This is a genomic window from Nocardiopsis sp. NPDC101807 (assembly GCF_044766605.1).
Lineage (GTDB): Bacteria > Actinomycetota > Actinomycetes > Streptosporangiales > Streptosporangiaceae > Nocardiopsis > Nocardiopsis tropica.
Genome location: NZ_JBIWMK010000001.1, coordinates 543880 through 657362, shown reverse-complemented (window position 1 = coordinate 657362; position 113483 = coordinate 543880). Strand labels below are relative to the sequence as shown.

The 113483-nt window shown below is 72.4% G+C and carries 101 protein-coding genes, 3 tRNA genes and 1 pseudogene (1 of these 105 running past the window's edge); 63 read left to right on the top strand and 42 right to left on the bottom strand.

The window, feature by feature from the left end; genetic code table 11:
* Positions 1-165: 165 nt before the first annotated feature.
* From ACIRPH_RS02845 to ACIRPH_RS02790, 12 genes are all read left to right on the top strand, one after another.
* Positions 166-510: a CD225/dispanin family protein gene (locus ACIRPH_RS02845; protein WP_402908487.1), complete on the top strand. Its 345-nt coding sequence runs from the start codon at positions 166-168 to the stop codon at positions 508-510.
* Between the two features lie 90 nt (positions 511-600).
* Complete coding sequence (locus tag ACIRPH_RS02840; RefSeq protein ID WP_402908485.1) at positions 601-1107, top strand: DUF2752 domain-containing protein; 507 nt, start codon at positions 601-603, stop codon at positions 1105-1107.
* A gap of 99 nt (positions 1108-1206) precedes the next feature.
* Positions 1207-1560, top strand: a complete 354-nt coding sequence (locus tag ACIRPH_RS02835; protein WP_402908483.1) for a CD225/dispanin family protein — start codon at positions 1207-1209, stop codon at positions 1558-1560.
* A gap of 235 nt (positions 1561-1795) precedes the next feature.
* On the top strand, positions 1796-2176 hold the full coding sequence (locus tag ACIRPH_RS02830; RefSeq protein ID WP_402908481.1) for a CD225/dispanin family protein: 381 nt from the start codon (positions 1796-1798) through the stop codon (positions 2174-2176).
* A gap of 254 nt (positions 2177-2430) precedes the next feature.
* Entirely contained in the window at positions 2431-3237 is an 807-nt protein-coding gene (trpC, locus tag ACIRPH_RS02825; RefSeq protein ID WP_402908479.1) for an indole-3-glycerol phosphate synthase TrpC, read from the top strand.
* A gap of 246 nt (positions 3238-3483) precedes the next feature.
* Positions 3484-4701 carry a tryptophan synthase subunit beta gene (gene trpB / locus ACIRPH_RS02820; RefSeq protein ID WP_267945765.1) on the top strand — a complete coding sequence of 406 codons (1218 nt, stop codon included), beginning with the start codon at positions 3484-3486 and terminating at the stop codon, positions 4699-4701.
* Positions 4701-5513, top strand: coding sequence for a tryptophan synthase subunit alpha (gene trpA / locus ACIRPH_RS02815; protein WP_402908476.1), 813 nt, complete (start codon positions 4701-4703; stop codon positions 5511-5513). Before trpB ends, trpA begins: the two co-directional genes overlap by 1 nt.
* Before the next feature lie 425 nt (positions 5514-5938).
* A complete protein-coding gene (locus tag ACIRPH_RS02810; RefSeq protein WP_402908474.1) occupies positions 5939-6451 on the top strand; it encodes a MauE/DoxX family redox-associated membrane protein in 513 nt (170 codons plus the stop codon).
* Between the two features lie 52 nt (positions 6452-6503).
* The gene (locus tag ACIRPH_RS02805; RefSeq protein ID WP_402908472.1) at positions 6504-7481 is read left to right on the top strand and encodes a DsbA family protein; all 978 of its coding nucleotides are present in this window, start codon (positions 6504-6506) and stop codon (positions 7479-7481) included.
* A 55-nt stretch (positions 7482-7536) separates the two neighbouring features.
* Positions 7537-8649: a prolipoprotein diacylglyceryl transferase gene (lgt, locus tag ACIRPH_RS02800; protein ID WP_402909489.1), complete on the top strand. Its 1113-nt coding sequence runs from the start codon at positions 7537-7539 to the stop codon at positions 8647-8649.
* Between the two features lie 98 nt (positions 8650-8747).
* A complete protein-coding gene (locus ACIRPH_RS02795; protein ID WP_402908470.1) occupies positions 8748-9995 on the top strand; it encodes a hypothetical protein in 1248 nt (415 codons plus the stop codon).
* 321 nt (positions 9996-10316) lie between these two features.
* Positions 10317-11210 (top strand): hypothetical protein, encoded by an 894-nt coding sequence (locus tag ACIRPH_RS02790; RefSeq protein WP_402909486.1) that lies wholly within the window; start codon positions 10317-10319, stop codon positions 11208-11210.
* A 187-nt stretch (positions 11211-11397) separates the two neighbouring features.
* Here ACIRPH_RS02790 and ACIRPH_RS02785 read toward each other — a convergent pair whose 3' ends face one another.
* Complete coding sequence (locus ACIRPH_RS02785) at positions 11398-13275, bottom strand: bis-aminopropyl spermidine synthase family protein (protein ID WP_402908468.1); 1878 nt, start codon at positions 13273-13275, stop codon at positions 11398-11400.
* A gap of 572 nt (positions 13276-13847) precedes the next feature.
* Between ACIRPH_RS02785 and gltB the strand changes: the two genes are divergently transcribed.
* The 5 genes from gltB to ACIRPH_RS02760 all read left to right on the top strand — a co-directional run bounded on the left by gltB (position 13848) and on the right by ACIRPH_RS02760 (position 23026).
* Positions 13848-18404 (top strand): glutamate synthase large subunit, encoded by a 4557-nt coding sequence (gltB, locus tag ACIRPH_RS02780; protein WP_402908466.1) that lies wholly within the window; start codon positions 13848-13850, stop codon positions 18402-18404.
* A gap of 32 nt (positions 18405-18436) precedes the next feature.
* Entirely contained in the window at positions 18437-19909 is a 1473-nt protein-coding gene (locus ACIRPH_RS02775; RefSeq protein ID WP_402908464.1) for a glutamate synthase subunit beta, read from the top strand.
* 325 nt (positions 19910-20234) lie between these two features.
* Entirely contained in the window at positions 20235-20618 is a 384-nt protein-coding gene (locus ACIRPH_RS02770; RefSeq protein ID WP_402908462.1) for a DUF2784 domain-containing protein, read from the top strand.
* A gap of 74 nt (positions 20619-20692) precedes the next feature.
* The gene (locus tag ACIRPH_RS02765; RefSeq protein ID WP_402909483.1) at positions 20693-21592 is read left to right on the top strand and encodes a prenyltransferase; all 900 of its coding nucleotides are present in this window, start codon (positions 20693-20695) and stop codon (positions 21590-21592) included.
* A 123-nt stretch (positions 21593-21715) separates the two neighbouring features.
* On the top strand, positions 21716-23026 hold the full coding sequence (locus ACIRPH_RS02760) for an MFS transporter (protein WP_402908460.1): 1311 nt from the start codon (positions 21716-21718) through the stop codon (positions 23024-23026).
* A 131-nt stretch (positions 23027-23157) separates the two neighbouring features.
* Here the strand turns inward: ACIRPH_RS02760 and ACIRPH_RS02755 are convergent, their stop codons facing one another.
* Positions 23158-23865 carry a maleylpyruvate isomerase N-terminal domain-containing protein gene (locus ACIRPH_RS02755; RefSeq protein WP_402908458.1) on the bottom strand — a complete coding sequence of 236 codons (708 nt, stop codon included), beginning with the start codon at positions 23863-23865 and terminating at the stop codon, positions 23158-23160.
* Positions 23866-24033: 168 nt separating this feature from the next.
* On the opposite strand from ACIRPH_RS02755, the gene pyk reads away from it, so the two are divergent.
* Positions 24034-25467, top strand: coding sequence for a pyruvate kinase (gene pyk, locus ACIRPH_RS02750; RefSeq protein WP_402908456.1), 1434 nt, complete (start codon positions 24034-24036; stop codon positions 25465-25467).
* A 122-nt stretch (positions 25468-25589) separates the two neighbouring features.
* On the opposite strand, the gene ACIRPH_RS02745 is transcribed toward pyk, so the two are convergent.
* The 3 genes from ACIRPH_RS02745 to ACIRPH_RS02735 form a co-directional block, all read right to left on the bottom strand.
* Positions 25590-26549: a DUF1266 domain-containing protein gene (locus ACIRPH_RS02745; protein WP_402909481.1), complete on the bottom strand. Its 960-nt coding sequence runs from the start codon at positions 26547-26549 to the stop codon at positions 25590-25592.
* 209 nt (positions 26550-26758) lie between these two features.
* Complete coding sequence (locus tag ACIRPH_RS02740; RefSeq protein ID WP_402908454.1) at positions 26759-27559, bottom strand: transposase; 801 nt, start codon at positions 27557-27559, stop codon at positions 26759-26761.
* Positions 27560-27648: 89 nt separating this feature from the next.
* Positions 27649-27725, bottom strand: a tRNA-Leu gene (locus ACIRPH_RS02735).
* 156 nt (positions 27726-27881) lie between these two features.
* Between ACIRPH_RS02735 and ACIRPH_RS02730 the strand changes: the two genes are divergently transcribed.
* The 5 genes from ACIRPH_RS02730 (at position 27882) to ACIRPH_RS02710 (ending at position 33042) form a co-directional block, all read left to right on the top strand.
* Positions 27882-28445: an ANTAR domain-containing response regulator gene (locus tag ACIRPH_RS02730; protein ID WP_402909478.1), complete on the top strand. Its 564-nt coding sequence runs from the start codon at positions 27882-27884 to the stop codon at positions 28443-28445.
* Positions 28446-28765: 320 nt separating this feature from the next.
* Complete coding sequence (locus ACIRPH_RS02725) at positions 28766-30328, top strand: ABC transporter permease subunit (protein ID WP_355014148.1); 1563 nt, start codon at positions 28766-28768, stop codon at positions 30326-30328.
* An 11-nt stretch (positions 30329-30339) separates the two neighbouring features.
* Positions 30340-31329, top strand: coding sequence for a branched-chain amino acid ABC transporter permease (locus tag ACIRPH_RS02720; RefSeq protein ID WP_402908451.1), 990 nt, complete (start codon positions 30340-30342; stop codon positions 31327-31329).
* Positions 31319-32188, top strand: a complete 870-nt coding sequence (locus ACIRPH_RS02715) for an ABC transporter ATP-binding protein (RefSeq protein ID WP_402908449.1) — start codon at positions 31319-31321, stop codon at positions 32186-32188. The genes ACIRPH_RS02720 and ACIRPH_RS02715 overlap by 11 nt, the downstream gene beginning before the upstream one ends.
* Complete coding sequence (locus ACIRPH_RS02710) at positions 32185-33042, top strand: ABC transporter ATP-binding protein (RefSeq protein WP_402908447.1); 858 nt, start codon at positions 32185-32187, stop codon at positions 33040-33042. The genes ACIRPH_RS02715 and ACIRPH_RS02710 overlap by 4 nt, the downstream gene beginning before the upstream one ends.
* Positions 33043-33448: 406 nt before the next feature.
* On the opposite strand, the gene ACIRPH_RS02705 is transcribed toward ACIRPH_RS02710, so the two are convergent.
* A complete protein-coding gene (locus ACIRPH_RS02705) occupies positions 33449-34699 on the bottom strand; it encodes an ABC transporter substrate-binding protein (protein ID WP_402908445.1) in 1251 nt (416 codons plus the stop codon).
* A gap of 469 nt (positions 34700-35168) precedes the next feature.
* Positions 35169-35597 carry a PaaI family thioesterase gene (locus ACIRPH_RS02700; protein WP_402908443.1) on the bottom strand — a complete coding sequence of 143 codons (429 nt, stop codon included), beginning with the start codon at positions 35595-35597 and terminating at the stop codon, positions 35169-35171.
* 119 nt (positions 35598-35716) lie between these two features.
* Between ACIRPH_RS02700 and polA the strand changes: the two genes are divergently transcribed.
* From polA to coaE, 5 genes are all read left to right on the top strand, one after another.
* Complete coding sequence (gene polA / locus ACIRPH_RS02695) at positions 35717-38533, top strand: DNA polymerase I (protein ID WP_402908441.1); 2817 nt, start codon at positions 35717-35719, stop codon at positions 38531-38533.
* 96 nt (positions 38534-38629) lie between these two features.
* Entirely contained in the window at positions 38630-39043 is a 414-nt protein-coding gene (arfB, locus tag ACIRPH_RS02690; RefSeq protein ID WP_267945744.1) for an alternative ribosome rescue aminoacyl-tRNA hydrolase ArfB, read from the top strand.
* Positions 39044-39482: 439 nt separating this feature from the next.
* Complete coding sequence (gene rpsA / locus ACIRPH_RS02685) at positions 39483-40979, top strand: 30S ribosomal protein S1 (protein ID WP_352986020.1); 1497 nt, start codon at positions 39483-39485, stop codon at positions 40977-40979.
* 238 nt (positions 40980-41217) lie between these two features.
* Entirely contained in the window at positions 41218-41721 is a 504-nt protein-coding gene (locus tag ACIRPH_RS02680) for a GNAT family N-acetyltransferase (protein ID WP_402908437.1), read from the top strand.
* A gap of 63 nt (positions 41722-41784) precedes the next feature.
* A complete protein-coding gene (gene coaE / locus ACIRPH_RS02675) occupies positions 41785-42384 on the top strand; it encodes a dephospho-CoA kinase (protein WP_402908435.1) in 600 nt (199 codons plus the stop codon).
* 136 nt (positions 42385-42520) lie between these two features.
* Here the strand turns inward: coaE and ACIRPH_RS02670 are convergent, their stop codons facing one another.
* A complete protein-coding gene (locus ACIRPH_RS02670) occupies positions 42521-43636 on the bottom strand; it encodes a hypothetical protein (RefSeq protein ID WP_402908433.1) in 1116 nt (371 codons plus the stop codon).
* A 160-nt stretch (positions 43637-43796) separates the two neighbouring features.
* Between ACIRPH_RS02670 and uvrB the strand changes: the two genes are divergently transcribed.
* From uvrB to der, 16 genes are all read left to right on the top strand, one after another.
* Complete coding sequence (uvrB, locus tag ACIRPH_RS02665; protein WP_402908431.1) at positions 43797-45893, top strand: excinuclease ABC subunit UvrB; 2097 nt, start codon at positions 43797-43799, stop codon at positions 45891-45893.
* 191 nt (positions 45894-46084) lie between these two features.
* Positions 46085-46624, top strand: a complete 540-nt coding sequence (locus ACIRPH_RS02660; RefSeq protein WP_402908429.1) for a DUF3060 domain-containing protein — start codon at positions 46085-46087, stop codon at positions 46622-46624.
* Between the two features lie 299 nt (positions 46625-46923).
* Positions 46924-47919 (top strand): GNAT family N-acetyltransferase, encoded by a 996-nt coding sequence (locus tag ACIRPH_RS02655; RefSeq protein ID WP_402908427.1) that lies wholly within the window; start codon positions 46924-46926, stop codon positions 47917-47919.
* Positions 47920-48016: 97 nt separating this feature from the next.
* Entirely contained in the window at positions 48017-48940 is a 924-nt protein-coding gene (locus tag ACIRPH_RS02650) for a hydroxymethylglutaryl-CoA lyase (RefSeq protein WP_402908425.1), read from the top strand.
* A gap of 457 nt (positions 48941-49397) precedes the next feature.
* Complete coding sequence (locus tag ACIRPH_RS02645; protein WP_402908423.1) at positions 49398-51038, top strand: CTP synthase; 1641 nt, start codon at positions 49398-49400, stop codon at positions 51036-51038.
* 40 nt (positions 51039-51078) lie between these two features.
* Positions 51079-51747, top strand: coding sequence for an NUDIX domain-containing protein (locus ACIRPH_RS02640; RefSeq protein WP_402908421.1), 669 nt, complete (start codon positions 51079-51081; stop codon positions 51745-51747).
* A gap of 42 nt (positions 51748-51789) precedes the next feature.
* On the top strand, positions 51790-52806 hold the full coding sequence (locus tag ACIRPH_RS02635) for a tyrosine recombinase (RefSeq protein ID WP_402909476.1): 1017 nt from the start codon (positions 51790-51792) through the stop codon (positions 52804-52806).
* 251 nt (positions 52807-53057) lie between these two features.
* Positions 53058-54017, top strand: a complete 960-nt coding sequence (locus tag ACIRPH_RS02630) for a ParA family protein (protein ID WP_402908419.1) — start codon at positions 53058-53060, stop codon at positions 54015-54017.
* Positions 54014-54397, top strand: a complete 384-nt coding sequence (locus ACIRPH_RS02625) for a hypothetical protein (RefSeq protein WP_402908417.1) — start codon at positions 54014-54016, stop codon at positions 54395-54397. Before ACIRPH_RS02630 ends, ACIRPH_RS02625 begins: the two co-directional genes overlap by 4 nt.
* 131 nt (positions 54398-54528) lie before the next feature.
* Positions 54529-55374 carry a segregation and condensation protein A gene (locus ACIRPH_RS02620; protein ID WP_402908415.1) on the top strand — a complete coding sequence of 282 codons (846 nt, stop codon included), beginning with the start codon at positions 54529-54531 and terminating at the stop codon, positions 55372-55374.
* Positions 55371-55961: an SMC-Scp complex subunit ScpB gene (gene scpB, locus ACIRPH_RS02615; RefSeq protein ID WP_402908413.1), complete on the top strand. Its 591-nt coding sequence runs from the start codon at positions 55371-55373 to the stop codon at positions 55959-55961. Before ACIRPH_RS02620 ends, scpB begins: the two co-directional genes overlap by 4 nt.
* Positions 55948-58107, top strand: coding sequence for a pseudouridine synthase (locus tag ACIRPH_RS02610; RefSeq protein WP_402908411.1), 2160 nt, complete (start codon positions 55948-55950; stop codon positions 58105-58107). The genes scpB and ACIRPH_RS02610 overlap by 14 nt, the downstream gene beginning before the upstream one ends.
* Before the next feature lie 120 nt (positions 58108-58227).
* Positions 58228-58590 (top strand): chorismate mutase, encoded by a 363-nt coding sequence (gene aroH, locus ACIRPH_RS02605; protein ID WP_402909473.1) that lies wholly within the window; start codon positions 58228-58230, stop codon positions 58588-58590.
* A gap of 66 nt (positions 58591-58656) precedes the next feature.
* Positions 58657-59877, top strand: a complete 1221-nt coding sequence (locus ACIRPH_RS02600; protein WP_402908409.1) for a prephenate dehydrogenase — start codon at positions 58657-58659, stop codon at positions 59875-59877.
* Between the two features lie 196 nt (positions 59878-60073).
* The gene (gene cmk, locus ACIRPH_RS02595; RefSeq protein ID WP_402908407.1) at positions 60074-60769 is read left to right on the top strand and encodes a (d)CMP kinase; all 696 of its coding nucleotides are present in this window, start codon (positions 60074-60076) and stop codon (positions 60767-60769) included.
* 231 nt (positions 60770-61000) lie between these two features.
* Positions 61001-62437: a ribosome biogenesis GTPase Der gene (gene der, locus ACIRPH_RS02590; RefSeq protein ID WP_402908405.1), complete on the top strand. Its 1437-nt coding sequence runs from the start codon at positions 61001-61003 to the stop codon at positions 62435-62437.
* A gap of 134 nt (positions 62438-62571) precedes the next feature.
* Here der and ACIRPH_RS02585 read toward each other — a convergent pair whose 3' ends face one another.
* Positions 62572-64026 (bottom strand): MFS transporter, encoded by a 1455-nt coding sequence (locus ACIRPH_RS02585; protein WP_402908403.1) that lies wholly within the window; start codon positions 64024-64026, stop codon positions 62572-62574.
* A 134-nt stretch (positions 64027-64160) separates the two neighbouring features.
* On the opposite strand from ACIRPH_RS02585, the gene ACIRPH_RS02580 reads away from it, so the two are divergent.
* On the top strand, positions 64161-64658 hold the full coding sequence (locus tag ACIRPH_RS02580) for a DUF523 domain-containing protein (protein ID WP_402908401.1): 498 nt from the start codon (positions 64161-64163) through the stop codon (positions 64656-64658).
* Positions 64659-64758: 100 nt separating this feature from the next.
* Here ACIRPH_RS02580 and ACIRPH_RS02575 read toward each other — a convergent pair whose 3' ends face one another.
* Positions 64759-65895, bottom strand: coding sequence for a serine hydrolase domain-containing protein (locus tag ACIRPH_RS02575; RefSeq protein ID WP_402908399.1), 1137 nt, complete (start codon positions 65893-65895; stop codon positions 64759-64761).
* Positions 65896-66023: 128 nt separating this feature from the next.
* On the opposite strand from ACIRPH_RS02575, the gene ACIRPH_RS02570 reads away from it, so the two are divergent.
* On the top strand, positions 66024-66563 hold the full coding sequence (locus ACIRPH_RS02570) for a helix-turn-helix transcriptional regulator (RefSeq protein WP_402908397.1): 540 nt from the start codon (positions 66024-66026) through the stop codon (positions 66561-66563).
* Between the two features lie 152 nt (positions 66564-66715).
* Here ACIRPH_RS02570 and ACIRPH_RS02565 read toward each other — a convergent pair whose 3' ends face one another.
* The gene (locus tag ACIRPH_RS02565) at positions 66716-67264 is read right to left on the bottom strand and encodes a dihydrofolate reductase family protein (protein ID WP_402908395.1); all 549 of its coding nucleotides are present in this window, start codon (positions 67262-67264) and stop codon (positions 66716-66718) included.
* Positions 67265-67353: 89 nt separating this feature from the next.
* Entirely contained in the window at positions 67354-68277 is a 924-nt protein-coding gene (locus tag ACIRPH_RS02560) for a helix-turn-helix domain-containing protein (RefSeq protein ID WP_402908393.1), read from the bottom strand.
* Between the two features lie 200 nt (positions 68278-68477).
* Between ACIRPH_RS02560 and ACIRPH_RS02555 the strand changes: the two genes are divergently transcribed.
* Positions 68478-68551 (top strand) — tRNA-Pro (locus ACIRPH_RS02555).
* Positions 68552-68789: 238 nt separating this feature from the next.
* Here the strand turns inward: ACIRPH_RS02555 and ACIRPH_RS02550 are convergent.
* From ACIRPH_RS02550 to ACIRPH_RS02530, 5 genes are all read right to left on the bottom strand, one after another.
* Complete coding sequence (locus ACIRPH_RS02550) at positions 68790-69248, bottom strand: carboxymuconolactone decarboxylase family protein (protein ID WP_402908391.1); 459 nt, start codon at positions 69246-69248, stop codon at positions 68790-68792.
* Entirely contained in the window at positions 69245-69643 is a 399-nt protein-coding gene (locus tag ACIRPH_RS02545; RefSeq protein ID WP_402908389.1) for an N-acetyltransferase, read from the bottom strand. Before ACIRPH_RS02545 ends, ACIRPH_RS02550 begins: the two co-directional genes overlap by 4 nt.
* 144 nt (positions 69644-69787) lie before the next feature.
* Positions 69788-70891 (bottom strand): LLM class flavin-dependent oxidoreductase, encoded by a 1104-nt coding sequence (locus ACIRPH_RS02540; RefSeq protein WP_402908387.1) that lies wholly within the window; start codon positions 70889-70891, stop codon positions 69788-69790.
* A 301-nt stretch (positions 70892-71192) separates the two neighbouring features.
* Positions 71193-71660, bottom strand: coding sequence for a MarR family winged helix-turn-helix transcriptional regulator (locus ACIRPH_RS02535; RefSeq protein WP_402908385.1), 468 nt, complete (start codon positions 71658-71660; stop codon positions 71193-71195).
* 294 nt (positions 71661-71954) lie between these two features.
* Positions 71955-72941, bottom strand: a complete 987-nt coding sequence (locus tag ACIRPH_RS02530) for a DUF5996 family protein (protein WP_402908383.1) — start codon at positions 72939-72941, stop codon at positions 71955-71957.
* Positions 72942-73486: 545 nt separating this feature from the next.
* On the opposite strand from ACIRPH_RS02530, the gene ACIRPH_RS02525 reads away from it, so the two are divergent.
* From ACIRPH_RS02525 to ACIRPH_RS02515, 3 genes are all read left to right on the top strand, one after another.
* Positions 73487-74143 (top strand): hydrolase, encoded by a 657-nt coding sequence (locus ACIRPH_RS02525; RefSeq protein ID WP_402908381.1) that lies wholly within the window; start codon positions 73487-73489, stop codon positions 74141-74143.
* A gap of 438 nt (positions 74144-74581) precedes the next feature.
* Complete coding sequence (locus ACIRPH_RS02520; protein ID WP_402908379.1) at positions 74582-74890, top strand: GNAT family N-acetyltransferase; 309 nt, start codon at positions 74582-74584, stop codon at positions 74888-74890.
* On the top strand, positions 74883-75161 hold the full coding sequence (locus ACIRPH_RS02515; protein ID WP_402908377.1) for a (4Fe-4S)-binding protein: 279 nt from the start codon (positions 74883-74885) through the stop codon (positions 75159-75161). The genes ACIRPH_RS02520 and ACIRPH_RS02515 overlap by 8 nt, the downstream gene beginning before the upstream one ends.
* A 137-nt stretch (positions 75162-75298) precedes the next feature.
* Here ACIRPH_RS02515 and rox read toward each other — a convergent pair whose 3' ends face one another.
* From rox to ACIRPH_RS02490, 5 genes are all read right to left on the bottom strand, one after another.
* Positions 75299-76738 carry a rifampin monooxygenase gene (rox, locus tag ACIRPH_RS02510; RefSeq protein ID WP_402908375.1) on the bottom strand — a complete coding sequence of 480 codons (1440 nt, stop codon included), beginning with the start codon at positions 76736-76738 and terminating at the stop codon, positions 75299-75301.
* A 601-nt stretch (positions 76739-77339) separates the two neighbouring features.
* Complete coding sequence (locus ACIRPH_RS02505) at positions 77340-79166, bottom strand: DEAD/DEAH box helicase (RefSeq protein WP_402908373.1); 1827 nt, start codon at positions 79164-79166, stop codon at positions 77340-77342.
* 14 nt (positions 79167-79180) lie between these two features.
* Positions 79181-80617, bottom strand: coding sequence for a hypothetical protein (locus ACIRPH_RS02500; RefSeq protein ID WP_402908371.1), 1437 nt, complete (start codon positions 80615-80617; stop codon positions 79181-79183).
* A gap of 83 nt (positions 80618-80700) precedes the next feature.
* Positions 80701-81393, bottom strand: a complete 693-nt coding sequence (locus ACIRPH_RS02495) for a hypothetical protein (RefSeq protein ID WP_402908369.1) — start codon at positions 81391-81393, stop codon at positions 80701-80703.
* A 36-nt stretch (positions 81394-81429) separates the two neighbouring features.
* Entirely contained in the window at positions 81430-82302 is an 873-nt protein-coding gene (locus tag ACIRPH_RS02490; RefSeq protein ID WP_402908367.1) for a hypothetical protein, read from the bottom strand.
* 1049 nt (positions 82303-83351) lie between these two features.
* Here ACIRPH_RS02490 and ACIRPH_RS02485 point away from each other — a divergent pair.
* Positions 83352-84476 (top strand): DNA cytosine methyltransferase, encoded by a 1125-nt coding sequence (locus tag ACIRPH_RS02485; RefSeq protein ID WP_402908365.1) that lies wholly within the window; start codon positions 83352-83354, stop codon positions 84474-84476.
* Here the strand turns inward: ACIRPH_RS02485 and ACIRPH_RS02480 are convergent.
* Both ACIRPH_RS02480 and ACIRPH_RS02475 read right to left on the bottom strand, forming a co-directional pair.
* Entirely contained in the window at positions 84432-84923 is a 492-nt protein-coding gene (locus ACIRPH_RS02480; RefSeq protein ID WP_402908363.1) for a very short patch repair endonuclease, read from the bottom strand. The two genes, ACIRPH_RS02485 and ACIRPH_RS02480, sit on opposite strands and share 45 nt — an antisense overlap.
* A gap of 134 nt (positions 84924-85057) precedes the next feature.
* Positions 85058-86047: a DUF5937 family protein gene (locus ACIRPH_RS02475; RefSeq protein WP_402908361.1), complete on the bottom strand. Its 990-nt coding sequence runs from the start codon at positions 86045-86047 to the stop codon at positions 85058-85060.
* Between the two features lie 168 nt (positions 86048-86215).
* Between ACIRPH_RS02475 and ACIRPH_RS02470 the strand changes: the two genes are divergently transcribed.
* The 3 genes from ACIRPH_RS02470 (at position 86216) to ACIRPH_RS02460 (ending at position 89040) form a co-directional block, all read left to right on the top strand.
* On the top strand, positions 86216-86569 hold the full coding sequence (locus tag ACIRPH_RS02470) for a cupin domain-containing protein (RefSeq protein ID WP_402908359.1): 354 nt from the start codon (positions 86216-86218) through the stop codon (positions 86567-86569).
* Between the two features lie 274 nt (positions 86570-86843).
* A complete protein-coding gene (locus tag ACIRPH_RS02465) occupies positions 86844-87965 on the top strand; it encodes an NAD(P)-binding domain-containing protein (protein WP_402908357.1) in 1122 nt (373 codons plus the stop codon).
* An 88-nt stretch (positions 87966-88053) separates the two neighbouring features.
* Positions 88054-89040, top strand: coding sequence for an aldo/keto reductase (locus ACIRPH_RS02460; RefSeq protein WP_402908355.1), 987 nt, complete (start codon positions 88054-88056; stop codon positions 89038-89040).
* A 38-nt stretch (positions 89041-89078) separates the two neighbouring features.
* On the opposite strand, the gene ACIRPH_RS02455 is transcribed toward ACIRPH_RS02460, so the two are convergent.
* Positions 89079-89546, bottom strand: a complete 468-nt coding sequence (locus tag ACIRPH_RS02455) for a hemerythrin domain-containing protein (RefSeq protein ID WP_402908353.1) — start codon at positions 89544-89546, stop codon at positions 89079-89081.
* Between the two features lie 310 nt (positions 89547-89856).
* Between ACIRPH_RS02455 and ACIRPH_RS02450 the strand changes: the two genes are divergently transcribed.
* Positions 89857-89930: transfer RNA gene (locus ACIRPH_RS02450), tRNA-Pro, on the top strand.
* A gap of 306 nt (positions 89931-90236) precedes the next feature.
* Here the strand turns inward: ACIRPH_RS02450 and ACIRPH_RS02445 are convergent.
* Entirely contained in the window at positions 90237-91067 is an 831-nt protein-coding gene (locus ACIRPH_RS02445; protein ID WP_402908351.1) for an SDR family NAD(P)-dependent oxidoreductase, read from the bottom strand.
* 351 nt (positions 91068-91418) lie between these two features.
* Positions 91419-92108 (bottom strand): TetR/AcrR family transcriptional regulator, encoded by a 690-nt coding sequence (locus ACIRPH_RS02440; protein ID WP_402908349.1) that lies wholly within the window; start codon positions 92106-92108, stop codon positions 91419-91421.
* A gap of 298 nt (positions 92109-92406) precedes the next feature.
* On the opposite strand from ACIRPH_RS02440, the gene ACIRPH_RS02435 reads away from it, so the two are divergent.
* A complete protein-coding gene (locus tag ACIRPH_RS02435; protein ID WP_402908347.1) occupies positions 92407-93900 on the top strand; it encodes an MFS transporter in 1494 nt (497 codons plus the stop codon).
* 296 nt (positions 93901-94196) lie between these two features.
* Positions 94197-95204, top strand: coding sequence for an SDR family NAD(P)-dependent oxidoreductase (locus ACIRPH_RS02430; RefSeq protein ID WP_402908345.1), 1008 nt, complete (start codon positions 94197-94199; stop codon positions 95202-95204).
* 52 nt (positions 95205-95256) lie between these two features.
* Here the strand turns inward: ACIRPH_RS02430 and ACIRPH_RS02425 are convergent, their stop codons facing one another.
* The 6 genes from ACIRPH_RS02425 to ACIRPH_RS02400 form a co-directional block, all read right to left on the bottom strand.
* Positions 95257-95811, bottom strand: coding sequence for a TetR family transcriptional regulator (locus ACIRPH_RS02425; RefSeq protein ID WP_402908343.1), 555 nt, complete (start codon positions 95809-95811; stop codon positions 95257-95259).
* 147 nt (positions 95812-95958) lie between these two features.
* Positions 95959-98301: an alpha-xylosidase gene (yicI, locus tag ACIRPH_RS02420; RefSeq protein ID WP_402908341.1), complete on the bottom strand. Its 2343-nt coding sequence runs from the start codon at positions 98299-98301 to the stop codon at positions 95959-95961.
* Positions 98302-98356: 55 nt separating this feature from the next.
* Complete coding sequence (locus ACIRPH_RS02415) at positions 98357-99274, bottom strand: carbohydrate ABC transporter permease (protein WP_402908339.1); 918 nt, start codon at positions 99272-99274, stop codon at positions 98357-98359.
* A complete protein-coding gene (locus ACIRPH_RS02410) occupies positions 99271-100098 on the bottom strand; it encodes a carbohydrate ABC transporter permease (RefSeq protein WP_402909470.1) in 828 nt (275 codons plus the stop codon). The genes ACIRPH_RS02415 and ACIRPH_RS02410 overlap by 4 nt, the downstream gene beginning before the upstream one ends.
* 71 nt (positions 100099-100169) lie before the next feature.
* Complete coding sequence (locus ACIRPH_RS02405; protein WP_402908337.1) at positions 100170-101426, bottom strand: extracellular solute-binding protein; 1257 nt, start codon at positions 101424-101426, stop codon at positions 100170-100172.
* 425 nt (positions 101427-101851) lie between these two features.
* Positions 101852-102283 (bottom strand): PPOX class F420-dependent oxidoreductase, encoded by a 432-nt coding sequence (locus ACIRPH_RS02400; RefSeq protein ID WP_402908335.1) that lies wholly within the window; start codon positions 102281-102283, stop codon positions 101852-101854.
* 184 nt (positions 102284-102467) lie between these two features.
* Between ACIRPH_RS02400 and ACIRPH_RS02395 the strand changes: the two genes are divergently transcribed.
* Positions 102468-102836: a VOC family protein gene (locus ACIRPH_RS02395; RefSeq protein ID WP_402908333.1), complete on the top strand. Its 369-nt coding sequence runs from the start codon at positions 102468-102470 to the stop codon at positions 102834-102836.
* Positions 102837-102854: 18 nt separating this feature from the next.
* On the opposite strand, the gene ACIRPH_RS02390 is transcribed toward ACIRPH_RS02395, so the two are convergent.
* Complete coding sequence (locus ACIRPH_RS02390; RefSeq protein WP_402908331.1) at positions 102855-103547, bottom strand: TetR/AcrR family transcriptional regulator; 693 nt, start codon at positions 103545-103547, stop codon at positions 102855-102857.
* Between the two features lie 111 nt (positions 103548-103658).
* Here ACIRPH_RS02390 and ACIRPH_RS02385 point away from each other — a divergent pair, with 111 nt between their 5' ends.
* The gene (locus tag ACIRPH_RS02385; RefSeq protein ID WP_402908329.1) at positions 103659-104585 is read left to right on the top strand and encodes a zinc-binding dehydrogenase; all 927 of its coding nucleotides are present in this window, start codon (positions 103659-103661) and stop codon (positions 104583-104585) included.
* Positions 104586-104631: 46 nt separating this feature from the next.
* Here ACIRPH_RS02385 and ACIRPH_RS02380 read toward each other — a convergent pair whose 3' ends face one another.
* Together ACIRPH_RS02380 and ACIRPH_RS02375 are read right to left on the bottom strand one after the other, a co-directional pair.
* The gene (locus ACIRPH_RS02380; RefSeq protein ID WP_402908327.1) at positions 104632-105111 is read right to left on the bottom strand and encodes an SRPBCC family protein; all 480 of its coding nucleotides are present in this window, start codon (positions 105109-105111) and stop codon (positions 104632-104634) included.
* Positions 105108-105437 carry an ArsR/SmtB family transcription factor gene (locus ACIRPH_RS02375; RefSeq protein WP_402908325.1) on the bottom strand — a complete coding sequence of 110 codons (330 nt, stop codon included), beginning with the start codon at positions 105435-105437 and terminating at the stop codon, positions 105108-105110. The genes ACIRPH_RS02380 and ACIRPH_RS02375 overlap by 4 nt, the downstream gene beginning before the upstream one ends.
* A gap of 258 nt (positions 105438-105695) precedes the next feature.
* Here ACIRPH_RS02375 and ACIRPH_RS02370 point away from each other — a divergent pair, with 258 nt between their 5' ends.
* The 3 genes and pseudogenes from ACIRPH_RS02370 to ACIRPH_RS02360 all read left to right on the top strand — a co-directional run.
* The gene (locus ACIRPH_RS02370; RefSeq protein ID WP_402908323.1) at positions 105696-106703 is read left to right on the top strand and encodes a glutathione S-transferase family protein; all 1008 of its coding nucleotides are present in this window, start codon (positions 105696-105698) and stop codon (positions 106701-106703) included.
* Positions 106700-107917 (top strand): saccharopine dehydrogenase family protein, encoded by a 1218-nt coding sequence (locus ACIRPH_RS02365; protein WP_402908321.1) that lies wholly within the window; start codon positions 106700-106702, stop codon positions 107915-107917. The genes ACIRPH_RS02370 and ACIRPH_RS02365 overlap by 4 nt, the downstream gene beginning before the upstream one ends.
* Before the next feature lie 121 nt (positions 107918-108038).
* Positions 108039-108176 (top strand): annotated as a pseudogene (locus ACIRPH_RS02360) (IS481 family transposase); the annotation flags it as partial.
* Positions 108177-108326: 150 nt separating this feature from the next.
* Here ACIRPH_RS02360 and ACIRPH_RS02355 read toward each other — a convergent pair.
* Positions 108327-109226, bottom strand: coding sequence for a LysR family transcriptional regulator (locus tag ACIRPH_RS02355; protein ID WP_402908319.1), 900 nt, complete (start codon positions 109224-109226; stop codon positions 108327-108329).
* A 110-nt stretch (positions 109227-109336) separates the two neighbouring features.
* Here ACIRPH_RS02355 and ACIRPH_RS02350 point away from each other — a divergent pair, with 110 nt between their 5' ends.
* The gene (locus ACIRPH_RS02350) at positions 109337-110296 is read left to right on the top strand and encodes an EamA family transporter (RefSeq protein WP_402908317.1); all 960 of its coding nucleotides are present in this window, start codon (positions 109337-109339) and stop codon (positions 110294-110296) included.
* On the opposite strand, the gene ACIRPH_RS02345 is transcribed toward ACIRPH_RS02350, so the two are convergent.
* The 5 genes from ACIRPH_RS02345 to ACIRPH_RS02325 all read right to left on the bottom strand — a co-directional run.
* Entirely contained in the window at positions 110293-111594 is a 1302-nt protein-coding gene (locus ACIRPH_RS02345; RefSeq protein ID WP_402908315.1) for an FAD-dependent oxidoreductase, read from the bottom strand. The genes ACIRPH_RS02350 and ACIRPH_RS02345 overlap by 4 nt on opposite strands.
* A complete protein-coding gene (locus tag ACIRPH_RS02340; RefSeq protein WP_402908313.1) occupies positions 111591-111716 on the bottom strand; it encodes a hypothetical protein in 126 nt (41 codons plus the stop codon). Before ACIRPH_RS02340 ends, ACIRPH_RS02345 begins: the two co-directional genes overlap by 4 nt.
* A gap of 16 nt (positions 111717-111732) precedes the next feature.
* Positions 111733-112554 carry a TetR/AcrR family transcriptional regulator gene (locus ACIRPH_RS02335; protein WP_402908311.1) on the bottom strand — a complete coding sequence of 274 codons (822 nt, stop codon included), beginning with the start codon at positions 112552-112554 and terminating at the stop codon, positions 111733-111735.
* A 98-nt stretch (positions 112555-112652) separates the two neighbouring features.
* Positions 112653-113477: a class I SAM-dependent methyltransferase gene (locus ACIRPH_RS02330; RefSeq protein ID WP_402908309.1), complete on the bottom strand. Its 825-nt coding sequence runs from the start codon at positions 113475-113477 to the stop codon at positions 112653-112655.
* Positions 113474-113483: the end of an aspartate aminotransferase family protein gene (locus ACIRPH_RS02325; protein ID WP_402908307.1), read on the bottom strand. The gene runs 1289 nt beyond the window's last position; the window shows 10 of its 1299 coding nt (coding positions 1290-1299); its start codon lies beyond the right edge, outside the window; the stop codon is at positions 113474-113476. Before ACIRPH_RS02325 ends, ACIRPH_RS02330 begins: the two co-directional genes overlap by 4 nt.

The following is a 113483-nucleotide window of genomic DNA, read 5'->3' as shown; positions in this document are numbered from 1 at the left end:
TGCCAAACGTATCGTCGCCTGTCGGCTGATGTCCTCTCTGTCTGGCATCATTCGTTTCTGCCCGCGACGTACGCGTTCCGGTGACCCGATCCTGCCCCATGTCGGGCCGGTGTGTGCTCCACACCGTGCGAAATCCCTTGTCCCCTTTCTGAAAGTTGCACGACCATGAGCTACGGTCCCCCTCCCCCCGGCAACCCCGGCCCGCCCCCCGGCGGCGGCTACGGGCCTCCCGGAGGCGGCTACGGCACCCCGCCCGACAACGGCCTCACCTGGGCGATCGTCGCCGTCTTCTGCTGCTGGCCCTTCGCCATCCCGGCGATCATCAACGCGACCAAGGTCAACGACCTGTGGAACCGCGGCGACCACGCCGGCGCCCACCAGGCCCAGGCGCAGGCGAAGAAGTTCACGAAGATCGCCTTCATCTGCGGCGGCATCCTGTGGGTGCTGCTCGGTGCTTTCTACCTCCTGAGCGCCGTGCTCCTCGTCTCGGCAACGCCCACGTACTACTAGTCGGCACCCGAACCGAGCACGTGTCTGCCCCCGTGCGCCCTGCGGCCACGGGGGCAGAACCCTGTCCGCCCGAACCCGTAGGCTGGTCCCGTGCATCCAAGCGAACCACCCGAGACCGCCGGGCCCGAGGCGTCTGCCGCGCCCTCGTGGATCCAGCGCGTCGAACACCGGCTCAGGGCCCTGCCCCCGGTCGTGTGGCCCGTCGGCTTGGGCGTCCTCGGCCTGGCCGGGGCCACGCTCCTGCACTTCGTGGACCCCAACGAGCCCGGCAACTACCCGACGTGCCCGTGGCTGCTGCTCACCGGGACGTTCTGCCCCGGCTGCGGCAGCATGCGCGCGGTCGCCCTGGCCACGCACGGCGACTTCCTCGGCGCGATCAGCATGAACCCCCTGCTGGTGCTCCTGCTCCCCTACATCGCGGTGACCTACACGCTGTGGCTGATGAGGACGATCCGGCCGCCCACGAAGCCGCCCAGGCTCACGCCGGGCTGGTTCCTGTGGCTGCTCCTGATCGTCATCAACGCCCACTGGATCCTGCGCAACCTGCCCTGGTTCTCCTTCCTCGCCCCGGGCACACCGCTGTTCCCCGGCTGGTAGCGAGAACCAGAACGGCACTTCCGCCGTCTGAGCGGATGAGCGCCACGCCCCCCGTACGAGACAACGCACCACACACACGTCCTGGAAGGTTGGACCCCTATGAGCTACGGACCTCCCACCGGCGGCTACGGCCCGCCCGCAGGCTACGGAGGCGCGCCGGGGTACGGAGGCCCGCCCGCAGGCGAGCCGCCCAAGAACTACCTGATGTTCAACATCCTGGGCATCTTCGGGTGCACCGTGGTCGGCATCATCGGCCTGATCTTCGCCCTTCAGGTCAACAGCAAGTGGCAGGCCGGCGACTACACGGGGGCCCAGGAGTCGGCCAAGGTCGCCAAGATCATGGGCATCATCGGACTCGTCGGTTTCATCCTCGCGGTCCTCGTGGTGTTGTTCTACATCCTGATCTTCGTCGTCATGTTCGGCGCGATGGCCACGTCGCCGTCCTACTACTAAGAGGTTTCCACCCTCCGGCCGCCCCGCCCCCGGACTTCTGACAGCCCGAAGGGCGGGGCAGCCGTCTCCGCTCGTACCGGTCGGCCTCCGACGTCCGCATCGTGCGACGGCGCCGGTATCGGGCATCCCGACGGTCCTTCCCGGAGTCCGGCGCCCGAGGAGGGCGCCCGGCGACAGGTCCCGGGCCGCCCACCCGGCGCCGGAACGCCCGCATCCCCTGAAAGATGGAACAGGCATGAGTTACGGCTCCCCGCCGCCCGGCGGCTACGGTCCCCCCGGTGGCTACGGGCCTCCTGCCGGCGGTTACGGTCCTCCCTTCGGATACGGGGGTGTACCGGGCCACGGCGGCCCGCCTCCCGGCGACCCGCCCAAGAACTACCTCGCCCTCAACATCCTCGGCATCGTCAGCTGCCTGCCGGTCATCGGCATCGTCGGCCTGATCTTCGCCATCATGGTCAACAACCAGTGGTCGAGCGGTGATTACAGGAGCGCCGAGTCCTCGGCCAACGTCGCCAAGATCATGGGCATCATCGGTGTGGTGCTCTTCGTCCCGGTGGCCCTCTACGTCCTCTTTCTCCTCTTCCTGGTCATCGTGGGAGTGGCATCGAGCCTCTGAGCGCCCCGGAACCGAACCGGCCACGGTGCCGGGCTGCCCGGCCCTCCGACATTTGTGTGCGGAACGGGCCCTCCCACCCGTTCCCCCGGAGAACCCGGGGGGCCAGGTGGGGGGTGACGGCCCCCCGGCACCCGAAGGTCGATACGATGACCAGCAACACGGTGCGCCGGCGGTGCGTCCGGGCACGCCGCGCGGGCGGCCCGCCCGCCGGAGCCACCACCGTGACAGACCACTGCACGAGGGAGCGGTAACTGGTGAGCGTGCTCGACGAGATCCTCGACGGAGTACGCGCCGACCTGGCGAAGCGGCAGGAGGCGCTGCCCCTGGACCGCCTCAAGGCCCAGGCCGAGTCGGCGCCCACCCCACAGGACGCCGAAGCCGCCCTGCGCCGTCCCGGCGTCCACGTGATCGCCGAGGTCAAGCGGGCGAGCCCCTCCAAGGGGCCGCTCGCGACCATCACCGACCCCGCCGCCCTGGCACGCGACTACGAGGCCGGGGGCGCCACCCTCATCAGCGTCCTCACCGAGGAGCGCCGCTTCCAGGGCAGCCTCGCCGACCTCCGGGCCGTGCACCAGGCCGTCGACACCCCGCTCCTGCGCAAGGACTTCGTGGTCAGCTCCTACCAGCTGTGGGAGGCCCGCGTCTTCGGCGCCTCCGCCGTCCTCCTCATCGTCGCGGCGCTGCCCCAGGAGGCCCTGGTCTCCCTGGTCGAGCGCGCCCGCTCCCTGGGGCTCATGCCCCTGGTCGAGGTCCACGACGAGGACGAGGTGACCCGGGCCCTCGACGCCGGCGCCACCGTCATCGGCGTCAACGCGCGCAACCTCAAGACCCTGGAGGTCGACCGGGACACCTTCTCCCGGATCGCCCCCGGCATCCCCTCCGACGTCGTCAAGATCGCCGAGTCCGGAGTCCGCGGCCCGCACGACCTGCTGGCCTACGCCGGCGCCGGCGCCGGCGCGGTCCTCGTCGGCGAGAGCCTCGTCCGCGGTCGGAACCCGCGCGAGGCCGTGGCCGACCTGGTGACCGCGGGAGCACACCCCGCCCTGCGGGACCGGAACTAGGGGACGAACAGCACGATGGGACAGACGACGCCACGGGCGGTCGCGGTGCAGGCACACCCCGGCCTCCGATGGCGATGGCTCTAGGGAACCCGCAGGCATGAGCCGCGGGTTCCCGACGCCGCGTCGACCCACCGGTCCGAACGCGCCGCCGGAGCCAGGCGGCGCGCAGCCGGTCGACGCGCGGCCCCCCGCGGCGCACGCCCGGGGGAAGAGCCGCCGTCGGCCCCTTCCCAGGAGAACGTCCCAATGAGCCATGCTGGACCACTGCCCGACCACGGCGGGCACTACGGCCGCTTCGGGGGCCGCTTCGCCCCCGAGGCGCTCATCGCCGCCCTCGACGAGGTCGAGGCGGAGTGGGAGAAGGCCAAGAACGACCCCGCCTACCAGGCCGAACTGGCCGCGCTGCTGAAGGATTACACCGGCCGCCCCAGCGCCCTCAGCGAGGCCCGCAACTTCTCCGAGCACTGCGGCGGCGCCCGCGTCCTCCTCAAGCGCGAGGACCTCAACCACACCGGCTCGCACAAGATCAACAACGTGCTCGGCCAGGCCCTGCTCACCAGGCGCATGGGCAAGACCCGCGTCATCGCCGAGACCGGGGCCGGACAGCACGGTGTGGCCACCGCCACCGCCTGCGCACTCCTCGGCCTGGAATGCGTCATCTACATGGGGGAGGAGGACACCCGGCGCCAGGCGCTCAACGTCGCCCGCATGCGCATGCTCGGCGCCGAGGTCGTCCCCGTCACCATCGGCAGCCGCACCCTCAAGGACGCCATCAACGAGGCGTTCCGCGACTGGGTCGCCAACGTGGACCGCACCCACTACCTGTTCGGCACCGTCGCCGGGCCGCACCCCTTCCCCAAGCTGGTGCGCGACCTGCACTTCGTCGTCGGCGAGGAGGCCCGCGCCCAGGTCCTGGAGAGGGTCGGCCGGCTCCCCGACGCGGTCGCCGCCTGCGTGGGCGGCGGCTCCAACGCCATGGCGGTCTTCGCCGCGTTCATCCCCGACGAGAGCGTCGCCCTGTACGGCTTCGAGGCCGGGGGAGACGGCGCGGACACCCCCCGCACCGCCGCGTCGATCACCGCGGGCAGCCCCGGGGTCTTCCACGGGGCGCGCACGTTCGTGCTGCAGGACGAGTTCGGCCAGACCCTGCCCAGCCACTCCATCTCGGCGGGCCTCGACTACCCGGCGGTCGGCCCCGAGCACGCCTACCTCGCCGACACCGGACGGGCGAGCTACGAGCCGATCACCGACGCGGAGGCCATGGAGGCGTTCCGCCTGCTGTGCCGCACCGAGGGCATCATCCCGGCCATCGAGAGCGCCCACGCCCTGGCCGGCGCCCGCAAGCTCGGCGAGCGCCTCGGCCCGGACGCCGTCATCCTGGTGAACCTCTCCGGTCGCGGGGACAAGGACGTCGACACCGCGGCCGCGTACTTCGGACTCGTCGACACGGAGGGACAGGCGTGATGACCGCGACGACGCTGCAGACCAAGCTGGCCGAGGCCCGCGAGGAGGGCCGGGCGGCCCTGATCGGCTACCTCCCCGCGGGGTTCCCGGACACGGACTCCTCCATCAGGGTGATCCAGGCCATGGTGGAGGGGGGCTGCGACGTCATCGAGGTCGGCCTGCCCTACTCCGACCCGATGATGGACGGCCCCACCATCCAGAGGGCCGCCGACCGCGCCCTGGAGGCCGGAACCACCACCGAGGACGTGTTCCGCGTCGTGGAGGCCACCGCCGCCACGGGCGCCGCCGCCGTGGTCATGTCGTACTGGAACCCGATCGAGCGCTACGGGGTGGAGCGCTTCGCCGCCGGCCTCGCCAAGGCGGGCGGGGCCGGGGTGATCACCCCCGACCTCATCCCCGAGGAGGCGGGGGCGTGGACGGCCGCCTCCGAGGCGTCCGGCCTGGACCGGATCTTCCTGGTCGCGCCCTCCTCCACCGACCGCCGCCTCGCCATGACCACCGCGGCGTGCAGCGGGTTCGTGTACGCGGCCTCGCTGATGGGCGTGACCGGCACCCGCACGCAGGTCGCCGACACCGCCGCGACGCTGGTGCGGCGCACCCGCGAGGTGACCCGCGAGTCCGGCCTGCCGGTCTGCGTGGGCCTGGGGATCTCCACGGCCGCCCAGGCGGCCGAGGTGGCCGCCTACGCCGACGGCGTCATCGTCGGCGCGGGGTTCTGCCAGCGGATCCTGGACGCCCCGGACCTGGAGACCGGCCTCACCGCCGTCCGCTCCTTCGCCGAGGAGCTGGCGGGGGGCGTCCGCGACAGGTAGGGCCGGACGCGCCCCGTCCGCCCGGGGCGCGCGGCCCGCCCGCAGGACCGGGGCCCTGTTCGCACGGGACCTCCGGGCACGGCGGTCGCGGCGTCGGTCACCGGCCGGGGAGACCTGTGGCACCGGTGCGGGGCCGCCCCCTCCGGGGGGCGGCCCGACGCCTTCCCTCCTGGTCAAAAGCAGGGTTAAGAGGGTGAGAATCGGGTGAGAGGCCCCTGCCGGAACCCCTGAAACGCCCCCGCCGGGGCCGTCCCGGTGGTGTGATGGCGGTGTCGCGGTTTCCTGGGGCGCCCACCGCTGCGCCCGGGTTCCCGGCCGCAGCGTCACGGACTCACCACAGTCAGTAGGATGTGACGCGATACGTAGAGCGACGGATCAGACACCGAACGCGACAAAGCGTCCCCTACTCCCCGAAGGCCCAAGCGATGGACACAACCGACGCATCCCCCGACGCCTCCGCCGCCCCGCGCTCCCGCTGGGAGGCCGTCCAACCCTGGCTCACCCTCGCCTGCCGGGTCGGACTCGCGGCCGTCCTCGTCTTCGCCGCCGTCTCCAAGTTCCCGCCCGCGCTCTCCGTCCAGGCGGTCGAGGCCTACGACCTCTTCCCCGTCGAGATCGCCCGGCTCATCGGCTACACCCTCCCCCTGTTCGAGCTCGCCCTGGCGGCCCTCCTCCTCGTCGGACTCGCCACCCGCTACGTCGGAGCCGTCGGCGCCCTCCTCATGGTCGTCTTCATCGCCGGGATCGTCTCCGCCATGGCCAGGGGCCTCAACATCGACTGCGGCTGCTTCGGCGGCGGCGGCCAGGTCGCCCCCGGGGAGACCACCTACGGGCTCTCCATCGCCCGCGACATCGCCTTCGCCGCCATGGGCGCCTTCATCGCGGTCTGGCCGCGTTCACCCTTCGCCCTCGACCGCGCCATAGGGCTCTTCCGGTGACCCCGGAACCCACGACGGTCGACCACCTCCAGCAGTAGAAACAGGGGAAAGCATGGGGAGTGAAGCGCGCAAGCGCTCCCGCGAGAAACTCAGGGAACAGCGCGAACGGGAGAAGCGGACCGCCAAGCGCACCAAGACGCTCATCGTCGTCGGCGCCGCCGCGGCCGTCGTCGTCCTGGTCGTCGGCATCGGGTTCGCCGTGCTCAACGCCGACCGCCGCGACTCCGGGTACGAGGGGGCGCTCCCGCCCCAGGTCCTCCAGGAGGACGGCAGCGTCGTCCTCGCCCAGGAGGGCGCACAGGCGCCCGTCGTCGAGGTCTACGCCGACTTCCAGTGCCCCGCCTGCCGCCAGTTCGAGCTGCTCAACGGCGACGTCCTCAAACGGAACGCCGCCGAGGGCAACGCCATCGTGCACTACCGGCCGGTGAGCATCTTCGCCCAGCAGCCGGTGCCCATCAGCAGCAACTCGCTGCGCGCCGGCGCCGCCGCACGCGCCGCCGCCGAGCACGGCCACTTCGTCGAGTACAACGACATCCTCTTCGAGAACCAGCCCACCGAGGGCAACGAGGGCTTCACCGTCGAGGAGCTCAAGGACTGGTTCCGCCAGACCGACGCCGACGCCGAGCAGGAGGGCGAGTTCGACAGGCGGATCGACGAGGAGGCCGCCGTCGTCACCACGTTCACCGAGGACTACCTGCCCGCACTCACCGAGGACGCCATGGCGCAGATCGGCGAGGAGACCCTCGGCACCATGGTCCTGTCCGACCTGATCTCCTGGGGAGCCGACAATGGGCACGACCCCGCCTTCCTCGACGGCACCTACACGGGCGAGATCATCACCGCCACCGGAACGGCCTACACTCGCTACAGCGGAGACAACACGTTCCGCGGCACGCCTTCCGTGTACCTCAACGGCGAGTTGCTCGACAACAACACCGCCATGACGGTCAGGGGCCTCAACGAGGCGATCGCCTCCGCGGACGCCGGTGAGGTCGACACCCAGCCCATGGGTGACGGGGGCGCGGAGTAGCACCCCTGACAGCACCCCCCGCACGCGGGGCGAACCCGAGAGCAGAGCAGTGACACTGTCGTCGACAGCTTCCGAGGGCGCGGCCGGGCTCGGCCGCGCCCTCGCGGCCATCCCCAGCCCCCAGATCAACGCGATCCCGATCGGGCCCCTCCAGATCCACTTCTACGCGCTGTGCATCCTCGCCGGCGTCGTCGTCGCCGTGGTCTGGAGCGAGCGCCGCTGGGCAGCCATGGGGGGTGAGAAGGGCACCATCATGGACATGGCCGTCTGGGCCGTGATCCTGGGACTGATCGGCGGCCGTCTCTACCACGTCATCAGCGACGCCCAGCTGTACTTCGGCGAGGGACGGGAGCCCATCCGCGCCCTGTACGTGTGGGAGGGCGGCCTCGGCATCTGGGGCGCCGTGCCCCTGGGCGCCGTCGGCGTGTGGCTGGTGGCGCGCAAGCGCGGGCTGTCCATGTCCAAGCTGTCCTTCGCGATCGCCCCCACCATCCCGCTCGCCCAGGCCATCGGCCGCTGGGGCAACTACTTCAACCAGGAGCTGTTCGGAGCGCCCACCGACCTGCCCTGGGCCGTGGAGATCACCCCCTACCCCGAGGGCCACCTGCGCCCCGGCATGGAGTTCGGCGTCACCACGTACCACCCCACGTTCCTCTACGAGTCCCTGTGGTGCCTGCTCCTGGCCGTGCTCCTGGCCTGGGCCGGACGCCGCTTCGAGGGCTCCCTCCAGGGCGGCCGCCTCTTCGCGCTCTACGTCATGGGCTACTGCGCGGGCCGCTTCTGGATCGAGTACCTGCGCGTCGACCCCGCCAACGACTTCCTGGGCATGCGCCTGAACAACTGGACCTCCATCGCCGTCTTCCTCGGCGCGCTCGCGTACTTCGTGTGGGCCGGACGCCGCATCGACTCCTTCTCCACCGCCGTCGTCCCCCACGGCCACGACGCCGGGACCCAGGTGTTCGGCGCCACAGCCGGCAGTGAGGTGTCCGACGACAGCACCGTCTACAGCGCCGTGGACAGCGAAGAAACGGGCTCCGGAACGCAAAATGGCAGCTCAGAGGGGGCGGGTACGGAATACCACCCGAGCCCTGAGCGATCTAGTACCGAGGGCTCGACCGCGAACGACGCCGGAGACACGGGAACCGATTCCGGGGCGAAGCCCGAGTAGCGCAGGGCTCCTGAACGCGGGCCGGCCGTGTCCGGCCGCGGAGCGGAGAACGCCCTGTACCTTTCGAGCAGACCACGGGTTGACGATTGAGAAAGACCGTGAGCAGAGCTGAGTCCGGGTACGGCCGCCGGGGACGGCGCGGCGGTTCACGCCGCGCCGACCGGGCCTACACCGAGGACCACGCCGACGACTACGGCCACGACGAGGGCCGCGAGGACGACTACGACCCCGAGGAGGACTTCTCCGCGGAGTACGGTCACACCCGCACGTCCGACGCCGACACCGCCGACACCGCCGACACCGGGGACCGGGCCGACGGGGACGAGGCGTACGACGACTACGACGAGTACGAGGGCGAGGAGGAAGCGGCCCCGGCCGACGACGGGGCCTCCGGCTCCCGGCGGTCCTCCCGCCGCAGGAAGGGCCGCGGGGCGACCGCGGCCGGAGCCTCCAGGCGCAGGGCGTCCGGGGTCAGGCGCGGCGGGGTCGGCAAGGTCTCGGCCTTCTCCGCGTCCGCGATCAAGAAGGTGTCGGTCCTGGGCGACCGTCCCAACCAGATCGTCTACACCCTCGCCGAGCAGAGCAAGCGCAAGCGCGGCACAGCCGTCCTCGGCGTCCTGCTGGGCGCGTTCAGCATCGCGCTGGTCGCCCTCCTGGGACTGCTGACCTTCCAGCTCTTCACGGGGTCGGGGGGCTCGGTCTCGGGCGGCGACGACTCGGTCGTGGCTCCGCCGGAGGGGCACAGCACCCTCACACCGGAGCTCTACCTGGCCGAGCCCAACCGAGAGGACGTGTTCGGCGCGATCAACGAACGCCCCGAGGGCGCGGAGCCGATGACCGAGGAGTCCGTGTTCGGGGCGGTCGGCGAGATCGGGCTCGACGACATGACGCTGGAGCTTCGCCAGAGCAGCGTCACCGACTCCTGCACCTCACTGGTGTGGGGCGAGGAGCTCGGCCAGTCCCTCATCGACGCGAACTGCATCCAGGCCGCCACCGGTGTGTACACCGACGCGGACGAGGAGCACATCGCCCAGGTCACCGTCTTCGACCTGGCCAACGCCGATGAGGCCGCCAACGTCGAGGCCTCCCTGGACCCGACCAACGCCGAGAGCGGCGCCGGATTCCTGCTCACGCAGAACGGCGACGACATTCCCGGCCTCCAGGAGGGCTACAGCCAGGCGAACGCCCAGGTCATGGGCCACTACCTGGCGGTGTTCTGGGTCGCCGACACCGACGGCGCCGACCCGGGCGACAACGCCGATCTGGCGAAGCTGAGCGTGGCCTCCATGAACTCCACGCAATTCGTCTACGAGGAGGTCGTCGAGGCGGGCCGGGCCGAGGAGTAGGCCTGTCCCGCCCTGTCGGACGCCCCGATAGGATCTCGGACAGATCGACCCTTCCGCCAGGGTCGTGCGGGCGGGGTGCTTTCCGCCCCTCTCCCCAAGCGAACCGGGCCGGCCGCGCGTGCGCGGCCGGCCCGCATCCGAGGAAAGGTCCACTGGGTGTCCCCTTCTGAACCGTCGGCGTCCGGTCCCGCCGGACGCCGGAGGAAAAACAGCGAGTCCGACGAGGTGTCGGCGGGGCGGTCCTCCCGCACGGGTGGGCGCCGCCGGGCCGGAGGCCGGAGGAAGCAGGAGACCAAGGGGCGCCGCCGTCCCCTCCTCGTGGTGGCCGGCGTGGCCGTCGTGGCTCTGGCCGTGCTCGGCACCGTGCTGTACATGCGCCTCGGCGAGGGCGGCGGAGCGGACCAGGCCGCCCAGGAGACCCGCCCCGTCATGTACCGGGTGATCGACACCGGCCGCATGAACGAGGTCCTGGCCACCCGTGAGGGCGACAGCCGCGCCCTCAACGCCGGAGAGCTGTTCGAGAGCCGCAACGCGGAGATCTCCAGCCAGGAGATCGACTTCACCCTGCGCGACTCGGACCTGAGCGAGGACTGCTCGGCCGCTGTGTGGGGCGAGCAGGTCCGCACCGCCCTGGCCGAGGCCGACTGCACCCAGGCAGGACGCGCCACCTACGTCTCGGACACCTACTTCGGCGTGACGGCCGTGTTCAACCTCGCAGACATCGAGGGGAGCAGGGCCGTCGCCGCCGCCATGAACGCGCCCGAGACGGACGAGGCCGGGGCCGACGGGGAGGGCGACGCCTCCCAGGACCCCGGGTTCGTGCTCTCACCCTCCGGGGCCGACCCGTTCGACCGCCTGGGCCAGGGCTACAGCGCCAGCGACGCGATCGTCAGCGGCCACTACCTGGTCGTGGTGTGGGTCCAGCCCACCGACTCCGAGTCGGTCGAGGAGAGGGTCAGCCTCTCCGGCCCGCTCGTGGCGCTGGCGAACTTCCGCGACCCGCTCTACCGGCGGATGGTGCAGCTCGACGACGGCTCCGGAACCGGCCAGACGGACGAGGGCGCGCAGGAGGGCGCCGTCGAGGACCCGGCGGGGACCGACGGCACGGTGCAGGACCCGGCCGGGACCGACGGCACGGTGCAGGACCCCACGGGTACGCAGGGCACCGTGGAGGATCCCGCCGGAACCGACGGCCTCGGCACCGGAACCGGCTGAACCGCGCGCGGAGGGGCCCGGAGGACGCGTCCTCCGGGCCCCTCCGCGCGTTCCGGGGCGGGGGATCCTCCCCGCGGGCCCCGTGCGGCGGGCCGCAGGCCCCGGTGGGACCCGCCCGCGGCACGGTGACCGGGGGAGCCCGGCCCCGGCGGCGCGCAGTCCCGGACAGCCCGCCCCGGGGCCGTCCCTACACCTGGGCGAGCAGCGCGGCGGCCACGCCCCGCAGCTCCGCGAAGCGGTGCTCGGGCAGGTCGAGCAGCGTGTGGCCGGCCAGCCACCACGGCGCTGTGGACACGGCCTGCCGCGCGGTGCGCTTGTTGGCCGGGCGGCCCATGCGCGCCGACACCTCGACGAGTCCGCCCCTCAGCGTGGCGGTGAGCGTGCCGTGCGCCCGCTCCTGCACGTGGATCAGGAGGAGGTCGACGGCGGCCTTCGGGTCCCCGTGCGCCCGCCCGCCCCCAGGGGCTCCTCCCCGGTCCTCCTCGTCATCCGCTCCCGCTCCGTCCCGCGCGTCCGCACCCGGCTCGTCCACGGCCGGCGGGCGCCGCGTCAGGCGTACCGCGGTCAGGTCGTCGGCGCCGAACCCGCGCAGGAACCGCACGTCGAAGCGGGGCTCCACCAGGGCGCGCAGACCCCGCTGCCCCGCGGCGTCGCGCACGCACGCCGCGGAGGAGGGGACCAGGGCGTACACCGTGTCCGCGGCGGAGGCCAGGGCCGCACGCGCCGCCAGCCGCTCCCACCCGCCGGTCAGGTTGAGCACGGCGCAGTCGCCCACGGGCGCGGGCGCCTCCATCCAGGTGGACAGCCGCACCCGCCCGGCCGCCGACGCCTCCGACGGCCACGCGCCCACGAGCGTCGGCTCCGGGCCCTCGGCGGTCCGGGCGCCGCCCCCGCTCCCCAGGTCGTCGCGCACGCGATCGAGCACCGCGCGGGCGCGCTCGGCGTCGAGGCCGCCCCGGGCCTCCTTGGCGTTCACCCCCTGGCTGTACACCCTGGCGGCGTCGCCCGAGGGCGGCGCCGGGGCGCGCGTGAGCGGCCGGAGCACGTAGAGGTCGGAGGCCGCACCGATGGACTCCGCGCCGTGGTACCGGTTGAAGTCCGGCCACACCGCCTCGAACAGCAGGTCCATCCGCGCCAGCCGCGACTGGGTGGCGGCCGCCAGCTTGGGCGTGGTCTCGCTGGCGCCGTAGGCCACCAGGACCCGTCCCCGGCGGGGGTCGGCCATGCCCTCCACACCGCGGCGCACGAACAGCTCCACCCCGTCGGCGGTGTACGGAGGATCGGTGAACACCACGTCCGCGACGCCGCGCACCGTGGACGGCAGCCCGAGGCGCAGGTCGGCCGTGTGGGTCCGCACCCGCAGGTCCAGCCTGTCGGCCAGTGCGTCGATGTGCGCCAGCACGCGCTCGTCGATGTCGACGACCTCGGCCCGGGCGCCGGGGCACACGAGCGTCAGCGCGATCGAGGTCAGGTCGTGGTCGCCCACGCACAGCAGGACCCGGTCGTGCAGGTCGAAGCGCGTGGCCAGGAACAGCGCACGGCGCAGCGCCGTGTCGGCGGTCGCGGTGACGTGGTCCAGGTCCAGGTCGGAGGCGGGCCCCTCGGCCACGGCGCGCGCCAGTTCGGCGTGGGCGCGGGCGTACCGGGGGAGGAGGTGGGCCACGGGGTCGGCGAGGTCGTCGCAGGCCGCGCCAGCGTAGCCGGAGGGCCGTGCCAGGCGTACCCGGCTCTGGCGGCCCGCGCTCTCGGCGGCGAGTTCACCCGCCTCGTCCAGCGCTGTGAGCAGCGACGACACCAGCGTGTACGCGACACCCGTACCCCGGACCAGGTCGTCGGCGCTCCACCACCGGCCGTCGGCGAGCAGCGCCAGGACCCGTCGGAGCCGGGGCATGTCCGTGCCGTGCTCGCGCAGCAGCCGGAACGCGGCCTCGGGCAGCGGCGGCGCGCCCCCGGGCGGGGGCAGGGGGGAGGTGTCCGAAACTGTGACTCCTGGTGTTCGTACGGTGTGGTCGGGGGGCGCGGAACCGTGGTCGTCCGGGTCCGGGAAAGTCGGGTGGCCTGCCATCCACCGATGGTCCCACGGGTCGGCGGGTGGCCGTGGCCGCCCAGGTCAGAACGGTCCGTCGCGGGTGAGGGGGAGATCACCCACGTGGGGGACCCGGGTCCCCTTGGGCGGTGCGTTAACGCCGGGGTAATGTTGACCAGCGGTACACGGCGTCACGCGGTCTCCGGAGCGGAACACCGACCCACGGTCGAGGTTTTATCCACTTTGGGAGGTTTAGCGGGGTTCCCTCGTGGAAAAACCGGCTAGGCCAGCCCTCATCGGGGACAACCGAGAGGGACAGCACCGCCCCCCAGGGGGCGACCGCGAACACCGGCGCACCGCGGCGCCGTCTGGTCTAGACCTCCGATTCGCATCGCTGCTGGACCAGCGTGTATAAGGGAACCCGCCCGCAACAGGGAACCCGACCGCCACCGGCGACCACGAGGACGTGGACGCGCGACGGTAGCGCGAAAGGCGCCCGCCCAGCGGGAACCGCCGCTCACACGGCACACAACTACATCCGCACGCAGCAGGGCCAATGTCGTCCCGAATGCGCTTTTCACGAAGCCGACAACAGACGACAGGGAGGGTAGATGCCCGCTGCTCAGGTGCGGCGTTCGTCCGTCCGAACGAACGCAGAATCCACTTCCCAGGGCCTGTACGACCCCACCTTCGAGCACGACGCCTGCGGTGTGGGCTTCGTCGCCGACCTCACCGGCCGACGCAGCCACGACATCGTCGACAAGGCGCTCACCGTCCTCCGCAACCTCGACCACCGGGGCGCCTCCGGCGCGGACCCCGACGACGGGGACGGCGCGGGCATCCTCACCCAGATCCCGCACGAGCTCTACACCGAGGTCTGCGACTTCGCACTCCCCGAACCCGGCGCCTACGCCACCGGCATCGCCTTCCTCCCCGTCGACGCCGCCGAGCGCGCCGCCGCCGTCGAGGCCATCGACGCCATCGTCGCCGACGAGGGACTGACCCTCCTCGGCTGGCGCGAACTGCCCTTCGAGCCCCAGTACAGCGGCCCCGCCGCCCGCCAGGCCATGCCCTACTTCGGGCAGCTCTTCATCACCGGCACCCGGGGCACCCCCACCGAGGGTCTCACCGGCATCGCACTCGAACGCCACGCCTACTGCGTCCGCAAGCGCGCCGAGCACGAGGCCGACGTCTACTTCCCGAGCCTGTCCCCGCGCACCATCGCCTACAAGGGCATGCTCACCACCCCGCAGCTCGAACCGTTCTTCCCCGACCTGTCCGACCGGCGCTACGCGTCCGGACTCGCCCTGGTCCACTCCCGGTTCTCCACCAACACCTTCCCGTCCTGGCCGCTCGCCCACCCGTTCCGCTTCGTCGCCCACAACGGCGAGATCAACACGGTCAAGGGCAACCGCAACATGATGCGCGCACGCGAGGCCAAGCTCGCCAGCGACCTCATCCCCGGCGACCTCGACCGCATCTTCCCCATCGTCGACCCCGACGACTCCGACACCGCGTCCTTCGACGACGCCCTCGAACTCCTCCACCTCGGCGGACGCACCCTCCCGCACGCGGTGCTCATGATGATCCCCGAGCCCTGGGAGAACCACACCGAGATGGACCCGGCCGTCCGGGCCTTCTACGAGTACCACTCCACCCTCATGGAGCCCTGGGACGGACCCGCCTCGGTGTCCTTCACCGACGGCACCGTCGTCGGCGCCGTCCTGGACCGCAACGGGCTGCGCCCCGGCCGCTACTGGGTCACCGAGGACGGCTTCGTCGTCCTCGCCAGCGAGGCCGGCGTCCTCGACATCGACCCCGCCACCGTCGTCCGCAAGGGACGCCTCCAGCCCGGCCGCATCTTCGTCGTCGACACCGCGCAGGGCCGCATCATCGAGGACGAGGAGATCAAGGCCGAACTCGCCGCCGAACACCCCTACCAGGAGTGGATCGACACCGGCGTCCTGCGCCTCGCCGAGCTCCCCGCCGCGGACCCCGTCCCCGTCACCGAGCTCAACCTCGCCCAGCAGGTCTTCGGCTACACCGAGGAAGAACTCCGCGTCATCCTCACCCCGATGGCCCGCACCGGCGCCGAACCCATCGGCTCCATGGGCACCGACACACCCGTCGCCGCTCTCTCCGACCGCTCCCGACAGCTCTTCGACTACTTCTCGCAGAACTTCGCCCAGGTCACCAACCCGCCGCTGGACGCCATCCGGGAGGAGATGGTCACCAGCCTGTCCACCCTCCTCGGCGCCGAGCACAACATCCTCGACGCCGCCCCCGGCGACACCCAGCGGCTCGTCCTGCCCACACCCGTCGTGGACCAGGCCGAACTCGCCGCCATCGTCGCCGCCGGCCGCGACAACCCCGCCCTCAGGACCTACACCGTCGACGGCACCTACCCCGTCGACGGCGGCGGGGAGGCCCTCTCCGCACGCCTCGACCAGATCAACACCGAGGTGTCCCGGGCCATCGCCGACGGCGCCCACATCCTCGTGCTCAGCGACCGCGGGGCCGGCGCCGACCGCGCACCCGTCCCCTCGCTCCTGCTCACCGGCTCCGTCCACCACCACCTGGTACGCGAGAAGACCCGCACCGAGGTCGGCCTCCTCATCGAAGCCGCCGACGTGCGCGAATGCCACCACGTGGCACTCCTCGTCGGCTACGGCGCCTCCGCCGTCAACCCGTACCTGGCCCTCGCCACCGTCCGCGACATGGTCGAACGCGGAACCCTCGGCGGGATCGACGCCGACACGGCCGTCCGCAACACCGTCAAGGCGTTCGGCAAGGGCGTCCTCAAGGTCATGTCCAAGATCGGCGTGTCCACCGTCAGCTCCTACACCGGGGCCCAGATCTTCGAGGCCCTCGGCCTCGGCGCCGACGTCGTCGACCGCTGCTTCACCGGAACCACCTCACGCCTGGGCGGCGTCGGCTTCGACGTCCTCGCCGAAGAGGTCGCCATCCGCCACCGCCGCGCCCACGCCGCCAACCCCGGCGCCCACCGGCGCCTGGACGTCGGCGGCGAGTACCAGTGGCGCCGCGAGGGCGAACCCCACCTCTTCAACCCCGAGACGGTGTTCAAGCTTCAGCACTCCACCCGTACCCGCAAGTACGAGATCTTCAAGGAGTACACCTCCAAGGTCGACGACCAGGCCGAGAAGCTCATGACCCTGCGCGGGCTCTTCCGCCTCCGCGAGGGCGTGCGCGAACCCGTCCCCGTCGACGAGGTCGAGCCCGTCTCCGAGATCGTCAAGCGCTTCTCCACCGGAGCCATGTCCTACGGCTCCATCTCCGCCGAGGCACACGAGACCCTCGCCATCGCGATGAACCGCCTCGGCGGCAAGTCCAACACCGGCGAGGGCGGCGAGGACCCCGACCGCTTCACCCCCGACGCCAACGGGGACCTGCGGCGCAGCGCCATCAAGCAGGTCGCCTCCGGCCGCTTCGGCGTCACCTCCCACTACCTCAGCAACGCCGACGACATCCAGATCAAGATGGCCCAGGGCGCCAAGCCCGGCGAAGGCGGCCAGCTGCCCGGCCACAAGGTCTACCCGTGGATCGCCGACACCCGGCACTCCACCCCCGGCGTCGGGCTCATCTCCCCGCCGCCGCACCACGACATCTACTCCATCGAGGACCTCGCCCAGCTCATCCACGACCTCAAGAACGCGAACCCGTCCGCACGGGTCCACGTCAAGCTGGTCTCCGAAGCGGGCGTCGGCACCGTCGCCGCGGGCGTCTCCAAGGCCCACGCCGACGTCGTCCTCATCTCCGGCCACGACGGGGGGACCGGCGCCTCGCCGCTCACCTCCCTCAAGCACGCGGGCACCCCCTGGGAGCTCGGCCTCGCCGAAACCCAGCAGACCCTCCTGCTCAACGGCCTGCGCGACCGCATCGTCGTCCAGGCCGACGGCCAGATGAAGACCGGACGCGACGTCGTCATCGCCGCCCTGCTCGGCGCCGAGGAGTTCGGCTTCGCCACCGCGCCCCTCGTCGTCTCCGGCTGCGTCATGATGCGCGTCTGCCACCTCGACACCTGCCCCGTCGGCGTCGCCACCCAGAACCCCGCCCTGCGCGCACGGTTCTCCGGCCAGGCCGACCACGTCGTGAACTTCTTCGAGTTCATCGCCCAGGAGGTCCGCGAGTACCTCGCCCAGCTCGGCTTCCGCAGCCTCGACGAGGCCATCGGCGCCGTCGACCTGCTCGACACCACCGAAGCCGTCACCCACTGGAAGGCCCAGGGGCTGGACCTCGCACCCATCCTCCACGAGGTCGAACCCCGCGCCGGCGACCACCGCACCCACCAGCGCGTCCAGGACCACGGCCTCGACAAGGCCCTGGACAACACCCTCATCCAGCTCAGCGAGGGCGCGCTCGACTTCGGCCGGCCCGTCCGGCTCGAACTGCCCGTGCGCAACGTCAACCGCACCGTCGGCACCATGCTCGGACACGAGGTCACCAAGCGCTACGGCGCCGACGGCCTCCCCGACGACACCATCGACGTGTCCTTCACCGGATCCGCAGGACAGTCCTTCGGCGCCTTCGTGCCCAAGGGCGTCACCCTGCGCCTCTCCGGGGACGCCAACGACTACGTCGGCAAGGGACTCTCCGGCGGCCGCATCGTCGTCCGCCCCGCGGCCCGATCCCGGCTCGTCGCCGAGGACCACATCATCGCCGGAAACGTCATCGGCTACGGAGCCACCTCCGGCGAGATCTTCCTCCGCGGCGTCGTCGGCGAGCGCTTCTGCGTCCGCAACTCCGGCGCACTCGCCGTGGTCGAGGGCATCGGCGACCACGGCTGCGAATACATGACCGGCGGCCGCGCCGTCGTCCTCGGCCGCACCGGCCGCAACTTCGCGGCCGGCATGTCCGGCGGCATCGCCTACGTCCTGGACCTGGACACCCGGCGCGTCAACACCGAGATGGTCGAGATCGACGTCCTCACCGACGAGGACCGCGCCTACCTCACCGACGTCCTCACCCGCCACCTGGACGAAACCGGCTCGGACGTCGCCCGACGCATCCTCGCCCAGGGCGACACCGGCCTCGCCCGGATCGCCAAGGTCATGCCGCGCGACTACAAGCGGGTCCTGCTCGCCCAGGCAGAAGCCGAAAGAGACGGCCGCGACGTCAACGAGGCCGTCATGGCCTCCGCGCAGTCCTGAGCGCCGGCCCCCACGAGAGGAGGAGAAACACCATGGCCGACCCCAAGGGTTTCCTGAAGATCACCGAGCGGGAACTCCCCGCCCACCGCCCCGTCGACGTCCGCATCCAGGACTGGCGCGAGGTGTACGAGGACTTCGACCGGGCCACCGTCACCAAGCAGGCCTCACGCTGCATGGACTGCGGTATCCCGTTCTGCCACAACGGCTGCCCGCTCGGCAACCTCATCCCCGAGTGGAACCACCTCGTCCACAACCACGACTGGGCCGAGGCGATCGAACGCCTGCACGCCACCAACAACTTCCCGGAATTCACAGGCCGGCTCTGCCCCGCCCCCTGCGAGTCCGCGTGCGTGCTCGGCATCAACCAGCCCGCCGTCACCATCAAGAACGTCGAGGTCTCCATCATCGACCGCGCGTGGGAGGAAGGCTGGGTCAAGCCCCTGCCCCCCACCACACGCACCGGCAAGAAGGTCGCCGTCGTCGGCTCCGGCCCCGCCGGGCTCGCCGCCGCACAGCAGCTCACCCGCGCCGGACACGACGTCACCGTCTACGAGCGCGCCGACCGCATCGGAGGCCTCCTCCGCTACGGCATCCCCGAGTTCAAGATGGAGAAGCGGCACATCGACCGCCGCCTCGCCCAGATGACCGCCGAGGGCACCGCCTTCCGCACCGGCGTCGAGATCGGCGTCGACATCACCGTCGACGAGCTCCGCGCCGACCACGACGCCGTCGTCCTCACCGGCGGAGCCACCGCCTGGCGCGACCTGCCCGCGCCCGGACGCGAACTCAAGGGCATCTACCAGGCAATGGAGTACCTGCCCCTGGCCAACAAGGTGCAGGAGGGCGACTACGACCGCGCCCCCATCCACGCCGAGGGCAAGCACGTCATCGTCATCGGCGGCGGCGACACCGGCGCCGACTGCGTCGGCACCGCCCACCGCCAGGGCGCCGCGTCGGTCACCCAGCTGGAGATCATGCCCAAGCCCCCGGCGACGCGGCCCGACCACCAGCCCTGGCCGACCATGCCGATGCTGTACAAGGTCACCAGCGCCCACGAGGAGGGCGGACGGCGCATCTACTCCGTCAACACCCTGGAGTTCCTCGGCGACCAGGACGGCAACGTCCGCGCACTGAAGCTGGTCGAGGTCAAGCGCGGCCCCAACGGCTTCGAGCCCGTCGAGGGCACCGAGCGCGAGATCCCCGCCGACCTGGTCACCCTCGCCATGGGCTTCGTCGGCCCGCAGAAGGAGGGCATGATCGACCAGCTCGGCGTCGAACTGGACGGCCGCGGCAACGTCGTCCGCGACAGCGACTACCGCACCACCGTCGACGGCGTCTTCTGCGCCGGCGACATGGGACGCGGCCAGTCGCTCATCGTCTGGGCCATCGCCGAGGGCCGCTCCGCCGCCGCGGGCGTGGACCGCTTCCTCGCCACCCACACCGGCCTCCCGGGCGGCACCAACCTGCCGGTGGCCATCCCGCCGACCGAGCGCCCCCTGGTCTAGGGGACGCCCGCACCGCGGGACACACGGCAGCGCACCACGCCTCGGGCGCGGGGGGACACCACCCCCGTGCCCGACGCGTTCCCGTGCGCCCGTGCCCGACCACCGGCGTCGAAGGCGCCGGACCCAGGAAGCACCCGCCCCCCGGGCGCCCCGTCCACAGGCCGCACCGCGCCCTGGCCCGCCCGGCCCCACCCAGAGATACTGGGAACAGACGGACCCGGCCCGGAACCCGCGGCTGCCCGCACCGCCCCCACACACCCCCGCACCGGGCCCGCCCCTCCGCCGGCCCACAGCGCCCGCGGACCCACCCGAGAGGACCACGCCCATGGCCTACCGACTCATCGGCGACACCGCCATGGTCCTCCACCTGCTCTTCCTCGCCTACGTCACCCTCGGCGGATTCCTCGCCTGGCGGTGGCCCCGCACCATCTGGCCCCACCTCGCCTGCGCCCTCTACGGCCTCGGAGTCACCCTCATCGGGTGGCAGTGCCCCCTCACCGCCCTCGAGAACTGGGGACGCGAGAACGCCGGCCAGGCGGGACTCCCCGCCACCGGCTTCATCGACCACTACCTCACCGGCGTCGTCTACCCCTCCCAACACCTCCTCACGGCCCAACTCGCCGTCGCCGCCACCGTCGCCGCCTCCTGGGCCGGACACCTCATCCACCACCGAAGACGCAAACACCACAAAGCTTCGAACCCCGCGTAAAGAACGCGAATGGATTGTCCCGCGAGCTATTCTCCGCACCCGACAGCGGACGTACCGTCGAAGACATGACCGTCGTGACCTGGGACTCCTTCCGCACAGCGGAACACTTCACCATGCGCAACGCGCGACTCATCGACCGCCACCGCTTCGCCCACCTCTTCCAGAACGGCCCCACCGAACCCGTCCGCCAAGCACTCACCGCCTACCGCAACCTCGACGGCGGCTACGGCAACGGCCTCGACCCCGACCTCCGCGGACACGCCAGCCAACCCGCCGCCATCCAGATCGCCCTGCGCTACCTCGACGAACTCGGCCCCATCCCCACCACCGTCGGACTCGGCATCTGCCGCTACCTCTCCACCGTCAGCGAACCCGACGGAGGCCTGCCCCCCGTCCTGCCCAACGTCCGCTACAGCGAAGCCGCCCCCTGGTGGCAGCACCGCGACGACTTCACCGCCGACCTCGGCCTCACCGCCCACATCACCGGCCACCTCCACAAACACCACATCAGCCACCCCTGGCGCGACCTCGCCACCGCCTGGTGCTGGAAACACATCGACGCACTCCACTGGACCGACCCCCACGAAGCCATCGGCATCTGCGCCTTCCTCCAACACGCACCCGACCGCACCCGATCCATCCACGCCATCAACCGCCTCTACCCCATGATCCGCGCCGGCATCGACGTCAACCCCAAACCCTGCGGACAACGACACGTCCACACACCACTCGACCTCGCCGACAACCCCAGCCACATCGCCCGGACCCTCTTCACCGAAGCCGAGATCAACCGCAACCTCGACTACTTCGAGAACAGCCAACGCCCCGACGGCGGATGGGACGCCGCCTGGGAACACTGGGACACCGCCGCCACCATCGAACGCGAAGGAATGCGCACCATCCAACGCCTGCGCATCCTCCGCGCCTACGGCCGCATCGCCGCCTTCCTCCCACCACCCCGCCGCGACCGCTGAACACCCGCCCACCGGGCCCGGCCCACCCACCGGGCCCCCACCCGCACCCGAAAACCATGCGCACACCCGCCGGCCTTCGATAGAGTCACCCGCCGACACCCCACCGGCACCCCCCGAAGGCACATGCCCACCACCACACCCCCCACGCCCGGCCGACCCTCCCCCCGACCCACACCACGCCTCAGCCCGGACTTCCACCGCTTCTGGGCCGGCAGCCTCTCCAGCAACCTCGCCGACGGCATCATGCTCACGGCCCTGCCCATGCTCGCCGCCGCCCTCACCAACGACCCCCTCGCCGTCGCCGGACTCACCGCGGCCCGCTACCTCCCCTGGCTCCTCTTCGGACTCCTCGCCGGCGCCCTCGTCGACCGCGTCGACCGCGTCAGAGCCATGGTCGCCGCCAACCTCCTCCGCGCCGCCGCCATCACCGCCCTCGCGATCCTCACCGCCACCGGCAACGCCACCCTCACCACCCTCTACATCGTCATGTTCGCCGCCATGACATGCGAGATCGTCTACGACATCGCCGGAAGAGCCGTCCTCCCCGCTCTCGCCCGCACCGCACTCGACCGCGCCAACGGACGACTCGTCGGCGGACGCGAAGTCGCCCAGGAATTCGCCGGCGCACCCCTCGGCGGCTTCCTCTTCGCCATCGCCGCAGCCCTACCCCTCGCCACCAACGCCGGAGCCTACGCCCTCGGCGCCCTCATCCTCCTCGGACTGCCCCTCACCGCACGCCGCGCCCCCACACCACCCACCGAACAGCCCACCACCCCGCCCGCCAACCCCCTCCGCGCCGTCCTCCACGACATCGGACAAGGCCTGCGCCACATCCACACCGACCCGCCCCTACGCGCCCTCATCCTCTTCGGCGCCACCCTCAACCTCGGCGCCGCAGCGGTCACCGCCGTCTTCGTCCTCACCGTCCAGGACCACTACGGGGTCCCCCCACACCTCTTCGGCGTCTTCCTCGCCACCGCCGCCCTCGGCGCCATCAGCGGCGCACTCCTCGCCGGCAACACCGCACAACGCATCGGCCGCTACCGCGGCATCACCGCCGGCTACCTCGCCCAAGCGGCCTTCTGCACCCTCTTCGCCCTCGCCCCCAACGCCCCCACCGCAGCCGCCGCCTGGACCCTCGTCGCCGCCGCCAGCGCCTACGGCACCGTCCTCTCCAGCGGCATCCTCCAACACATCGTCCCCGAACACCTCATGGGACGCGTCAGCAGCGCCAAACAGATGCTCGGCTTCGGACTCGCCCCCGCAGGCGCCCTCCTCGGCGGCCTCCTCGCCCGCGCCGACCTCCGGGCCCCCGCCCTCTTCGGCGCCGCCGTCTTCACCGCCGCCACCCTCCTCGTCCTGCGCCACCTGCGCACCGCCACCGCCCGCGCCGACGCCAACGAACAAGCCGCCCGCGCCGACCCCGCCCACTGACACCCGCCCACGGCCCGCCCGACCCACCCACCCCCCGGGGACAGGAAGGCCGGGCGGGCAGACCCGGGGCGCACCCACCCCGACGACGGCCGGCCACACCCCCAGAACCCACCCCGGAACACCCCCACCGCCTAACCCAACGCCAGAAACCGCACCCCCGCCCCCTCCCACGCACCTCGGGGCACCCCGCCCCCACGACCCGTCACCGAACGCACCGCGGCCACCCCCGCCTCACGACCCGACAACGCACCCGGCACCACCCCTTCCACCACCGCCGGATCAGCCTCCCCGAACAACAACCCCCGCACCACGTCCAACGCCCCACCGCACACCCACGGAGCCCGGCCCAGCGCATCCGCCAGATCCAACCCGTGCAACACCGCCTCCACCACCCGCGTCACCAAGAAATCCGACAACAGCATCCGATCCCCATGACGCGTCACCACCACCCGGTCCACCGGCTCCGCCGCCAACCGCGCCACCAACGGCGACCACCGCCCCCGCAGCACCCGCCCCGGCTCACCCGCGTCCGCACGACGCGCCGCCGCCTCCACCGCCGAACCCACCCGCTGCGCGTTCACCTCCGCCGAGAACCGCACATCCGGCCGGTAATACTCCCCAGCAGAAACCAACACCCCTCCCGTCACCGCAGGTTCACCAACCAACATCGGCTCCACCTGCAACATCGCCCTCACCGTGTGCGCCGCCAACGCCGCCACGTCCCACGGCGCACACCGCGTCCCCACCACCGCCTCCTCCTCCGACAACCCCCACAACACCGCATCCAACGAGGCCGCCTCCACCGCCAGCGCACCCAGCACCACATCACGCGAGAACACCAGAACCTCCCAGAATCACGACCGCCACCGGCAACCTACAGAAAGCCCCCGCACCACCCACAACCCCGTTCGTGCAACGCCCCCGTTCGTCTTCCCGCAGCCTGAGATACGTCCATTCGCAACCTGGTTTAGACCACTGCATCCCCCAGACGCTCTAAAGTGATAGGCGTGACACGTCGAGCAAAAATCGTCGCGACCCTCGGTCCCGCCACGTCGAGCACGGAAGTCCTCCGCAAGCTCGTCGACGCAGGACTCGACGTCGCCCGTATCAACCTCAGCCACGGAACCCACGACGACCACAGCGCCAGCCTCGCCAACCTGCGCGAAGCCGCTGAGTCGGCCCAACGAGCAGTCGGCGTCCTCGCCGACCTCCAAGGACCCAAGATCCGCGTCGGCACCTTCCCCGACGGACCGGTCGAACTCACCGCCGGAGACGAATTCACCGTCACCATCGACGACGTCCCCGGCGACGCCACACGCGTCTCCACCACCTACAAGGGACTCCCCGGAGACGTCCGCCCCGGCGACCGCGTCCTCATCGACGACGGCCGCGTCGTCCTCGAATGCACCAAGACCACCAGCACGGACGTCCACACCCGCGTCATCTACGGCGGAACCGTCTCCAACCACAAGGGACTCAACCTCCCCGGCGTCTCCGTCAGCGTCCCCGCCCTCACCGAGAAGGACGAGGAAGACCTCCGCTGGGCCCTCCGCCAAGGCGTCGACATGGTCGCCCTCTCCTTCGTCCGCAGCCCCGCGGACGCGGAGGAATGCCACCGCATCATGGACGAGGAGGGCGTCACCGTCCCCCTCATCGCCAAGATCGAGAAACCCCAGGCGGTCGAACGCCTCCAGGACATCATCGAGGTCTTCGACGGAGTCATGGTCGCCCGCGGCGACCTCGGCGTCGAACTCCCCCTCGAAAACGTCCCCATGGTGCAGAAGCGCGCCGTCGAACGCTGCCGCGACAAGGCCAAACCGGTCATCGTCGCCACCCAGATGCTCGAATCCATGATCGGATCCCCCCGGCCCACCCGCGCCGAGGCCTCCGACGTCGCCAACGCCGTCCTCGACGGCGCCGACGCCGTCATGCTCTCCGGAGAGACCAGCGTCGGCCAATACCCCATCGAGACCGTCGAGACGATGGCCCGCATCGTCAGCGCCGCAGAACAGGAATCCCTGCGCGCCTCCCACATCCTCAACCGGGTACCCGAGACCACCGGCGGAGCCATCGCACGCGCCGCCGCCGAGATCGGCGCCACCATCGGAGCCAAGGCCCTCGTCGCCTTCACCATGTCCGGCGAAACCGCCCGACGCCTGGCCCGCTACCGCTCACCCATCCCGCTCATGGCGTTCACCACCGAGAACTCCACCCGCGGAACCCTCTCCCTCACCTGGGGAGTGGAGACCAACCTGGTGCCCTGGGTCGACAACACCGACGACATGGTCCGCCAGGTCGAAGCCGAACTCCTCCAGCTCGGCGACTACGCCAAGGGCGACAAGGTCGTCATCGTGGCCGGCAGCCCGCCCGGAACCACCGGATCCACCAACTCCCTGCGCGTCCACCGCCTCGGCGACGCCGTCGCGCTCGGAACCACGTAGGACCGGCGCCCGCGACGGGCGCCCGCAAGACGTGCCGCATCAGGTCCGGCCCGGAGGAACGGCGTATGAGCCGCGCCGCCCACCGGGTCAGGGCCAGGTGCGGCCGACGTCTTTCCGGAGCCCTACGGCTCCGGGTTGGCGGCCACCCCGCCCTCGGGGATGACCCGCTCCAACGGCATGTCCCACGGCAGCAGGTTCCACGGACTCCGCACATCCTCGGTGAGCAGCCCCAGAGCCGCCCACACCCGGTCCGTCCCCCCGTGGTCGCCCTCCACGCCCTTGTCCCGCCACAGCAGGTACCCCGCGTGGAACGCCGTCGACAACTGCTGCCACGACGAATACCGGCGCTGCAGGTCCGAGGCCACCCGCCGCAACAGGGTCTGCGTCTCCACCGGACTCAGCCAGTCCAGGGTCGCGCCCCCGCACACCAACCGGATCACGTGCACCGACCGCCACCACTGGTACGCCCCGATGATCACCGTCTCGTCGGCCTCGCCGACCCCCGTGACGGCACGCAGCCGGACGACCTGCTCCGGCGTCAGCAGCACGTGCCCGCCCGTCGCCTGCCCGCCCTCGTCCCGGGGGAACCGGGAACGCGCGATCCCGCCCCTCAGATCCACGACCAGGTCCAGGGTCGGACTCGTGTGCAACTCCTCAAGGAGGCCCTCCACGGCCGCCAGGAGCGACTCCCGGTCCGTCACCTGCCACTGGCGCTCCAGCAGCCGCCGGTAGCGGCGGCGCAGCGACGGGCGTGCCACCACGTCCCAGGGCTCGGCGAGCGCCACCCGGAACGGGGCGGCGACGGCGGCCGCCCACCGCTCCGTGCTCAGCGGCGCGTCCGGGTCCTTGGTGCGCACGGCGGGGGACTCACGGGCGCCGATGACCAGCTCGGCGAAGGAACCGGCGACGAGCGCCGCCGCGGGGAGGAACGACCAGCCCGCCTGGCCCACGGCCACGAGGAGGACGACGAGCAGGGCGAACGGGGTCAACAACCAGGGCTGGCGGCGTCGGGAGCCCCAGGCCACCACGACCCAGGCGCCGATTACCAGTGCGCCGACGATTCCGGCCACCGCGGTCAGCACCTGCTGCTCCTCTCCTGAGAACTCGTCCGTGATCTTCAAGGATCAGGGACACGCGGTCGCCGGGGCGACCGAACCCACGGGTTGTACTCAGGTTGTGGCCGTGATGTGACCGCTTCGGCCCGCCTTGCCCAGGGATAAAGTGACAAAAGGCCCATTTGTGGTCGAACTGGCCGGGTAGTTACGCAGGTTCTGGCCCCGCTGGCCGCTCCTCAGTACTTGGGCCCCACGAACTCGTCCATCCGCGCCACGGCCGCCCGCTTCGACACCGACACGACGATCTTGTCCTGCCGGGGCGGGCGGGGGCTCACATGCCGCTTCCATGGGATTTCGAGGAGATCCAGGATCTCGGTGAGCAGGGCGACGATGTCCCCCGACGCATTGCAGAACTGATAGCGGGGATAGCTGTACTCCTTCCATTCGCCACCCACCCACCTGCGGACCTTGTTCTCGGTCCGGCATCCGTCCGAGTGGAACAGGCCCCGTACGAACATCTCGGGGTGTTTCCCGACGAGTGTTCGTTGCCAGGCTTCCCACAGGATGGGCCGCTCGTGCTTCTTGCCGGGCCCGGCCTGGGGAAAGAGGCAGGGCCAGTGTTTCCAGTCCCCGTAGACCTCGGTGCATCCGGTGGAACCGGTCCGCCCCACGGAGTGCCCGGGGAGCACTTGGGAGATGGCGTTCTCGCATTCGCGGATGAGCCCGGGCCAGCAGTCGGAACAGGCGATCCGCAGACGCCACACGCCCCTGCTGCGGTCGCCGCTCGGGGTGATGGCTCCGTCGCCCAGATACAGCCCCAGGAGGTAGCTGTAGGCGGCGCCCGGTACGGGCGGGCGTGGGACGGGTTCGCAGCGGGGGCAGTCCCCGGTGTCCCGGTACTTCTCCAGGAGGGAACGGTTCCGGTTCCAGGTGCGCAGGGTCGACCGGTTGACACCGGTGCGGCGGCAGACCTCGCTGTAGGAGAGGCCGGAATCGAGCATGGACACCGCCGAGCGGCGGACGTGCGACGCGTACATAGAGTCAAGGCTTGCTCACGCCTGTGACGTTTCCCGTGTCCGCCTGGGAAGGCTCCGAACAACAAGAAAGCCACCTTGGAAGGTGGCTGTGGTGCCCTGGGTGGGACTCGAACCCACACTGTACGAGGTTTGAGCTCGCGTTCTCTGCCGATTGGAATACCAGGGCTTGGAGAATTTGTCAAGTCATTCTCTTTAGTTTTCCCGCTCGGTCAGCGGCCCCGGCCAACGGTGGTGTCACGATTGGCGCGCATTGCCGGTCCCGACGCTCAGCATCCTAGCGGATCTCTGTAACCTCATGTACGTGACGAGGACGCAGAGCCGTGTGGTGATCGCGGAAGACGAGGCCCTGATCCGCCTGGACCTCAAGGAGATGCTGGAAGAGGACGGTTACGCCGTCGTCGGCGAGGCCGGGGACGGGGAGACCGCTATCCGGCTTGCCCGGGAGCTCAAGCCCGACCTGGTGATCACCGACATCAAGATGCCGGTGCTCGACGGCCTCTCGGCCGCCGAGCGCATCGCCGGTGAGCGCATCGCGCCGGTCGTCATCCTGACCGCCTTCTCCCAGCGCGAGCTGGTGGAGCGCGCGCGGGACGCCGGCGCCATGGCCTATCTGGTCAAGCCGTTCAACAAGTCGGACCTCGTGCCGGCCATCGAGATGGCCACCTCCCGCTACGCCGAACTGGCGGCGCTGGAGTCGGAGGTCAGCAACCTCCAGGACCGTCTCGAGACCCGCAAGCTGGTCGAGCAGGCCAAGGGGCTCCTCCAGGGCCGTCACGGGATGAGTGAGCCCGAGGCGTTCCGGTGGATCCAGAAGAACTCGATGGACCGGAGACTGACCATGAGGAAGGTCGCCGAGACGGTCGTCGAGACCCTCGGGGGACAGTAGGCCGAGCGGGCCGACCCCCGCGACCCTGAACCGGGGCCGCACCCGACCGGGTGCGGCCCCGTTGTCGTGTCCGGGGGAGAAGGGTGAGGGCCGGTGCGCCGGGGGTGACGAAACCTGGACGAATGGTCACCGTCAACGGGCGATGGATACCATTTTGATCTCGTTTGCGCACAATGGGGTGACGGTTGGGTCACGTGGCTTTAGCCGTGCTGAATGACCAGGCTAAACCGGGCTAAACTCGCCGCACCGAACAGTAAAGGACAAGCGGTGTCGAATGTTCGCATTTGGTGCCGCCACCCTCAGATGCGCAAGGAGCGCGCGTGCGCACACGTCTCGTGACCGTGTTGCTCGCCCTGATCACCGCCATCCTGGTGATCCCCGGGCCAGTGGCAGCGGCAGACGAACAGGGCGGTGAAGCGCTGCACGGTCAGATCCTCAACCCGGAGAACCGGGATCAAGGTGTCGAAGGCATCGGGATCACGGTCTACGACGGCGAGGACGAGATCGGGGCGGCGGAGACCGACTCTGATGGAATGTGGGAAGTGGAGCTGCCCGAACCGGGCACCTACCGCGTAGTGGTGGACCAGGAGTCCGTCCCCAGCGAGTACGTCGTACGAGAGGGCATCATCGTCGACGGCGAGACCGAGGTCGAGGTCGAGGCCGACGACCGGCGCCCCCTCATCGTGGCCCTGGAGGGCGCGGGCGCCGCGGAGGGCGGTGACGCCTCGGAGTCCCCCTCGGAGGACGCGGCGGACGACTCCGGCGGCGAGGCCGGGGGAGAGGACGGGGCGGTCACGCCGACGACGGGCGGCGGCAGTTCCTTCGGCGCCCAGTTCCTGCAGCTGACCGTGTCGGGGATCCTCTTCGGCCTGGTGATCGCGATCTCCGCGATCGGTCTGTCGTTGATCTTCGGTACGACGAAGATGATCAACTTCGCCCACGGCGACATGGTGACCTTCGGTGCGATGGTGGCGCTGTTGTTCAGCACGGGCGCCGCGGGGCTGGGCAATTCCCTGTTGGCGATCTTCGCGGGTATCGGGATCGCGGTCCTGATCGGCGGGTTGCTGGAGGCGAGGCTTCCGCGGACGACGTTGATCGTGGCCCAGTGGGTGGCGATCTTCGGCGGTATCGCGCTGGCGACGACGCTGGGGGTCATGGGCGACTCGATCGACTGGCAGGTGCCGCTGTGGTTGGCCGCCGCGATCGCGGTGGTCATGGGTGCGGTGCTGGGCGGGACGATGGAGCGCTACATCTGGCGTCCGCTGCGGCACCGCAACGTGGCGTTGATCCAGATGTTCATCGTGTCGATCGGTCTGGCGCTGATCCTGCGCCACGTGATCCTGGTGATCTTCGGTGCGGGGCGCAACCGCTATGCGGGTTACCAGATCCAGGAGCTGGTCCAGCTGGGTCCGGTGGCGATGGCTCCGCGTGACCTGGTGATCATGGGTGTGGCGGTCGCGGTGCTGGTGGCCGTGGCGTGTCTGTTGCAGTTCACCCGGATCGGCAAGGCGATGCGGGCGGTGTCGGACAACCGTGACCTGGCGGAGTCGTCGGGTATCGACGTGGACCGGGTGACCTTGTACGTGTGGGGTCTCGGCGGCGGTCTGGCGGCTCTGGGCGGTGTGCTCTACGGGCTGAACCAGGTGGTCGAGTACGAGATGGGCTTCCGCCTGCTGCTGCTGATGTTCGCGGCGGTCATCCTGGGCGGTCTCGGCACGGCGTACGGCGCGATGGTGGGCGGTCTGGCCGTCGGCCTGGTGGCGATGCTGTCCACCCTGTGGTTCCCGTCCCAGCTCATGCAAGCGTGGGCACTGGCCCTGATGATCCTCATGCTGCTGGTCAGGCCCCAGGGCCTGCTCGGTCGGCGCGAGCGGGTCGGCTAGGAGAGTAGACGATGGACATCCTTTCGATCCTCGCCGAATCAACCCGTTCGGCGTTTGGTCCGATCGCGGCGATCTATGCGCTCGCCGCCATCGGCCTCAATATTCATTTCGGTTACACGGGCCTGCTGAACTTCGGTCAGGTCGGTTTCATGCTGGTGGGCGCGTACGGCGTCGGGATCAGTGTGGCGGTGTTCGATCTGCCGCTGGCGGTCGGCTTCGGTGTGGGCCTGTTGTGTGCGTTGGTGTTGGCGTTGCTGCTGGGTATTCCGACGCTGAGGTTGCGGGCGGACTACCTGTCGATCACGACGATCGCGGCGGCGGAGGTGATCCGCCTGGTGTACCGGGCGGGTTTCGCGGAGCCGTTGACCGGTGGCGCTTTCGGTCTGCAGAACCTGTCGGCGGACTTCCGGACGCTGAACCCGTTCGACGCGGGTGAGCGGTACGGGTTCGGTCTGCTGGCCTACAACGGCAACCACTTGTGGGTTCTGGTGGTGACGTGGGGCCTGGTGGCGGTGATGGCCGGCCTGACGTGGTTGTTGATGCACAGTCCGTGGGGCCGTGTGATCAAGGGCATCAGGGAGGACGAGGACGCGGTCCGCAGCCTGGGCAAGAACGTGTTCGCGTACAAGATGCAGGCGCTGGTGCTGGGTGGTCTGATCGGTTCGCTGGCGGGTTGCATGCTGGCGGTGTACCAGGCGTCGATCCAGCCGGACCAGTTCAAGCCGCAGGTGACGTTCTTCCTGTGGGTGATCCTGCTGCTCGGCGGTGCCGGGCGGGTGTTCGGCCCGGTGCTGGGCGCGATGGCGTTCTGGTTCCTGATGACGTTCACCGACGGTGTGCTGCAGGGCATGGGCGCCCTGGGCTGGCTGCCGTTCCTGGACGGTCCGGACTACGGTGCGATTCAGCTGGCGTTCGCCGGGTTGATGCTGGTGGTGCTGATCGTGTTCCGGCCGCAGGGTCTCATCGGCGACCGTAAGGAGATGTTGGTCAATGTCAAGTGACGAGGCGAACGTCGGCGCGGGTGTCGACCGGATGGTCGGCGCGGAGCCGGTTCCGGGTTCGGCGAAGTCGGATCCCATCCTGGTGGCGGACGGTGTGCGCCGGTCGTTCGGCGGTCTGACCGCTGTGGACGTGGAGCACGTGGAGGTGCAGCGGGGGACGATCACGGCGTTGATCGGTCCGAACGGTGCGGGGAAGTCGACGCTGTTCAACCTGTTGACCGGGTTCGACCGGGTGGACCGGGGCCGGTGGACGTTCGAGGGTCGGGCGATCAACGGCAAGCGCGGCCACCAGGTGGCGCGTGCGGGGATGGTGCGGACGTTCCAGCTGACCAAGGCGCTGACCCGTATGACGGTGTTGGACAACATGCTGTTGGGTGCGCCGGGTCAGTTCGGGGAGCGGATGGCGGGTGCGTTCCTGCGTCCTGTGTGGCAGAGGCAGGAGCGGGAGAACACGGCGCGTGCGCTGGTCCTGCTGGAGCGTTTCAAGCTCATCGACAAGCGCGATGACATGGCGGGTTCTCTGTCTGGTGGTCAGCGCAAGCTGTTGGAGATGGCGCGTTCGCTGATGACGGATCCGAGCATGATCATGCTGGACGAGCCGATGGCGGGTGTGAACCCGGCGCTGGTGCAGTCGTTGCTGGGGCATATCACGGCGTTGCGCGACGAGGGCAAGACCGTGTTGTTCGTCGAGCACGACATGGACGTGATCATGGGTATCAGCGACTGGATCGTGGTGCTCGCGCAGGGGCGGGTGATCGCCGAGGGCCGTCCCTCGGACATCCGCGCGGATCAGCAGGTGATCGACGCCTACCTGGGCGCCCAGGAGGAGACGGACGAGACCCGGGGGAGTGGCGAATGACGGGGAAGGACGATCCGAGGCCGGGCCCGGACGGGGTCCCTGCGGAGGCCGGGGACGCGGCCGTGGTGCAGGAGCACCGTGAGGAGGTCCTGGAGCAGGCGAGGGCCGAGGGCGTGGAGGTGGGTGGTCCGGAGGACTACCTGCTGTTGGCGCGGGACCTGGTGGCGGGTTATGTGCCGGGGGTGAACATCCTGAACGGGTGCACCCTGACCCTCACCGAGGGTGAGGTCGTGGCGATCATCGGTCCGAACGGTGCGGGCAAGTCGACGCTGATCAAGACGATCTTCGGGTTGATCCCGGTGCGCGAGGGCGGTCTGACGCTGCGGGGCGTGAGTATCGCGGGTCTGCCGGCGCACAGTCTGGTGGAGCGCGGTGTGGGGTACGTGCCGCAGACGCAGAACGTGTTCCCGTCGTTGAGCATCGAGGAGAACCTGCAGATGGGGGCGTATTTGCGGCCCCGTTCGTTCGCCGAGAGGTTCGGGGTGGTGGCGGACCTGTTCCCGTTGTTGGGGGAGCGGCGCAAGGCCAAGGCGGGTTCGCTGTCGGGTGGTGAGCGCCAGATGGTGGCGATGGGTCGTGCGTTGATGATGAATCCGTCGGTGCTGTTGTTGGACGAGCCGACGGCGGGTCTGTCCCCGATCTATCAGGAGGAGGTGTTCCAGCGGGTCAAGGAGGTCAACGAGACGGGTGTCTCGGTGGTCATGGTGGAGCAGAACGCCCGCCGGTGCCTCCAGATCTGTGACCGGGGTTATGTCCTGGACCAGGGCCGGAACGCGTACACGGGTTCGGGTGGGGATCTGTTGAACGATCCGAACGTGATCGAGCTGTACCTGGGGACGCTCGCGAAGGGCTGACCGGGTGTGCGGAGGGGGCGGGGCCTGCGGGCTCCGCCCCCTTCGTCGTGTGCGGGGGCCGCGGGTCCTGCGGCGGTCTGTCCGGCCGCATGCTTCCCCTGCGCGGGGAAGCCCGTGCGGTGGGGAGGGGCCGGTGCGTGGCTCCGCGCGGGGCCGTGGCCGGTGCGGGAACGCTGTCGGGCGTGGCCCCGGGGGCGCGGTGTGGCGCGGCCCGGAGTCTTCCGGGGGCGGCGGGGCGGTCGGCCGGGCGGTGCGGCCGTGTGGCCGCGCCGGGGGCGTGGGGGGCGGCGGTGTCCCGGCGGGGCGGTCGTGGGACGTGGGAGAGGCGCCCCGGGTGTTCCCGGGGCGCCTCGGTGGTGCGGGTGTTCTCGGGGCGGGTCACCGCGGGGTGGCCGCCCGGCGGGGGTTACCCGTCGACGGAGTGCTCCTCGTAGGCGAGGATCTCGTGGCCGTCGTCCCCGAAGTGGAAGATCTCGAAGGTGGCGGCGGTCGGGTCGCCGTTGTCGTCGAAGTCGATGTTGCCGCTGACGCCCTGGTAGTTGATCTCCTCACCGTCGGCGAGGAGGTCGCGGCACTCGGCGAAGCTGCCGCACTCGGTGCCCTCGGGGCGGCTGATGTTGGGCAGTTCGGCGACGTAGTCGCTGGGGGCCACGCTGTCAGCGGCCTCGGCGGCCAGGGCGATGGCGGTGACGCAGTCGTAGACCTGGGGGGCGAACTGGAAGACGTCGAGTTCCTCGTTGAACGCGGTCAGGCCCTCGGTGAACTCGGGGTTGTCGGCGCTGGGGGCCACGCCGGTGATGCCGTTGACGCTGTCGGGGTCGTCGGCGTTGACGGTCTCGCCGAGGCCGGCGTCGTTGAGGCCGTCGGTGATGAACAGCTGGTCGCCCGCGACGCCGGACTCCAGGAGCTGGGCGATGACCTGCGCGCCCTCCTCGAAGGCGATGAGCGCGACGGCGTCGGGCTCGTCGCCGCTGACGGCGTTGACGACGGAGTCGAAGGTGGTGGCCTCGGGGTCGTAGGTCTCGTTGACGGTGACCTGGGCGCCGAGGCTCTCCAGTTCGGCCTGGAGGCCGTCGGCGTAGCCGCGGCCGTAGTCGTCGCCGCGGGAGACGATGGCGACGTTCTGGTGGCCGGCGTCGGCGATGGTGCGGGCCATGACGATGGAGGAGAGGGCGTCGCTGGGGGCGGTGCGGAAGTAGTATCCGCCGTCCTCGATCTCGCTGAGCTCGGCGGCGGTGTTGGAGCCGGAGCACTGGACGATCTCGGCACCGGTGATGGTGTCGTAGGTGGCCTGGGTCATGCCGGAGGCGGCGGCGCCGATGACGGCGTTGACCTCGTCGGCGACGAGGGCGTTGGCGGCCTCGTTGGCCTGGGCGTTGTCGCCGGCCTCGTCGGCCTCGACGATGGCGGGGACCTCGGTGCCGAGGATGCCGCCGGCGTCGTTGATCTCCTGGACGGCGTACTGGGCCGCGGTGATCTGGGGCGGGCCGAGGAAGGCGAGGCTGCCGGTCTGCGGGTAGAGGACGCCGAAGGTGAACTCCTCGCCGCCGCCGCTCGCGTCGCCGCCGCCTTCTCCGCCGTCGCTGCCACACGCGGTCAGTCCGAGTACCAGGGCCGCGGTTGCGGCAGTCAGGCCCAGGACCTTCTTGCTTGCCATGATCGTGGTCACTCCGTTCAACCGGCGAAGCACGCGTTGCGTGTCGCAGCGGTGCCGTTGTTGCGTGTGCGCCCTGATGCCCGCGGTGTGTGGCATGACTTAATCAGGAGCGTTAGCGGAGCTTAATCATGGATCTTCTACCTCGGAAAGAACATTTCGGGCGTTGGTGCCGACTCGCCGTCATGCTGTTATGGCTCTGTAGTCATCACGGGGATTCCGGCGCACCCGGCTGGACGGTTGGGAGCTGTGCGCACACGGGGGAAAGCATTCTGTCGCGATGACCAGGCATGACGAAGCCCGACCGTCAAGTGTTGAGGTCGGGTCGGGGAAAGACGGGAAAGCACGGGCGGCGGCCCGGAGCGGTCCTTACCGAATGAGGAAAAACCCTTGGCCGTTATTGCGCCGCGGTCTTGTGGGCGCCCTTGCGGCCGGCCCGCGGCGGTTCCTCCCCGCGGGCCGCGCGCGTGCCCTACTCCCCGGGCACGTCGCGGAGCATGCAGGTGAGGCGGGAGGTGCACACCTTGCGGTCCCGGTCGTCGGTGATGGTGATGTCCCACGTGGCCAGGGTGCGGCCCAGGTGCACCGGGGTGGCCACGCCGGTCACGTGCCCCGAGGTCGCCGAGCGGTGGTGCGTCGCGTTGATCTCGATGCCCACGGCGATGCGGCCGAACTGGTGGGCGTGGATGGTGGAGCCGATGGAGCCCAGGGACTCGGCGAGGACGCAGGAGGCGCCGCCGTGGAGCAGTCCGAACGGCTGGACGTTGCCCTCCACCGGCATGCGTCCCACCACGCGCTCGGCGGAGGCCTCGGTGACCTCGATGCCCATGGTCTCGCCCAGGCCGCCCGCGAGGGCGCCGGTGTCGAGCATGCGGCGCAGCGCCTCGGAGTCCGTCGTCATGATGTGTGCCTTCCGATTCGGTGGAAACGCGCCCGGGCCGGGTGAAACCGGCCGGTGCGGAGCCGGGGACCTCGCGGGGGTGGCCGCGAAGTGTCCGCTCCGCATCCTAGGATTCGTCTGTGGTGACGAATCGAGAGACCCCCGACCAGACATCCCAGGCCGGCGCCGGGGCGGGCAGTGCCGCCCCCGCGGACGGCGGTGGGCGCCCGCGCCTTCTCCTCCTCGACGGCCACTCGATGGCCTTCCGGGCGTTCTTCGCGCTTCCGGTGGACAAGTTCGGCACGAGTACCGGGCAGTCGACCAACGCCGTCTACGGTTTCGCGTCGATGCTGGTCAAGCTGTTGCGCGACGAGGAGCCCACGCATGTGGCGGTGGCGTGGGACCTGTCGGGCCCGACGTTTCGCCACGAGGAGTACGAGGAGTACAAGGGGGGCCGTTCCGAGACCCCGCCGGAGTTCCCCTCCCAGGTGCCCCTCACCCAGGACCTGATGCGGCTGATCGGTGTGGCCAACCTGTCGGCGCCGGGCTTCGAGGCCGACGACGTCATCGCCACCCTGGCCCGCCAGGGCTGCGAGGCCGGGATGGAGGTGCTCATCGCCTCCGGCGACCGCGACGCCTTCCAGCTGGTCACCGACTCCTGCACGGTCCTGTACCCGGGGAAGAGCCTGTCCGACCTGCGCCGGATGGACCCGGCCGCGGTCGAGGAGAAGTACGCGGTCCCCCCGGAGCGCTACCGCGACCTGGCCGCGCTGGTGGGTGAGAAGGCCGACAACCTGCCGGGCGTGCCCGGGGTGGGCCCCAAGACGGCCGCCAAGTGGATCGCCAAGTACGGGTCCCTGGACGAGCTGATCGCCCACGCGGACGAGATCGGCGGCAAGGCCGGGCAGAACTTCCGCGACCACATGGACGACGTCCTGCGCAACCAGCGCCTCAACCTGCTGGCCACGGACGTGGAGCTGGACGCCGACGTGGCCTCGCTGGTGCTGGGCGAGGCGGACAGGGCCGGGGTGGACGCGCTCTTCGACAACCTGGAGTTCGCCTCCAACCTGCGCGAGCGCCTGTACGCGGTCCTGAGGACGGACGGGGACGGCGGCGCCGCGGAGGGCGCGGCCCCGGCGGCCGAGGGGTTCGCGGTGGACCTGACGGTGGCCGGCACCGGGGAGCTGGCGGCGTGGCTGCGCGAGCACGCCGCGGCCGACACCCCGGAGAGCGACACCCTCACCCCGCAGGCGCCGGCGGGGGTCGCGCTGGACGCGGTCTGGGGGCAGGGGTCGGGCCGGGTGGACGCGCTGGCGATCAGCGTTCCGGCCGGCGCGGCGGTGTTCGTCGACCCGACGCTGCTGGACCCGGCCGACACCGAGGCGCTGGCGGGGTTCCTGGCCGACCCCGGCCGGCCCAAGGTGGTGCACGAGTACAAGGGCGCCCTGCTGGCGCTGGGCGCGCACGGGTGGTCGCTGGGCGGGGTGGTGAGCGACACGGCCCTGGCCGCGTACCTGGTGCAGCCCGGGCAGCGCCGGTTCGACCTGGCGGACCTGTGCCGCAGGTACCTGGGCCGGGAGCTGGAGGAGGACACCTCGGGGGACCAGCTGTCGCTGGACCTGGGCGAGGGCGGCGACGCGGGCTCGGGCCGGCAGCACCTTCTGGCGGTGCGGGCGGCCGCGACCCGCGACCTGGCGGGGGTGCTGACGGCGGAGCTGGACAAGCGGGGCGGGACGCACCTGCTGGCCGACGTGGAGCTGCCGCTGGTGGACGTGCTGGCGCGGATGGAGCGGGCGGGCATCGCCGCCGACCGCGAGTACCTGGAGGGGCTCCAGGAGGAGTTCGCCTCGGCGGCCCGGGGGGCGGTGGAGAAGGCGCACGAGGTGGTCGGCCGGGAGTTCAACCTGGGGTCGCCCAAGCAGCTCCAGCAGGTCCTGTTCGAGGACCTGGGCCTGCCCAGGACGAAGAAGATCAAGACGGGGTACACGACCGACGCGGACGCGCTGGCGTGGCTGGCGGCGCAGAGCGACCACGAGCTGCCCGGGGTGCTGCTGCACCACCGCGACCAGACGAAGCTGAAGACGACGGTCGAGGGCCTGATCAAGACGATCGCCGACGACGAGCGCATCCACACCACGTTCAACCAGACGGTGGCGGCGACGGGGCGGCTCAGCTCGACGGAGCCGAACCTGCAGAACATCCCCGTGCGCACGGACGTGGGCCGGCGCATCCGGCGGGCGTTCGTGGTGGGCGAGGGGTTCGACGAGCTGCTGACGGCGGACTACAGCCAGATCGAGCTGCGCATCATGGCGCACCTGTCGGGCGAGCAGGCGCTCATCGACGCGTTCGACAGCGGTTACGACTTCCACGCCCAGATGGCCGCGCAGGTGTTCGGTGTGCCGGTGGAGGAGGTCGACGGCGAGGCGCGGTCGCGGATCAAGGCGATGAGCTACGGCCTGGCCTACGGGTTGAGCGCCTACGGCCTGTCCCAGCAGCTGGGGATCACGCCGGAGGAGTCCAAGCGGTTGATGGAGGACTACTTCGCGGAGTTCGGCGGGGTGCGCGACTACCTGAACGCGGTGGTGGAGGAGGCGCGCCGGGTCGGGTACACGGAGACGATCCTGGGGCGGCGGCGCTACCTGCCCGACCTGACGAGCGACAACCGGCAGCGGCGCGAGATGGCGGAGCGGATGGCGCTCAACGCCCCGATCCAGGGGTCGGCGGCGGACATCATCAAGGTGGCGATGCTGCAGGTGGACGCGGCGATCACCGATCGGGGGCTGTCCTCGCGGGTACTGCTCCAGGTGCACGACGAGCTCGTGGTGGAGGTCGCCCCGGGGGAGCGCGAGGAGGTCGAAAACCTCGTGACGCACGAGATGAACTCGGCCTATGCTCTGCGTGTCCCGCTGGGGGTCTCGGTCGGCAGCGGGCAGAACTGGCACGACGCCGCGCACTGAGCGGGGCGCCGGCGGCCCCGGTCCCGGGGCCGCCGTGGGGGGACACGGGAGGCGGGGACGGTGGCGGCGCGCGGTGGGACCGGTGACGGGGGCGGGTTGACCGTGGGATCGGTCACGGTCCCCGCCGACGCCCTGGTGTGGAGGTTCTCGCGGTCCTCGGGGCCGGGCGGGCAGCACGTCAACACCTCCGACACGCGCGTGTCGCTGTCCCTGGACGTGGCGGGGTGCGGGCCCCTGGGCGAGGTGCGGCGCCGGCGGGCGCTGGAGCGCCTGCGGGGGCGGCTGGTGGACGGGGTGCTGACGGTGACGGTGCAGACGCACCGGTCGCAGGTCCGCAACCGGGCCGAGGCGCGGGAGCGGATGGAGTCGCTCCTGGCCGAGGCGACGGCTCCGCCGGCGCGCGGGCGGCGGGCGACCCGGCCGGGCCGCCGGGCCGAGCAGCGGCGCCTCGACGCCAAGCGGCGCCGCGGCGACGTCAAACGGTCACGCTCTCGTCCTCCTTTGGACTGACCGCAACCGGGGTCCAGAACTTTTTTCCCGGGGACGGGGGAGGCGGTCCGCGGATGTCCGCACAGTTCCCCGCGGGGCGCCGTGCGCCCGTGCGGACGTGGGTGTACCGTCCAGTTGATCTTGACCGCCATGCTCGGGTAAGTTGCGGCCATTGTGCCCTTCGTCGGGTTGGCGGCCCGGGGTTCCGATTGACCAGGACGCCCTTGTCTCATATTCTGGCGGGACCGTTGTGGGTTCGTGCGGGCGGCTGCTGTCTCCGAGCTGGGGACAGAGGTGTCGCACCGCTCCGGTCACCACTCTGGAACCAGGCGGCTGGTGTACACCGACGGATCAGGTTCCGTCGTGACCCTGCTTTCTGCGTCTGGATGACGGATCGACGGGCTCGAACCCGCGGCATGCCCATTTTCTGAATCTGTCCGTATCCGGAGTCCACCCACAAATGACGAGCAGCACCGAGGCCACCTCGACACCCCAGGTAGCGGTCAACGACATCGGGTCCGAGGAAGCCTTCCTCGCGGCGATCGACGAGACCATCAAGTACTTCAACGACGGTGACATTGTCGAGGGCACCATCGTGAAGGTCGATCGAGACGAGGTCTTGCTCGACATCGGCTACAAGACCGAGGGTGTGATCCCCTCCCGGGAACTGTCGATCAAGCACGACGTCGACCCCGGTGAGGTCGTTGCTGTCGGCGACCAGGTCGAAGCCCTCGTTCTCCAGAAGGAGGACAAGGAAGGTCGACTGATCCTGTCCAAGAAGCGCGCCCAGTACGAGCGCGCCTGGGGCACGATCGAGAAGATCAAGGAGGAGGACGGCGTCGTCACCGGCACCGTCATCGAGGTCGTCAAGGGCGGTCTCATCCTCGACATCGGCCTGCGCGGCTTCCTCCCGGCGTCCCTCGTCGAGATGCGTCGTGTGCGCGACCTGCAGCCGTACGTCGGCCGCGAGCTCGAGGCGAAGATCATCGAGCTGGACAAGAACCGCAACAACGTGGTCCTGTCCCGTCGCGCCTGGCTGGAGCAGACCCAGTCCGAGGTCCGCCAGACGTTCCTCAACACGCTCCAGAAGGGGCAGATCCGCAAGGGCGTCGTCTCCTCGATCGTCAACTTCGGTGCGTTCGTGGACCTGGGCGGCGTCGACGGCCTGGTGCACGTCTCCGAGCTGTCCTGGAAGCACATCGACCACCCCAGCGAGGTCGTCGAGGTCGGCCAGGAGGTCACCGTCGAGGTCCTCGACGTGGACATGGAGCGCGAGCGCGTCTCCCTGTCGCTCAAGGCGACCCAGGAAGACCCGTGGCAGCAGTTCGCCCGGACCCACCAGATCGGCCAGGTCGTCCCCGGCAAGGTCACCAAGCTGGTTCCGTTCGGTGCGTTCGTGCGCGTCGAGGAGGGCATCGAGGGCCTGGTCCACATCTCCGAGCTGGCCGAGCGCCACGTCGAGGTGCCGGAGCAGGTCGTCCAGGTCGGCACCGAGATCTTCGTCAAGATCATCGACATCGACCTCGACCGCCGTCGCATCAGCCTCTCGCTGAAGCAGGCCAACGAGAGCGTCTCCCCGGACCAGGTGGACTTCGACCCCACCCTGTACGGCATGGCGGCCGACTACGACGAGCAGGGCAACTACAAGTACCCCGAGGGCTTCGACGCGGACTCCGGCGAGTGGCTGGAGGGCTTCGAGGCTCAGCGGGACGAGTGGGAGCGCAGCTACGCCGAGGCGCAGGCCCGCTTCGAGGCGCACCGCAAGCAGGTCGAGGAGGCCCGTGCGGCCGAGGCCGACGCTGCGAACGCGCCCGCCCCGGAGGAAGAGGACGACTACACGGACGGCGGCGCCCAGAGCGCCGGCTCGTCCGGTTCGGAATCCTCCAGCAGCGGCGCCCTGGCCTCTGACGAGGCCCTGGCCGCGCTCCGCGAGAAGCTCGCGGGCGGCGAGGCCTAGGCAGGAGGTCCCGCAGAGGGTCCCCTGACAGCCGCGAAGGGCCGTCCCCCGTCAGGGGGGCGGCCCTTCGTCGTGTCCGGGCGGGGGCACGGTCCGGGCCCGCGTGAGGGCGGCCGCGGCGCGTTTGCGCCCTCCCGTCCCGGGGCGCGCCGGTTCCGCGCGGACGGCCCCGGGGGCGGGCCCCGCCGGGCTAGGGTCGGTGGCGTGCCCCGGCGGGCGGGGCGCGTGAGGAGACGACGTGTTCGACATCCACCCGGCCACCCCCGCCGACGCGGGTGAGGTCTTCACCCTCCAGCGGGCGGCGTTCGTCGACGAGGCCCAGGCCCACGGCGACCCGTTCGTCCTCCCGCTCACCGAGGGCCTGGACCGGATCGGCAGGGTGATCGCGCAGCCGGACGCCCTGGTCCTCAAGGCCGTGGAGGGTCCCAGGATCGTCGGCGCGGTCCGCGCGGCGGTCGCGGGGGCCAACGCCGTCGTGGGGCGCCTGGCGGTCGCCCCCGACCGGCGCCGCCTCGGCATCGGGCGGGCGCTGCTCACCCGTGTGGAGGAGGAGCTGCTGGTCCGCCACCCCGGGCTGACCTCCCTCACCCTGTCCACCGGCGCCCAGGGCGTCGGGGAGCAGCGCCTGTACCGGGAGCGCGGGTACGCGGAGACGTCGCGGGAGCGTGTGGCCGACCACCTGGTCATGGTGCACATGCGCAAGGAGGTCGTTCCGGCGGTGCGCTCCGGGGCCGCGGGGTGAGCCCCGCACGCTCGGGGCGGGGCGCCCGTGCCGGGCCGGGCCGGGACGTCTAGGGTTCGGGGCATGCTGAAAGTGGGACTGACCGGAGGGATCGGCTCGGGCAAGAGCACGGTCTCGTCCGCGCTGGCCGCCTACGGGGCGGCCGTCGTCGACGCCGACGCGATCGCCCGGGAGGTGGTCGAGCCGGGGACGCCGGGGCTGGACGCCGTCGTCGCGGAGTTCGGCGAGGGGGTGCTGGCCCCGGGGGGCGGGCTGGACCGCCCCAGGCTGGGCGAGGTCGTTTTCGCCGACGCGGACAGGCTCGCCGCGCTGAACGCCATCGTGCACCCGCTGGTCGCCCGGCGCAGCGAGGAGCTGATGGAGGAGGCGTCGGCCGCAGGGGTGGAGGTCGTCGTCTACGACGTCCCCCTGCTGGTGGAGAACGGCCTGGGGCCCCTCTACGACGTGGTCGTGGTGGTGGACGCCCCCGACGAGGTGCGGGTGGACCGGGTCGCGCAGAGCCGCGGCGTGCCGCGTGAGCAGGTGTGGGCGCGGATCCGGGCGCAGGCGGACCGGGACGCCCGGCTGGCCGCCGCCGACCTGGTGGTCGACAACTCCGGCACCCCGCAGGAGCTGCGGGAGCGGGTCGCCCGCCTGTGGGAGGACCTCCTGGCCCGGGCCTGAGGGCTCCCCGCGGCGTTCGCCGCGCCGGGCGCGTGCCGCGCCCTCCCGCGCGGGCCCCCGCGGCGGCCCGGGGCAGGAGGCCCGCGGCGTTCGCCGCGGTTCCCGGCCGTCCGGGCCGCCGCCGGGGCGCCCGGGCTCACCGGGGGGCTCCGCCCTCCCCGCCGCCCCGGTGGAGGGCCTCGGTCAGGGAGGAGCCGGCGTCGACGGCCTCGCGCACGAGCTCCTCGCGGACGCGGCGGGCGGCCTCGACGCCGAGCAGGCTGTCGTCGAGTTCCTCGGTGTGCATCGTGTCCCTGGAGGAGGACAGCGCGAGTTCGGCGTAGTCGCCGGCCCGGTCGGCGATGGCCTGGCACTGCTCCCATTCGCGGTGCGCGGTGACGGCCGCGTGGACGCGCTCGCCGTAGTCGGACAGGACGCCGACGCGGTCGGCGATCGCCCGGTGGGCGCGTTCGACCGCCTCCTTGTGGGGCGCGAGCGCCCGCGTGACCTGTGGTGAGACGGCCTCGCGCGTGCGCTGTACCAGTTCCCTGCGCAGGGAGCGGAGCCGCAGCAGCTCCTGGGACAGCCGCCACTCCTCCTCCCGCAGGAGGGGGAGGGTGTGGCCGGCCTCGAACGAGTCGCCGAGCACGTCGGCGGCCTCCTCCACACGGTCCGTCGCCTGTTGGGCGCGGGCGAACAGGTGGGCCTCGGGCTCCTCGCGGCGGGTGGCGTGGCCGTAGGGGCGGCCGAAGTCCTCGGGCAGGACGTAGCGGTCGTGGTGTTCGGCGGCCAGGCGGGCCACCATGCCGGGGCGCATGACGGCGCCGGCGCCTCCCGCGGCCGCGGCCAGGTAGAGGGCGGCGGTGGTGGGGTCGCCGGGCACGGGCAGGTCCAGCGGTCCGAGGGCCTGGCCGAGGAGCAGGCGGGCGAGGAGCACCCCGGCCGCGGACGCGGGCAGCGCCCAGAAGGAGTGCACGACCAGGTCGGCCCAGTCGTCGGAGAAGGAGCCCTTGAGGGAGACCAGGACCAGGACGGCGACCGTGGCGCCCAGGCAGAGCAGGGCGAGCAGCGCGGGCCCGAGCGCGGGGGCGAGGAGGGCGGCGACGGCCAGGGAGGCGCCCCCCGTGGCGGTGAGGAGGGCGAGCTGCCTCCAGGTGGGCCGCCCGGGCGGGCCGGCGGAGGCGGGCAGGAGCTTCTCGGGGCGGGCCCTCATGCGGGCGAGCGCGCGCGGTGGGAGGCCGGGGTCGAACGTGGGTCTGGAGGGGTGGGACACGGCTGGCACCTCGTCTCGGGGCGCTGGGCGCTGGCTCCGATGGTAATCTCCGGCGTCCCGGACGCCCAGGGATGTCCTCGGCTGTCTGTAGCGTTAGGTGTGAGGGGACATGGGGCGGCTCGGGGGCGCCCCGAAGGCAGGAGCGGGAGAAGAGGGCGACGTGCGACCGGTCAGCGGCATCAAGCGCAGTGAGGCACCGTTCGAGGTCATCTCGGACATGACGCCGGCGGGGGACCAGCCCGGGGCGATCGCGGAGATCACCAGGAGGGTGCGCGAGGGGGACCAGCACACGGTCCTGCTCGGTGCGACCGGTACGGGCAAGACGGCGACGGTGGCGTGGACGGTGGAGCAGCTCCAGCGGCCGACCCTGGTGATGCAGCCCAACAAGACCCTGGCGGCGCAGTTCGCCAACGAGCTCCGGCAGATGCTGCCCGACAACGCGGTCGAGTACTTCGTGTCCTACTACGACTACTACCAGCCCGAGGCCTACGTCCCGCAGAGCGACACCTACATCGAGAAGGACTCCTCGATCAACGACGAGGTGGAGCGCCTGCGCCACTCGGCGACCAACTCGCTGCTCACCCGCAGGGACACGATCGTGGTGGCGTCGGTCTCGTGCATCTACGGCCTGGGGACGCCGCAGGAGTACGTGGACCGGATGGCGCAGCTGTCGGTGGGCATGGAGGTCGACCGCGACCAGCTGCTGCGCCGCCTGGTGGAGATGCAGTACTCGCGCAACGACACCGCGTTCACGCGCGGCACCTTCCGGGTGCGCGGCGACACCGTGGAGATCATCCCGGTGTACGAGGAGCTGGCGATCCGCATCGAGATGTTCGGTGACGAGGTCGAGCGGCTGCTGACGCTGCACCCGCTCACCGGCGAGGTGCTGGGGGAGAGCCGGGAGATGTTCATCTTCCCGGCCTCGCACTACGTGGCCGGCGAGGAGCGCACCGAGCGGGCGATCGCCTCGATCGAGGCCGAGCTGGCCGAGCGGCTGGCCGAGCTGGAGGGACAGGGCAAGCTGCTGGAGGCGCAGCGCCTGCGCATGCGCACCACCCACGACCTGGAGATGATGCGGCAGCTGGGCACCTGCTCGGGCATCGAGAACTACTCGCGGCACTTCGACGGCCGCGAGCCGGGGAGCGCCCCCAACACCCTCCTGGACTACTTCCCCGAGGACTTCCTGCTGGTGCTGGACGAGTCGCACGTGACCGTCCCGCAGATCGGCGCGATGTACGAGGGCGACGCCGCGCGCAAGCGCACACTGGTCGACCACGGTTTCCGGCTCCCCTCGGCCATGGACAACAGGCCGCTCAAGTGGGAGGAGTTCACCGGGCGGATCGGGCAGAGCGTCTACCTGTCGGCGACCCCGGGCCGCTACGAGCTGCGCCAGAGCGGCGGGGACGTGGTGGAGCAGGTGATCCGCCCCACGGGCCTGGTGGACCCGCAGGTGCTGGTCAAGCCCACGGAGGGGCAGATCGACGACCTGGTCCACGAGATCCGCGTGCGGGCCGAGCGCCAGGAGCGCGTGCTGGTGACCACCCTGACGAAGAAGATGGCGGAGGACCTCACCGACTACTTCGCGGAGCTGGGCATCCGGGTGCGGTACCTGCACAGCGAGGTGGACACGCTGCGCCGGGTGGAGCTGCTGAGGGAGCTGCGCGTCGGCGAGTTCGACGTGCTGGTGGGCATCAACCTGCTGCGGGAGGGCCTGGACCTGCCCGAGGTGTCGCTGGTGGCGATCCTCGACGCGGACAAGGAGGGCTTCCTGCGCTCGGAGACCTCCCTGATCCAGACCATCGGCCGCGCGGCGCGCAACGTCGCGGGCCAGGTGCACATGTACGCGGACAACGTGACGGACTCGATGAGGGCCGCCCTGGACGAGACCGACCGCCGCCGGGAGAAGCAGCTGGCGTACAACGCCGAGCACGGGATCGACCCGACCCCGCTGCGCAAGCAGATCGCCGATATCCTGGACTCGCTGAACCGGGAGGACGTGGACACCGAGCAGCTCATGGCCACGGGGTACCGCGGCAGCGGCCCCCAGGGCGCCAAGGCCCCGGTGCCGGCGCTGGGCGAGCGCGCGGACGTGTCGGCGATGCCGCGTGCCGAGCTGGCCGGGCTGATCGAGCAGCTGGGCGCGCAGATGCACCAGGCCGCCGCCGATCTGCACTTCGAGCTCGCGGCCCGGCTGCGGGACGAGATCGGCGAGCTGAAGAGGGAGCTTCGCGGGATGGACGCGGCCGGTGTGAAGTAGGGGGAGGGTGCGCCCGACCCCCGCCGGGCGGGGCGTGCGGCCGCTGCGGTCCCGGTCAGGGCCCTCTGCGGCGTCTCGGGCGAGGCACGTTTCGAGAACGATGAGGTCGCGTAGTTACCTCCGCGTGACATACTCTTGGCCTTACGCAGGACGTATGTCGTGATTGCCGTGTATTCGGCTGTGGGGGACGCATGAGGGTTCGGTATCTGGTGGGCGCGGGCGGTGCGCTGGTGTCCGCGTCGCTGGCCACCGTCCTGCTCACCGGTTGTGGAACGGCCTTCGGGCAGGACGAGTCGGACGAGCCCGCGGTGCCCCCGACCCCCGAGGACGCGGCCCACGAGGCCGCGGTCCCCGAGCACAACGTCATCAACGAGGACGTCCTCATCATCGTGGACGACGGCGCCGAGGTCAGCGAGGAGTGCGGGGACCGCGAGGTCGTCGTCACCGCCGACGACGCGGTCGTGGTCCTGGACGGCGACTGCGGGCTGGTGCGCGCCACGGGCCGGGGGTCGACCGTGGACGTGGGCTCGGCCGACAAGATCGTGCTGGTCGGGGTGGACAACACCGTCTCCTTCGCCTCCGGCGACCCCGTGGACAAAACCCAGGCCCGAACCACCACCGTCACGGTGGGCGGCCCGCCCGCCGGGTCCCCCCCGGGGGGGGGGCGCGGCGCGCCCCCCCCCGGCCGCGGACCGTCGACGGAGCGGGACGATTCCGTGTCGCTGCGTTGACCGCCCCGGCATCCGAGAGTGACCTTCCATCCGTTACCGTGGTGCGCGTCCACAACGCCCCGGACGGGGGCGGGAGGACGAAAGTTTCGGACGGGTGCGGCCGCGCGGAGTGAATTTTCGGCGGCTGTTCGCTGTTCGGTTCTCCCGTTCGGTTCTGAGGCGGTACGGTCGTTTCGTTCCGCCCGCGGTGAATCCGGTCCCGTGGGGGCGGCACGACGGCCACGGGCGGCGCCGCGCACCGTCCGGCCGACCGGTCAGGGGACGCGCGCTCGGCGCGGGGCCCGCTAGGGGAGGGGTGGATGAGCGGTTATGTCGCGCGGGTGCGGCACGACGAGTCGCCCGGAGGCGACGTCGGCCTTGACCCGTTGGTGCGGTCCGCCGCGCAGCGCTGGGCCGCATCGGACCCGCTGCTGCCCGAACCCGTCAGCTTCGCCCCGGGTTCCTACCCGCTCCTGACCGTCAGCGACGAGGACGGCCGCACGGTCGCGGCGGGCACCATGCACTACACCTGGTACCAGCCCGGCGAGGTCGGCCGGATCTGGGGCGTGCCCGACCAGCACTGGCTCACGCCCATCGTCGGGGGCCCCGATCCCGGCCGCGCCCTGGACTCCCTGCTCACCAGCTGGCGCGACCAGCTGGAGGACCTGCCGACGGGCACCGGTTCGGAGTCGGCGGCGCTGGTGAGCTGGCCCGCCCGCGACGTGTGCGGCATCATCCCGCTCCAGCGCCACGGCCTCCAGCCCTACACGGTCCTGGCCGCCCGCAAGCGGCGGCGCGGGGTCCCCCCGTCGCTGCCCCCGCGCGACGTGACGATCCGGCTGGCCGACCGCAGCGACCTCACCCAGGTGGTGGGGCTGCTGATGGAGGAGCACCGGTACGAGCAGCACTTCGGCGGGGTGTTCCTGCAACCTGACACCGCCGAGCAGACCCGGGAGGTGGCGGCGCGGGCGCTGAACCGCTCGCGCTCGTGGATCTGGCTGGCGGAGCGCCGCGGCCGTGCCGTCGGCCTGCTGTGGGTGTCCCCGCCGGAGCGCTCGCGGTGGGCCAAGCCCCTGGTGAACGCCCGCCCGATCGCGCACATCGGTTACGGGGTGGTGATCGCCGACGAGCGCGGCAACGGGATCGGCACCGCCCTGGTCGGCCAGGCGCACCAGGCCCTGGACAGCCACGGCGTGGGCGTCTCGGTGCTGAACTACGCGGCGATGAACCCGTTGTCCGGGCCGTTCTGGCACCGGATGGGGTACCGCCCGGTGTGGACGACCTGGGAGGTCCGTCCGGCGCTCGCCCTGCGCTGACCGGCGGGGAGGCGCCGGCCACCCCGGTCCCGGGGCCGCGGGCCGGGCTCCACTAGCCTGGGCGCAGAACGCGACGGGGCGTGGAGAGGCGGGGACGATGACCAGGCACGACCGTGGGCCCGAGGGTGCGGAGCACGTCGAGATCGTCGAGGTGGGGCCGCGTGACGGCCTCCAGAACGAGGCGACGACGCTGTCGGTCGAGGAGCGGATCGAGATGATCGACCGCGCCGCGGACGCCGGGGCCCGCCGGATCGAGGCGGTCAGCTTCGTCAACCCCAGGCGAGTCCCGCAGATGGCCGGGGCCGAGGAGATCATGGCCGGTGTCCGGCGCGCGCCGGGGGTCTCCCACATCGGGCTGGTGCTCAACCGGCGCGGGCTGGACCGCGCGGTGGACGCCGGGGTGTCGGAGGTCAACGTGGCGGTGCCCGCCACGGACGGGTTCTGCGTCCGCAACCAGGGGTGCACGGTGGACGAGATGCTGGACGCCCTGGCCGGCATCGACGCCGCGCTGTCGGGGACGGGGATCCCGCTGAGCGTGACCGTCTCGACCGCGTTCGGGTGCCCGTTCGACGGCGAGGTCGGTCCCGAGCGGGTGGTGGAGGTCGTCCGCCGCATCGCCGACACCGCCGCCGTGGAGATCGCCCTGGCCGACACGATCGGCGTGGGGGTGCCGGGGCAGGTGAGGGACCTGCTGGGCCGGGTCGCCGAGGTCGCCGGCGGTCGCGCCCTGCGCTGCCACTTCCACAACACCCGCAACACGGGTTACGCGAACGCGCTCGCGGCCGTGGAGGAGGGCGTGCGCGTGCTCGACTCCAGCGTGGGCGGGTTCGGAGGGTGCCCGTTCGCGCCCGCCGCGACCGGCAACATCGCCACCGAGGACCTGCTGTACATGCTGCACCGCAGCGGCCTGCACACGGGCGTGAGCCTGGCGGACGCCGCCTCGCTGGGGGAGTGGACGGGTGAGCGTCTGGGCAAGCAGCCCCCCGCCTACCTGGGGCGCGCCGGCGGGTTCCCGGCCTGACCCGCCCTCCCGTCCCCGGAGCGGCGTACGGGGGCGTGCGGTCCCGGGGCGCGGGCCCGCGCGCGGCGACCCCGCCGGGTCCGGGCCGGCGCCGGGCGCCGTGTCCCCGGTCGCCCCGGGGTGTGGTGTTCGTCGCCGTGGGGGCCGCGCCGGCGGCCGCCCGAGCCGCCGCCCCGACCGGGTTCGGATGATTTTTCCGGCGCGGTCGCGGGGTCCGCGGAGGGTGTGACGTGCCGTGAAGCCCCTTCCCCACGGGGAAAGCACGCTGGTCGGGCCGGGGAACACCTGTGCGGTGCGCGACGTTCCCAGGTGAGTGCAGACGGGGGGCCTGTTATCCTGGTGCCCCGTGGAGTCCGGCGGCCTGAGCGAAGATCCCAACGCCCGCGACCGGACCGCCGCACGGCCGCTCAGCTCGTCCCGAGCCCGCCGTAGCCACTCAACCCACGGGAGCAACACTTTGGCATCCGCCGCGAGTACCAAGCACCTTTTCGTTACTGGCGGCGTCGCCTCCAGTCTTGGCAAGGGCCTCACCGCCTCCAGCCTGGGACGACTCCTGAAGTCGCGCGGTCTGCGGGTCACCATGCAGAAGCTGGACCCCTACCTCAACGTCGACCCGGGGACCATGAACCCCTTCCAGCACGGCGAGGTCTTCGTCACCGACGACGGGGCCGAGACCGACCTGGACGTCGGCCACTACGAGCGCTTCCTGGACGTGGACCTGGCCGCGACGGCCAACGTCACCACGGGCCAGATCTACTCCAGCGTCATCGCCAAGGAGCGCCAGGGCGCCTACCTCGGTGACACCGTGCAGGTCATCCCGCACATCACCAACGAGATCAAGGCGCGCATCTACGCGATGGACGCCCCCGACGTCGACATCGTCATCACCGAGATCGGCGGCACGGTGGGCGACATCGAGTCGCAGCCCTTCCTGGAGGCGGTCCGCCAGATCCGCCACGAGATCGGCCGGGAGAACTGCTTCTTCCTCCACGTCTCCCTCATCCCCTTCCTGGGCCCCGCCAAGGAGATGAAGACCAAGCCCACCCAGCACTCGGTGGCCGCGCTGCGCAGCATCGGCATCCAGCCCGACGCGATCGTGTGCCGCTCGGACCGGCCCATCACGCAGAGCCTCAAGTCCAAGATCAGCCTCATGTGCGACGTGGACGAGGCCGGCGTGGTCTCCACCCCCGACGCCCCCTCCATCTACGACATCCCCAAGGTGCTGCACCGCGAGGGCCTGGACGCCTACGTCGTCCGCCGCCTGGGCATGCCCTTCCGGGACGTGGACTGGACCGAGTGGGACGAGCTGCTGCGCCGCGTCCACCAGCCCGGCCACGAGGTCACCATCGCGCTGGTCGGCAAGTACATCGACCTGCCCGACGCCTACCTGTCGGTCAGCGAGGCGCTGCGCGCGGGCGGGTTCGCCACGGACACCCGCGTCAACCTGCGCTGGGTCGCCAGCGACAACTGCGCCAGCCCCTCGGGTGCGGCCTCCGAGCTCGACGGCGCCGACGGCGTGCTCATCCCCGGCGGCTTCGGCGTGCGCGGCATCGAGGGCAAGCTCGGCGCGATCCGGTACGCCCGCGAGAACGGCGTGCCGCTGCTCGGCATCTGCCTGGGCCTCCAGGCGATGGTCATCGAGTACGCGCGCAACGTGCTGGGCCTGGAAGGGGCCAACAGCACCGAGTTCGACGACAAGGCGGTCGACCCGGTCATCGCGACGATGGCCGACCAGACCGACGTCGTCGCCGGGGAGCGCGACATGGGCGGCACCATGCGGCTGGGCCTGTACCCGGCCGACCTGGGCGAGGGCACCGTGGTCCGCGAGCTCTACGACGGCGCCGGGCAGGCCTCCGAGCGTCACCGCCACCGCTTCGAGGTCAACAACGCGTACCGCTCCCGGCTGGAGGAGGCGGGTCTGGTGTTCTCCGGGCTCTCCCCTGATGGCAAGCTGGTGGAGTACGTCGAACTGCCCCGGGACGCGCACCCGTTCTTCGTCGCGACGCAGGCGCACCCGGAGCTGCGTTCCCGCCCGACCAAGGCCAACCCGCTCTTCAGCGGGCTGATCGCGGCGGCTCTGGAGCACAAGGTCTCCTGACCGCCGGACCGGGTGGGGCACGATCCTGAGAGGCGATCCCATGCCCAGTGACACCCACCCGGTCGAGAACGAGACCACGGGGGCGGACGCGAAGGTCGCGGACGCCCCCGAGTCGTGGCCGGTGGACCGGTCCGAGGTGCGCTACCGCAGCGCCAGGGTCACCATGCGCACCGACTGGGTGGAGATGCCCGGCGCCGGGGGCGTGGGCACCACGGTCGCGGGACGCGACTACATGCAGCACTCGGGGGCTGCCGCCGTCCTGGCCCTGGACGAGCAGGGCCGGGTGCTGCTGCTGCGCCAGTACCGGCACCCCGCCCGGCACACCATGTGGGAGCTTCCCGCCGGCATGATCGACGTGGAGGGCGAGGGCCCGCTGCCCACGGCCCGGCGGGAACTGGTGGAGGAGGCGGGCCTGCGCGCCGAGCGGTGGTACGGGCTCCCCGACTTCTTCCCCAGCCCCGGGTTCTCCGACGAGCGCATCCACGTGTTCATGGCCCGTGGCCTGTCCGAGGTCCCGGCCGAGGAGATCGACTTCGTGCGCGAGCACGAGGAGACCGACCTCGCCGCGGAGTGGGTTCCGCTGGAGGACGCGGTGCGCCTGGTCATGGAGGGGCGCCTGCACAACGGCCCGACCGTGATCGGGATCCTGGCCGCGCACGCCGCCTCCGCCGACGGCTTCGCGTCCCTGCGCGAACTCCCCGCCGGCTGACCCGTGGGCGACGAACCGGCCGCCGCGCCGGACGGGGCCCCCGTGCCGCGGGGGAGGGGGGCGCGCCCCGGCGCGGACGCCGGGCCGCTGGCGCAGGTGTGCGCGGCGTTCCTGGACCACCTCAGCGCCGAGCGCGCGCTGGCCGCGAACACCCTGCTCGCGTACCGCCGCGACCTGCGAAGGTACTCCGAGTACCTGGCCTCCGCCGGGGTCGCCGCCCCGGAGGGCGTCGGGCCCGCCCACGTGGGCGGGTTCCTGCGCGCGCTGCGGGAGGGCGGGGAGGAGCATCCGCCGCTCGGTGCGGCGTCGGCCGGGCGGGCCCTGGCCGCGGTGCGCGGCCTGCACCGGTTCGCGGTGCGCGAGGGGTGGGCCGGGAGCGACCCCGCGGCGGAGGTGTCCCCGCCGCCCCCGCCGATGCGGCTCCCCAAGGCGGTGCCGCTGGACACGGTGGAGCGCATCCTGGCCGCGGCGGGCCCGGCCGGACCCGGCGGGCAGGACGGCGTCCCGTCCGACGGCGACCGTGCCGCGCTGCTCGCCCTGCGCGACCGGGCCCTGTTGGAGGTCCTGTACGGGACGGGCGCGCGCATCTCCGAGGCGGTCGGGCTGGACGTGGACGACGTCGCCGACGCGGTCGGCGGGGACGAGGCGGTCGGCCTGGTGCGGTTCCGCGGCAAGGGCGGCAGGGAGCGCGTGGTCCCCTTGGGCTCCTACGCCCGGCGGGCGCTGTCCGCGTACCTGGTGCGGGCCCGCCCCTCCCTGGCCTCCTCGGGCCGGGGCGGGCCGGCCCTGTTCCTCAACGCCCGCGGGGGGAGGCTGACCCGCCAGGGAGGCTGGGGGGTGCTGGCGGCCGTCGCGGAGCGCGCCGGGGCCGGGGGCGTCTCACCGCACACCCTGCGGCACTCCTTCGCCACCCACCTGCTCGACGGGGGCGCCGATATCCGCGTCGTGCAGGAGTTGCTGGGGCACAGTTCGGTCACCACGACGCAGATCTACACACTTGTGACGGTGGAACGGTTACGTGAGGTGTACGCCTCGAGTCATCCGCGTGCGCGGCGCTGACGTGGCGCTATGTCGCCGAAAAGGCCTGTCCGGCGGGCGAAGTGGAACAACGGGCCTGCTCGGCCCGATTTCCCCCGGAGGCGAAGGCGTGGGATTCTACCCATGCGTTTCGTTGAAGTGCGCCGTGTCGGCGATCTAGAGTCGCCGCACAGAGGTACGTTGCTGTCGACATATTGAGTTTCCGACGGCCGCCGGGCGCAGGGGGTGTGGCACCTTCGGGCCCGGTCGGCCCGTAGGGGAGGTCAAGGGTTGTGAACTGGGCGGAGGACGACGTGGCTGCGCATACCGCACCCGTCGGCGAGAGGGAACTCGCCGACCCGGTGACCAACCCCTGGGGGACGACACGCAACACGGGGGCCGACCTGCACAGCAAGAGACCGGAACACAAGTATCCGGAGCCAGAGCCGCTGGACGAACACGGCCCGGCACGGATTGTAGCACTCTGTAACCAAAAGGGCGGGGTCGGGAAGACCACCACCACCATCAACCTCGGCGCGGCCATCGCCGAGTACGGCAGACGGGTCCTGCTGGTCGACTTCGACCCGCAGGGGGCCCTGTCGGTCGGGCTGGGCCGGCTGGACCCGCGCGAGCTGGACCTGACCGTCTACAACCTGCTCATGCAGCGGGACGTGACGGTCGAGGACGTCCTGCTCAAGACGGACGTCGACGGACTGGACCTGATCCCGAGCAACATCGACCTGTCGGCGGCCGAGGTGCAGCTGGTGGGCGAGGTGGCGCGCGAGCAGATGCTCGGCCGCGCGCTGCGCCCGGTGATCAACGACTACGACGTCGTGCTGATCGACTGCCAGCCCTCGCTGGGTCTGCTCACCGTCAACGCCCTCACCGCGGCGGACGGCGTCATCGTGCCGCTGGAGTGCGAGTTCTTCGCGCTGCGCGGTGTGGCGCTGCTCATGGACACGATCCAGAAGGTCCAGGAGCGGCTCAACGAGGACCTCGTCATCGACGGGTTCCTGGGCACCATGTACGACCCGCGCACGCTCCACGCGCGCGAGGTGCTGTCCACGATCATCGACGGGTTCGGCGACAAGGTCTACGGCACGGTCATCAACCGCACCGTGCGCTTCCCGGACGCCACCGTGGCGGGCGAGCCCATCACCAGGTTCGACTCGACCTCGGCCGGGGCCAACGCCTATCGGGACCTGGCCAAGGAGGTGCTGGCGAGGTGGCCTCTCAGCGGTCACGGCGCGTGACCCTACCCGGGGCGGACGAGCTGTTCTTCCGCCCCAGCGGCACCGAGGAGGTGCCGGAAGAGACCGAACGCCAGCACACGGCACCGGAGCAGGGCAGAAGGAACGAGACACCGCGTCGCACGTCGGGGGGCGCGTCCGGCACCAAGGTGCTCGGGGCTCCCAAGCCGAGCGGGCGGCAGCGCCACGACGAGAAGATCACCGTCTACATCTCCGGGCCGGAGCTGCTGGCCCTGGAGCAGACCCGGCTCTCGCTGAGGGCGGAGCACGGACTGTCGGCCGACAGGGGCCGCCTGGTCCGTGAGGCCGTCGCGGTGCTGTTGGCCGACTTCGAGGAGAACGGCCAGGCCAGCATGCTGGTGCGCCGTCTGACCGAGGGCTGAGCGGCGGCCGGGACGCGTACCGGTACCGGAGGGGGTGCCGGTTCGACGACGGAAAGGGTGCGGGTGTCACCGGTGGGGTCCGGCCGGTGACACCCTTGTTCGCATGAGTGAGACGACGTGGGGCCGCGGCCATGGCGGCTGAGCGGAGCCCGGTGGACACCTCCGAGGTGGACGAGAACGCCTTCCAGGTGCACCTGGAGAACTTCGAGGGGCCCTTCGACCTGCTCCTGGGGCTGATCTCCAAGCACAAGCTGGACATCACCGAGGTGTCCCTGTCGAAGGTCACCGACGAGTTCATCGCGCACATCCGCACGTTCGGCGACGACTGGGACCTGGACCAGGCCAGCAACTTCCTGCTGGTCGCGGCGACGCTCCTGGACCTGAAGGCGGCCCGCCTGCTGCCGCGCGGCGACGTCGAGGACGAGGCCGACCTGGCCCTGCTGGAGGCCCGCGACCTGCTGTTCGCCCGGCTGCTCCAGTACCGGGCCTACAAGGAGGTCGCCTCGTTCATGCGCGACCGGCTGGCCTCCCAGGGGCGTCGCTACGCGCGCGCCGTCCCCCTGGAGGAGCAGTTCGCGGCGCTCAGGCCCGAGGTGATCTTCCGGCTGGGCCCGCAGGAGTTCGCGGCACTGGCGGGACTGGTGTTCACGCCCAGGGAAGCGCCGAGCGTGCCCGTCACCCACATCCACCAGACCAAGACCTCCGTCAAGGAGCAGGGCGAGCTGATGGTCGCCGAACTGCGCGAGCACGGGCGGCTGACCTTCGCCGAGCTCACGGCGGCCTGTACCGGTACCTTCGAGGTCATCGCCCGGTTCCTGGCCCTGCTGGAGCTGTACCGGGCGTCCAGTGTGGGCTTCGACCAGCCCGAGCCCCTGGGGGAGCTGCTGGTCACCTGGACCGGCGGTGAGGGCGAGGTCGAACTGGAGAGCGAGTACGACGGGGCGGACGCCGTGGAACCGGGGGAGGAGCGGAAGTGACCTGCGAGGACACGATCGGGGTGGGCGGGGCCGGGGTCCCGCCCACCCTGCGGCGCGACCTGGAGGCCGTGCTCATGGTGGTCGACCAGCCCGTGTCGGAGTACGAGCTGGCGAAGGCGTTGGACGCCCCCGTCACGGTCGTCTCCGCGGCCCTGGAGGACCTCTCCCGGGAATACACCGAGCAGGGGCGGGGTTTCGACCTGAGGGCGGTGGCCGACGGGTGGCGTGTGTACACGCGCCCCGAATGCGCCGACGTCGTCGAGCACTTCCTCCGGGAGGGGCAGGAGGTGCGGCTCACGCAGGCCGCACTGGAGACGATGGCGGTGGTGGCCTACCGGCAGCCGGTCTCCCGTGGCAGGGTCTCCGCAGTACGCGGTGTCAACTGTGACGGAGTTATGCGTACCCTCGTACTGAGGGGCCTGATCGAAGAGGCCGGACACGACGCAGAGTCCGGTGCGCAGCTGTATCGGACCACCTCCTATTTCCTGGAACGGTTGGGCCTTCGAGGCCTCGACGAGCTGCCTGATCTGGCGCCGTTCCTCCCCGACGACATCGAAGGTCTAGACGACACCGGTGAGCACACCTAACGAAAGTTCCCGCGGTGCGCGGGACGACGCCCCGCGCGGTGAGCGCGGCGACTACGACAACCGCGGCGGCCACGGCCGCCGCGACGACCGCCCCCGGGGCGGTCAGCGTGACGAGCGCGGCCCGCGGGGCCGCGACGACCGGCGCCCCTACGGCGACCGCGACAGCCGCTCCGGCGGCGACCGCGGTGGCTACCGGGGCCGCGACGACCGGGGCCGCGGAGAGGGCCGTTCCTTCGGCGGCGACCGGGACAGCCGCGGCGGCTACCGCGGCGGTCGTGACGACAGCCGTTCCGGCGGTTACCAGGGTGACCGCGGCGGTTACCGTGGCGGCCAGGGTTCGGGGGACCGCCGTTCCTTCGGCGGGGACCGGGACAACCGGTCCGGCGGCGACCGCGGCGGTTACCGCGGTGGTCGCGACGACCGCGACAACCGGGGTCCGGGCGAGCGCCGCGAGTTCCGCGGCGGCCGGGACGACCGCAGCCGCGGCGGTCACCAGGGCGAGCGCGGGGGCTACCGCGGCGCCCGTGACGACGACCGGTCCGGTGGCTACCGCGGCCGCGACGACCGCGCTGAGGGCCGTTCCTTCGGCGGCGACCGCGACAGCCGCGGGGGCTTCCGGGGCGACCGGGACAACCGGGGTTCGGGTGAGCGCCGTTCCTTCGGGGGCGACCGCGACAACCGGTCCGGCGGCGACCGCGGCGGTTACCGTGGCGGCCAGGGTTCGGGGGACCGCCGTTCCTTCGGCGGGGACCGCGACAACCGGGGTTCGGGTGAGCGCCGTGAGTTCCGCGGCGGTCGTGACGACAGCCGTTCCGGCGGCTACCAGGGCGACCGCGACAGCCGCGGGGGCTTCCGGGGCGACCGGGACAACCGGGGTTCGGGGGACCGTCGCTCCTTCGGCGGCGACCGGGACAACCGGTCCGGGGGCGACCGCGGCGGTTACCGCGGCCGCGACGACCAGCGCGGCGGCGGGCGCTTCGAGCGCGGCGGGCGCGGACCCGGCGGCGGTCGTGACGACCGCGGCGGCCAGGGTTCGGGCGGACGCCGTTCCTTCGGCGGCGATCGCGACAGCCGCGGTGGCTTCCGGGGCGACCGGGACAACCGGGGTTCGGGTGAGCGCCGTGAGTTCCGCGGCGGTCGTGACGACAGCCGTTCCGGCGGCTACCAGGGCGACCGCGGCGGCTACCGTGGCGGCCGTGACGACCGGGGGCGCGGCGAGAGCCGCTCCCACGGTGACCGTGCGAGCCGGGCCCGCGACGAGCGCCGCGCCCAGGGCGGGCGCGAGGGCACGCCGGGCGGCCCCAAGAGCGAGAGCCAGCTGTCGAAGGCGGCGCGCGAGCGCCTCAACGCCCTGCGTGCCGACTTCGACCCCAAGGACGAGGACCGCGCCGAGGAGGGCCGCGACACCTACACCGACGTCGAGGGCGGCATCCGGCTCCAGAAGGCGCTCGCCGCGGCCGGCGTCGCCAGCAGGCGCGCCAGCGAGGAGATGATCGCCGCCGGACGCGTCAGCGTGGACGGGCAGGTCGTGCGCAGGTTCGGAGCCCGGGTCAACCCCGAGGCCTCCGAGATCCGCGTGGACGGCATGCGCGTCGTGACCGCCCCGGACAAGCTGTACTTCGCGCTCAACAAGCCGCGCGGCGTCGTCAGCACCATGTGGGACCCGGAGGGCCGCCCCACCCTGGCCGACTACACCGGTCAGACCGAGGAGCGGATCTTCCACGTCGGCCGGCTGGACACCGAGACCGAGGGTCTCATCCTGCTGACCAACGACGGCGAGCTCGCCAACCGGCTCACCCACCCGCGCTACAAGGTCGTCAAGACCTACATCGCGAAGGTGCCGGGGCCGGTCCCGCACCGCGTCGTGCGCGAGGTGCAGAAGGGCATCGAGCTGGAGGACGGTCCGGTCGAGGTCGACTCCTTCCGCGTGGTCGAGAACGAGCCCCCCAAGGCGCTCGTCGAGATCCGGCTGCACGAGGGCCGCAAGCACATCGTGCGGCGCCTCATGGAGGCCGTCGGCCACCCGGTCGCCGACCTCGCGCGCACCCAGGTCGGTCCGATCGACCTCAACACCCTCAAGTTGGGCACGATGCGGGCCCTGACCTCTCGCGAGGTCAGTGAGCTCTACTCCGCGGCCGGTCTGTAGGGGCTGCTGTAGATACAGTTGACGGCGGTCGTCGGCCCGGGTCTCCCGGGCGGCGGCCGCCGCTCCCGCTTCCGGGGGCGGCACGCGAACGACGAGTACGACGACAAGGCGGGATCGAACGTGGCGGTACGGGCCATCCGGGGTGCGGTGCAGGTGGACGCGGACGAACGCGATCAGGTGCTGGAGGCCACGGCCGAACTGGTCTCCGAGGTGATGCGGCGCAACGCCCTGCAGACCGACGACGTGATCAGCGTCCTGTTCACCGCCACCCCCGACCTGACGAGCGAGTTCCCGGCGCTCGCGGCGCGCAAGATCGGCTTCACCGACGTCCCGCTCATGTGCGCGGCCGAGATCGCCGTCCCGCACGCGCTGCCGCGCGTGGTGCGCCTCATGGCGCACGTGGAGACGGACCGCCCGCGCGCCGAGTTGCAGCACGTGTACCTGCGCGGCGCCCAGGCGCTGCGGCTGGACATCGCGCAGTAGGCGGGGAACGGCTCCCCGGCAGGTCGTAGGCTTGGGGGACCAGCACACATCGAAGGCGGGGGAGCAGTGGGCGACACCAGCGGCACGGCCGGGGGCGGGGGGCGCCGAGACGTGGTGCGCCGGGTCACGGTGATCGGGACGGGGCTGATCGGCACGTCGATAGCCCTGGCGCTGCGCGCCCGCGACGTCGACGTCGCCCTGACGGACCCGGACCCCGCGGCGCTGCGCCTGGCGTGCGACCTGGGCGCCGGCAGGCCCCTGGACGAGACCGCCGACCCGTCGGCGGCCCCCGCCGACGTGGCGGTCGTCGCCGCCCCGCCCGCCGTCGTCCCTCAGGTGCTGCGCCGAGCCCAGGACCGCGGGCTCGCCCACGTGTACACGGACGTGGCGAGTGTGAAGGCGAGCGTGCTCGCCGAGGCCGAGCGGCTGGGCTGCGACATGGCCACGTTCGTTCCCGGGCACCCGATGGGCGGGCGGGAGAAGCAGGGGCCCGGGGCGGCCCGCGCCGACCTGTTCCTGGGCCGCTCGTGGGCGCTGTGCCCCACGGGCAAGGCCGATCCGGAGACCGTCGCGGCGGTGGCGGAGCTCGCGCGCCTGTGCGGGGCCGATCCGCTGGTGCTGGACGCCGGGGCGCACGACCGCGCCGTGGCGCTGGTCTCGCACGCCCCGCACGTGGCCTCGTCGGCGGTGGCCGCGCGCCTGGTGTCGGGCGACACCGCAGCCCTCTCCCTGGCGGGGCAGGGCGTGCGGGACGTCACCCGGGTGGCGGGCGGCGACCCCGCCATGTGGACGGAGATCCTCGCGCACAACGCGGCCCCGGTCGCCGAGGTGCTGTACGCGGTGGCCGCCGACCTCGTCGCGACCGCCGACGCCCTGCACGGGGCAACGGGGGAGGCGGACGGGGCGGACGGGGGCACGGCGTCCCGTGCCGGGTCGTCCGCCGACGCGTCCGGGGTGGGCCGGCCCGCTCCGGCGCAGGCCCTCGCCCCGGTGCGCGACCTCCTGGAGCGGGGCAGGTCGGGTCACGGCCGCATCCCCGGCAAGCACGGCACGGTGCGCCTGCCCGAGTACACGGTGATGCCCGTGGTCATCCCCGACGAGCCGGGCACGCTGGGACGCCTGTTCGCCGCCGCGGCGGACGCGGGGGTCAACATCGAGGACGTGCGCATCGAGCACACGCCGGGCCTGCCGCTGGGGGTGGCGCAGCTGTACGTGTTGCCCGAGGCGGTGGACGCGTTCGCGCGGGCGCTCACGGCCGACGGGTGGTCGGTCCACCCGGGCGTCTGAGATCCCTGCCGGGGCAGCCGCGGCCTTCCGGGGCGCGGGACCGCCGGGACGGGTTCCGGCTCGACCCGCCGGCGGGGGCGCCCCGGCCCCGGGCGGCCGTGGCCGTACGAACCCGCCGATTCCAGTCAAGAGCAGGCCGCTGTCACGGGTACGCTTGGGCGTCGGCACAAGTGAACGTCACCAGGAGTCAACGGCAGTGAGCGCGCAGGACAGCACCGAGGGCATCGTCATCGCGATCGACGGTCCCTCCGGGTCGGGCAAGTCGAGCACGTCCAGGGGCGTGGCCAGGGCGCGGGACCTGCGGTACCTCGACACCGGCGCGATGTACCGCGCGCTGACCTGGTGGATGCTCGACAACGGCGTGGACGTCGAGGACGCCGCGGCCGTGGCCGCCGCCGTCGGGCGCCCCGTCATCACCATGGGCACCGACCCCAACGCGCCCTCGGTCTCCGTCGACGGTCGCGACGTGGCCGCCGAGATCCGCGGCAAGGAGGTCACGGGCAGCGTCAGCGCGGTCTCCGCCGTGCCCGAGGCCCGTGAGCTGCTGGTGCGCACGCAGCGCGAGGTCATCGCCGCCGCCCGTGCCGCCGGTGCGGGTATCGTGGTCGAGGGCCGTGACATCACGACCGTGGTCGCTCCCGACGCCCCGGTCAAGCTGTTCCTGACCGCGAGCCCGGAGGCCCGCGCCCAGCGGCGCAGCAAGGAGGTCCGGTCCAGCGACGTCGCCGCCACCCAGGCCGACCTGGCCCGGCGCGACAAGCTGGACTCCAGCCGGACCCACTCGCCCCTGACGCAGACCGCCGACGCCATCGAGCTCGACACCACCGGGCTGACCCTGGACGAGGTGGTCGCCCTCGTCGTCAAGCTGGCCGACGAGGCCGGCGCCCGCTAGCGGGCCGCTGCGGGGCCGCGGGGCGGACCCGCGGCACGGTGGGGCCGGTCACGGACACCCCTTCGGGGGAACACACGGACATCCGCGGGGGTTCTCCCCCGTGGCGGTACGCGGACGCCGTCGGCGTCCGCGCGCACACGCCTGCCCCGGAATCTTCCGGGACGGGTCGACCATTCGCATCCTCGCGGCACGCATCCTGGGCGCGCGGGGACCTAGAACCGGGAGCAGTACATGAGTGACTTCGACATCTCCGACGTCGGCCATGAGGGGCAGGAGGGCGCCGAACCCGCGACCCTCCCCGTGGTGGCTGTGGTGGGACGCCCCAACGTGGGCAAGTCCAGCCTGGTCAACCGCATCATCGGCCGCCGTGAGGCCGTGGTCGAGGACGTGCCCGGCGTGACACGCGACCGGGTGGCCTACGACGCCGAGTGGCAGAACACCAAGTTCACGCTCGTCGACACCGGCGGCTGGGAGACCAGCGTCAGCGGGCTGGCCGCCATGGTGGCGCGCCAGGCCGAGTACGCCGCGCAGACCGCCGACGTCATCCTCTTCGTGGTGGACGCCACCGTGGGCGTCACCGACGCCGACGCGGCCGTCACCCGGGTCCTGCGCGCCACGAAGCGCCCCGTGATCCTGGCCGCCAACAAGGTCGACGGCAACATGCAGGAGGCCGACGCGCTCGCCCTCTGGCAGCTGGGCGTCGACCAGCCCTACCCGATCAGCGCCCTGCACGGGCGCGGCACCGGCGACCTGCTGGACGCCGTCGTGGAGGCGTTCCCCGAGCAGCTCGTCGGCGACACCGAGGACGAGGGCGAGGACGGCCCTCCCCGCATCGCCCTGCTCGGACGCCCCAACGTGGGCAAGTCGAGCCTGCTCAACCGCCTCGCCGGTGAGGACCGGGTGGTCGTGGACTCCGTGGCGGGCACGACCCGCGACGCGGTCGACGAGCTGATCGACCTCGGCGGCAAGACCTGGAAGTTCATCGACACCGCCGGTATCCGCCGCCGGTTCCGGGCGCTGCAGGGCGCCGACTACTACGCGACCATGCGCACGGGCACCGCCCTGGAGCGGGCCGAGATCGCCGTGGTCCTGATGGACGTCAGCGAGCCGCTGGCCGAGCAGGACATCCGGGTCGTGGAGCAGGTCGTGGAGGCCGGACGCGGCCTGGTCCTGGCGTTCAACAAGTGGGACATCCTCGACGAGGAGCGCCGGAACTACCTGGAGAAGGAGATCGACCGCCAGCTGGCGCGCGTCTCCTGGGCGCCGCGCGTCAACGTCTCGGCGAAGACCGGCCGCCACATGGAGCGGCTCGTCCCGGCGATCGAGACCAGCCTGGCGGGGTGGAACCAGCGCATCTCGACCGGTCAGCTGAACAACTGGCTCAAGGACCTCGTGGCCGCGACCCCGCCGCCGGTGCGCGGCGGCAAGCAGCCCAAGATCCTGTTCGCGACGCAGGCGGGTTCGCGCCCGCCGCACTTCGTCCTCTTCACCACCGGGTTCCTGGAGGACAACTACCGCCGTTTCATCGAGCGGCGCCTGCGGGAGGACTTCGGGTTCGACGGCTCCCCGGTGCACATCAGCATGCGCATCCGTGAGAAGAAGGGTGCGACGCCGGGCCGTGCCTCCAAGGGCAGCGTGCGTCCGGACCGCAAGCACCGGCGCCGCTGAGCGGTGTCGCGCGGCCCGTCCCGGGCCCGCGACCGCCGGGCGTCCCGCACGCACAGGGGGAGCCCCTCCGACGGAGGGGCTCCCCCTCGCCGTGTGCCGGGGCGTCCCCGGGAGCGCCGCCGGGCCGGGCGCGGTCAGGAGTCGGAGGGCAGCCGGCGCACGTTGCTCGGCGGGACGAACTTCCCCGACTCCCCGCTCGGCCTCGGGTAGGGCAGGCGGGTGCCGTCCCGCGCGGTGCGGGCCGAGGCCTCCATGGCGGGCGCGCCCGGAAGCGGCCGGTTCGCGCTCTCGTCCATGCGCCACACCACCACGAGTCCCACCACTCCCGCGATCATCAGCAGCCAGGCCGGGGAGTAGAGGTTCCCGGTGGACTGCACGAGTGACTCCGCGATCAGCGGCGTGGTGCCGCCGAACAGCGCCACCGACACGTTGAAGCTGATCGCCAGGGCGCCGTAGCGCACCTTGGTGGGGAAGAACGCGGGCAGGGTGGAGGGGGCCGCGCCGGAGAAGTGCACCAGGGTCACCGCCAGCACCGCCATGCCCAGGGCGACGGTCCACACGCCGGCCTGCTGCAGCAGCCAGAACGCGGGCAGGGCCAGCAGGATCGAGAGGAGGCTCCCGGAGGCGAGGACGGGCCTGCGCCCCACCCGGTCGCTGAGGCGCCCGAACTGGGTGACCCCGACCAGCATCAGCACCATGGCGGCCAGGGTCATGACCAGTGCGAGCGCGGGGCTGTAGCCGAGCTCGGCCTCCAGGTAGGTGGGCATGTACGCGGTCACCATGTAGTTGTTGACGTTGAAGACCATCACGAGTCCGATGCACAGGAGGATGGTCCGCCACTGGCCGACGATCGTCTCCCGGAGCTGGCCCTTGCGGTGCCCGCCCTCGGCGTCCTTGGCGAAGCCGTCGGTGTTCTGGTCGAAGACCGGGGTCTCCTCCAGTTTGAGCCGCAGGTAGAGGCCGATGCCGCCCAGCGGCAGGGCGAGCAGGAAAGGGATGCGCCAGCCCCAGGCGAGCATGCCCTCCGACCCCAGCGCCAGGGTCATCAGGGTGACGATGCCGGCGCCGCCGACGTAGCCGCTGACCGTGCCGAACTCCAGCCAGGAGGACAGGAACCCGCGGCGCCGGTCGGGTGCGTACTCGGCGATGAAGGTGGTGGCGCCGCCGTACTCGCCGCCGGTGGAGAAGCCCTGGAGCATGCGGGCGACCAGCAGCAGGACCGGCGCGGCGACGCCGATCGTGGCGGCCGACGGGATGAGCCCGATGGAGAAGGTGCTCACGGCCATGAGCAGCATGGTGAAGGCGAGGACCTGCTTGCGGCCGATCCGGTCCCCGAGGGGGCCGAAGAACAGGCCGCCCAGGGGGCGGACCAGGAAGGCGGCGGCGAACGTGGTGAAGGTGGCGATGAGCTGCACGCCCTGGGTCTGCGACGGGTAGAACACCAGGCCGATGGTGACGGCCAGGTAGCTGTAGACGCCGAAGTCGTACCATTCGGTCGCGTTGCCGATCGCGGCGGCGGTGACGGCCTTCCGGGTCGTCCTGTGGTCCGTCTCCAGGGTCTGCCGGCCCTGAGGCTGTGACTCGCTCACGTCTCCCCCTCGGTGAGTCCACCCAAGTGACACCCAAAGCACCAGGTTAGTCACTTTTCGTGATCAACTCGTGCGGTTCGGCCGTGTCGCGGCCGGGGTAGCGTGGCAGCGCGGGGAGAGCGGAGGGGTGGCCCATGCGCAAGGTACTGGTCAGCGCCTGCCTGATGGGGCGCAAAGTGCGCTACGACGGGCGTTCCAAGACGATCGGGGACGACCGGGTCGCGCGCTGGCGGGAGGAGGGGCGGCTCGTGGTGCACTGCCCGGAGATCGCCGGCGGACTGCCCGTGCCCCGCCCGCCCGCGGAGATCGAGCCCGGTGCGACGGCGGCCGACGTGCTCGCCGGTCGGGCGCGCATCCTCACCCCCGAGGGCGCGGACGTGACCGAGCACTTCGTGCGGGGCGCCCGCGCGGCCCTCGCCACCGTGCGGGAGCACGGGGTGGAGGTGGCGGTCCTCAAGGAGTCCAGCCCGTCCTGCGGGTCACGCCAGGTGTACGACGGGACCTTCGGCGGGCGCAAGCTGGCGGGCGCGGGGGTGACGGCCCAGCTGCTGAGGGACCACGGCGTCGCGGTCTTCAACGAGGAGGAGGTCGCCGAGGCGGCCGGGTACCTGGACGCCGCCGAACGCGCCTGAGGGCCTGGGCCCCCGCTGCGGCGCCGGGCCCGTTCCGGTGGAGGGGGCCGCGCCGGACGGCGCCGCTCGGGGGCCGGGATGCCGTCCGTCGGGGCGCCCCTCATGCGTGCCAGGCCCTCAGGAGCCGCGCCATGAGCCGGAAGGGGACGGCCTGCCCCCTGGTCTGGTCGACGGTTCCGGCCAGGTGCAGGTCCAGTTCGGGGCAGTGGAAGAGCCACGTCCCGGTGGTCCCCGAGTGGCCCACGAGGGTGACGGGGCGGCCCACCGGGGACGCGAGCCGGCCCACGGTGAAGAACATGGTGCCCAGGCCGTACCGGAGGACGGGGATGTTGCGCAGCCGGTTGCGCCGCTCGGTGAGCGCGGCCAGGGAGCGGGCCTCCCCGAGGAGTTCTCCGCCGAGCAGCGCCCTCTGGAAGGCGAGGAGGTCCGCGGTGGTGCTGAACAGGTCGTTGGAGGAGGCGATCAGCGAGTCCAGCCGGACGGGGCGCCGCCCCCGGTGGAGGGGCGAGGGCTCGGCGGTCGCCGGGTCCGGCGGGCGGTGCCCCGGGAGCCAGGTGCGGGCCAGGCCGAGCGGGGAGAGGACGCGTTCGGTGAGCAGGTCGGCGAACGGTCGGCCGGTCACCGTCTCCACGATGCGGATGAGCAGCTGGAACCCGGTGTCGGAGTAGCGGGCCCTCTGTCGGGGCGCGGCGAGGTCCTGCGGCGCGAAGTGGGGGCGCTGCAGTTCGCGCGTGGTCCGCACCGTGTCCTCGAACGTCCAGGCCAGGTCCCGGCCCCGGGCGAGGTGTTCGTACAGGCTCGGGCCGCCCCGGCGCCTCTCGAAGTGGTCGGGCAGCCCCGACGTGTGGCTCGCCAGGTGGCGGACCGTGATCGCGGACGTGTGGTCCGTGCCCCGGAGGACGTGGAGCCCGGTGCGTGACTCCGAGGGCAGGTACCGGACGATCGGCGCGTCCAGGTCGAGTTCGCCGCGCTCGTGCGCCTGGAGCACCAGGGTGACGATGAACCGCTTGGTGACGCTCGCGACGAAGAACGGGGTGTCGGGGCGCTGAGGTCGGTCGTCGGCGGGCCCGGAGGCGGCGGACCAGCGCAGTCCGCCGTCGCCGCTCGCGAGGGCGAGGTTGGCGTGGTGGACGCCGGGTCGCGCGACGAGGTCCTCCAGCAGGCGCGTCAGTCGGTCGTCGACGCCGGGGCGCACCCGGTTGTCCCGGGCGCGGGTGGTGGCGGGCGGTGGTGTCACGCGGGCTCCTGGTGTGCCGGGGGCGGCCCGTCGCCGTGCCTGCGGCGTCCGGGGCCGGGTGGGGGACCGAGGGTCTCTATATGTCTATTAGACATGTCTATGAGAGTCAACGGGTCTACACTCGCCCCATGGCCCACGTGATCCTCGGACTGCTCCTGATCGCCCCGCAGAGCTTCTACGACCTCATCAAGGGGTTCGAGGCCGGCGTCGCGCTCTTCTACAGCGCCAGCTCCGGCAGCATCAGGCGCGCGCTCGACTCCCTGCTCGCCCGGGGGGCCATCGAGGTCGCCAGCGTCGAACCCGGGGGCCGGGGCCGCAAGGTGTACCGCGTGACCGACGCCGGCCGCGAGGAGTTCCGCGCCTGGATGACGGGGGAGCCGACCGGGTCCGACCTGGAGGCCGCGGCGCTGTCCAGGCTCTTCTTCCTCGGACTGCTGGAACCGGGCGAACGCGCGCCGGTCCTGCGCCGCGTCACGGCGCGCATCGAGACCGACCTCGCGGCCCTCTCCCGCCTCGACGGGCACCTCGACGCGACGGACGTCGCCGAGGAGCACCGCGACATCGTCGCCCACCAGCGCGCGGCGCTCGACTACGGCATCGCCTCGCACCGGTTCATGCTCGACTGGTTCCGCGCCCACGCCGACCGGCAGGAGCGGTCGGACCGCTGAGGCCGAGCCGTCCCCGGCCGGGGGCGCATGCGCCCCCGGCCGGCGGGGCGTCCGCGCGCAGGCGTTCACCGGGTGTCCGCACCACCACGGTCACCACCGGTTCCACACCGCGATCAGCGGCCACCCCGCCCCCGCGTCACCGGCCTCTCGGGTCAGTGCGCCCGGGGTCGGACGACCTCGTACCGGGCGCAGGCGAAGTCCCCGGCGCGGTGGACCTCCACGACCCGGAGGTCGACCCGGCCGGCCAGGAGCGGAGCCCCCGATCCCAGGGTGACGGGCGCGATGGACACGATCACCTCGTCGAGCAGTCCGAGCTCCGCGAACCGTCCGGCGATCCCGCCCCCGCCGACCACCCACACGTCGCGTCCGCCGGCGGCCCCGACCATCTCCGCGTGCAGGTCCCGCAGCTCCCGGTCGCTGTCGGCGCTCGCGAAGCGCAGGTCGCCCTCGACGCGGGGCAGGTCGCGGTGGGTGAGCACCCAGGAGGGGATGTCGTAGGGCCACGCCTCGTCCCCCTCGTGGCGCAGGATCCACTCGTAGGTGTGGGCGCCCGAGACCAGCGCCCCCACGTTCTTCATGAAGTCGGCGTGCTCGGTGTTCGCCTCCCCCGAGTCCGCGGCGAACAGCCACTCCAGGGAGTGGTCGTCGGTGGCGATGAACCCGTCGAGGCTGGTCGCGGTGTTGTAGATCGTCCTGGTCATGTTCTTCCTCCGTGGTGCCGCCGCCCGGGGCGGCGGCCGTCGTGCCGGTCCCCGCGCCCCGGCGGTGCACGGGGGCCGGGGGTCCGGGCCTACTTGTCGTGGTGGCGTCCCTGGAGCCACTCGATGGGGTCGCCGTGGTCCGCCTCCAGGCCCGCGGAGCGCAGCATCTGCCGGACGAGCTGCCTGCGGTGCGCGGAGAAGGTCAGGACGTGGGCGACGACGCTGCCGATGACGAAGCTCTCCGGCGGGTCGCACAGGGCGTCCACCAGGCGGTCGCCCCAGGCGCCGCGGCGGCCGATGTCGTTGACGGCCGCGATCCACCGCGCCGCCGCGTCCTCGTGCCGTTCGAGGAGCGCCGCGGGATCGTCCGCACCCCGTTCGGGCTGGTCGGCGGCCTCGATCGAGGCGAGCCACATCTCCTTCGCCCGCACCAGGTGTTCGAGGACGGCCGCGATCGACTCCTCGGGGCCGTCCCACGCCAGGACGGTGCTCCCGGGGGCGCGCACCTCCCGGTAGACCTCCTCGGGGAGCGACGCGGCGAGGCGGAGCAGGTGGGCGGTGTCGTCGACGTCGTGGTGGATCTGGAGGGCGAGGACGTCCATGCCGGTGTCCTTCTTCGGGTTCTCCTCGATCCACAGGTGGATCGGGGGGTGGAAGTGGATGCCGTTCGGTGCGGGCAGCCACGTGGTGCTCCCCGGCGTGGTGGCCCCGGGAGGGTGCCCGTAGGCGCGCCCGAAGGCGCGGATGAAGCCCTCGACGGACTGGTAGCCCGCGGCGAACGCGGCATCGGTCACGGTGCTCCCCTGGCCGATCTGCCAGGCCGCGCGCTCCAGGAGGACCCTGCGGCGGAGGGCGACCGGGGCCTCCCCGGTGTCGCGGGTCATACGGCGTGTGAAGTGGAACGGGGAGGCGAACGCGTGCTCCGCCATGTCGGTGAGGCGAGGGTTCTCCTCGTCCAGGACGGCGTCGAGCAGTTCCCGGAGACGGTCCCGTCCGGAGGTGGACTCGGTCATGTGACCAGTATGTTCCGGGCGTCGCCGGGTTCGCCTGACCGAACTTGCCCTCCCCGCGCGCGGCGGTGGTCCCGGCCGAGCCGCGCGGGCGCCGGCGGGGGAGCGCCCGCGGGGCGGGAGGCGTCGTGGTGCGGACGTCCCGGCGGATGCGGTAGAGTCTTCTCCGTCGGCGGGGCCGGAGACGGCGCCCGCCCAGCGGCCGGGACGTAGCGCAGTTTGGTAGCGCACTTGACTGGGGGTCAAGGGGTCGTGGGTTCAAATCCCGCCGTCCCGACAGAGAAGTAGCAGGTCGATGAGGGGTCCACCATCAGGTGGGCCCCTCGCTGCGTTCCCGGTGGGGCGGGAGCGGGGCTGTAACCGGGGGACGCGGGCCGTCGTCCCACGTCGTGGGGGACGGCGGACGCCCGTGTCCCCCGGGATCCTCCCGGCGGGCGGTGGGAGAGGCCCGTCTCCCACCGCCGTGGCGCCCTGGAGGGGCCGTGGGCCGCCACGGCGGTGGGAACCGCCTCCTCCTACCGGCGGAGCACCGGGTGCCCGCTCGCGATCGAGATGCGGTTGAACGCGTTGATGAGAGTGGTCGTCCACTCCACCGCGGAGATCTGGGCGGTGGTCAGATGGGCCGCCGCACGGGCGTTGAGGGCCTGTCGGTCGATCGTCGGATCGATCACGGTCAAGGACTCCGCCAGCTCCAGCGCGGCCCTCTGCTCCTCGGTGAACGACGCCACCTCGCGCCAGGCCGGCAGCACGTCCAGGGTGCTCTGCGCCACGCCTGCCTTGCGCGCCTTGGAGGAGTGGATCCCCAGGCAGGTCGGACACCCGTTGATCTGGGACACCCGGAGGTTGATCAGTTCGAGGGTGTCGTCGCCCAGACCGGCCTCCCGTGCCGCTGAGCGGGAGGCCGCGGCCGCCTTGAGCATCGCCCCGTAGACCTCGGGGTGCTCCTTGTCGATGTAGGGGCGCTCAGCGCTCATGCGTCACCCCTGCCCTTGACCGTCTCCTCGACCAGGGCGAGGTCGGCCGGCCTCGGCCGGCGGACCCGTCCGCCTTCGGCCGCGTACTCGTCGCCGTGCTTGCGCAGGTGCCCGGCGAAGAGCGGGCACACGGGGACGACGGTGAGGTTCCTGCGGATGCTGTCGGCCAGCGCCTCGGCCACCAGCAGTCCGGCCAGGCCCCGGCCGCCGAACTCCGGTGCGACCTCGGTGTGGAAGAAGACGCGCTCGCCGGGCGCCCCGGGCGGGTCGACGAAGTCCGCGCGTCCGGCGAGGGCGCCGTCGTCCAGCCTCACGGTGTAGGCGCTGACGGCGCGCGTCTCGTCCAGAGCGACGTGGACGACGGCTCCGGTTCTGTCGGTTCTTGGCTCGCTCATGGCGGATCTCTCTGGTGGGAACGGTGTTCGGCTCGGTCGGTGGGGGACGGGGCGGCGCCCCGGCTCGGGCGGGACGGGCGCCGGCACCCCGGCGGGCTCGGGCGGGGCGGACGGGAACCCGCCGCGCCGGTTCGCCGTCGCGCTTCAGCCCGCCGCTGTCGCGGAGGCCTCCTCGGCCTCGCGGGCGGCGAGCAGTGAGGCGTGCGTGGGCGCGTCGGGCACGTGTTCCGGCCGGTTCTTGGAGAACTCCTCCCTCAGGACCGGCACGACCTCCTCGCCGAGGATGTCGAGCTGCTCCAGCACGGTCTTCAGGGGGACCCCGACGCCGTCGACGTTGAACAGCTGGCGCTGGTAGTCGCCGAAGCTCTCACGGAAGGTGAGGGTCTTGTCGATGACCTGCTGGGGGCTGCCGACGGTCAGCGGGGTCTCGTCCATGTACTGCTCCAGCGACGGTCCGCCGCCCATCTGGGGGGAGCGGTCGAAGTAGGGGCGGAACTCCCGTACGGCGTCCTGGGAGCTGGGCCGCATGAAGACGTGGCCGCCGACGCCGACGACGGCCTGTTCGGGGGTGCCGTGGCCGTAGTGGGCGTAGCGCCTGCGGTAGAGGCCGATCAGCTTCTGGAAGTGCTTCCTGGGCCAGAAGATGTTGTTGGCGAAGAAGCCGTCTCCGTAGTAGGCCGCCTGTTCGGCTATCTCCGGCGAGCGGATGGAGCCGTGCCAGACGAAGGGGGGAACGCCGTCGAGCGGGCGCGGCGTGGAGGTGAAGGACTGCAGCGGGGTGCGGAAGCGGCCCTCCCAGTCGACGACGTCCTCGCGCCAGAGCTTGCGCAGGAGGGCGTAGTTCTCGATGGCGAGGTCGATGCCCTGGCGGATGTCCTTGCCGAACCAGGGGTAGACCGGGCCGGTGTTGCCGCGGCCCGTCATCAGGTCCACGCGCCCGTCGGCCAGGTGCTGGAGCATGGCGTAGTCCTCCGCGATCTTCACCGGGTCGTTGGTGGTGATCAGGGTGGTGGCCGTGGACAGGATGATCCGCTCGGTGCGCGCCGCGATCCAGCCGAGCATGGTGGTCGGGGACGAGGGCACGAACGGCGGATTGTGGTGCTCGCCGGTCGCGAACACGTCCATCCCGACCTCTTCGGCCTTCTGGGCGATGGTGACCATCGCCTTGATCCGCTCGTGCTCGGTCGGCGTCCGGCCCGTGGCGGGGTCCTGTGTCATGTCACCGACGGTGAAGATCCCGAACTGCATCGCACCCATCTCCGTGTGGTCGCTGTGTCGACGGCCCTGACGACCGCGGCGCCGGGCGTGGCCGCTCCGCTTCGGCGTCGTCGTCATTCGGTTGATCAGTCAACTACCGTACTCGAAATTAAGTTGATTCATCAACAAAAACGGCGCTCGCTGCCGGGCGATCCCTGCTCGGCCCCGCCGGACGTGCTGTCCGCACGGCCGCGTCGGGGCCGCCCGGTTCCCTGCCGCCGGGCGTGCCGGGGGCGGGGTGCGGCTCCTCGCGGGCGCAGGGCCGTCCCCTCGGGGGCTCGGCGCCGCCCGCTCAGTCCGGCTGTTTCTCCATGTGGTCCGAGACGCGCTGGGAGAGCCGGGCGAACGTGCTGAGCTGGTTCGGGGTCAGGGCGTCGACGAACAGGCGCCGGACGTGCTCCACGTGCAGGGGTGCGGCGTCCTCGATCGCCTTGTAACCGGCCGGGGTGGCGACGACGAACGCTCCGCGGGCGTCGTCGGGGCATTCCTCCCTGGCCACGAGCCCGCGCTCGGCCATCCGCCTGACCTGGTGGGACATCCGGCTCTTCTCCCAGTTCACGAGGTTGGCCAGCTCCAGGAGGCGCAGCTTCCCGTCACTCGTCGCGGTGAGGCTGACGAGCACGATGTAGTCGGAGGCGGACATCCCGGAGTCGGCCTGGAGGAGACGGGACAGCCGCCCGATGAGCGTCTCCTGCATGTGGATGAAGCTGTCCCAAGCGGCCTTCTCCTCCGCCTCCAGCCAGCGTGGCGTCTCGTTCATGGGCGCAGTGTAACGAAGAAGTTGACGTCTCATCCACGTGAGCTGGAAGGACGGTGGAGCGGCCCTCCGCCGGCCGGTGGGCGCCGTGCCCCGGGCCGCCGCGGTTCGGGACCGCCCGGTTCAGGGGGCGAGAGCCCGCGGTGGACCCGCCGCCGGTCGACGGCGGGCCATGTCCTCCGCCTCCCCGCGGACGGCGGGTGCCGCCCCTCCTCCGGGGGCGGCACCGCGGGGCGGTGCGTGCGGCCGCTCTCCGGGCCGTCCGCGCCGAACCTCCTGGAACGCGGGCGGGACCTATCAGCGGGGGCCGGCGGTCCGGCCCGGTCGGACACCGTCGTCTCCTCGGGACGCAGGGGTCTTGTGCCACCGGAAGGGGTCGTCCTCCAGGGCGGGGCGGTCCCAGCGTCCGAGGTCCGCGGCGGCTTCGTAGGTGGTGCGGAGGAACTCGGCGACCGCGTGGTCGGGGTCGGGCGCGGCGCGGACGGCCTCGTACGGCAGCAGGAACTGCTGGAACTCGGTGCTGAAGTACGCGCCCTCGGGGCCGACCGGCTGATCGGCGAACCCTTCCGGGCCGGGGTAGGCGTAGGAGTAGAAGGCGCCTTCCTCGCCACCGCCGGGCCAGAACCCGCAGCTGGACAGTTCCCGGGAGTAGCCCTCGACCATGACCCAGTCCCCGCAGTTGGGCGCTCCGCCCGGGTGGGGCGGGGCCGACCGCCCCGAGAAGCGGGTGCAGGCCAGGTCCATCGCCCCCCAGAAGAAGTGCACCGGGCTGACCTTGCCGACGAAGTGTGACCGGAACTCGCCGATCACCCGGTTCGCCTGCAGCAGCTGACGCCAGAACAGGGTGGCCGCCTCGCCGTCGTAGGAGGCGTGCTCGTGGTCCTCGGCGAAGGGGATCGCCGGCTCGACCTCGTTGGGCTGCGGCCGGATCGGCGCCTCGATCCCGAGCCGGTCGAGCATGTCCAGGACCCGGGCGTAGAACTCGGCGACCGGCATCGGCCGCAGCGGGAGGCTCTGCGTGCCGCCGTCGCTGCTGCGGACCTCCAGCCGGTGGCCGACGAAGTCGAACTCGATCTCGAAGGCCCCCGTGCGGTACGGGACGGCCGACGTCGTCAACCCGCGCGGGCTGACGTAGAGGGTCACCTGCCACCAGTGGTTGATCAGCGGAGCGTGGGCCATGCGGATCTTGCCCACGATCTGGGTCCACATGTGCAGGGTGTCGCGTGTGGGGGTCCAGTCCGAGACCCGCAGGCTCGGCCAGTTCGTCTTCGACGGGCTGGTCATCGGCTCTCGCTTCCTTCGCCGTGCCGCCGGAGGGCGGAGGCGGTCGTGTTCGTGTTCTGCGGACGGGCGCCCCGGCCCCTCGTCCCTCCCGGGCGGAGGGGCCTCGGCTGTGTCGGTTCTCGCCACACCCTCACGGCGACCGGGGCGTCCGCATGGGCGGCGCCCCGCGTCCCCGGGACGGGCGCCCCCGATGGTAGTTGATGCATCACCGGAACGGTAGGTGATGGATCAACTCGCCGGGCGGGGATCTGCCTCCGGGGGGCGGTGGCGGAGGTCGGCCTCATTTGGTTGACACATCATCCAATGGTGCTAATTTGGTTGACGCATCACCTCATTGGTGGGGATGTGCCGCCACTGCGGCGAAGGGCCGTCCCCCTGCGGAGGTCGCCCCGGTCCGCGGAGCCGTGCCGACCGGTGCCGCGCGTCGTCGGCCGGTCCGGTCCCCGGGGCTCCGGTGCGGGCGCGTGTGCCCGTGTCGCCCGCGTAGGGATCGACGGTGTCCCGGCCGAACCCCCAGCACACGAGAACCTTGAGAGGAACCCCCTGTGAGCACCGAAGCCAAGAACGGACTTCAGGCACTGCTGACGCCCGAGGAGAGCGTCGTCGTCCTGATCGACCACCAGCCGTTCCAGTTCACCAACCTGAACAGCCACGAGCCGTCGATGGTCGTCAACAACACCGTCGGCCTCGCCAAGGCCGCCAAGGTGTTCGACGTCCCGACCATCCTGACGACGGTGCTGGAGGAGCGCGGCGGCTACCTCATCCAGGCACTGCAGGACGTGTTCCCGGAGCAGAAGCCGATCGACCGCACGTTCATCAACACCTGGCAGGACGAGCGCGTCGTCGACGCCGTCAAGGCGACCGGCAGGAAGAAGCTGATCATCGCCGGTCTCTGGACGGAGATCTGTGTGGCCATGCCGGCGATCCAGGCGGCGGGCGAGGGCTTCGAGGTCTTCGTCGTCACCGACGCCTCGGGCGGCATCTCGGCGGAGGCCCACGACATGGCCGTGCGGCGCATGGTCCAGGCCGGCGTGGTACCCATCACCTGGCTGGCCGTGGCGGGGGAGTGGCAGCGCGACTGGGCCCGCGAGGAGACCCTGCCGGGCATGATCGAGGTCCAGACGCAGTACGCCGGAGCCACCGGCATCGCCTTCGCCTGGGAGACGCAGCTGCTGGCCGGCCGCGCCGGAAGCGGCGTCTGACACGACCGCGGAACGGACCCGGTCCGCATCGGCTGGGCGGGTGCTCGGGGGCACGGGTCCGGTTCCAGGGGATGTCCGGCCGTGAGCCGGGCGGATCCGGAACGGGGCGCGGAGGATCGCGGTGTCACCGCCGGAACCGTCGTGCGGAGGGCTCGCCCTTCCGCGGGCGAAGGCCCTCGCCGCCGGATGGCGGGGCCGAACGCTGCCGTGGCGACGGGTCGCCGGGTTCTCCGGCGACCCGTCCTGCCCTGCCCGGGGCTCGGGGGCGGCGGAGGCGGCGGAGGCGGCGGCCGGCGTCCCCGGTCCGCCCGCCCGGGCGGGTGATGCCCCGGTCCCGCCGGGGGCGGCGGCCCTGCCGGCACGCTGCAGGAACACGTTGATGAATCATCTTTGCCGGGCCGGTGTGACGCCCGGCCCGCCGATCGAGGAGGAGGCCGTATGGCAGTCGAAGTGAGCGATGCGCCCGAGGCCAAGCGCTACGAGGCCCGCGTCGACGGGGAGACCGGGGTCGCGGGCATCGCGGGATACATCCGCACGGCGGAACTCGTCGCGTTCGTGCACACCGAGGTCGAGCCGGAGTACGAGGGGAGGGGGGTCGGGTCCGCGCTGGCCCGCACCGCCCTCGACCAGGCGCGGGCCGCGAACCTGCGGGTGCTCGCGACCTGCCCCTTCTTCGCGGGCTGGATCGCCCGGCACCCCGAGTACCAGGACCTGCTGTACCAGTCCCGGAGCAGGGTCAGTGACTGAACGGTCGGACACGGCGGACACGGGGGCCGGTACGGGCGGAGGCCCCGGGAAGAAGACGTACGAGGGGCGGTCGGTCGCGGTCACCTTCGAGGCCGGTCTCTGCCGGCACGCGGCCGAGTGCGTCCGGGGCCTGCCCGAGGTGTTCGACACGGCTCGGCGCCCGTGGATCCGGCCGGACGGCGCCACCGCCGACCGACTGGTCGAAGTGGTGCGGCGCTGCCCTTCGGGCGCGCTGCGGTACCGGCTCGCCGACGGCGGAACGGGGCCCTGAACGGACCCGCGCGGACCACGCGCGGTCCGATCGGAGGGCCGACCCCGCGCGGCGGGCTGAGCGCGGACACGCCGCGGGGGCCCGTCCGAGGACGGGCCCCCGCGGTCGTTCCCGGCTGGGGGACGGCCGCCGCCGGATCAGTCCGAGGCGGCGCCGAACCACCTCGACAGCGGGCCTGCCAGCTCCCGCTGGTCCTCGCCGACCCACGCCACGTGCCCGTCCGGCCTCAGCAGCACGGCGGGCGCGTCCGGTTCCCCGCCGGTGTCCGCGACGTGGTCGACGCGGTCGGCCCAGCCCCGGACGGAGAGCCGCCCGGTCCGGTCCAGGAGCAGCCCCCGGCCCCCGTGCATCAGCTCGTACAGGCGGCCGCCCCGTCCCAGCTCCACGTCGCGCATCCGCCTGCCGAGCAGCTCGTGCCCCTCGCCGAAGTCGTAGCGGACGTCGACCGCGGTGATCATGCCGGTCACGTACCGGTTGACCTCCTCGAAGTCCATCAGCCGCGAGAACAGCCCCCGCAGCGCCGCCGCACCCGGGCCGGCGCCCAGCATCGTGATCTGCGCGCGGGTGTTGTCCAGCACGCGGGCGCCGACCGGGTGCCTCTCCTCGTGGTAGGTGTCCAGCAGCCCCTCCGGCGCCCGGCCCCCGACCGAGGCGGCCAGCTTCCAGCCGAGGTTGAACGCGTCCTGCACACCCAGGTTGAGCCCCTGCCCGCCGGTGGGCGGGTGGATGTGCGCCGCGTCCCCGGCCAGCAGCACCCGGCCCTCCCGGTAGCGCTCCGCCTGCCGGGTGGCGTCGCCGAAGCGGGACAGCCAGCGCGGCGAGTGCACGCCGAAGTCGGTGCCCGCGAAGGCCCGCAACTGCCGCTTGAAATCGTCGAGGGTCGGCGCGGCCGCGCGGTCCTCGGCCACCCCCTCGGCGGGCACGATGACGCGGTGCACCCCCTCGCCCTCCTCGGCGGCGGGGGCGAGGCCGAACCGCAGCTGGGTCCGGTGGACCTTCGCGACGGCGGCGGCGATCACCTCCGGATCCGCGGCCACCTCCATGGCGCCCAGCAGCGTCTCGACCTCGGCGGGCTCGCCGGGGAAGCCGATCCCGACCAGCTTGCGCACCGTGCTGCGCCCGCCGTCGCACCCCACGAGGTAGCGCGAGCGCAGGCGGGTGCCGTCCGCCAGCTCGACGTCCACCCCGTCCCCGTCCTGCTCCAGGCCGACCACCTCGCAGCCGCGCCGGATCCTCGTGCCCAGTTCGAGGGCGCGCTCCTCCAGCAGCCGCTCGGTGACCGGCTGCGGGGTGGCGAGACCGTACGGGTGGGCCGTGTCCAACCGCTCCGGCCACGGCTTGGTGACGCCCCCGAAGAGGCCGCCGACCCGGAACTTCTCGCTGACCGCGAGGAACCGGTCCAGCAGACCGCGCTGGTCCATCACCTCGACGCTGCGCGCGTGCAGGCCCTGCCCCCGGGAGTGCCCGGTCGGCTCGGTCAGCTTCTCCAGCACGAGCGTGTCAACGCCGTGCAGCCGCAGCTCACCGGCCAGCATCAGGCCGGTCGGCCCACCGCCGACCACGATCACGTCGATCATGAATGCCCCTGTCCCTCGTCATGGCGTCCCGGCCGCCGGCAGCTCCTGGGGGCGCCCGCCACCGACCGCCTTCCCCGCCGGTGCGGCGTCCGCGCGAGCCCCGCCCGACCTGCGACGGCACACGCGTGCCGTGGTTGCCGGAACCGTGTGCTCCGTCCACGAGCGATGATTCTGCGGCACGACCCGGGTCTTGCCGCAAGCCCCCCGGTGCGCTATACGTTGAGAGTGGAAGGACGTATTTTTCCTTCCCCGCCGGTCCGACACGGAGGTGCGGCCCCCTCCCGAGCCGGTGACGCGGGCCCCTCCCCGGCCACGCGGATTCCCTCCGGGCCCTCTGCTCTCCTCCTACCCCTTCCGCCATGGCCGGTTGCGCCCGGAGGCAGGCGTGCGAGCCGGGGGACGCCTTCTCCCGCCCTCGCGCGGGGGCGGGTCGACCCCTGCGCGTTCCAGCGGCGTCGTGCCTCCGTATCCGCGACCTGGCACGGGCCCGGGAGGCGCGTCGTCGCCTCCCGGGCCCGTGCCCGTCACGCAGCGTTCTGCACAGTGAACCAGCTGGGTATCCGCGCTGGCGGGCCCTGCGCTCGGCCCAGTCGGGGCCGCCTCACTGCCGGAGGTCCCCGTGCAGGTGCCGCATCAGGGTTTCCATGTCCGAGCGCTCCAGCCCGGCCGGCGCGGCGGGTTCGTCGGCCAGGTCCGCGAGCTGTTCGACCCCGGGGTCGTCGAGGACCGCCCCCATGAAGCGCAGCTTGGCGGCGAGGCGCTCCTCGATGACTTCGTCGATCGTCTTCTCCGCGATCAGGATGCGCACGTTCGTCTCCGTGCCGGGTGCCAGGCCGAGGCGGTGGATCCGGTCCAGGCTCTGCAGGAACCGGCCGGCGGTGAAGTCCCGGTCCACGTACACGGCCTCATGGCAGACCTGGTGGAGGCTGATGCCCTCACCGAGAGTCGCGGGGTTGGACAGCAGGACGAGGCAGTCGGGGTCCTTGCGGAACCTGTCGATCTGCTCGTCGCGGTCAGCGGTGCCGCCGTGGACGACGGCGGGAGCGCAGTCGGCCAGCATCTTCTCGAGCGTGGTCAGGCTGCGGACGAACGTCGACCACACGATCGTCTTCCGGCCCCGTGCGGCGTTCGCGCGCACGATCTTGCAGGCCTCCTTGTACTTCGGGGAGTCCTCGTAGCGGGGGAGGTTGTCCATCATCTGCCTGAGGGTCGGGTTCTGCGGCACCTCCAGGCGGGGGAGGTCGTAGGGCAGGGGCTCGTACTTGCTCCCGCCTTCCGACAGCAGGGCGGGGGAGGCCGCGGCCATGATCAGGTACATGGAGACACGGCCGTACTTCTCCAGGCCTTCGCTGCCCTGGCCGCTGCCCGCCGCCCGGAGGCCCTCCTCTCCGGCGATCGCCGAGTAGAGCTCCCGGTGCCAGTCGTCGAGGCGGACGCGGACGACACGGGGGTCGAGGGGGGGAAGGCCGAGCTCCTGCTTGGTCGTTCGGCAGAAGAACGGCTTGAGGATCGCGCTGGCGTCGCGCAGGCTGCGGTCGGCGATGGCGCGTTCGACCGTCCGCCCCCCCTGGCCGGGCCAGACGAAGGAGAAGAGGCTCTGCAGGTCCTTGGCGCCGTTGGGCGCCGGCGTGCCGCTGAGGGCGAGCCGGCGCCGCGCGAGCGGCCCCAGGGCCAGGCACACCGCCCCGTAGACGCCCTGCGCACCGCGCTTCATCCGGTGCGCCTCGTCCAGGACCAGCATGGACGGTTCCGCGCTGAGCCACTTCGCCAGCGCGTCCTGGCTGCCGGCGAGGCGCTCGTAGTTGATGACCACGATCTCGGCCAGCGGGTCCAGCATCCCGCTGTCGGCGATGTGGACGACGGGAGGCTTCTCGAAGCACAGTTCCACCTCCTCCGTCCAGCTGCCGTGGGCCGACTTCGGGGCCACGACGAGCATGCGGAGGACCTCGCCACGGTTCCGCGAGGCGTGGAAGTCAGCCAGGGCGACACGAGTCTTCCCGGCACCGGGGACGCTGAAGTTGGCGCCGTGCCCCATGGAGAGGAGCCTGCCGATGTCCCTTCTCTGGAAAGAGGTCAGGGGGGCCAGCCAACCGGGGTCGAGCAGGCCGTCGACGTCATCGGCGCAGACCTCGGAGGGGGAGGAGCCGTCATTGCTGAGCCTCGCCTTGGCTTCCTTCGCCTCGCGTGCGGAGTCCCGTACGAGGTTGGCGACCGCAGTGTCCCAGCGGACATCCTTCGAGGGCCAGATCTTCAGCGACTGGACGCTGGAGAGGAAGTTGTCGAGGGGGACATGGACGATCTCGGGGGACTGGTAGGAGGAACCGCGGAAACGGTGGGTCAGCCGACTGAGGTCGGCCGTGTGGGAGGCGTCCGCTTCCAGGACCACGGTGGTGCCGGACGGGGAGAGCCTGATGGCGAGAGTAGGCACGGGAGAGTCTTCCTTCACAGGTCCGCGACCGCGTCCTGCAGCCAGGACAGTCCGGGGCCGGGCTCCTCCACACCGCGGGAGGCGACGCGGGAGAGCTTCTTCAGGGCGGTGGCGAGTTCCAGGAGCGACTCGTCCAGAGCACGGTGCTCCATGAGGTCCTGGCTGCGCGCCTGGGAGGCCTGCTGCGTCGACTCGCTGACGAGCTTGGCGGCTTCCTGGAGGGTCTTGGCCGCAGCGCTCTTGCGCTTGGCGCGGCGGTCCACCCACTCGGCTTCGTGCACCCCCTGCTCGACCGCCTCCTTCACCTGTTCGAGCACGGTGCGGGCTTCGGAGGCCTCCTCAGCGGTCAGCTGGGAAGCGGCGGCCTGCCTCGCCCTGGCCCGGAGGACCCGATCGGTGAAGGCGCGTGCGCGCAGGGTGTCCGGTTCGTCCCCCAGGAGGGGCAAGTCCTCGCCGAGGTCGAGCCCGGGCAGGGAGAAGGCCTCATCCACGGGCTTGCCCGACTGGGCGAACTCCTCGCCCAGTTTGGGGACGAGGTAGGCGTTGTGGAAGTCGTGGCCGACATAGCGGACCTTGGTCTTGGCGGTGCCCAGGACGATGGCGAGCAGCCGGTTCTCCCGCAGTGCTTCGGCCTTGCCCGTGTCGGTTGCCTTGTGGTAGCTGCGGTGCAGTTCCGACAGGGTCTCCTGGTGGCCCTCGAAGTCCATCAGGCGCAGGCTGGTCGTGCCCCCTCCGCCGAGCTCGCCCCGGCTCCGCTCGATCGCGTCGGAGATGAACTCGTAGACCCAGAGGTCCCGCTCGATCATTTTCGGCGTGGTCCGGAAGTCCTTCCCCAGTTCCTGGGGCGTGCGTCCAGCCGAGGTCTGCTCATGGACCGCGATCAACCGGTTGATATAGGAGTAGTCGCGGCGGCGGTCCTTGCGGAGCTGCAGTTCCAGCTCGACCGCCGCGATGTCGGCCCAGGTCGCTGTGGCCGGCAGGACGGCTGCGCGGAAGACGTTCCTATTCAGATCCCTGAGGGCGGCGCACCGGGTGTTGCCGTTGACCAGGATGCCGCTCGGGGTGATGATCCCTGCGTCCTTCTGGCCGTACTCTTGCAGATCCTCCTTGAGCTTCTCGAAGTCGGGGTCCGTGGCGTCGGGGTTGTCCGGCTTGCACTGGAGGAGCCTGTGCAGGTAGTCCTGGCTTTCCTTCGACCAGGGGTCCTCCGCGAGCTTGGCGTCGAACACCGGGTCGTGGGAGCGCTGCGCGCGGATCCGGTGGGTCTCCGGGTTGTAGAGGAGGTCCTCGAGCGGCACGGTGACGACCTTGAAGTTGGCCGGCTGTCCCCGCCACTCCACCCGTACGGTCTCGGGGGCTCCATCGGCCCGGTTCGCCTCTTCAAGCCGGGCCTCTACCCTGGCGCGGACAGTGCTGCTGCCCGGGGTTTCCGCGATCTCTGCGGGGTTCATGTCTACGCCTCTTTTTCTCGTCTCGGTCCGGCCGGGGCGCGTGCTGGCCCCGGCCGGCGGGATCTTCAGACCCCAGGTTCTGCCTAGGGCTGGTTCCGCAGCCGGTCGGCCACGGACTCGCGCGAATCAGCCGGGAGGCGGCGGAACTCCGTCCAGAGCTGCTCCACCCTGCGGGGGGACCTCCTGCCGCGCCGGACCCACTGCGCGAGCTCCTCGCGCTCTTCCGCGCTGACCATGTCGAGGGCTGTCAGGACGTCGTGCAGCTGCGGGGCCGCATCCTGGGCGCCGCCGGCCTTGCACCGCTTGCACTGGGTGAGGTACCGCTGCTCCACCGACCCGTCCTCCAGGGTCTCCTTCTTGGCGCTCACGGACAGCTGCGCCGTCTCCCCCCGGCGGGAGTCGGGGTACTCCTCGCCGCCGGCGATGCCGCACACAGTGCACATGTAGTCGTCGGCGGCCATGACGGCGGCCCGCTCCTTGCTGCTGATCTCCTGCGGCGCGCTCCGACGGGCACGGGGGTCCCACACGGCGTCGCCGGTACGGACGAAGCACAGCGTGTTCAGCGGCAGGCCGGGGTCTTCGCGGTTGGTGTTGATGACCCACCCGTTGGCCCTGAGGTCGCGCATACGGCGGTCGACCTGCTCGACCCCGGGAAACGCGTCCCGCAGCTCGGCCTTGGTGAAGAAGTTCCCCTCCCCGACCTCGTCCAGGAGCCACAGGGCGACCTTGATCCTCGTGCCGGCCCGCAGCTCCGGGTCGTTCCATACAGGGCGCATGAACGCTCTCCTTCCAGTGTCTGTGTCGTGCTGTCTCTAGTTCGCCCGGACCGCGGCTGTGCTCCAGCGGGCCGCGTGGCCGGCTTCTCCGGCACCGGCGTAGTAGGCGGCCAGCTGGTGTGCCGCCTCGCGCACGCCTGACCGCGCCGCCCGTTCGAGGAGCAGAGGCCGGATCTCCCCCTCGCCGAGGAGGCTGCTGGCGGAAGCGGCTGTCTCGACGGCCTGGCGGGCCGCGCTGAGTTTCCGCTCCTGCGGCGCCTGAACCCCCAGGAGACCGTCCGCCTCCGCGCTCCCCAGGGATTCCGCCGTCCGGAGCCAGGCCTCCCCCTCTCCGGGGTGGCTGTCGAGGAGGCGCAGCAGTGCGAGGACCAGGGCCGCCTCCGGGTCTGCCTCCGGGGAACGGGCAGCGGCAAGCAGGGTGGCACCAGCCCTCCCGTAGGCCGCTTCGTACCTGAGCTGTTCGGCGTCCTTCCGGGGGGCCTTGGCCGGAGCGGGCGGGGCAACTGCGGCTGGCTGCTGGTGCCCCTGCCGGTAGCCCCGGAACTCTACGGGCAGAGCCTGCCGCCTGAACTCCTGCCACCGGTTCCAGAGCCGGTCCGCCTCGCGGAGGTCCGGCAGGGGGTCGGCCTCGCCCGCTGTTTCCCTTGCCGCATACAGGCAGGCCAGGGTGAGGGTGTTGAACTTGGCCCGTACCGGCGGGCGGCTCAGCTTCTTGTTGAGGGTCCTGCTCAGGGTCGACCAGGAGACGCGGTGCAGGCGGTCCCGCTCACCCGTGTTGCGCTCGGCGACCTTCTCCGCAGCCTTTGCCACCTGGCTCTGCTGGAGCCCGTGTTCTGCGAGGAGCTCCGCCAGGAAGTCTGCGAAAAGGGAGGCGTCGTTGTCCCCTGGGTTCGGGGAGGAAGAGGGCATGGCTTACCTCGTGTCTGGTTTCCGTAGGGCGCTGCAGAGCCCGGAAGTCCTTCGGGAAGGCTGGTCCGGTACCTGTAGGCGTTCGGGGGAGGGGGCTCTTGTGCACCGCGTTCTGTCGGGGGTCTTGCTTTCTCGTCCGCCTGAAGGGTGAGGGGTATGCGCGCCCCCTGCCTGCGGAGGCGGACCGCCGGTGAACGCACAGGAGGAGCAAGGCATGCGGGCGGGAGGGGAACGGATCGCGTTCCACCGCCGCACGCTCTGCAGGTGACGTGGACCGACTTTACCTAGTTTTTTCGGATTTGGAAGGAGATGCGCCGGTTTTCTCTCTTGCAGTTACTTGCATTTTCTTGACTGCCTCCCGGACCGGCAGGCAAGTCTGCCGCCCCGGCGTTGTCGGCGGCGGCATGCGAAGAAGGGAGGGCTCAGGCCCCACCTTTGGGCATATTGTCCCCATATATCCCTTTTAATGTAGTTTTCTGGTGTGCCTGGGTGGTGCGAATCTGTCCGAGGGGGTCGACACCGCTGCGCGGGAAGGCCTGAAGGGAGGGTCGCCGGGCGCACCGCTGGCGGCCTCTGCTGTTGGCGGCAGGCAGACGGGAGCGCTTCTCTCCTCTCCTGTGCCGGCGGAAGTCAGGGTGCCGGCGTGCCGAAGGCCACACCCGAGGTGTGCTTCCCGACACTCCCCTGCTGGGGGCTCAGGGCTCTCCCGGCACGTCTGCGGCCTCCTCCCCGCTAGCGGTTCGACCAGCCCCCGGCTGCGGAGGGGTGCCGGCGCAGGGGAGGGAGGAGGCCTCCGCCGTTGCGCGGTACCCTTCCGGGGCACTGCGGCGGGGGCTCTGCCGGTTCTGCTCCTGCGCTCTAGCACATGCGTAGAATCGCCCCTCAGAAGCACCTCGGGTCCTGTGGGGAAACTTCTGCCGATGCACTGGCGGTTTCGCCCGCACGCCATGACACCATCGTGGTCGGAAGCGGTCTTTCCGCCGGGTGTTCGATGAGTGCAGTGCGGCCGGACCGCAGCGGTCGGCGGGGCGAGGACAGAAAGGCAGAGGATGTCGGGTAGGGAGGGCGAGTACACGTCCCTGGAGATCTGCGCCGGCGCGGGCGGGCAGGCGGTGGGGCTGCACAACGCCGGCTTCCGCCACCGGGCGCTCATCGAGGTCGACCCCCACGCCGTGCAGACGCTGCGGCACAACACCCGCAAACAGGGGTGGGAGGACTGCGAGGTCCTTGACTGGGACCTGACGGACTTCGACATGGACGCCCTCAAACAGAGTGTGCCCCCCGGTTCCCTGAGCCTTCTGGCCGGAGGTGTCCCCTGCCCCCCCTTCTCCCTGGCCGGCAAGCAGCTGGGTGAGGACGACGAACGGGACCTGTTCCCCGTCATGCTCGACATGGTGGAGGAGCTGAGCCCCCGCGCGGTGATGATCGAGAACGTGCGGGGCCTGCTCGAGCCCTTCCACAAGTTCGCCCCCTACCGGGACCGCATCCGCGCGCGCCTGGAGGAGCTGGGCTACCGGGTCCTGATGTGGAAGGTGCTGGAGGCCCGGGACTACGGCGTGCCCCAGCTCCGCCCCCGAGCGATCCTGGTCGCCATGCGAGCGGCGGAGGCAGACCATTTCCAGGCGCCCCGGGGCAGCGCGGATCCCGTCAAGGTCGCTGAAGCCCTGGACGCCACCATGAGGGCGCGCTACGCCGCCTCGGAGCGCCCCGACGCGATGGACTACTACCGCAGGTGGAAGAAGAAGGCCGAGGAACGGGACACCGTTGCCCCCACCCTGGTGGGCGGCTCGAAGAAGCACGGCGGAGCGGACCTGGGCCCCACGCGTGCCAAACGGGCCTGGGGCGAACTGGGTGTGGACGGACACGGTGTCGCCGACGACCTCGGCAAGACCAAGGACGAGGACCGGGACCTGTTCGGCGAGCGCGGGCCCAAGCTCACCGTCGCCCAGGCCGCGATCATCCAGGGCTTCCCCGAGGACTGGGAGTTCATCGGGCGCAAGACCGCCGCCTACCGGCAGGTGGGCAACGCCTTTCCGTCGCCGGTGGCCCAAGCGGTGGGTGAATCCATCATTGCCGCGCTGCGGTCTTTCGACACCGGTGCTGTGCCACCCGCTGCGCCGCCCGCGGAGCTAACCGTGCTTCCGGAGCAGCTCCAGCTCACCCTTACGGGCTGAGACGGTCTCGACGACGGCCTTGGCGCACTCGGCGGGATCCTGGTGCTCCCAGAAGCGCAGCACCAGCCATCCTGCCTCCGCCAGCTGGGAGTCGGTGTCGCGGTCGCGGCTGATGTTGCCGCGGATCTTGTCCTCCCAGTACCCGGGGTTGGTCTTGGGCGGGACGAAGTGGTCCGGGCAGCCGTGCCAGAAGCAGCCGTCCACGAACACCGCCACACGGGTGGGACGGAACAGCAAATCTGCGGTCCGCCGCATCTTGGGCAGCGGCTTGGCGGCCACCCGGTAGCGCAGGCCGACGGCGTGGACCAGCCTGCGGAGGGCGAGTTCGGGCTTGGTGTCGCGGCTGCGGTTGCCGCGCATACTGCGCCGGTTGGCGGCCGATGACGCCCACGACCCCTTCGGAGGTTTCCAGTCGGCGGCCCCGTGCGGAACTGGCGGCTCAACCACGAGTGCCTGCCCGCAGCTGTACCGGCCCCGGCGCGGCGAAACCGCTCGTGAAGGGCGTGCGGTGAGCGCCCTGTACGGAGATGTCGGAGAGTCGCACGGTGGGAAGGCTACCCGCTCCGTCAGAGCGGGGCGGGTCAGGAGCCCGCGCCGAGCAGGGCCTCGCCCAGCGGTGTGCGGGCGTGCAGCATCCGCGTCCCGTCGCGCCGGCTGTGCACCAGCTGGGCCTTCCGCAGGATCGTCAGGTGGTGTGACGCCGTGGACACGGCCGTCGCACACGCGTCGGCGACCTCCGAGGTCGACCGTGGGCCGTCCAGGGACAGCAGGGCGCGGGCCCGGCCCGAGCCGAGCAGTTCCACCAGGGCCTCCTCGACCGCCGAGCGCTCCTGCGTCCACGACGCGGAGAGCCCGAGCACGGGGTAGAACAGCGTCGGCTGCGCGGGCGGCTCGGTGAGCACCGAGCAGCGGGGCGTGCTCATGACGGAGGGCACGAGCACCACCCCGCCGCCCTCGCAGTCGACCTCCTCGCTGTGCTTGCGCATCTCGATCTCGATGGCGTCGCGGTGCCACGCGACGGAGCCGTGGAGCGAGCCGACCATCGCGGCCACCCCGTCCACGCCCACGCGGCGCACGCGCAGGTCGATGTCGGCGCTGATGAGCCGTCTGATCTGGGGCCAGTGCGGGGCCAGCGCGGCCCCCCAGACCTCCTCCCAGGCGTCCGCCACCTGGACCCGGGTCCGCTCCGGGTGGGCGAACATGTCGGCGATGATCCGGTGGCGCAGCCCCTCCGAGCGGGCGAGCACCTTGGTGAGGTCCGCCCGGACGGACTCGGCCGGCACCCTGCGCAGGCGTTCGACCTCGTCGGCCGGGGCCATGTCCCACGTCGGCGTCGAGGTGAGGAAGTCGGGGAAGTAGCCCTCCGGGCCGATCACCGTCCGCAGCACCCGGAAGGCCCCCCGCGGCATGGCCGAGCGCACCGAGCGGAGCCAGCCCCACTGGAGGGGGTGCTCCGGCGGGTTCTGGAGCACGCGGACAGCGTGGCACAGCTCGTGGCCGGGGGAGATGCCGAAACGGATGGAGGAGATGTCCGTGGCGCCGATCCGGAACCGGACCAGGTTTCGACCCATGTCGAAAGAGTAGAGGCGCACGGGGCCGGCCCGCCAGAGTGGAGGCACCGGGACAAGCCCCCCAGTAGGAACCGTGAAGATCAAGCTGCTGTACCGCTACGACCCCGCCACCGTCGGCCCCGCCGAGGTGTGGCCGGTCGTCGAGTTCGAGTTCGGAGGGTGAGGACCATGAGCGATGTGACCGTACCGGCCGTCGTGCCCGCCGGGGAGCTGCTGGTCGGCGACTCCCGGACCCTGAGGTTCGAGGGGTACCTCCACGGCTCCGGAATCTCCTTCTTCCTCGTGGACAACGACCCCGGCCAGGGCCCCGGCCTGCACCGCCACCCGTACACCGAGACGTGGACCGTCCTGGAGGGGGAGGCGACCATCACGGTGGGTGAGGAGCGGGTCGTCGCCAGGACGGGCGACACCGCCGTCGTCCGGCCCCACGTGTGGCACGGGTTCACCAACACCGGCACCGGGCGGCTGCGCCTCATGTGCGTGCACGCCTCGGACACGATGATCCAGGAGTGGAAGGACTGAAGCGCCCCCCACACGGGCGCGGCGGCGCGGGAGCATCCGCACCGCCGCACCCGTTCCCGCGCCGTGCGGGCGGTGCCGAGCTCGACGTCTTCGATCGCGCACGGGACGTGGCCCGTGCCCCGGCGCCGCCCACTTCGGAGGGGGCACCGGGCCCGCCGTGGTCGAGCCGTCCCACGTACCGCCCGGCGACCGTCCGGAGCGGGCGCAGGGGATCCGGCATGAACCGCCCGCCGCCGTTGTTGCCCCCTGACAGCGGACGACGGAAGGGACGCGGATGGCGGACGGAGAGGGACGAGCCGGGCCGGAGCTGCCGGGCTCGGCCGACGTGGTCGTCGTGGGCGCGGGACAGGCCGGCCTGTCGGTGGCCTGGCACCTGAGGCGCCTCGGGCTCACCCCGGGATCGGACCTGGTGGTCCTCGACCGGGGGCCGGGTACGGGCGGGGCCTGGCAGTTCCGGTGGGAGTCGCTGAGACTGGACACCGCGCACAAGGTCAACGACCTGCCCGGCATGGGGGAACTCGGTCTGAGCTTCGCCACCGCGGACCGGACGAGGGCGGCCAGGGAGGTCGTGGCCGACTACTACGAACGCTACGAGCAGGCGTTCGCGCTGGACGTGCGCAGACCCGTCGAGGTCACCGGGGTCCACGAGGACGGCCGCGGAGGGTTCCTCCTCACGACCGACCGGGGCGACATCGGCGCCCGGGTCCTCGTCAACGCCAGCGGGACGTGGGCACGCCCGTTCCGGCCCTATTTCGCGGGCGCCGCGGAGTTCCGGGGCACGCAGATCTCCACGACCGGCTACCGCTCCGCCGAGGACTTCCGGGGGAAACGCGTCCTCGTCGTGGGCGGGGGCACCTCCGCGGTCGGGTTCCTGCGCGAGCTGGAGGGTGTGGCGGCGGCCACGGTGTGGGCCACCCGCCGGCCCGTCGAGTTCACCGACGACCCGGAGGCGGGCGTCACGGCGGTGCGGATGGCCGACGAGGCGGCCAGGGCCGGGCGGCCGCTCCCGAGCATCGTCAGCGGCACCGGCCTCCCCGCCACCCCGGAGAACCTGGCCGCCGCCGAGCGGGGGCTCCTCGTGGCCCGGCCGATGTTCTCCTCGGTCGAACCGGACGGGGTCCGCTGGGCCGACGGGACGTTCGCCCCCGTGGACGCCATCATCTGGGCCACCGGGTTCCGGGCCGAGCTCACCCACCTGGCGCCGCTGCGCCTGCGCGAGCCCGGCGGAGGAGTCCGCGTCGAACAGGGGCGCTCGGTGCGCAACCCCCGCCTGTTCCTCGCGGGTTTCGGTCCCCAGGCGAGCACGATCGGGGCCAACCGCGCCGGTCGCACCGTCGCACGGCAGGTCGTCGCCGAGCTCCGTGCCCCCGTGGCGGATCCGGCGCCCGTCGGCTAGACAGGTCCCCGGCGCGGTACGCCCGCCGGCTCCGGTGAGGGGTGCAGCGTTCGAGAGTGGTCCGTGGGCACACGGAGAAGGGGAGCGCATGGGGACGACCAGGCTGGGACGCTCGCGGGTGGAGGTCGGCCCGCTCGGGTTCGGCGCCGTGGGGATCGGCAACGGCATGGACCGGGCGGTGGCGGAGGAGGCCGCCCACGACGCCGTGCGCGCGGCGTGGGACGCGGGGGTGCGGTACTTCGACACCGCACCGCACTACGGGCTGGGCCTGTCCGAGCGGCGGCTGGGACGCGCGCTGGCCGGCCTGCCCCGGGACCGGTACACCGTGTCGACCAAGGTGGGCAGGCTGCTGGAGCCGACCCCGCACCGGAGCGGGGAACGCGACGACCACGGTTTCGACGTCCCCGCCACGCACACCCGCCGGTGGGACTTCAGTGCGGACGGCGTGCTGCGGTCACTGGAGGGGAGCCTGGAGAGGCTCGGCCTGGACCGGGTCGACCTGGTCCTCCTCCACGACCCCGACGACCACTGGGAACAGGCCGTGGGCGAGGCCTACCCCGCGCTGCACGAGCTGCGCGACCAGGGGGTGGTCGGCGCCATCGGCGCGGGCATGAACCAGGCCGGGATGCTGGAGCGCTTCGCGGTGGAGACCGACGTGGACGCGGTGCTGCTCGCCGGGAGGTACACGCTCCTGGACCGGTCGGCGGCGGACACGATGCTCCCGGCCTGCCTGCGCGCCGGGGTGTCGGTGATCGCGGCCGGGGTGTTCAACAGCGGCGTGCTCGCCACGGACGAACCCGCCGAGGACGCGACCTACGACTACGCGGCGGCGTCGCCGGAGGTGCGCTCCCGGGCCGCCGCGGTCGCCGGTGTCGCCCGCCGCCACGGGGTGTCCCTGCCGGGGGCGGCGATGGCGTTCGCGGCCCGGCACCCGGCGGTGGCCACCGTCCTCGTGGGCGCGCGGTCGGCGGAGCAGGCCCGGCGCAACGCCGACCTGTTCGCCCGACCGGTACCGGACGCGCTGTGGTCGGACCTGGTGGGGGAGGGGCTGCTCGGGGAGGAGGACCTCGGTTGACCCTGTGGCGGGACGGGGCCGGGGACCTTCGTCGGGGCTCAGGCGAGGGGGCCCAGCAGGGTCCGCCTGTCCAGCCCCTCGTCGGCGATCTCGTCGAGGACGCCGGTGATCTGCTTCTCCTCGTACCGGAAGTGGGTCTCCATGACCGCCTCGATCCCGTCGAGATGGCGCAGCTGCTCCTCGGCGCCGTGCCCGGAGTCCACGGCCCTCTGCAGGCCGGCGATGAGGTACTCGATCATGCTGTGGTCCTGCTTGAGCTTCGCGACGACGGGCGCGAGGTCGGGGCGGCGCTCCAGGAGGAGGGGGAAGAGGGCGGCGTCCTCGCTCGTGTGGTGGCCGTTCAGGGCGGTGCAGAACCCGAGGCAGAAGAGCCGGAGGTCGCGGGAGACGGACCCGGCCGCCGCGCCGTCGGCGATGGCCTCGCGGGCCACCTCCAGGGCGTCGCGCAGCCGCTGGTGGACGTCGCGGAGCTCGCGACCCCAGGCGTGCGCCCTCTGCTCGGTCAATGCGTGGCTCCAGTTGTCGTGTGGAAGGGAGGAACGCCCTGCGGCGGCGGTGCCGTGGACGCGGCGCGCCGGAGCCGGGCGGAGACCCGGGAGCGCGAAACGCCCCACGGTACCGCGCGGAGCCGCCGCTCCCGGGAGCCGGAACGGACACGGGGGAGCTCCGGGCCCGGAGGGGTGCACGGCCGGCCCACCGGGGCGCGATCGCCCTCGGGCGAGGGCCGTCCGAAAGGTGTGGGCGGTTCGAGAGCACTGCCGGATGCGCTACAGTTTTACCTGTTGGCGGGACCGGAGACGGTGCCCGCCCAGCGGCCGGGACGTAGCGCAGTTTGGTAGCGCACTTGACTGGGGGTCAAGGGGTCGTGGGTTCAAATCCCGCCGTCCCGACAGAGTAGTAGCAGGTCAGAGAGAGGTTCGCCGGTCGGCGGGCCTCTTTTTGCGTCTCCGGTGGGGTTGGACCGGGGTCGGGTGGGCTGTCAGCCCACGTCGTGCAGGATCTCGTCCATGGCCTCGGCCGCCGAGCGGCGTACCGGTCGCAGCCGGCGGTGTCGGTGCCCTCGTGGCCTCCGGGCCTGCCGCGGTCGGGGACACCCGCGGGGCGGGGCCGCGCCGGTCGGGGGAGTCGAACGCGCTCTCACAGGAGGACGCGGGGCCCGGCACGGAGATCATGCCGGCTCCCTGGTCGCTGTGGTGTCACCGCGGTCGCCTGGAACGGTGGGGGAGCGCCGGAGCGGGGGCGTCCTCGTTCTTGCGGCGGGCGTTCCCGGCGAGCCGCCGCATCACGTGGTCGTGGAGGGGCCGCAGCAGGCGTTTGGCGCGCAACGCGAGGTGTCCCTCCCAGTCGGTGAGGATGAGCGGTCGGCCCCGCTCCACGCCGCGGAGGATCCGGGCGGCGACGTCGTCGGCGCCCAGCCTCGACCCGTCGATGAGTCGCGCCGCACCCGATTCCACGGATGTGTCGCTCCCGCGCAGGGAGGAGGCCAGGCCGCTGCGGAAGAACGAGGGGCAGGCCACCGACGTGCGCACCCCGTAGGGCGCCAGTTCGTGGGAGAGGGTCTCGCTCAGAGCCACGACCGCGGCCTTGACGGCGTTGTAGGAACTCATCTGCGGCGGGTGCAGCAGCCCCGCCATGGAGGCGACGTTCACGATGTGGCCCGAACCCTGGCGTTTGAACAGGGGCGTGAAGGTGTGGCAGCCGCGGACCACCCCGAGGAGGTTGGTCCCGGTGATCCACTCCCATTCCGCCGGGGTGACCACGTCTATCCGCCCGCCCGAGGCCACGCCCGCGTTGTTGACCAACAGGTCCAGGCCGTTCCACCGCTCCTCGACACGGGCCAGGGCCGTCGCCCAGTCCTCGTCCGAGGTCACGTCCAACCGCAGGTAGTCAGCCTTCCCGGGCAGGTCTGCGGGAGCCCGTTCGGCGAGGTCGGTGGCGAGGACCCGGTCGCCCCGGGCGGCAAGGGCGGCGACCAGGGCCCGGCCCAAGCCGGAAGCGCCTCCGGTGACCAGTACGCGTCGGCTCATCCGCGGGCTCCTGACCGGGTGCTCAAGGGGGCTCGGCTCAGGGCCGAGGGGGACCGCTGTCCGCGGCGAGAGCCCTCGCTCCCGACGTTTTCGCATGCCATGGAACACGACTTCTCTCGGTGGGGGGAGGGGAGGGGCGGGGACCTGTGCCGGGGCGTGTTCCCCTCCGCGGGGCGCATGACTGCGCCCGGGCCGGGTGGGGGAGGGCCCCTTTGCCGGTGTTGAGGACCCTATCGGCCGTTTGTCCGTCCGGCGGTCGAACGTGATCGACGCCATGGGGAGGGCGGAGCGCCCGGTACGGGCCGCGCGGGCCGGGGCGGTTCCCCCGCCCCCAGCGGCCGCCGCTACAGGTCAGCGGGCGCGGTCGCCGGCGGCGCTCGGCTCCGGGCGGGCGGAGGGGGCGGTGACGGGGGCCAGCCACAGGCCGGTGAGCGCGTCGGTCAGGCCGGTGGCGGCCTCGTGCCACGAGCCCCTGGGGGTGGGCTCGCCCTCGGCGAGGGCCCGCTCGTGCTCGGCGAAGGTGTGCACGATGAGGTGGCGGGCCATGTCCTGGCGTTCGCGGCGCACGGGGGCGGGCAGGTCGGGCAGGCACCTGCGCAGCTCCTCCCCGGTGCGCACCAGCGAGGGCGATTCCATGGCCTCCAGTGAGACGATCCCCCGGAAGGCGGGGTCGGCCAGCGCCTGGGCGCTGAAGCGCCCGTACCAGGAGGGCGTGCCCAGGTCGTCCAGGTGCTGGGCCAGGGGCTCGACCATGCACGCCACCCAGTCCCTGACCTCGGAGGATCCGTCGACCCGCGCCACCATGCGGCGCCGCACGTCCTCGACGGGCCCGGTGCGGCGGCGCACGATCGCGCGCACCAGCCCCTCCTTGGAACCGAAGTGGTAGGTGACCGCGGTGTTGTTGCCCTGTCCCGCCTCCTGGCCGATCTGGCGGTTGGACACCCCTGCCACGCCGTGCTCCGCGAACAGCCGCTCCGCCGCCGACAGGATCGTCTCCCGCGTCGCCGCCACCCGCTCCGACCTCGCCACCCTGCCGCTCATGCCGACCACCGTACCGATGTCCGCGCGGGACGGTCGCCCCGTGTCGCCGGGACAGCCCCCTGTTCCCCGCTCCGGGACAGGCCCCCGTTCCCGGGGCCGCGCCCCTCGGACGCGTACGTGCGCGTGGGTCGTGCCCGTTCCCGGCGGGCGCCGCGGCCGTCGGCGGTTCCCTCGCTGATGGGGCCTCCTCCACTTCCGCCGGGCGTGGAGGAGGCCCGGCGCGTCCTGTTATTCTAAGTCATGCGCCTGACTTAAAAGTCGGCGCTTTCGCGTGTCCGAATACGGGGGTTCCTGCTCGATGACCGATGCCCGCACCAGCCCATCCGAAGCGCGGACGCCCGCGCGCCCTCCCTCCCGGCCGAACGTGGTCATCTGCGTCCTCGCCTTCAGCGGCATCGTCGTCTCGCTCATGCAGACCCTGGTCATCCCCCTCGTGCCCGTGCTGCCGGGCTTCCTCGGGGCGACCCCCGGGGACACGGCGTGGGCGATCACCGCCACGCTGCTCGCCGCCGCGGTCGCCACCCCCACGGTGGGCCGCCTGGGCGACATGTACGGCAAGCGCCCCATGCTGGTCCTCAGCCTGGCGGTCCTCGTGGTCGGCTCGGTGTTCTGCGCCCTCGCCGACAGCCTGGCGCCGATGGTCGTGGGCCGGGCCCTCCAGGGGCTGGCGGCCGGGGTCATCCCGCTGGGCATCAGCATCATGCGCGACGAGCTGCCCCCCGAACGCCTCGGCGGGGCGACCGCGGTGATGAGCGCGTCCCTGGGGGTGGGCGGCGCGCTCGGTCTGCCCGCAGCGGCGTTCCTCGCCCAGACCGCGGACTGGCACACGCTGTTCTGGGTCGCCGCGGCGCTGGCCGGCGCCGCCGCAGCCCTGGTGCGCACGCTCGTCCCGGACTCGGGGGTCCGTGCGGGGGGCAGGTTCGACCTGCCCGGGTCGATCGGCCTGTCCGCGGCGCTGCTCCTGCTCCTGCTGGCCGTGTCCAAGGGCTCGGACTGGGGGTGGGGCAGCGGGGTTCCCGGGGCGATGCTCGCCGCGGCGGCCGTGGTGCTCCTGGTGTGGGGCTGGTGGGAGCTGCGTGCCCCGCACCCCCTGGTCGACCTGCGCACCAGTGTGCGCCGCCAGGTCCTGCTCACCAACACCGCCTCCCTGGTGTTCGGGTTCTCCATGTTCGCGATGTCCCTGGTCGTCCCGCAGCTGCTCCAGCTGCCCGAGGCCACCGGGTACGGGTTCGGGCAGACGATCCTGGTCGCGGGGCTGGTGATGGCCCCGAACGGGCTGGTCATGATGGTGATGGCGCCGCTCTCGGCGCGACTGTCCCGCGCCATGGGCCCGAAGACGACGCTGATGTGCGGCGCGCTCCTGGTCGCGGTCGGCTACGGCCTGAGCCTGCTGCTCATGTCCGGCATCTGGCAGCTCATGATCGCCTCCACCGTCATCGGCGCCGGTGTGGGCCTGGCCTACGGCGCCATGCCCGCGCTGGTCATGGCCGCTGTGCCGCGGTCCGAGACGGCCGCGGCCAACAGCCTCAACACCCTCATGCGCTCCATCGGCACCTCCGTGGCCAGCGCCGTCACCGGCATGGTCCTGGCCGGCATGACCCTGCCGGTGGGCGGCCAGGACCTCCCGTCGCAGGGCGCCTTCACCCTGGTCCTGGGCATCGGCGGACTCGCCGCCCTCACCGCCTTCGCCATCGCCGCGTTCCTGCCCGGGCGACGGAAGCCCTCGGCGGGGGACCTGTCCGCGTCCGGAGCCGCCGAGCCCGTCGGCGCCCCGGCGGTCCGGGGCGCCTGACCCGCTCCCGGGCTGTGGCTCCCGCCCGTCGGCGCACCCGATCCGATCCGCACGGCCCCCGCCCGGGGCCGTGCGGGTCACGCGCGGTCGCCGTCGGACCCAGGGGCGGGGCCGGGTCCTCGGCGGCGCGAGTCCTCCTTCCACCCTGGTGAGAGCAGGGTCGCAGCCCCCGCCCGGGTCGTGTGCTCCTTCCGTCGCTTAGGGTGGCGTGGGTGTCAACTAAGTTGACAGCAGTGCCGTGGAAGGCACGGCGCACACGAGCGGCGGGATCGGCACCCCGCCGGCGAGGAGGAGACATGACCGCGAACGACAGGCCCGTCACCGCCGGGAACACGGTGGAGGAGTGGCTCGCGCACCCCGCCGGAGGGCCGGTCCTGCGCGAACTGCTGGAGGGGTCGGGGCAGGACGCGGACGCGCTGCGCCCCGTCGGCAAGCTCTCGCTGGCCAAGCTCGTCGAGATCGCCGGCGACCGGTTCCCGCAGGAGCTCGTCGACGAGCTCGTGCTCCGCGCCAACGGCGGGGTCGCCCCCGTCGTCGAGGAGGAGCCGCAGGCGTCCGCGACCGGTGCGCGGTTCGCCGGGCGCACGGTCGTGGTCACCGGAGCGGGGTCGGGGATCGGCCGCGCCACCGCCGCGAGGATCGTGCGGGAGGGCGGCCGGGTGATCGCCGTGGACATCGCGCAGGACCGCCTCCGCTCCCTGGTCGACGCCTCGCCCGAGGACACGGTCGTGCCCGTCGCCGCCGACATCACCGGTGACGAGGACGTGGCGCGGATCGTCGACGCGGCGGGCGGGCGCGTCGACGGCCTGGCCAACGTCGCCGGGATCATGGACGACATGTCGCCCCTGCACGAGGTGAGCGACCGGACCTGGGAACGCGTCTTCGCGGTCAACGTCGACGGCACCTTCAAGCTCTCGCGCGCGGTGGTCCCGGCCATGCTCGCCGCGGGGCGGGGCGCGATCGTCAACGTGGCCTCCGAGGCGGCGCTGCGCGGCAACGCGGCGGGGGTCGCCTACACGGCCTCCAAGCACGCCGTCGTCGGCATCACGCGCAGCTCGGCGTTCATGTACGGACCGCACGGGATCAGGGTCAACGCGGTGGCCCCGGGGCCCGTGGCGACGGGGATCGAGGCGACCTTCGGGTCGGAGTTCGGCACGGCCCGCATCGGTGAGTTCATGCGGCTCATCCCGCAGGTGGCCGACGCGGACAAGCTCGCCGCGTCGATCACCTGGCTGCTCAGCGACGACAGCGACAACGTCAACGGCGTCGTGCTCGCCTCCGACGGGGGCTGGTCCGTCCAGTGACGGACGCGGCGCCCGGTTCCCGGGGGGGAGGGGGCCGGGCACGGGGAGGCGTTCAGCCGCCGGGGGTGATGAGGTCCTGGAGGAGGGCGCCGTAGCGCGCCACCACCTCCCCGTGGTCGGCGTCGGCCAGCTCCTGGTCGCCGACGACCCAGAGGCTGTAGAGCAGTCCGCCGACGAGCGCGGCGGCCAGGCGGGCGCGGAGCCGGGCGTCGGGGCCGGAGAGGCGTTCGGCCAGCGGGCGCACGAACGCCAGCTCGTGGGCCTCGTGCAGGCTCGACCCCACCGTGCTGGCGTCACTGGCCCGGATCAGCGCGAGGTAGATGCCGCGCGTGTGGTCGTCCACCGTCAGGATGTAGTCGACGAACCGCGTCCCGAGCGTCTCGACCGGCCCGCCCAGGAAGGGCGTCCGGTCGGAGCCGATCCGGACGGTCTCCAGGAACAGCCGCTCCTTGGTGCCGAAGTGGCGGATGACCAGGGCGGGGTCCACCTCCGCCGCCGCGGCGATCTCGCGGACCGAGGTCCGGGAGTAGCCCTGTTCGACGAACAGGTGGGCCGCGGCGGCGGCGATGGCGTCGCGTGTCGGGATCTCGGGGTCGCGTCGGGGCACCGTGCGATTCTAGGGCGTGTCCGGCGGGCGCCCGGCCCGCCGCGCGACGCCCCGGTCCGAGGGGGACCGGGCGCGGGCCCCGCACGGACGGCCGGCGCGACGAGGCCCGGGGAGGGCCGGGACCGGTCCTCCCCGGGCCGCCCCAGGTCAGGGCAGGCGCAGGCGCAGGCTCGAGGCGCCCGCGGGGGCCGACGCCAGGGTGCCGCCGTCCCCGTCGGCGGCCTCGGTGGACCGGTCGGCGGGGACGGCCCCGGGCGCGCCCACCAGGAGGACCCTCCACCCCCGCGCCGGAGCCGGGTCGGCCTCCACGGTGACCCCGTCCTCCGAGCGCGAGACCCGGAAGACGGCGGCGTCGGAGCCGTCGGCGGCCGGCACGGTCACGACGGTCGGACCGGCGGCCGGCGCGGCCGGGGCCCCGGCCCCGTACACGCGCAGGGTCAGGCCGTCCGTGTAGTCGTAGTCGGGGCGGTCGCCCACCGCGCCGACGGGCAGGACCGCGTTCGGGCGCACCAGCAGCGGCAGGGAGTCGAAGCCGTGGACCTCGCGGCGCCACCCCGGACCCCGCACGGCCTCTCCGGTGAGCAGGTGGGTCCACACCCCCTCGGGCACGTAGTACTCGACGGAGCCGTCCGGGCTCAGCACGGGGGCGACGAGCAGGTCGCCGCCCAGCATGTACTGCGTGTCCAGGTGGTGGCAGGTCGGGTCGTCGGGGAACTCCAGCACCATCGCGCGCATCACGGGCGTGCCCCGCCGGTGGGCCTGGACGGCGGCCCCGAACAGGTAGGGCATGAGCTCGCACTTCAGCCGGGTGAACGCGCGGGCCACGTCGGTCGACTCCTCGTCGAACTCCCACGGGACCCGGTAGGAGCGGCTGCCGTGCAGCCTGCTGTGCGAGGAGAGCAGGCCGAACGCCAGCCAGCGCTTGAACAGCCCCGGGTCCGGGGTGCCCTCGAAGCCGCCGATGTCGTGGCTCCAGAAGCCGAAGCCCGACAGCCCCAGCGACAGCCCTCCGCGCAGGCTCTCCGCGACGGCCTCGAACGTCGAGGCGCAGTCCCCGCCCCAGTGCACGGGGAAGCTCTGGCCGCCCGCCGTCGCGGAACGCGCGAAGAGGACCGCCTCGCCCTCGCCCCGTTCACGCAGGAGCAGGTCGAACACCGTCGCGTTGTACAGCTGCGTGTAGTAGTTGTGCATGCCGTGCGGGTCGGAGCCGTCCGACCACACGACGTCGGTCGGCACCCGTTCGCCGAAGTCGGTCTTGAAGCAGTCCACGCCCATGTCCAGCAGGGGCTTGAGCTTGCCGGCGTACCACTCCCGGGCGTCCGGGGACGTGAAGTCGACCAGCGCCATCCCGGCCTGCCACATGTCCCACTGCCACACCGTGCCGTCCGGCCGCCGGACCAGGTGACCCAGCCGGGCGCCCTCCTCGAACAGCGCCGACCGCTGCGCGATGTAGGGGTTGATCCAGACCGAGGTCCGCAGCCCCCTGGCCTTGAGCCGGGAGAGCATCCCCACGGGGTCCGGGAAGACCTCCGGGTCCCAGACGAAGTCGCACCAGTGGAACTCGCGCATCCAGAAGCAGTCGAAGTGGAACACGCTCAGGGGCACGCCCCGGTCCGCCATGCCGTCGACGAACCTGTTCACCGTGTCCTCGTCGTAGGAGGTGGTGAACGACGTGGACAGCCACAGCCCGAAGGACCACTGCGGGGGCAGGGCGGGGCGGCCGGTGAGCGCGGTGTACCTGTCCAGCACCTCCTTGGGGTCCGCCCCGTGGACGACGTAGTACGTCAGGGCGTGGTCCTCGACGCTGAACTGCACGCGGCCCACCGACTCCGAGCCGACCTCGAACGACACCGGTCCGGAGTGCGCGACGAACACGCCGTAGTTGCGGTTGGTCATGTAGAACGGGACGTTCTTGTAGGCCTGCTCGCTGTTCGTGCCGCCGTCGGCCTGCCAGATGTCCACGGTCTGGCCGTTGCGCACGAACGGGGTGAACCGCTCGCCCATGCCGTACACGAGCTCGCGGATCCCCAGGGACAGCTGTCCGAGCATGTGGTGGGTCCCGTCCGCGTCCTCGACGAAGCCGGTCCCCTTCGCGTCGACGCCGGTCAGAGCGGTGCCGTCGGCGCTGAACTCCATCCGCCACGGGCCGTCGGTGTCCACCGTCAGCGAGAGCGCCCCGCTGGTCAGCTCGACGGTGGAGCCGTCCCGCCGGACCGAGGCGGCGCCGGGGGCGCCCCGGACGTCGAACTCGGGCGCGGGCCGCACCGAGCCCGCCAGGTGGGTGGTCCGGACGCCGATCACGCCGGGGGCCGGGGACCAGCAGTCGACCGTCACCAGCGCCGTGTTGAGCGTGTCCCCGCGGTGCCCGATGGGGCGCACCGGCGCGTAGAGGGTGAAGCGGTCCCCGTCCACGCGGACGTCGCGGACCTCGCGCGCGTAGTGGGCGCGCACGCCCTTCCTCATCTGCCAGAAGCCGTCGGTGAACTTCATGGGCGGACTGCCCCTCTCGTCTTGGTGTCGGTTCGCCGGGGGTACCGACGACGGGTCACTTGAGCGCTCCGCTGGAGATCCCGGCCGCCACGTACCTCTGCGCGACGACGAGCAGCACCGCGGCGGGGACGGAGGAGAGCACGGCCGCGGCCATCACGGCGCCCCAGTCGCCGACGTGCGCGCCGATGTACTCGTAGATGCCGAGCGTCACGGGCTTCACGGCGTCGGTCGTGTTCAGGGTCAGCGCGAAGAGGAAGTCCGACCACGCGAACAGGAAGGTGAACAGCCCTGCGGTGATCAGCGCGTTGCGGCTCATGGGCAGCACGATCGAGACGAGGACGCGCAGCCGCCCGCCGCCGTCGATCATCCCGGCCTCGATCACCTCCTCGGGGATGGACACCATGAAGGCGCGCAGCAGGACGATGGAGAAGGGCAGGCCCAGGGACGCGTCCGCCAGGACCAGCCCCAGGTAGGAGTTGACCAGCCCCAGGCCGACGTAGGCGTTGTAGAGCGCGTTGGCGACGACGATGCCCGGGACCATCTGGGTGATGAGGGTCGCGAACACGATCGTGTCCGCGCCGCGCAGCCGGAAGCGGGCCAGGGCGTAGGCCGCCGGGGCGGCCACGGTGAGGCAGACCGCCACCGAGCCGAGCGCCACCAGCACGGAGGTGAGCAGGTTGCCCGCCTGCGACTCCCACGCCCGCTGGAAGTTGCCGAGGTCGAGCGAGCGCGGGAACCAGGGGAGGCCGGCCGCCGAGGCGCCCGGCTGGAGCGCGGTGTTGACCATCCAGTACAGGGGGAAGAGCAGGACCGCCAGGACGAGGACCCCGACCACGAGGCTCACGGCGTCGCCGCGCGCCTTGCGGGTGGTCCGCGGCCGGCGCCGCGGGGAGCCTTCCGGCGTCCGCTGCCGCCGGGTCGTGGCGCCCGGGGGGCGGGCCGCGTCCCCGGTACCGCTGCGCGGTGCGCTCATCGGTTGACACCTCCGCGGTTGGCGCGCAGATAGACCGCGGCGAAGACCATGCTGAGGACGATCAGGACGTTGCCGACGACGGCGCCCTGGCCGAAGTCGAGCCGGAGGAACGACAGCTGGTAGGTGAGGGTGCCCAGCGTCTCGGTGGAGTGCGCCGGCCCCCCGTTGGTGAGCGCCAGGACCAGGTCCAGGATCTTCACGGTGGACATGAAGCCCAGCACCAGCACCACGGTCACGACGGGCCGCAGCAGGGGCAGCGTCACGGAGAAGAAGGACCGGAACGGGCCCGCGCCGTCCAGGACGGCGGCCTCGCGCAGTTCGGCGGGGATCTCCTGGAGGCCGCCGTAGAGGATCACCATGTTGAAGGGGACCCCGATCCAGATGTTGACGAGGACGACCGACAGGAGCGCCTGGTCGGGACTGCTCAGCCAGGGGACGGCCGACGAGGTGAGGTGGAGGGCCTGGAGCGCCTCGTTCAGCACGCCGGTCTCCTGGTCCAGGACGCGGCGCCACACGGTGCCCGCCACCACCATGGGGATCAGCCACGGCAGGAGGAGCAGGGAGCGCATGACCCCCGAGAGCGGGAACCGGCGGCTGAAGAAGAGGGCGAGCGCCATGCCGATGCCGAACTGCCCCGCCAGGGAGCCGACCGTGAACAGGAGGGTCCGCCACAGCGAGGCGCCGAACAGCTCGTCGGAGAAGACGGTCCGCCAGTTCTCGAGGCCGTTGAAGGGCGCCTCGCCCGTGAAGTAGGTGGAGAACGTGTAGTCCTGGAAGCTCATCACCACGTTGCGGACCAGCGGGTACCCGAAGAACAGCAGCATGTACGCCAGTGCGGGGGCCACGAACAGCCACGGTGTGAGGGCGCGCCGCCGCGGCGCGGGGGTCCGTGTCCTCACGATCGTCCGCCCGTCTGCGACTCGACCTGATCCTGGGCCCTCTCCATGGCCTCCTGCGGACTCGCCCGGCCGGTGAGGGCCGCTTGCAGCGCGGTGCCGATGGCCTGGGAGTAGGTGTTCCACTCGGTGCCCACGTGCTCGGTCCTGCTGCGCGCGGTGGACACCTGGTCGACGAAGGGGGACAGCTCCGGGACCTCGTCGCGGTACCGCTCCGCCGCCCAGGGGTCCAGGGGCACGTTGCTGCCCTTGGTGGACCAGTCCAGCTGCGCCTCCGGCGTGGTCAGGCAGGCCACGAGTTCGGCGGCGACCCGCTCGCGGCCGGGGTCGGCGGCGTTGACCGGCACGGTGTACGCCTCCCCGCCGATGGGGGCGACGGAGGTGTCGCCCGCCGCGGGGACGGGGATCTCCGCGACCGCCCACGCGCGCTCGGGGTGCTCGCGCAGGACCGGCATCTGCCAGGGGCCGTTCACCATCATGGCGGCGTTGCCCGCGATGAACTGGTCGTTGGCGTCGGCCTGGGTCCAGTTGACGACCGACGGCGACACCGACCCCTCCTCGACCAGCGAGACGACGTATTCGAGCGCCTCCACCGACGCGGGGGAGTCGAGCTCCCGCTCGTCGCCGCCGTTGGACCACAGCCACGGCAGGAACTGGTAGACGCCGTCCTCGGTGGCGAGGGCGCTGATGGCGAGGCCGTAGCGGTTCCCCTCGGTGAGGGCCGCGGCGGCCGCCCGCAGCTCCTCCCAGGTCGCCGGCGGTTCGATCCCCTCCTGCTCCAGGAGGTCGGCGTCGTAGAAGAGGCCGATCGAGTTCACCGACCGGGCCGCGCCGTAGTACACGCCCTCGTAGCTGCCGAAGGCGAGCGCGCTCTCGGTCAGCCCGTCCGTGGGCAGGCCGAGCCGCTCCAGGGGGACCAGGCCGCCGGCCTCCGCGAACTGGGGCAGGTCCGAGCCGTCGAGGGAGATGACGTCGGGGAGGGAGTCGGAGGAGGCCATCCTCAGGGCCTTGGGGACGAGCTGGTCGGCGGGCACGCTGAGCTGGTGCACCTCCACGCCCGCCCGGTCGCCGCAGGCGTCCATGACCTCCTGGTCCCAGGAGTGGTAGGGCTCGTCGGTGCCCGAGTTCATGATCGTGTACACGTTCGGGTCGCGCTCGGCCGCGCAGCCGGCGAGGGCCAGGGCCATCGCCGCGGAGCAGGCGGCCGCGCGGACGCGGCGGCGCGGTGGCGGTGGCTGGGGGTGGCGTGGGTGCATCGGGGCCCTCTTCGGCGGGGAGGTGGGCGGTGCGGTCGCGTGGTGGCGCGGGCCGCGGGGGGTGTCGCCGTCGGGCCGGTGACCGGATCACCGGGCTGGGTCGGGCGGGGGCGTCGGAGGGAGGGGCGGGTTCGGCCTGCGGAGGACCCCGCCGCCGGGGGCCGCCGTCACAGGCGCTCGTCAGCCGGTGTCGAATCGATTCGACACCGGGGTGCAGGGGTGTGTCGAATCGCTTCGACGGCAGCCCCATCGTAGGAACCCCGCTCTGGTGTGACAAGACCCCCTCGCCCCGTATCTGCTCCGGGGCGAGGGGGTCACGGCACGGGACCGGGGCGGGCGGCCGGCCCGGACGGAGGGGGCCGCCGCCCGGCGGGCCCCTCCTCCTGCCGCCCCCGACCGTCGCGGAGCGGCCGTCCCCGGCGGTCTCAGCGCAGGCTGGCGCCGTACACGTGGTCGACCGTCATGGTCATCAGCACCCTGCGCTCGGAGACCATCGCCGCCCGGTACTCGTCCCAGTCCGGGTGCTCGCCGGCGGCGAGGCGGTAGTAGCCGACCAGCGCCTCGACCTCGGGGCCCCCGGGGTCCGTGCCCGGGCCGGTCAGGGACGCCACGCCCTCGGCGGTGGCCCACGCGCGGCCGTCCCCGCTGGTCACCTCCAGCGTGGCGCGGGGGTCGCGGCGGAGGTTGGCCGTCTTGGCGCGCCCCTCCGTGACCGAGACGTGGATGACGCCGGCCTCCCGGTCGTAGAAGGGCATGACGGGCGAGAGCTGCGGGCGGCCGTCCGCCTTGATGGTCGCGAGGACGCCGAGCCGGCTCTCCGCGAGCAGGGCGTGGGGATCGAACGTGGTGGCTGTCATGCCCGGAGCCTAACCGGGCGCGGGCGGCCGTCGCCGTAGGACGTGCGGTCGCGGGGACGGCCCGGGCGGAGGCGGCCGTGCCCGCCGCGCGGGGCCTGCGTGACGCGGAGCCCGCCCCGGCGTAGGGTGTGCGGCACCGAACGGCCGGGCCACCGTCCGGCCGCCGCCACCCCTGGAGGCAGGTATGCGCCTGGTCTGCGTGCTCGACGTCGACGACTTCGAGGAGACGGCCCGGTTCTGGTGCGGGGCCCTCGGCTTCGTGCGGGAGGAGACCCAGCGGCACCCCTCCTACCTCGCCCTCCTGGACCCCGGGGGGCGGTGGCCGGACCTGCTGCTCCAGAAGGTGCCCGAGCCCTCCCGCGGCAAGAACCGCATGCACCTGGACATGGTCGTCCCCGACCTGGAGGCCGAGGCGGAGAGGGTGCTCCGGCTGGGCGCCCGGCGGGTGCGCCCGACCTTCGAGGAGGCGGGGGACCTCATCGCGGTCCTGGCCGACCCCGAGGGCAACGAGTTCTGCCTGGTCCAGCAGCTCGAAGGGGCGCGGGAGGCGTAGGCGGCGGCCCGGCCGCGGCTAGGCGGGCCCGTCCGCGACCGGCGCGGGCCGCGGGCCGTAGGCGATCCCGGCGAGGCCGGGCAGGACGGCGAACGCCGCGCGCACGCGGCGCGCGAGGTCGTCGGCGCCGGGCGTACCGGGCTGGGCCCCCCAGTCGCCCAGCGCCTGGTTGAAGGACGCGACGAGCATGTCGAGCGCCAGCCGCGCCCCCAGGTCGTCCGGGGCGGGGAGCGCGAGGCGCCGGTGCAGGATCGCCATGGCCGAGCGGGTCGTGCGGTCGCAGAAGTGGCGGGCCTGCGCGTCCATCGACGGCGTCCGCTCGGCCAGCCTCTGGCTGAGCAGGAGCTGCCGCGCCCATCCGTCGTCGCCTGTCCGGTCGAGGGCGGCCAGGAGGCCGTCCTGGAGGAACCCCAGGAGCGTCGAGTCCCCGGGGGAGCGGGTCTCCAGCTCGCCGAGGCAGGCCGTCCACAGGTCCCTGCCGGGGGCCAGGGCGACGTCCTCCTTGCTGGTGAAGTTCCGGAAGAACGTGCGTTCGGAGACCTCGACGGCCTCGCACAGGTCGTGGAGCGTCGCGCCGTCGAAGCCGTGTTCGGTGAACAGCTCCAGGGCCGTGGTGACCAGGCGCTGCCGGGTGAGGAGCTTCTTGCGCTCGCGCAGGGACAGGGACGGCCGCGGCGAAGAGGGGGACGAAGGGGACGTAGCGGTCGACATGGCGGTCAGCCTAGCATGCGCTTCACAGGTAAATGCTGGTTGACGGCTTATGCCTATCACCGGCACTATTGTGGCCGTTGCCCCGTTCATCGCTCGGAAGGCGGACCTCCCATGCGCGCACTGCTCGTCGACCACTCGGTTCCCGGAGGACTGCGGCTCGGCCGGGCCCCCGACCCCCGGCCGGAGCCGCACCAGGCCCTGGTCCGTGTGACGGCGACCTCCCTCAACCACGGCGAGGTCTCCGGCATCCGGAGCGCGCCGGAGGGGGCCGTCCTCGGCTGGGACGCCGCCGGGGTGGTGGAGCGGGCGGCCGCCGACGGCTCGGGGCCTCCCGCCGGCACCCCCGTGGTGACCCTCGGCCTCGCCGGGGCGTGGGCCGAGCTGCGCGCCGTGGACACGGCGATGGTCGGAACGGCGCCGGAGGGGGCCGACCCCGGGGCGGTCGGCACCGTTCCCGTCGCGGGCGCCAGCGCGCTGCGCGCCCTGCACCGCATCGGTCCGATCCTGGCCAAGCGGGTGCTGGTCACCGGGGCCACGGGCGGCGTCGGCCGCTACGCCGTCCAGCTGGCGAGGCGGGGCGGGGCCCACGTGATCGCGTCCACGGGAGCGCCCGAACGCCACGGCGACGGCCTGCGCGCCCTGGGCGCGCACGAGGTCGTCGCCTCTCCGGACCGGGTCGCCGAGCCGGTGCACGGGGTGGTGGAGCTGGTCGGCGGCCGGCAGCTCGTGGACGCCTACGGCCTCCTGGCGCCGCACGGCACCCTCGTGGCCGTGGGGCACTCGGCGGCGGAGGAGGAGGTGTTCCCCTACGGCGCGCTGATCGGCGACGGCGGGCGCCACGACCGCTCGCTCGTCACCTTCTTCCTTCCCGCGACCCCCGGGCTCGCCGCCGACCTGACGTGGCTCGCCGCCCGGGTGGCCGCGGGCGAACTCGACCCGCAGACGTCCTGGCGCGGCGGCTGGGGGCGCGCCGCGGAGGCGGTCGAGCTCCTGCTGGGCAGGGAGCTGCACGGCAAGGCCGTCCTGGACCTCCTCTGAGGGCCCGCCCGTGCCGGAGCGGCCGGGGCGGCCGGCCGCTCCCGGCTCACCCGGCGGCGAACAGCCGCCTGTAGTGCGCGACGAGCTCCTCGTCCGGACCGGTCCCCTGCGGGGCGGGCCGCCCGTCGAGGACCGCGGCGAGGCCCTCCAGGCACCTGTCCCACCCCGCGGCCGTGTTCGCCGTCCTGTCCGGGTCGGCGACGGTGTTGGACAGCCGCAGCACGCACCCGTCCCCGTCCTCCTCCAGGGTCCAGCGCAGGTCCTCCCCGGCCCAGCGGAACGCCAGGGTGCGCGGCGGGTCGAACTCCGTGACGGGCGCGGTCTCCGGTTCCTCCCCGGGGAAGGTCAGTGTGAGGGCGCCGCCCTCGCGCGCGTCGATCTCCACCCGGCACGGGAACCACCGGCTCAGGGCCTCGCCCGTCGTCAGGGCGGCCCAGACGGCCGGCCTGGGGTGCGGGTAGCGGCGCGTGAAGCGCAGGACGGGAGAGCCCGGCGTGCTCGTGTCGACGCGGACGTGCGTGGTCATCGCGGTGGCCCTTCGTGCGTACGGGTGGAGTCGAGGTGGTCGCCCAGGTCCTGGAGCCTGTCGGTCCAGAAGGCGCGGTACGGGTCCAGCCAGGCGTCCACGCCGCGCAGCCCCTCCGGCCGCAGCCGGTAGCGCCGCCCCTGGCGCTCGGCGCTCTCGGAGACGAGCCCCGCGGTGCGCAGGACGCGCAGGTGCTTGGAGACGTTGGGCTGAGACGTGCCCAGGACGGCGACCAGGTCCTTGACCAGCAGGCCCTCGCTCTCGCGCAGCGCGTCCAGGATGCGGCGGCGGCTGGGGTCGGCGAGAACGGAGAAGAGGTCGGACATACAGCCAATATGCGTTGCTGGTTATATGCATGTCAAGGCATGAATGCGGTGTCGGCCTTCCGGTCGGGGGACGGAGCCGTCGCGGGCGCGGGGCGGCGGCCCCCGGCCCGCGCGCCGGCCGGCTCCGCCCGCGGGGGAGCGCCGGGCGGGCGTGGCGGGGAGCGCGCCGGTCCCCGGCGCACGCCGTGCCGGGAACGGCGGGCCGCGGGCGGATACGATGCGGCTCCGACCGTGACAGCGCGTCCGAGAGGAGCCGGGATGAGGGCCAACAGGATTCCGACCGAGGAGATCAGGCGGGAGCCGGCGGCGTTCGACGACAGGGTCACCGCGGACGGCCGGTTCGGCCGTGCCGCCGAGCCCGGACGCCTCCGCCTGGTGGTCAGCCGGGCCTGCCCCTGGGCGCACCGGGTCGTCGTCACGCGGCGGCTCATGGGCCTGGAGGGGGCGGTCTCCCTCGCCGTCACCGACCCCCGGCAGGAGGACATCGACGGGGACCCGCACTGGGTGTTCACCGAGGAGACGGGCAGCCCCGGGGGCGTGGACCCCGTCCTCGGCATCCACGCCCTGCGCGAGGCCTACCTCGCCCGCGACCCGCACTACGACGGCGGGGTCAGCGTCCCCGGCCTGGTCGACGTGGAGAGCGGACACCTGGTCTCCAACGACTACGACCGGCTCTCCCTGGACATGGCCACCGAGTGGGGCGGCCTCGTCCGGGACGGGGCCCCGGACCTGTACCCCGCGCCGCTGCGCGACGAGATCGAGGCCCTGGACGCGGACGTCTACCGGGACCTCAACAACGGCGTCTACCGCGCGGGCTTCGCACCGGACCAGGCGCGCTACGACGCCGCGGTCGCCGGGGTCTTCGCGCGCCTCGACGCCCTGGAGGAACGCCTCGCCGCCCGGCGCTACCTCGTCGGCGACACCCTCACGATGGCCGACATCAGGCTGTTCACGACCCTGGTCCGGTTCGACTCCGTGTACCACGGCCACTTCAAGTGCAACATCAGGAAGCTGGCCGAGTACCCGGCGCTGTGGGCCTACGCCCGCGACCTGTTCCAGACGCCGGGCTTCGGGGACACCACCGACCACGACCACATCCGCGTCCACTACTACTACGTGCACACGGGCATCAACCCGACCAGGATCATCGCCGCGGGCCCCGATCCCCGGGGCTGGCTCACCGCCCACCGCCGCGAGGAGCTCGGCGGGAGCCCCTTCGGCGCGGGGACCGCGCCGGGCCCGGTGCCCGAGGGCGAGCGCGTATGACCGCCGCCGGAGGAGGGGCCGCGGACCCCGGCGGCCCCGGCTCGCGCAGGTACGACCTGGTCCTGTTCGGGGCGACCGGGTTCACCGGCGGGCTCACCGCCGAGTACCTGGCCCGGCACGCGCCGGCCGGGACCCGGTGGGCGCTCGCGGGGCGCGACGAGGGCCGGCTCGCCGCCGTGCGGGAGCGGCTGGCGCGGACCGACCCCGCGTCGGCGGACCTGGACCTGCTCGTCGCGGACTCGGGGGACCCGGCGTCGCTGAGGGCGGTGGCCGAGGCGTCCCGGGTGGTCGCGACGACGGTCGGGCCCTACATCCGCCACGGCGACGGGCTCGTCGCGGCGTGCGCGCGGGCGGGGACGGACTACGTCGACCTGTGCGGCGAGCCCGAGTTCGTCGACCGCACCTACCTGCGCCGGCACGCCGAGGCGGTCGACAGCGGGGCCCGGATCGTGCACAGCTGCGGTTTCGACTCCGTGCCGCACGATCTGGGCGCGTACCTCACCGTCGGCCTCCTTCCCGAGGGGGTCCCCCTCCGGGTGGAGGGGTTCGTCAGCGCCTCGGCCGCCGTGTCCGGGGGCACGTTCCACTCGGCGGTGACGGCGTTCTCGCGCCTGGGGGCGGGGGCCGCCGCCGCCCGGCGGCGCCGGGAGCGGGAGCGGGCGCAGGGGGAGGGCGGCCGCAGGGTGCGGGGGCTGCCCGCCGTACCGCGCCGGGAGGGCAGGCTCGGCGTCTGGGCCCTGCCGCTGCCCACCATCGACCCGCAGGTCGTCCTGCGCTCCGCCCGGGCGCTCGAACGCTACGGGCCCGACTTCTCCTACGGCCACTACGCGGCCGTCGGGAAGCTGCCGAGCGCGGTCGAGATCGCCGGGGGCGCCCTGGGTCTGGCGGCGCTCGCGCAGGTACCGCCGGCGCGGGAGTGGCTGCTGAGCCGGATGGGGGCGGGTGAGGGGCCGTCGCCGGAACGGCGCGAGCGGTCGTGGTTCAGGGTGGTGTTCCTGGGCGAGGGCGGCGGCGAGCGCGTGGTCACGGAGGTGTCGGGGGGAGACCCGGGCTACGGGGAGACCGCGAGGATGCTCGCGGAGTCCGCGCTGTGCCTGGCCTTCGACGACCTCCCGGCCGTGGCGGGACAGGTCACCACGGCCACCGCCATGGGGGACGCGCTGACGGAGCGGCTCTCGGGCCTGGGGTTCCGGGTCCGCGCCCACTGGTCCTAGGCGTACCGACCACGGAGGTCGGTGACACCCGCCCCGCCCGACACACGCGAGGAGGGCCTCCGGTACCGGTGAGGACCGCGACGTCCACCACCGGACCGGAAGGCCCCCGACGCCCCGCACTGCCCACGCCGCCCTCACACCCGCCGGGCGCCCCGCGCCGGCCCGCTACGCCGTCGACCGGGGCCGGCCCCCGCGGCGGGCCGCCGCACGCTTCCAGGCCAGCCCCGCCACCGCCCACCGGTGGGCCAACCGCTACCGGCCCCTTTCCCGGCCTTGCGAGGAACGCACCGGATGCGCCGATCGCGACGGGCGGCGCACGCGGAACGCGCCCCGGGGCCCTCGACCACGGGGCCGGGTGGCGGGGGCGGCCGTGTCGCCCCCGCTCCGGTGGGAGGCGCGATCGGGACCTTCAGAGGGCGCGGGCGTGCTCGCGCAGGATCCGGACGGCCTCGGCGACGGCGGGGCGGCGCGAGGTCCCCGCGCGCCAGAGCACGGACACGCCGCGCACAGGGCAGGGGTCCAGCCGCTTGACCACCACCGTGTCGGGGAGGCCGCCGCGTCCCAGGCGGGGGACCAGGGCCACGCCCAGGCCGGCCCCGACCAGGGCGATCTGGGTCTGGTACTCGGCCACGAAATGGGCGAAGTCGGGCTCGGTTCCCACGGAGCGCAGCGTGCGCGTCAGCCAGTCGTGGCAGACGGTCCCCGGCGGCTGGCAGATCCAGCGGGCGTCCGCCACGTCCTCGCGGTGCAGGACCGCCCTGTCGGAGAGCGGGTGGTCGCGGGGCAGCAGGACATCGCACCTGTCCTCGCCGACGGCCTCCCGGGTCACCCCCTCGGGAACGGTCATCGGCGCGATGTCCCAGTCGTGCACCACGGCCAGGTCCACCGTGCCCTGGGCCACCATGTGCGGGGTGGCGTGGGGGTCCTCCTCGAACAGGCGCAGGTCGAGGGCGGGGTGGGTCGCCGCCAGTTCGGCCAGCACCCCGGGGAGCAGGCCCCGCGCGGCCGTCGAGAAGGCGGCCACGGTCAGCCGCCCGGCGGGCCTCCCGCGCTGCTCCTCCAGCGCCACCTCGGCCTCCTCCACGAGGGAGAGCACCCGGGCGGCCGTGCCCACGAGCGTCCCGGCGGCGTCGGTGAGCACGACCCCCCGCCCCCGGCGCTCCAGGAGTGTGGTCCCGGTCTCACGTTCGAGCTTGGCGATCTGCTGGGAGACCGCCGACGGGGTGTAGCCGAGCGCCTTGGCGGCGGAGCTGACGGAACCGTGGACGTGCACCGCATGCAGGGAACGGAGCCTGGAGAGGTCGAGCACGGGAGTGTCCTCCGTCGGTCGGGCGCCGGTGATCGTTCAGCACCGCTGAAAGGAAGTATGTAGGACATTTCGCTGGTGCTTAAACCAGGGGTCCCCCCATCATCGGTTCCATGCGTCCCCTTCACACGTTCCTCGCCGTCCTCGTCGCCCTGGTGTGGGGGGTCAACTTCGTCGTCATCGAGGTCGGCCTCGACCACTTCCCGCCGCTCCTGTTCTCCGCCCTGCGCTTCCTGGCGGCGGCCCTTCCCGCCGTCTTCTTCGTGCGCCGCCCCCGTGTGGCCCTGGGCTGGGTCGTCCTCGTGGGCCTGGTGCTCGGCGTGGCCAAGTTCGGACTGGTCTTCCTCGGCATGGACCTGGGCATGCCGGCCGGGACGGCGTCCCTGGTCCTCCAGGTCCAGGCGGTGTTCACGGCGGTCATCGCCGCGGTCCTCCTCGGGGAGAGGCCGGGCCCCGTCCGCTGCGCGGGGATGGCCGTCGCCCTGGGAGGGATCGGCGTCGCCGCCTACGACCAGGGCGCCGCCGGACCGGTGACGGGCTTCGTGCTCGTCGTGGCCGCCGCCGCGTTCTGGGGGCTGTCCAACGTGCTGACCCGCAAGGCCGCGCCCCCCGACGCCCTGAGCTGGACGGTCTGGGTCAGCCTGGTGCCGCCGCTGCCGATGTTCGCCCTGTCTCTGCTGGTGGAGGGGCCCGAGGCGGGTCTGGCCGCGCTGAGGGGGCTGGACCCCGCCGGGGTGGGCGTGATCGTCTACGTCGCCTGGATCTCCACGCTCTTCGCGTTCGGGGTGTGGGGGTTCCTGCTCCGCCACTACGACGCCTCCACCGTCGCCCCCTTCTCGCTGCTGGTCCCGGTGTTCGGCATGTCCTCGGCCGCGCTGCTGCTCGGCGAGCGGATCACCCCGCTGAGCCTGGTGGCGGCCGTGCTCCTGGTCGGCGGGGTCGCGCTCGCCTCGCTCGGCCGGCGGGGCGCCGGGCGCGGCGTCCCGCCGGCCCCCGGTGCCGCGGCACCCCCCGCTCCCGGGCCGGAGGGCGACCCGGACGGGCTCCGTCCGGCCCCCGTCCCGCGGGACTAGCGGGGAAGCGCGCCCGGTTCGGGCCGTTCCGGCGGGCGCCGGGCGAAGTCCGGTGCGTGCTCGGGGCGCAGGCCCACCCCGATGAGGCGGGCGGGCACGTACGCGAGCCGGGGCACGCGTGTCAGGAACGCCAGGAGCGGAGCGGGCGGGCCCGGCCTCCTGCCGCGGATGATCGGCTCGACCATCCCGCGGTGCATCATCCGCTGCAGGAGCTGGACGCCGACGGTCGGCAGGAGGCGGCGCCTGCGGACCGCCGCCAGGTCGCGGCCGGTGACCGACCGGTGCAGGAGCGGCCGGGCCAGCAGGGCGGCCGCGGCCACGGCGTCCTGCACGGCGAGGTTGATGCCCACGCCCCCGACCGGGGACATCGCGTGCGCCGCGTCGCCGATGCACAGCAGCCCGTCGGCGTGCCAGCGCCGCAGCCTGTCGACGCGCACGTCCAGGTGTTTGACCTCGTCCATGGAGCCCAGTGCCCCGACGCGGTCGGCCAGCTCCGGCATCAGTTCGGCGATGTCGCCCCGGAAGGCCGCGATCCCCCTCCCGCGCAGCGCGGCGTCGGTGCCCTTGCGCGCGATGTAGGCGAGTTGGAGGTAGCCCTCGCGCGGGATGACCAGGGCGAACCGGCCCCGGCCCGCCCGCGGTGTCAGGGCCCTGCCGTCCCCCGGGCGTCCGGGCAGCCGGAACCACCAGGCGTCGATCCCCACGGGGAACCTCCGGACCGGCAGGCGGGCCTCGCGGTGCGCGAGCGACCAGCGGCCGTCGCAGGCCACCGTCAGGTCGGCGCGCAGGACCCCGCCCCGGTCCGGGGTCCCGGCCTCCCCGGCCTCCCCGGTGTCCCCCGGCCCTTCGGCGTGGGGCCGGTGGCGTACGCCGACGACCCGTCCGGCCTCGCGCACCAGACCGGTGGCCTCGGTGCTCATGCGGAGCGTGAAGCCCGGTTCGTCCCGGCCGGCCTCGGCCAGCAGGTTCAACAGGTCCCACTGCGGGACCATCGCGATGTAGGGGTGGCGCACCCGCAGGAGTCGGAAGTCCGCGACGGTCACCGTGCGTCCGCCGCCGACGGGGAACGCAGCCTCGCTCAGCCTGCTCTGGGGGAGCCGGGCGAACCGCTCGCCCAGCCCCAGTTCGTCCAGCAGGTCCATGGTGGAGGGGTGGACGGTGTCCCCGCGGAAGTCCCTCAGGAAGTCGGCGTGCTTCTCCAGCACCGTCACCTCGACACCGGCGCGTGCCAGGAGCAGGCCCAGGACCATCCCGGCGGGGCCGCCGCCGATGATCGCGCAGGTCGTTCTGTCGTTCATCGGGACTCCCGGGAGGTCGTCGGGGCGGTCGGGCGGCGGTGGCCCGTCGGCGCGCCGCCGGCCTGCGGCTCGTGCGGGGCGGCGGACGCGTCGGCGGCGGCTGCGGTGGTCGGGCTGTGCATGGACGGCTCCTCGGGATCAGTCGGCGCGCGGCTCCGGCGGGATCGCGGCGGCCCTGAGGAACGCGTCGGCGAACACCGCGCACGTCTCCTCCGGGTCGGGGAAATTCGCGCCCGGCACGCCCCGGAGGGCGGGGCGCAGTATCGAGTGGACGGCGATCGGGCCGATCATCTGCTGCATGAGCAGCGGGACGGGCAGGTCGCGGATGCGGCCCGCGGCGATCTCCCCCGCGAGCCACGCGCCCAGCCCCGCGAGCATCCGCGGGAAGACGAGCCGGGCGACGAGGTCCGAAGCGGGGCCCTCGGGCCGGGCGAACACGTCGGCCAGGAGGGCGGGCAGCACACGCGGTTCCCGGCCGAGCCCGGCCGCCACCAGGCGGTAGATCCCGTGGACCCGCGTCGCGAGGTCCTCCCCGGGCCGGGCGACCGCCTCCTCCAGGTCGAGGATGGGGCTGTACCGCTCGAACACTGCGCGCAGGAGCCCGTCCCGGCCGCCGAAGGCCGCGTAGAGGCTGTGCACCGAGCACTCCGCGGACGCGGCGACCGCCTCCAGGGTGGCGGAGGCCAGGCCCTGTCCGCTGATCAGCCCCGCCGCGGCCTCGACGGCGCGCGCCCGGACCGGACGCCTCCCGCCGGGGTCGACGCCGGCGGCGCGCACCGCCTCGTCCAGGGCCCCGCGGGAGCCCCCGACGCGGCGCAGCAGGGTGCTGCGGGAGACGCCCGCCTCCTCCGCGATCGCGACCAGGGGCACGTCGGCCACATCCTTCCCCAGGTTCTCGGCGGCGCGTACGGCCGCGCCCACGAGGTCGTCCGGGACGGTGCTGCGTGTTGGTTCTGACATCAGTTTCAAGGTAACCCGTAACCGGGTTCCAGACAAGGGGATGGGAGCGCGAACCCGTCGCGCTCCCGCGCCGTGCCCCGCGCCCGCGGAGCCGGGCGTCAGCCGTCCGTCTCCGGCCTCCTCGCCGTCGCGAAGCGCGGGCGCTCGGTCCCCGGCGGGAGCCCGTCGGGGGTCTCCAGCGGTGCGAGCAGCGCGAAGAGCTCCCGGCGCAGCCCCTCCAGCAGGTCCGCGGGGAGGTGTTCGTAGAAGGACCGGATACCGGTGGACCAGGTCCACTCCCACCACGCGGCGGTGTCGCGGAAGACGAACTGCGCGGTCTCCTCACGGGCCCGGACGTCGCTGAACCCCGCCGACTCCAGCAGCGGCCCGGGGTCCGCGCCGTAGACCTTCCGGCGGAAGACGGAGCTCCCGGCGCGTTCGGCGTAGAACCGGAAGACCTCCCGGACCTCCTCCAGGTCGCCCGGCACCAGGGTCCTGGACGGGACCGAGACGGCGCAGCGCCCTCCCGGCCTGAGCGCGCGGCGGAATCCGTCCACCGCGGCCCCGGGGTCGGGCATGACGAACAGCGCGAAGGCGCACAGCACCACGTCGTAGGAGGACTCCGGGACCGTGAGCGCCTGGGCGTCCATCTGCGCGGCCCACGCGTTGGCCGTGCCGCCCGCCTCGATGTCCGCCGCGAGGTGCGCCACCATCGCCGGGGAGAGGTCGACGCCGTCGACCCTGCCCCCGGGGCCGACGCGCTCCGCGGCCGGGAACAGGCACGCGCCCCGGCCGGCGGCGACGTCGAGCACGCGCTCGCCGGGGGCGGGGGCCGCCAGGTCCACCAGCCGCCGCCCGAAGGTCCGGAAGTAGGCGACGTGCGGGTCGTACCCGGGCGCGCACCTGTCGTACACGGAGACGCTCACCCGGGGAGGCCCGTTCACCGGACG

What these genes read in the sequence shown, in the direction of transcription:
- ACIRPH_RS02460 (WP_402908355.1), top strand. Translation starts at nt 88,054, where the DNA reads ATGGGGACGACCAGGCTGGGACGCTCGCGGGTGGAGGTCGGCCCGCTC.
- ACIRPH_RS02385 (WP_402908329.1), top strand. Translation starts at nt 103,659, where the DNA reads ATGCGCGCACTGCTCGTCGACCACTCGGTTCCCGGAGGACTGCGGCTC.
- ACIRPH_RS02775 (WP_402908464.1), top strand. Translation starts at nt 18,437, where the DNA reads ATGGCCGACCCCAAGGGTTTCCTGAAGATCACCGAGCGGGAACTCCCC.
- ACIRPH_RS02375 (WP_402908325.1), bottom strand. Translation starts at nt 105,437, where the DNA reads ATGTCCGACCTCTTCTCCGTTCTCGCCGACCCCAGCCGCCGCCGCATC.
- ACIRPH_RS02465 (WP_402908357.1), top strand. Translation starts at nt 86,844, where the DNA reads ATGGCGGACGGAGAGGGACGAGCCGGGCCGGAGCTGCCGGGCTCGGCC.
- ACIRPH_RS02475 (WP_402908361.1), bottom strand. Translation starts at nt 86,047, where the DNA reads ATGGGTCGAAACCTGGTCCGGTTCCGGATCGGCGCCACGGACATCTCC.
- ACIRPH_RS02400 (WP_402908335.1), bottom strand. Translation starts at nt 102,283, where the DNA reads ATGACAGCCACCACGTTCGATCCCCACGCCCTGCTCGCGGAGAGCCGG.
- ACIRPH_RS02810 (WP_402908474.1), top strand. Translation starts at nt 5,939, where the DNA reads ATGGACACAACCGACGCATCCCCCGACGCCTCCGCCGCCCCGCGCTCC.
- ACIRPH_RS02545 (WP_402908389.1), bottom strand. Translation starts at nt 69,643, where the DNA reads ATGAGCGAGCCAAGAACCGACAGAACCGGAGCCGTCGTCCACGTCGCT.
- ACIRPH_RS02580 (WP_402908401.1), top strand. Translation starts at nt 64,161, where the DNA reads ATGCGCAAGGTACTGGTCAGCGCCTGCCTGATGGGGCGCAAAGTGCGC.
- ACIRPH_RS02470 (WP_402908359.1), top strand. Translation starts at nt 86,216, where the DNA reads ATGAGCGATGTGACCGTACCGGCCGTCGTGCCCGCCGGGGAGCTGCTG.
- ACIRPH_RS02710 (WP_402908447.1), top strand. Translation starts at nt 32,185, where the DNA reads ATGACGGGGAAGGACGATCCGAGGCCGGGCCCGGACGGGGTCCCTGCG.
- ACIRPH_RS02390 (WP_402908331.1), bottom strand. Translation starts at nt 103,547, where the DNA reads ATGTCGACCGCTACGTCCCCTTCGTCCCCCTCTTCGCCGCGGCCGTCC.
- ACIRPH_RS02620 (WP_402908415.1), top strand. Translation starts at nt 54,529, where the DNA reads ATGGCGGCTGAGCGGAGCCCGGTGGACACCTCCGAGGTGGACGAGAAC.
- ACIRPH_RS02370 (WP_402908323.1), top strand. Translation starts at nt 105,696, where the DNA reads ATGAGGGCCAACAGGATTCCGACCGAGGAGATCAGGCGGGAGCCGGCG.
- ACIRPH_RS02485 (WP_402908365.1), top strand. Translation starts at nt 83,352, where the DNA reads ATGTCGGGTAGGGAGGGCGAGTACACGTCCCTGGAGATCTGCGCCGGC.
- ACIRPH_RS02565 (WP_402908395.1), bottom strand. Translation starts at nt 67,264, where the DNA reads ATGACCAGGACGATCTACAACACCGCGACCAGCCTCGACGGGTTCATC.
- ACIRPH_RS02805 (WP_402908472.1), top strand. Translation starts at nt 6,504, where the DNA reads ATGGGGAGTGAAGCGCGCAAGCGCTCCCGCGAGAAACTCAGGGAACAG.
- ACIRPH_RS02655 (WP_402908427.1), top strand. Translation starts at nt 46,924, where the DNA reads ATGAGCGGTTATGTCGCGCGGGTGCGGCACGACGAGTCGCCCGGAGGC.
- ACIRPH_RS02535 (WP_402908385.1), bottom strand. Translation starts at nt 71,660, where the DNA reads ATGAACGAGACGCCACGCTGGCTGGAGGCGGAGGAGAAGGCCGCTTGG.
- ACIRPH_RS02380 (WP_402908327.1), bottom strand. Translation starts at nt 105,111, where the DNA reads ATGACCACGCACGTCCGCGTCGACACGAGCACGCCGGGCTCTCCCGTC.
- ACIRPH_RS02415 (WP_402908339.1), bottom strand. Translation starts at nt 99,274, where the DNA reads ATGAGCGCACCGCGCAGCGGTACCGGGGACGCGGCCCGCCCCCCGGGC.
- ACIRPH_RS02835 (WP_402908483.1), top strand. Translation starts at nt 1,207, where the DNA reads ATGAGCTACGGACCTCCCACCGGCGGCTACGGCCCGCCCGCAGGCTAC.
- ACIRPH_RS02845 (WP_402908487.1), top strand. Translation starts at nt 166, where the DNA reads ATGAGCTACGGTCCCCCTCCCCCCGGCAACCCCGGCCCGCCCCCCGGC.
- ACIRPH_RS02530 (WP_402908383.1), bottom strand. Translation starts at nt 72,941, where the DNA reads ATGACCAGCCCGTCGAAGACGAACTGGCCGAGCCTGCGGGTCTCGGAC.
- ACIRPH_RS02700 (WP_402908443.1), bottom strand. Translation starts at nt 35,597, where the DNA reads ATGACGACGGACTCCGAGGCGCTGCGCCGCATGCTCGACACCGGCGCC.
- ACIRPH_RS02410 (WP_402909470.1), bottom strand. Translation starts at nt 100,098, where the DNA reads ATGCTGCTGTTCTTCGGGTACCCGCTGGTCCGCAACGTGGTGATGAGC.
- ACIRPH_RS02640 (WP_402908421.1), top strand. Translation starts at nt 51,079, where the DNA reads ATGCCCAGTGACACCCACCCGGTCGAGAACGAGACCACGGGGGCGGAC.
- ACIRPH_RS02490 (WP_402908367.1), bottom strand. Translation starts at nt 82,302, where the DNA reads ATGCCCTCTTCCTCCCCGAACCCAGGGGACAACGACGCCTCCCTTTTC.
- trpB (WP_267945765.1), top strand. Translation starts at nt 3,484, where the DNA reads ATGAGCCATGCTGGACCACTGCCCGACCACGGCGGGCACTACGGCCGC.
- trpA (WP_402908476.1), top strand. Translation starts at nt 4,701, where the DNA reads ATGACCGCGACGACGCTGCAGACCAAGCTGGCCGAGGCCCGCGAGGAG.
- yicI (WP_402908341.1), bottom strand. Translation starts at nt 98,301, where the DNA reads ATGAAGTTCACCGACGGCTTCTGGCAGATGAGGAAGGGCGTGCGCGCC.
- ACIRPH_RS02520 (WP_402908379.1), top strand. Translation starts at nt 74,582, where the DNA reads ATGGCAGTCGAAGTGAGCGATGCGCCCGAGGCCAAGCGCTACGAGGCC.
- ACIRPH_RS02365 (WP_402908321.1), top strand. Translation starts at nt 106,700, where the DNA reads ATGACCGCCGCCGGAGGAGGGGCCGCGGACCCCGGCGGCCCCGGCTCG.
- ACIRPH_RS02705 (WP_402908445.1), bottom strand. Translation starts at nt 34,699, where the DNA reads ATGGCAAGCAAGAAGGTCCTGGGCCTGACTGCCGCAACCGCGGCCCTG.
- ACIRPH_RS02570 (WP_402908397.1), top strand. Translation starts at nt 66,024, where the DNA reads ATGGCCCACGTGATCCTCGGACTGCTCCTGATCGCCCCGCAGAGCTTC.
- ACIRPH_RS02770 (WP_402908462.1), top strand. Translation starts at nt 20,235, where the DNA reads ATGGCCTACCGACTCATCGGCGACACCGCCATGGTCCTCCACCTGCTC.
- rpsA (WP_352986020.1), top strand. Translation starts at nt 39,483, where the DNA reads ATGACGAGCAGCACCGAGGCCACCTCGACACCCCAGGTAGCGGTCAAC.
- ACIRPH_RS02660 (WP_402908429.1), top strand. Translation starts at nt 46,085, where the DNA reads ATGAGGGTTCGGTATCTGGTGGGCGCGGGCGGTGCGCTGGTGTCCGCG.
- ACIRPH_RS02430 (WP_402908345.1), top strand. Translation starts at nt 94,197, where the DNA reads ATGACCGCGAACGACAGGCCCGTCACCGCCGGGAACACGGTGGAGGAG.
- ACIRPH_RS02830 (WP_402908481.1), top strand. Translation starts at nt 1,796, where the DNA reads ATGAGTTACGGCTCCCCGCCGCCCGGCGGCTACGGTCCCCCCGGTGGC.
- ACIRPH_RS02650 (WP_402908425.1), top strand. Translation starts at nt 48,017, where the DNA reads ATGACCAGGCACGACCGTGGGCCCGAGGGTGCGGAGCACGTCGAGATC.
- gltB (WP_402908466.1), top strand. Translation starts at nt 13,848, where the DNA reads ATGCCCGCTGCTCAGGTGCGGCGTTCGTCCGTCCGAACGAACGCAGAA.
- ACIRPH_RS02405 (WP_402908337.1), bottom strand. Translation starts at nt 101,426, where the DNA reads ATGCACCCACGCCACCCCCAGCCACCGCCACCGCGCCGCCGCGTCCGC.
- ACIRPH_RS02540 (WP_402908387.1), bottom strand. Translation starts at nt 70,891, where the DNA reads ATGCAGTTCGGGATCTTCACCGTCGGTGACATGACACAGGACCCCGCC.
- ACIRPH_RS02440 (WP_402908349.1), bottom strand. Translation starts at nt 92,108, where the DNA reads ATGAGCGGCAGGGTGGCGAGGTCGGAGCGGGTGGCGGCGACGCGGGAG.
- ACIRPH_RS02785 (WP_402908468.1), bottom strand. Translation starts at nt 13,275, where the DNA reads ATGGCAGGCCACCCGACTTTCCCGGACCCGGACGACCACGGTTCCGCG.
- ACIRPH_RS02445 (WP_402908351.1), bottom strand. Translation starts at nt 91,067, where the DNA reads ATGAGCCGACGCGTACTGGTCACCGGAGGCGCTTCCGGCTTGGGCCGG.
- ACIRPH_RS02395 (WP_402908333.1), top strand. Translation starts at nt 102,468, where the DNA reads ATGCGCCTGGTCTGCGTGCTCGACGTCGACGACTTCGAGGAGACGGCC.
- coaE (WP_402908435.1), top strand. Translation starts at nt 41,785, where the DNA reads ATGCTGAAAGTGGGACTGACCGGAGGGATCGGCTCGGGCAAGAGCACG.
- ACIRPH_RS02550 (WP_402908391.1), bottom strand. Translation starts at nt 69,248, where the DNA reads ATGAGCGCTGAGCGCCCCTACATCGACAAGGAGCACCCCGAGGTCTAC.
- ACIRPH_RS02435 (WP_402908347.1), top strand. Translation starts at nt 92,407, where the DNA reads ATGACCGATGCCCGCACCAGCCCATCCGAAGCGCGGACGCCCGCGCGC.
- ACIRPH_RS02345 (WP_402908315.1), bottom strand. Translation starts at nt 111,594, where the DNA reads ATGAACGACAGAACGACCTGCGCGATCATCGGCGGCGGCCCCGCCGGG.
- ACIRPH_RS02560 (WP_402908393.1), bottom strand. Translation starts at nt 68,277, where the DNA reads ATGACCGAGTCCACCTCCGGACGGGACCGTCTCCGGGAACTGCTCGAC.
- ACIRPH_RS02740 (WP_402908454.1), bottom strand. Translation starts at nt 27,559, where the DNA reads ATGTACGCGTCGCACGTCCGCCGCTCGGCGGTGTCCATGCTCGATTCC.
- ACIRPH_RS02720 (WP_402908451.1), top strand. Translation starts at nt 30,340, where the DNA reads ATGGACATCCTTTCGATCCTCGCCGAATCAACCCGTTCGGCGTTTGGT.
- ACIRPH_RS02500 (WP_402908371.1), bottom strand. Translation starts at nt 80,617, where the DNA reads ATGAACCCCGCAGAGATCGCGGAAACCCCGGGCAGCAGCACTGTCCGC.
- ACIRPH_RS02335 (WP_402908311.1), bottom strand. Translation starts at nt 112,554, where the DNA reads ATGTCAGAACCAACACGCAGCACCGTCCCGGACGACCTCGTGGGCGCG.
- rox (WP_402908375.1), bottom strand. Translation starts at nt 76,738, where the DNA reads ATGATCGACGTGATCGTGGTCGGCGGTGGGCCGACCGGCCTGATGCTG.
- ACIRPH_RS02350 (WP_402908317.1), top strand. Translation starts at nt 109,337, where the DNA reads ATGCGTCCCCTTCACACGTTCCTCGCCGTCCTCGTCGCCCTGGTGTGG.
- ACIRPH_RS02340 (WP_402908313.1), bottom strand. Translation starts at nt 111,716, where the DNA reads ATGCACAGCCCGACCACCGCAGCCGCCGCCGACGCGTCCGCCGCCCCG.
- der (WP_402908405.1), top strand. Translation starts at nt 61,001, where the DNA reads ATGAGTGACTTCGACATCTCCGACGTCGGCCATGAGGGGCAGGAGGGC.
- ACIRPH_RS02715 (WP_402908449.1), top strand. Translation starts at nt 31,319, where the DNA reads ATGTCAAGTGACGAGGCGAACGTCGGCGCGGGTGTCGACCGGATGGTC.
- ACIRPH_RS02495 (WP_402908369.1), bottom strand. Translation starts at nt 81,393, where the DNA reads ATGCGCCCTGTATGGAACGACCCGGAGCTGCGGGCCGGCACGAGGATC.
- ACIRPH_RS02760 (WP_402908460.1), top strand. Translation starts at nt 21,716, where the DNA reads ATGCCCACCACCACACCCCCCACGCCCGGCCGACCCTCCCCCCGACCC.